A 114,458-nucleotide genomic window follows, 5' to 3' on the forward strand; every position below is an offset into this window, starting at 1 on the left:
GGCCTTCCACGCGTCCTCCGGGATGGCGACCAGGCCGTGGCTGCCTTCCTCGCCGTTGTCGGCGACGAAGGCGAGCAGCTCGCGGCGCGGCCCGGCGGCGAGCGCGGCCTGCTTGCGGCGGCGGTGCCGGCGCAGCACCCGGACCACCACGATGGCCCCCGCGGTGACCGCCACGATGACGGCCAGCACCGCGATGGTGATCGTGAAGACCCGCAGCATATGGGTCAAACTACCCGTAAAGGGTCTCTCCGGGCGGGGAGTTGAGCGCAATAGGGTGGGGGCATGGTGGAGCAGGCGAGCAGGCTCAAGAACGTCCGGTACGACATCCGCGGTCCCGTGCTGCGCCGTGCGCAGGAGCTCGAGAACGCCGGGCACCGGCTGCTCAAGCTCAGCATCGGCAACCCGGCGCCGTGGGGCCTGAACACGCCCGAGCCGATCATGGCCGACGTGGTGCACAACCTGCGCGACGCCCAGGGCTACAGCGACGCCCGTGGCATCTACTCGGCCCGCGTCGCCGTCGCGCAGTATTACCAGACGCTGGGCGTGCGCGATGTCCAGCCGGACGACGTGTACCTCGGCAACGGCGTGTCCGAGCTGATCGTGATGGCCCTGCAGGCGCTGCTCAACACCGGCGACGAGGTGCTGGTGCCGAGCCCGGACTATCCGCTGTGGACCGCGGCGGTGTCGCTGTGCGGCGGGCAGGCGGTGCACTACCGCTGCGACGAGAACCTCGACTGGGAGCCCGACCTCGAGCACGTGGCCGCGTCGATCACCCCGAACACCCGGGCCCTCGTGATCATCAACCCGAACAACCCGACCGGCGCCGTCTACTCCCGTGCGACCCTGCTCGGGCTGCTCGACCTGGCCCGCAAGCACGATCTGCTGGTGCTCTCGGACGAGATCTACGACAAGATCATCTTTGACGGTGCGGTGCACGAGTGCGCCGCCGCGCTGGCCCCCGACCTGCTCGTGCTTACGCTCAGCGGGTTGTCCAAGACGTACCGCGCGGCCGGCTTCCGCTCCGGCTGGCTGGCCGTCTCGGGCCCCCAGGCACAGGCCGAGGAATACCTCGAGGGGCTGACCCTGCTGGCCAATATGCGTCTCTGCCCCAACGTGCCGGCGCAGCACGCGGTACAGACCGCCCTGGGCGGCTACCAGAGCATCCAGGAACTGATCAAACCCGGCGGCCGCCTGTACGAGCAGCGCGACCACGCCTGGCGCAAACTCACCGAGATCCCGGGCGTGAGCTGCGTCAAGCCCCAGGGCGCGCTGTATCTCTTCGCCCGCCTCGACCCCGAGGTCCACAAGATCAGCGACGACCAGAAACTGATCGTCGACCTGCTCGACCAACAGCATCTGCTGCTCTCTCACGGCAGCGGCTTCAACCTGCCGACCACCGACCACCTGCGCCTGGTCTTCCTGGCCCCGGTCGACGTCCTCGACGACGCGGTCGACCGCCTGGCCCGTTTCCTCGCCTCCTACCGCCAGTGACCCGCCCGGCCGGCGCCTTCGCCCGCCGGCCCGTGTGGCCCGGCTTCCCCGTGTGGCGCTGATTGCCACCGGGATGGCGCGATCGGCCACCGACAGCGGCCGGTCCGGCTCCTAGGTTGGACGCATGTCCTGGTCGGAAGCTGACATCCCGGATCTGAGTGGTCGCGTCGCGGTGGTCACCGGCGCCGCCCGTGGCCTCGGACGCGCCACGGCGACGGCGCTCGCAGCGAAGGGAGCGCACGTCATCATGGCCGTCCGCGACCCCGCCGCCATCGCCGCACCCAACGGCGCCGAGATCGTCCGGCTCGACCTGGGCTCGCTGGCATCGGTCGAGCGGGCCGCCGGCCGGATCCTGGACCGGCACTCCCGGCTGGACCTGCTGATCAACAATGCCGGTGTGATGGCAGTGCCCGAGGGCCGGACCGCCGACGGGTTCGAGACCCAGTTCGGCGTCAACCACCTGGGCCACTGGGCGCTGACCGCCCGGCTGCTTCCGGCGCTGGTGCGCACCCCGCATGCCCGGGTGGTCACCGCGACCAGCAACGCCCAGCACGGTGGCCGGCCGCTCACCGCCACCCCACCGGCCCGGTACGACCGCTTCCGCGCGTACGACGACTCCAAGCTGGCCAACCGGCACTTCGCCCAGGGTCTGGACCGCCGGTTCCGCGCGGCCGGCCTCGCCGCGCGGTCGCTGGCGGCCCATCCCGGGGCGACCGGCACCGGGCTGGCCGCGCACCTGACCGGCCGGGGGCTCCGCGACGGGTTGCTGCCCCGGTTCGCCGCCCGGGTCGGCATGCCGCCGGAACGCGGGGCGCTGAGCCAGCTGCGGGCGGCCACCGATCCGCGGGCCGAGGGCGGGACCATGTACGGGCCACGCTGGTTCATGGTCGGGCCGCCGGTGGCCCGCCGCCTGTTCCGCCCCGGCGCCGGCCCCGCGATCGAGGCCCTGTGGGCGACCTCCCGGGAGCTGACCGGGCTCGACATCGACGTCGCCGCGGCGGTTGCCCGCACGTGACCGCCGGCCTGTACACGTTCACGTCCGCGACCAGCGCCACGCTGGCCGATCTGGGGCTGGCCGCCGGGCCGGTGCTGCGGGCGGCCGGGCTGCCCGGGGATCTGTTCCTGGATCCGCGGATCAGCCTGACCGCGGAGCAGTTCTACCGGTGCTGGACGGCCGCCGAGGAGATCACCGGCGACTCCGCGCTGGGTGCGACGCTGGCCGCGCGTCTGACCGCCGAAACGTTCCAGCCGCCGGTGTTCGCCGCGTTGTGCAGCCCCGATCTGCGGCACGCGGCCGAGCGGCTGGCGGTCTACAAGCGGTTGATGGGCCCGCAGCGGCTGGTCGTCGGCGCCGGCGACGACGGGTTGCGGGTGACCACCGAGATGCCGCCGGCGCCGGTGCCACCGCGGAGTCTGGTCGCGTACGAGCTGACTTTCTGGGTGGCGCTGGCACGGCTGGGCACCCGGACCCGGGTCGTCCCGGCCCGGGTGACCATGCCCGATCCGCCGGCCGCCGAGGCGTACCGGGAATTTCTCGGGGTTCGTATCGACCGTGGCCCGTCGGTGGCGGTGACGTTCACGACGCTGGACGCGCGGCGCCCGTTCCTGACCGCGAACGCGCCGATGTGGGAGTTCTTCGACGCCGACCTGCGCCGTCGCCTGGCTGGGCTGGACCGGGCGCGGACCACCGCCGCCCGGGTTCGAGCCGTGTTGCTCGAACTTCTCCCGGCCGGGCAGGGCACCACCGCGCACGTGTCCCGCCGGCTGGCGATCAGCGCCCGGACCCTGCAACGCCGGCTGGCGGGCGAGGGCACCACGTTCCAGGCCGTCCTCGGGAGCACCCGGCAGCGGCTGGCCCGGCACTATCTCGCCCGGCCCGAGGTTTCCGTCACCGAGATCGCACTGCTGCTGGGGTACGACGAACCGAGCTCGTTCTACCGGGCCTTTCACCAGTGGTCGGGAACCACGCCGCAGCAGGCCCGCGAAGCAAGACATTGACGTACATCACTGCGTTGGGGTTTGATGACCTGACATCGATGTCAGGAGCGCCGCATGCTGCACGGTCTGGTCGCCCTCGTCCTCGCCGCCACCGGTCTCGCCGCCCCGGCCCCCGCCGCCGCCCCGGTCAAGGTCATGCCGCTGGGCGCCTCCATCACCTGGGGCAGCAACTCCAGCGACGGCAACGGATACCGCGAGGAACTCCGCAAACACCTGGCCGACGCCGGCGTCGCCATCGACTACGTCGGCTCCCAGCAATCCGGCACCATGGCCGACAAGAACAACGAGGGCCATCCCGGCTGGCGCATCGACGAGATCGCGGCGAGCGTCGACGGCTGGCTGGCCACCTATCAGCCCGACGTGGTGCTGATCAACATCGGGACCAACGACACCATCCAGAACTACGACCTGCCCGGCGCGCCCGCCCGCATGCGCGCCCTGATCCAGCGCATCGTGGCCGCCCGCCCCGGCATCGCGGTCGTCTTCTCCACCCTGGTGCCGTCCCGCGACGCCGGCAACAACACCGAGGTCCAGCAGTTCAACGCCGCCCTGCCGGCGATCGCCCGGGACGAGACGGCGGCCGGCCACCGCGTCTGGCTAGCCGACCTGAACAGCTCGCTGACCATCGACGACATCGGCGCCGACGGCATCCACCCGACCGACGCCGGGTACGTGAAACTGGCCAACATCTGGCACGCGGCGCTGCGGCCGGTCCTGGGCGCGGGCGTGGCGTGGCCGCTGTTCCGCACCGCCTTCGACCCGGCGTCCCCGCCGGTCACCTGGACCGACACCGTGCAGGGCGCGCTCAACGTGAGCGGCTACTGCTGCGGCCTGACCTCGATGGAGTCCGGGCGCCGGGCGGAAACGGCGCACAGCGACACGTACGCGCTGATGTTCTCGGGCAACGACACCAGCGCCACCCAGTCGTACTCGTACAACCGGGTCTTCGACGTCCACATCCCGATCGAGTCGGCGACCACCCTGACCTACTGGATCTATCCCCAGCAGGCCAACGCGACCTCGGTCGCCCTCGACCTGTCCCTGACCGACGGCCGCAGCCTGCGCGACTCCGGCGCCGTCGACCAGTACGGCACCCGGGCCCACCCCCAGTTCCAGGGCGAGGGCGGCCACCTGGTCCTCAACCAGTGGAACCAGATCCGCGTACGGCTGACCCCGCTGCAGGGCGGCGTGATCGACCAGATCCGGATCGGCTACGACCAGCCCCGCAACACCGGTCTGTTCCGCGGCTACGTCGACGACATCCAGCTCGTCACCGGCTGACCTCGGCCAGCCGCTCGGTCGCCACGCACGAGATCAGGCACCGTTCCTTGCGGTCGCCGAGCAGCTGCGCGGTCCAGGTGGTGAGCCCGCCGTCGCCGAGATCGACGGTACGGCCGTCGACCTGGACGCGCAGCCCGAGAGCCAGGCCGGTGTAGTAGCCGTACCCTCGCCGCCGGTCCGGGTCCTCGACCATCGGCACCGCGACCCTCTCCCGGAGCTGTTCGACCAGGCCCCGATCGCCGAACGGTGTGACGGTGACCCAGGCGCCGGCGGGAAGCGCCCGCTGCCAGAAGCCGAGATGGTCGACGAGCATGTCCGTCTCCGTCCGCGCGCTCGACACCAGGGCGAACAGCCGGAAGTGGGCGCTCTGCCCCGGGCCCGTGGCCTGGGCCCGCAGAACACGATGGCATGCGGCCAGGTCGACCCGGTCGTGCTCGCGGCGGCGCCGGGCCGCCTCGACGGCCAGAGCGTTGCTCGGGTCGCTGAGCACCTCGGTGCCGAGGACCGTGCTGACCACACGATGCTGATCGACCGGCCCCAGCGCGGAACAGGTGCCTAGCGGCGCCACCGGCGACAGTTCCACCCCAGCGAACCGCTCCGGCAGCAGCCGCCACAGCCGGGCCTCGACCTCGGCCAGCCGCCGCGGGTCGCAGGACGATGGGCGCACGAACCGGTCCTCGCCCCACCGCTTGCGCACCCGGGCCGCGGTGACCTTCCGGGCCCGGGTGCGCGCGACCGACATCAGAAGCGTCTGCAGGTCGGTCGGCGCGAGGCCGGTCTCCAACGCCTGCCGCGCCCCCGCATCGAGCGCACCCCAGACCCGGCGTTCGGCCGCGGCGCCCCGCTGTTCGCTCATCCGGCCAGACTGCCAGAACCGCCCCCTTTCCGGGACGTGGCCGGTCTGGCGCCGGCTCGGGTTTGATGGGCTGATGTCCGCGTCGGGAGATGTCACGTGCCGCCAGGTCTGATCGCCCTCATCCTCGCCCTCGCCGGCCTGGTCGCGCCGGCCCCCGCCGCCGCCGATCCGGTCAAGGTCATGCCGCTGGGCGCCTCCATCACCTGGGGCAGCAACTCCAGCGACGGCAACGGATACCGCGAGGAACTCCGCAAACGCATGGCCGGCGCCGGCGTCACGATCGACTACGTCGGCTCCCAGCGCTCCGGCGCGATGGCCGACAAGGACAACGAGGGCCACCCCGGCTGGCGCATCGACCAGATCTCGACCGAGGTCGACGGCTGGCTGGCCACCTACCGGCCCGACGTGGTGCTGATCAACATCGGCACGAACGACACCATCCAGAACCACGACCTGCCCGGCGCGCCCGGCCGGATGCGCGCCCTGATCCAGCGCATCGTGGCCGCCCGCCCCGGCGTCAAGGTGGTCGTCTCGACGCTGGTGCCGTCCCGTGATGCCGGCAACAACGCCCGGGTCCGGGAGTTCAACGCCGCCCTGCCCGCGATCGCCCGGGACGAGCGGGCGGCCGGCCACCGCGTCTATCTGGCCGACCTGTTCAGCTCCCTGACCGTCGACGACATCGGCGCCGACGGCATCCACCCGACCGACGGGGGCTACCGCAAGATGGCCGACGTCTGGTTCGCGACCCTGCGGCGCGGACGTTAAGCCTGCGTCATACACGTTTCGCCGGGGCGGGATCCGGTCATTGGCGGGGCCATGTCGACCGACAACACCTGGCTCGAGAAGCTGACCCGCGCGGGCTTCATCGGGTACGGCATCGTGCATCTGCTGTTCGCGTACGTGGTCGTGCGCATCGCCCTGGGCCGCCCGGCCGCCGACGGGGACCAGTCCGGCGCGATGCAGAAGCTGGCCGAGTCGCCGTTCGGGGCGGCGCTGATCGTGGTGATCGTGATCGGGCTGGCCGCGATGGCGTTGTGGCAGGTGCTGGAGATCTTCGAGCCTCGGCGGCCGTGGGAGCGGGTGGCGTCGGCGGGCCGGGCCGCGTTCTACCTCTACCTGGGCTGGAACGGGGTGAAGGTGCTGCGCGGCAAGCCGGCGTCCAGCGCCGACACCCAGCAGAACGCGGCCGAGGGCCTGCTGGGCTCCGATCTCGGGCGGTTCGCGGTGCTCGCGGCCGGGGTGGTGGTCGCCGGGATCGGGGTCGGGCTGGCGGTCGCGGGCCTGACCAAGCGCTTCGAGCGGCACCTGCGGGTCAGCCGGATGAGCCGGGCGACACGCGATCTGCTGCGCCGGCTCGGCGAGGTGGGTTTCACGACCAAGGGCATCGCGTACGGGATCGCCGGCGCCCTCTTCATCGTCGCCGCGGTCCAGTACGACCCGGACAAGGCCCGCGGCCTGGACGCGGCGCTGCGCACGCTGGCCGCCGAGACCTACGGCACGTGGCTCCTGCTGCTGGTCGCGCTCGGCTTCCTGGCCTACGGCCTGTTCTCAATGGCCGAGGCGCGGTACCGCAAGATCTGAGCGCTCGGCCGGCCCCGGACGTGCTCGCCGCGCCGCGCCGGGTGATGCGTGTTTGTGCTCAGAGCGCTCTGAGCACAAGCACGCATCACCGCAGGATCTGAGCAACGGCCTCGCGCAGCAGGGCCCGCCGTCGCTCATGGGTGGCGGCCGGTTCGTCGGCGGCGGCCGCGTACATGCCACCGAACGGTGACCACGTCGAGGCCAGCGAGAACACCATGAGCAGCAGGTCGGCCGGGTCGCCGGGGCGGATCCGGCCGGCCGTCTGCGCCTCGGCGACGGCCTTGATCTTGGGCGCGAGCTCGGCCTCGCTGAGCAGGAACCCGACCGGCCGTTGTTCCAGCCGGGCCCATGCCATCAGCCGGAACAGTTCCCGGTTGCGCAGGTGGGCGTCGTACAGCGTGACGGCCCAGCCGGGCAGGTCGCCGGCGTCGAACGGGACCTGCTCCCCCCGCTCGCGCATGTCGGCCAGCACCGCCCCGAACAGGCCCTCTTTACTGCCGAAGTAGCCGTACACCTGGGCCTTGTTGGTGCGCGCGGCGGCGGTGATCCGGTCGACGCGGGCGCCGGCGATGCCGCGTTCGGCGAACTCCTCGCGCGCCGCGTCGAGGATGCGCCGGCTGGTGGCGGCGCCCCGGGCGGTGGTGGGCAGGTCGGGCACGTCACTCAGCCTAGCAAACCGACGAGTTGGTCTGTTACGGTCCGACAGACCGAATAGTTTGTTTGGGAGGCTTCCATGCGCACCACCACCGCCTGGCAGAGCACCGGCACCGGCGCCTCGCTGCAGCGCGCCACCATCGAGCGGCGTGAGCTGCGGGCCGACGATCTCGCCGTACGCGTCGACTTCTGCGGCGTCTGCCACAGCGACCTGCACGCGCTCAACGGCATGGTCGGCAAGCCCGTCGCCGGCCTGGTCCCGGGGCACGAGTTCACCGGCACGGTCACCGCGATCGGGCCGGCCGTGACCGGTTTCGCGCCCGGTGACCGGGTCGCCGTCGGCACCATCGTCGACTCCTGCGGCCGCTGCCCGATGTGCGCGATCGGCCAGGAGAACTTCTGCCACGAGCGGGCGGTCAGCACCTACGGCGGCGTCGACCGGGTCGACGGCACGATGACCCTGGGCGGCTACAGCCGGGAGTACGTGCTGCGCGAGGCGTTCACCTACCGGTTGCCGGCCGGGCTCGACCCGGCCGCCGCCGCGCCGCTGATGTGTGCCGGGGTCACCATGTGGGAGCCGATGCGCTCGGCCGGCGTCGGTGCCGGCACCAGGGTCGCCGTGGCCGGGCTGGGCGGGCTCGGGCACCTCGGGGTCAAGCTCGCGGCCGCGCTGGGGGCCGAGGTGACGGTGCTCAGCCGTACGCCCGGCAAGGCCGCCGACGCCCGCGCGCTCGGCGCCGCCGACGTGGTCATCACCACCGACGACACGCAGCTCAAGGCGGCGGCGGGCCGGTTCGACCTGATCCTCGACACGATCGCCGCGCCGCACGACTTCTCGCCGCTGATCGCCCTGCTCGGCTTCGAGGGCACGCTCAGCGTGCTGGGGGTGCCGCTGGAGGCGCCCGTACGCATCATGGACCTGGTCTTCGGCCGCAAGAAGCTGACCTCCTCGGGTGTCGGCGGCCGCAAGCACACCGCCGAGCTGCTGGCCTTCGCGGCCGAGCACGACATCACCGCCGACGTCGAGCGGGTCCCGTCGGCGCAGGTCGACGAGGCGCTGGCCCGGCTGGCGAAGGGCGACGTCCGCTACCGCTTCGTCCTCGATCTGTCCGACCTGGACTGAACGCGTCGGTCGCCCCACCGAAAGTGGTGGTCCTGGGCGGTTTCCGGGGCCCGGATACCGCTCAGGGCTACCACTTTCAGGAGAGGGGCAGGCGGACGGTCACGGTGGTGCCGACGCGTTCGGTCGAGTCGACCGTGATCGTGCCGCCGTGGTTGTCGATGATCGTGCGGACGATGGCCAGGCCCAGACCCGTACCCGGAATGGCCTGGTGGATCGCGTTGCTGGCGCGGAAGAACCGGGCGAACAGCGCCTGCTGCTCGGCCTCGGGAATCCCCATGCCGGTGTCGGCCACGGCCAGCAGGATCTCGTCGCCGTCCCGCGCCGCGCGCACCGTGACCGTGCCCTCCGGCGGCGTGAACTTCACCGCGTTGCTCAGCAGGTTGATCAGCACCCGGTCGATCTGCTCCGGGTCGGCGCGCAGGTCGAGCGGGCTCGGCAACTCGGTATGCAGCCGCACCGACGCCTTGGCCGCGGCCGGCGCGACCGCCGCCAGCGCGGTCTCGACCAGCGCGGCCAGGTCGGCGTCGCGCTTGCTGATCCGGAACGCGCCCGACTCGATCTTGGACAGGATCAGCATGTCCTCGATCAGCTCGCGCAGCCGCCGGGCGTTGCGCGAGATCACCTCGAGCATCCGCCGCTGCGGGTCGCTCAGCTCGCCCGCCTCCGCGTCCAGCATCAGCTCCAGATAGCCGGAAATGCTGGTCAGCGGGGTACGCAACTCGTGCGACACGGTCGACATGAAGTCGGTCTTGGCCGTGTCGAGCTCCTGCAGCCGCGCGACCAGATGCTGCTCGTGCTCGTAGAGCCGGGCGTGGTGCACGCCGCGTCCCAGATCGGTCGCGACCACCTCGGTCAGCCGCGTCTCGACCGGCGACCACGGCGGCGGACCGTCCCGCATCAGCGTCAGCGCGCCGATGCACTCGTCCCCGCCACTGACCGCGACCGTGAGGACGGGCCCGTCCCCGGCCGCCCGCCACGCGTTCTTCTCCTGCTCGGTCGGGCGGACGTCGCCGGCCGGGGCCGGGTCGTCCGTCGCCCACACGTCGCCGCTGCGCAGCCAGGTGATGTCGCAGGCGGCCAGCTCTTCGAGAGGACCGCCGGGCCGGTGTTCGTCGTGCAGGCTTACGGCCGGGGGTACGCCGTTCACGGCCATCCGCACCAGGACGTGATCGGCACCGAGCGTGGCCGCCAGACCGTACACCGCCTCCCGGATGGCGTCGTCGACGACCAGGTGCCCGCGGATCCGGTAGCCCAGCTCGCGCACGGCGGTCCGCAGCCGGGCCACGTCCTGGTCGGCGGTGCGCGCCCGGTCGGCCTCGTCGGCCCGGATGTTGACCGCCTCGGCCACCGCCCGGATCTCCAGCGGCCCGGCCCCCGGGTCGGCGCGGGCGTCGTGGTCGCCACCGCGCTGCCGGTCGAGCACCTCGACGAGCCGGCCGAGCGGTGCGGTGATGCGCCGGCGGGTACGCACGGCGGTGACCGTCGCCAGCACGGTGGCGATCACGGTGAGTGCCGCCACCGCCGTCACGGTCAGCCGTTCGAGAGTGGCCGACCGGTCCTGCAGGCTCGCCGCCCGGGCCGCCAGCGACTCGTCCAGGTCCTGGTTGGCCGCGGCGAATGCCTGGAACAGCGGCTTGCCCTCGTTGACGTACTCGACCGCCACGTCGCTCCGGGGTGGCGCCTGCCGTTGCCGCTCGGCCACCGCCCACCACTGGTCGGCCGGCCTGAGCTGGGCGGCGACCGGTCCCTGCTCCCGGTCGGTGACCAGGTGTTCGACCTGGGCCACGGCCAGGCCGTAGTCACTGCGGGCGATGTAGTAGCCGTCCAGCAGCTGCCCGTCCCCCGTCAGCAGGTAGCCGCGCAGGCTGCGCTGGGCGTCGGCCAGGACGCCGCGCAGGTGCGCATTGGCGATCTGGAGCGGCTGGACGTGCGTGCTGAGCTGGTCGACCACCCGGTGCTGGACCAGCACGGTGACCATCTCGGCCAGCCCGGCGCCGAGAATCAGCAGGGTGAGCAGCCCGAACGCCCGGCCGAGCAGCCACCGGACCGACCCGTCGCCGCGCATGCCGCGCCCGGTCAGGCCCGGGTTCGGCTGAGCAGGGCCTGGATCCGGGAGACCAGCTCGCGCGGGCTGAACGGCTTGGTCACGTAGTCGTCGGCGCCGGCGCTGAACCCGCCCTCGACGTCCTGCTCCTGGACCCGGGCGGTGAGCATGATGATCAGGATGCCGGCGGTGGCCGGGTCGGCGCGCAGCATCCGGCACACGTCGATACCCGACAAACCGGGCATGGAGACGTCGAGGACGGCGAGCGTGGGCTGCCGTACCCGGGCCTGTTCCAGCGCGGCCTGCCCGTCCTCGACCGGGATCACCTCGAGTCCGGCCTGCTCGAGCTTGAACGACACGAGGTCGCGAATGTCGGCGTCATCGTCGGCGACCAGCACCACCGTCACGGTTGTCCCCCGGTTCTCCCGCAGACGCTACCTTTCGCGACAATATCCGGTTAATTCGGTTACGGCCGGGGTTCGCCGCAACGGCATGGCAACCCGCGCGCAGCGGCGCTGCATCCGTCGGCCGGTCTTCTTGAACCCAGACGCCGACCAGCCACCGCCCGGCAGGAGGAACCGATGACCGCACTGCTCGACGACGCCGTCCGCACCGAAGCGCTGTTCGCCTCGGACCTGCAGCGCTCCCAGCGCCCGACGTCCGAGTCGGTCCGCTCGGCCGTGATCGCCGCCCTCGAGCGCCTGGGCGCCGGCGGCTGCGCCGAGCTGGTCGCGCAGGAGTTCGGCGAGCACCCGGACTGCGCCCTCGGCCGCATGCAGTGGGCCCGCCACGCGATCCGCGACGCCTTCCCGAACCCGTCGCCCGCGCGCTGATGCGTATTCGTGCTCAGAGCGCTCTGAGCACGAATACGCATCACCCCGGCGACGCGTGAGTCGGGTGGGACGAGCGTCGGCCGGACGGCCGATTGAATACGCACCGTGACGACAGGCAGGATCCCGCCCCGGTGACGTTACCGTACGTAAGTGTCGAATCATCGCGGCCGGGGGCGGGGCCGATACCGCCTCCGGCCCCGGCATCGACAGCCGGTCCGCGCCGCCACGGTCTTCGCCTTCTGCGCCACGCTCAGTCTGCTCAGCCTCGCCCTGATCGGCGCCCGGCTCGTCCAGGCCCAGGTGCACCGCCCGGTCGCGATATTCCAGCAGAGCCGGTCGGCCGCCGTGACCATGCCGAAGGCGTACACCCCGGAACACGGAACCGCCCGCGAACAGCGACAGCACCGCAAACAGCGCCCACCCACCGTGCTCGGCCGGCTCGACCAGGCCGGAATGACGCGCTACTGCGTCGCCACGACCGGCCCCCTCACCACCGCCGAGTTCCAGGATGGCAGGTGGATGTGCAAACCCTTCCTCGGCACCGCGGTCAAGGCCGACGTCACCGCGGCCTGCCGGCTGATCTTCGACGACGCGAAGGCCGTGGCCAGGGACGGGCGCTGCGTGAAGTAGCATCTGCGGCATGCACGCGCGATTGAGCATGTGGTGGCCCGCCCGACCGGCGGCCCACCCACCCCGCGTGTAACCAGACACCCGCGGCCGCCTCCCCGAGGCGGCCGTCGTGCGTTAGTGGCCCGTCCCGGGGAATCAACCCGAGAAGAGGACCGAATGCCACCGTACGCACTGCTGCACCGCGACGGCGCCGACCATGTCGAGGTGCTGACCGGGCACCTCGTCACCGTCGCCACGCTCGCCGAGATCCCGCTGGACGAGCACCACGAGACGCTCGCGCTGATCCCCTACCGGCAGATCAGCGAGCGCGGTTTCGACTGCGACGACGACCACGCGCCGCTGGAGTGCCTGGTCGTCACCGGGCGCGAACGCCGGCCGCTGAGCGCCTATCCGCCGGGCGACGTGAACGTGACCGGCGGCGCGTTCGACCTCGACGACGACGCGTACGCCGAGATCGTCACCGAGGTGCTGCGCGACGAGATCGGCCGCGGCGAGGGCTCGAACTTCGTCATCCACCGCGTGTACGAGGCCACGATGGACGGCGATCCGGTGCGGGCGTTCGGCCGGCTGTTGCACGGCGAGCGGGGCGCCTACTGGACGTTCCTGGTGCACACCGGCACCCGTACCCTCGTCGGCGCCTCCCCCGAGCGGCACGTGAGTGTGGCCGACGGACTGACCATGATGAACCCGATCAGCGGCACGTTCCGGCACAATTCGGGCGGCGATCTGCTCGACTTCCTCCGCGACCCCAAGGAGGTGGAGGAGCTGATGATGGTGCTGGACGAGGAACTCAAGATGATGGCCGTCGTGGCCGAGCACGGCGGGCAGGTCGTCGGCCCGTACCTCAAGCCGATGGCCCATCTCACCCACACCGAGTATCTGCTGGCCGGGCGTGGTTCGCTGGACGTGCGCGAGGTGTTGCGCGAGACGATGTTCGCGCCGACGGTCACCGGCAGCCCGATCGAGAACGCCTGCCGGGTGATCGCGCGGCACGAGCGGCGCGGTCGCGGCTACTACGGCGGGGTGCTGGCGCTGCTCGGGCACGACGAGGCGGGCCGGCAGACGCTGGACGCGCCGATTCTGATCCGTACGGCCGAGATCTCGCCCGAGGGCGCGCTGCGGGTGCCGGTGGGCGCGACGCTGGTCCGGCACTCGACCCCGGCCGGCGAGGTCGCCGAGACCCACACCAAGGCCGCTGGGATTCTGGCCGCTCTGGGCGTCCGGCCGCCGGCCTCGCCGTCCGGTCCGCCCCCCGCGACCGACACCCCTGAGGTACGCCGTGAGCTGGCCGCCCGCAACACCGGCCTGGCCCGCTTCTGGCTGGACGAGCGGACGGCCTTCACCGGCACGCCGACCGGGCGCTCGGTGGCGATCGTGGACGCCGAGGACACCTTCACGGCCATGCTGGCGCACCAGCTGCGCTCGATGGGACTGGACGTGTCCGTCACCCCGTACCACCGCATGGGTCTGATCTCGGCCGACCTGGTGATCGTCGGCCCGGGACCGGGCGACCCGGGCGACCTCCGCGACCCGAAGATGTCCTACCTGCGCGGCCTGATCACCGGCCTGCTGGCCGCCGGCCGCTCGGTGCTGGGGGTCTGCCTCGGCCACCAGATCCTGTCCGGGTTGCTCGGCCTCGAACTGCACCGCCGCGACGCCCCCTACCAGGGCGTGGCCAAGGACATCGACCTGTTCGGCACGCCGCGCCGGGTCGGCTTCTACTCCAGCTTCACCGCCCGTTCGGGCCAGGACCGGCTGCTCACGCCGTACGGCCCGGTGGAGATCGCCCGCGACCGGGCCGACGGCAGCGTGCACGCCCTGCGCGGCCCGGGTTTCGCCGGCGTGCAGTTCCACCCGGAATCGGTCCTCAGCCGGGACGGCATCGCCGTCCTCACCGATTTGCTGCCCTCATTGTCCGGCCGCGTGATTAGTCCGGCGCACAGCGGGTAGCGAAAGGAGGGTCGGTGGTTCAAGCGGATCGAGAGCCTCCTCTTGGACCACCGACCCTCTCTCACTGATTGACCAGCAGTTCGCCGCGTGGGTGCATGGTGTGCAGGACCGAGGTGCCGATCCGGATCGTGGTGATCAGGCCGGCGTCGCGCAGGACCGAGGCGTGGTGGCTGGCCGTGGCCGGGGAGATGCCCAGGCGGCGGGCCAGTTCGGTGGTGGTGCAGCCGTCGGCCGTCGCCTCCAGGATGGCCGCGCGGGTGCGCCCGATCAGCGCGGCCAGCGGGCTGTCGGTGCCGCGGCGGGCCGGCGCCAGGCGTACCTGGTCGGGGTCGATCGGATAGACCAGCACCGTCGGCAGGTCGGGGTCGCGCAGCACGGTCGGGTGTTGCCGGCAGAAGAACGACGGGATCAGGCGCAGGCCGCGCCCGTCGAGCCGGATGTCGCGGTGGATGTTGAAGCCGTGCAGTTCGAGGACCGGGCGGCGCCAGCGCACGTCCGGGTGCAGACCGCTGAACAGTGCTTCCAGGCCACCGCCGGCGACCTCCTTGGCGTGCGAGACGCGGGTGGCGCCGACGGCGGCGCGGATCTGCATCCAGTACGGCTGCAGCGCCGTCTCGTAATACCGTTCGATGGTGCCGGTCAGCTCCCGCACCGCGGCCTTCTCCCCGGCGGCCAGGGCCTTGAACCGGCCGCCGAGGTGCGGCTGATGGGCCGACAGCACGGACAGATCGCGCCGGAACGTCGTGGTCGTGGTGTGCCGGATCGCGTCCAGCCCGGCCTGGAGCCCTCCGGCGCCGACGTCCGGCGTCAGGAAGTCCGGGGAGTAGCCCTTGGGCGGGGCCAGCGCGAGCAGCGGGCGCATGCTGGGATCGAGTTGCCGTCCGACCCGGGCCCGCCAGGCCGCGAACATCGGCGGCGCCTGCCGTTCCTGCAGCAGGTGCAGGCTGAGCAGGGTCTCCCACAGCGGGTCGGGTTCATCGGAAAGGCGGATCCGGGCGAGATCTTCCTCCGTGAAGTGGATGCGCAGCATCCGTCCACTGTGTTGGGTCCGAGTTCCCCACACAACCACCTGGACTGTCAGCTTCCGAACAATCCGGGCGTTTTCGATCAGGGTCGAATGGTGTTGCGTTCGGTGGGCATAGGTTCAACTCATGGAATATCGACTGCTGGGGCGCAGCGGCTGCGCCGTTTCCGCCCACTGCATGGGCACCATGACGTTCGGCAACGAGTCCGACGAAAAGGTCTCACACGCCCAGCTCGACCTGTTCGTGGAGCAGGGCGGCACGTTCGTGGACACCGCGGACGTCTACTCCAAGGGCGAGTCGGAGCGGATCATCGGCCACTGGTTCGCGTCGCGCCCGGCCGAGGTGACCGAGCGGATCGTGCTGGCCACCAAGGGCCGGTTCGCGATGGCCGGCGACCCGAACGGGCTGGGCCTGTCCACCCGCCACCTGACCCGGGCGCTGGACGCGTCGCTGACCCGCCTCGGCGTGGACGCGATCGACCTCTACCAGGCGCACGCGTGGGATCCGCTGACCCCGATCGACGAGACCCTGCGGGCGATGGACTCGTTCGTACGGGCCGGCAAGATCCGCTACTACGGTTTCTCCAACTTCACCGGCTGGCAGCTGACCAAGGCGGTGGCCCGGGCCCGCGAGCTCGGGCTGGCCGCCCCGGTGAGCCTGCAGCCGCAGTACAGCCTGCTGGTGCGCGAGATCGAGTGGGAGATCGTGCCGGCCGCTCAGGACGCCGGGCTGGGGATGCTGCCGTGGAGCCCGCTGGGCGGCGGCTGGCTGACCGGCAAGTACACCCGTGACCAGCGGCCGAGCGGCGACACCAGGCTGGGCGACAACCCGCGGCGGGGCATGGAGGCGTACGACCGCCGCGGCACCGACCGCACCTGGGCCGTCGTCGACGCGGTGCAGCGGGTCGCCGAGGGCCGCGGCGTCTCGATGGCCGAGGTGGCCCTGTCCTGGGTGATCGACCGCCCCGGGGTGACCTCGACGATCCTCGGCGCGCGCACGGTCGACCAGCTGGCCACCAATCTGAGCGCCGCCGGCCTGCACCTGACCGACGCCGAGACGGCCGTCCTGGACGAGGCGAGCGACCTGCACGCCCCGGACTACCCGTACGGCGAACTGGGCGTCGACCAGCGCGACCGCGCGCTCAGCTGACGCCCACCGGCGGTGGTGGAGGTGCAGGACCCGGCGCGGCGGCGCTGGTTCGGCGATGCGTATTCGTGCTCAGAACGCTCTGAGCACAAATACGCATCTGCCGGCTCGATCAGGACGCTGCCACGCCCGCCGCCCGTCCTTCGTGGAGGGTCACGTTGCGGCCGTCCTTGGGGTCGAACAGGTGGATCTTGTCGAGGTTCATCCACACCTTCAGCGAGGAACCGTCACGCACGCGGGACTCGGCCGACAGCCGGGTCACCAGGCCGGCCTGGTTCTGGGCGGGCAGGTCGGCGCCGCCCGCGTCGGCGGCCAGGTCGGCCAGGTCGGCCGCGGTCGCCGCCCCGCCCTCGACGTTGAAGTAGACGTACTTGTCGGAGCCCATCGACTCCACCAGATCCACGGGCGCCGTGAACTCGTACCCGTGGGATCTCTGGCGATCCTCGACCAGCGCCGCGTCCTCGAAGTGCTCGGGGCGGATGCCCAGCACCAGCTCGCGCGGCGCGTCCCCGGCGGCCAGCATGCGCTGCAGACGGGAACCCAGCGGCAGGTCACCCAACGCCGTTTTCAGAGAGCCGCCGGCCACGGTCGCGGGCAGGAAGTTCATCGACGGCGAGCCGATGAAGCCGGCCACGAACAGGTTGGTCGGGTGGTCGTACAACGTCTGCGGGTCGCCGACCTGCTGGATGCGCCCGCCCCGCATGACCACCACCCGGTCGCCCAGGGTCATCGCCTCGGTCTGGTCGTGGGTGACGTACACGGTGGTCGTGTTGAGCTGCTTCTGCAGCCGCGACACCTGGGTGCGCATCTGCACCCGCAGCTTGGCGTCCAGGTTGGACAGCGGCTCGTCCATCAGGAACACCTTGGGGCTGCGGACGATGGCCCGGCCCATGGCCACCCGCTGCCGCTGCCCGCCGGAGAGGTTGGCCGGCCGGCGGTCGAGGTACTCGGTCAGGTCGAGGACCTTGGCCGCGTCGCCGACCTTCTTGTCGATCTCGGCCTTGGGGAGTTTGGCCAGTTTCAGCGGGAAGGCCATGTTCTCCCGCACTGTCATGTTCGGGTAGAGCGCGTACGACTGGAACACCATCGCGATGTCCCGGTCCTTGGGCGCCTTGTCGTTGACCCGTTCGCCGCCGATGCGCAGTTCGCCGGAGGTGATGTCCTCCAGGCCGGCGATCATGTTGAGGGTGGTGGACTTCCCACAGCCGGACGGGCCGACCAGGATGAGGAACTCGCCGTCGGCGATCTCCAGGTCGATGCCGTGCACGGCGGTGGTGCCGTCGGGGTAACTCTTGGTCACCTTGTCGAGAACGATGTCAGCCATGGATTCACCTAGCCCTTGACCGCGCCGGACGTGAGCCCGGCGACGATGCGCTTCTGGAAGAACAGCACGAACAGGATGATCGGGATCGTGATGACCACCGCGGCGGCCGAGATGGCTCCGGTCGGGTCCTCGAACTGCGACGCGCCGGTGAAGAACGACAGCGCCACCGGGACCGTGCGGGACTGCTCGGTCGAGGTCAGCGAGATGGCGAACAGGAAGTCGTTCCAGCAGAAGATGAAGACCAGGATCGCGGTGGTGAAGACGCCGGGCGCGGCCAGTGGGGCGATCACCTTGCGGAAGGCCTCGCCCTGGGTGGCGCCGTCCATCTTGGCCGCCTTCTCCAGGTCCCATGGGATCTGCTTGAAGAACGCCGACAGCGTGTAGATGGCCAGCGGCAGCGCGAACGTGATGTACGGGAGGATCAGTCCCGGCCAGGTGTCGAAGAGGCCGGTCCGCCGTTCGATGTCGAACAGCGGGGACACCAGCGACACCTGCGGGAACATGGCGATCAGCAGCGAGACGCCGACGAGCAGGCTCTTGCCCGGGAAGTCGAGGCGGCTGATCGCGTACGCGGCCATCGTGCCGAGCACCACCGCGATGAAGGTGGAGATCAGCGCGATGCCGATCGAGTTGACCAGCGCGCGGACGAACTGATCGGTCTGGAAGATGAGCTTGTAGTTGTCCAGCGTCCACTCGCGGGGGATGAAATTGCCGTCGGTCAAGGTCGCGGTAGTCTTGAAGGACAAGGACATGACCCACAGCACGGGTACGAGCGCGAAGACGACCACGACGGCGTCGAGCAGGCCCCAGCGCAGTTTGGCGTTCATCAGCGCCTCCCGTCGTCGCTGCTGCCGGGGGCGGCCGTGCCGAAGAGCTTCACGAACACGAACGCGATGATCGCGACGGTCAGGAAGATCAGCACCGACATGGTCGACCCGATGCCGAGGTTCAGACCCTTGATCAGGTTGTTGTACGCGATCATCGACACCGAGGACGTCTCGTTGGCCCCGGCGGTCAGCACGTAGATGTTGTCGAAGACGCGGAGGGCGTCAAGCGTACGGAACAGCAGCGCGACCAGGATCGCGGGTTTCATCACCGGCAGCATCACGCTGGTGAACCGCTGCCAGCCGCTGGCACCGTCCATCGACGCGGCCTTGAGCAGGTCCTCGGGCACCAGGGCGAGGCCGGCCATCAGCAGCAGGGCCATGAACGGCGTGGTCTTCCAGATCTCGGCCACGATGATGATGGCCAGCGCCGAGGCCCGTTCGGTCAGCGGCGCGCCGTCGCTGAACAGGTTGGCCAGGTAACCGGTGTCCGGGGTCCAGGCGTAGCGCCAGCTGAACGCGGCGACGACGGTGACGATGCCGTACGGGATCAGCGCCGAGGTCCGCACCAGCCCGCGCCCGACGATGGTCCGGTGCATGATCAGCGCCAGGCCCATGCCGAGCACCAGTTCGACCGCCACCGACACCACCGTGATCAGCATGGTCACGCCGAACGCGGTCCACCAGTAGCCGTTGGTCAGCACCGTCGCGTAGTTCTCGAACCAGACGAACTGCCGCTCGTCGGGAAACTTCAGGTCGTAGCGCTGCAACGACAGCCAGAACGAGTAGAGGATCGGGTACGCGGTGACGGCGACCATCACGATGGCGGCCGGTGCGCACAGCAGCCAGCCGAGCCTCCGTTCCTGCCGCTTGCCCTCGCTGAGGGCCGGCTTCTGCGTCTTCTCTGTTCTCTCTTTCAGCAGGGTCACGGCAGCACTCCCTTGGAGTCGATGGCGTCCTGGATCGACTTCCTCAGGTCCGCGGCGGTCCGTTCCGGGTCGATCTGCGACGGCGGCGAGAGCTGGGCGGCGACCACGGTCGAGAGATTCTGGTACGCCGGGGTACGCGGCCTCGGCGCCGCGTTCTTCAGCTCGTCGAGCAGGGCCGCCTTCATCGGGTAGGCCTTGAGCATGTCCGGCCGGTCGTACACTCGCTCGATGCTCGGCGCCTGACCGGCGTTGACGGCCAGATATTCCTGGCTGTCCGGGCCACGCAGGCACCGGATCGCCGCGAAGGCCAGGTCGGGGTGCTTGCTGTACGCGCTGACGGCCATGTTCGAGCCGCCGATGGTGGTGACGCTGGGCGTGTTCGCGTCGATGCCCGGGTAGCGGGCCCAGGCGACGTTCTTCAGCAGATCGGGGGCGTCGCCCTGCATGGACGCGTACACGTAGGGCCAGTTGACCTGGAACGCGCCACCGCCGGACTGGAACGCCAGCCGTACGTCGTCCTCGATCGCGTTGCTGAACGACGCGCTGGTGACACCCGAGGTAGCCAGCTTCTTCATCACCTCGAGGGCCTTGACGGTGCCGGCATCCATCACCGCCTTCTTGCCGTCGTCGCTGACCACGTGCCCGCCGGCGCTGGCGACCAGGCTGTTGAACAGCACGACCAGGCCCTCGTACTGCGCGCCCATGGTCAGGATCTGGTACGGGTTCTTGCCCTGCTGCTTGAGCTGCTGGGCCTGCTGGATCATCTCGTCCCAGGTTGTGGGCGGGGTGGGCACCAGGTCTTTGCGGTACCAGAGCAGCTGGACGTTGGTGTTGTTGGGCGCGGCATAGAGCTTGCCGTCGTACTGGGCCGACGCGAGCGGACCGGGCAGCGTGCCGTTCTCCACCTCGGTCTTGTCGGCGCCGGTGAACTCCTTGATCCAGTCGGCGCTGGCGAACTCCTGGGTCCAGGTGACGTCCATGCCGAGGATGTCCATGCTGTCGTCGTTGGCGGCCAGCCGGCGCACCATCTGCACGCGCTGGTCGTCGGCCTGGCGGGGCAGCACCTGATAGACGATGCGGTACTTGCCCGCCGCCTCCTGATTGCACCGGTCGACGACGGTTTGGAAGTTCTCGACGGGGAACTGATAGAGGTTGAGGACGGGTGTGCCGCCGTCCTCGTCGGATCCGCACGCGGCCAGCGGCGCCAGCAGTGCGAGAGCGGCGCCGGCCGCGAGGACCCGGGCGCGATGCCGGTGTAGGTCAGCCATTGACCCTCCATCCGTGCCTGTGGGGCGTTTCGTAGCTGTCCCGTGCCCCTACGTCACCGTTCACAAACGCGTAACGCATCGTTGACCTTGAACGGACCTAGGATGAGTTCATGCAGGTTGACCTACTACTTCGACCCGCTCCGCGGCCGGCATCGACGGTTTGCCGACGCGGGGTAGGTGGGTATCCGGCCAGCATGGTCGAACCGCAGGTCACGCTGGACCCTCAGTCACTCAGCCCGGTCGAGCGGAAACTGCGCGGTCCGCTCGAGGATCAGCTCACGTCGGCGCTGGCCACGGCGGCCGACAAGATTTCGGAAAGGTACGCCGGGCAGAATGTCGCCCAGCTGACCGAGCTGTTGCTGACCGAGACGCGTACCCATCTGCACCCGGACATCGCCGCGGGCTTCCGACCGGACCAGGCCGAGCTGCGCCGGGTGGCCGAAGCGATCATCGCCCGCGCGCGCTGACCATCCGGAAGAGGTCGGGAGAACCGATGGACCACGACTCGACCTACCGTTACGCCGAACGTATCCTGCACGAGGTCGCCGTGCAGCGGATGAGCCCCGCCGGCTGGCGCCGTTACGAGGCCGCCGTCCTGGGCATGCAGCTGGCCGTCGACACGGCGTCGTGGGAGGAACTCCGCGCGACCGCCGACTTCCTGGCCACCCTGCGCATCCCCCATCAGAAGGCCTACGCCGACCCCGGCCGCACCGAGCAGCCGCCACGCCTGCACGCCGCCACCATGCGCCTGGCCCAGGCCCTGGCCCAGCTCGTCGCCGACCGCCGCTAGCGTCACCCGCCCCAGGCCGTCCAGCGCCGCACGGAGATCTCCACGAACGGGCCCGGCGGCAGTGTCACGCGGTATTGCGGATACTTCGCGACCAGGGCGTCGAGCCCGTCCGGCGATTCGGCGAGCACCCGGGCGACGCCGTCGGCCCGCACCCACCACAGCGTCGTCCAGTCGTCGGCGTAGTGGTCGGCCAGCACGCTCACCCGCGGCTCGGCCGCGATGTTGGCCAGCCGCCGGAGGCCGCGGTGCCGCTTGGGCTTGGCGTCCACGGCACTGTGGATGGTCTCCCCGACCAGAGCGAAGACGATGGGTACGAGGTGAGGAGCACCATCGGCACCGACGGTGGCGAGCCGCGCGACCGGCGCCGCCGCGAACCGCTCGGCCGGCGTCACGACCCGGTCAGCTCGCCGATCGCCCGCTCCCAGTTCTCCAGGGCCGGCTCGACCACACTCCACGGCCCCGACGGCAGCCAGGCCAGCGCCCGGTCCACGCCGATCGCGTCGAGCCGCTCGAGCGCCTTGGGGTCGGGCGGCACCGAGATCACCTGGATCTGCGGCGGCGGTCCGACAGCATCGTGCGTGGGAAAGTATCCGACCCCGAATTCCATGGTCTCGACTCTAGATCCACGGGGCGGACCGTGCCCCGGCGTCCCGGCCGGAGCACGGCTTTCGTCCAGGTCAGTGCCGGACGAGTTGGAACACCAGCACAGCGACCGTCAGGGCGAGCGAGGCGGACACGAGAGCCGCCACCCGGAGGGCCGAGAACATCATCCGGAGCATGGACCAGAAGTCACCGACGATGTTCTTGAGTGCCTGAAGCGCGAAACCCATCAACATGATGACGACCGCGACGGCGATGGCGCTGAGCAGATCGCCGGACGCGCCGGCGGCCGCGACGGATGCCTGGTCGTGATTTCCTATCGGCAAGAAGGGGTCTACCGTAAACATGATGCAGGCCTTCCCTGGCCAAAGGTGAGTCTGCTACCGGACGCCTCCCGGGGCCCTACCCCTGGGGGCGTCCATTTTGTGCATCGCGATTGATGCTGCGGGGGCTCGGCAAGCCGGCGGGCACCAGGGGGCGAGGTGGTCCGCGTTCCCGCTCGGCGGTTACCGCCATAACCGTCACCCCCAAGGCACGTTCAGAGGTTCAACAACCTCAGCTTAAGCTTCAGTTTTTGGCTGAAGTAGAGCGCGGCCGATGCATCGTTGTCGGATCGCGTTCACTCATTCACTCACCGATGATGAGTACCTGGACGTGCGCCAGGGCATCCAGAGTCCGTCCAGCTGAACTTCACTGAAGTTCGCTCGACACAGGACGGCCGGACCGTTCACCGGCCGAGGTGTCACGCTCGGGCGGTGGCGCGGGCCATGACCTCGTAGGACTCGCCCTCGGCACCCAGGCGCCCGAGACCATCCACCGTCCGGTAGCCCAGGGCCTGATACAGCCGGCGCGCGCGCTCGTTCGCGTGGTCCACGCCGATGAGCACACGATCGAAGCCCCGCTCGGCCAGCAGCGCCTCGGCCCGCTGGACAAGTCTGGTGCCGATCCCCCGGCACCGGTACCGCTCGTCGACCCGGAGGCAGAACATGAGCGGGACGTCCGGCGCCAGCCGGCGTACCTGGTCCTCGTCGGCTCCGGACCAGGAGACGATCACGTACCCGACGATGCGCGGGCCGATCACGGCGATGACGGCGCCGCCGGTCTCCCGATCCTTGAGCCGGGCGCCGAAGTCCGCCCGGTCCTTGAGGCTCATCGTCCCGAAGACCCCGTGGACATCGTTGTCATCGGCAGGACGGACCTCAGCCGGCTGATCGCTACGCACGGCGCACTCTAAACCTGGGACGACTCATTGGTCCACTGTGCTGGGACACGCCGCACGATCAGGGGAAAGGTTTCTCCCATCGAGTGATTGCCGCGGTCCACGACCGAGGCGGCGAGCGTCCAGCGCGCCCACAACAACGGCGCTGAGCAGGGCAAACGATATTCATTCACGGTCCTCGGATCAGATTCCAAATTCGACAAGCCATCAGCATAATGCGCGGATTGCCGCCGGCCCCGGCGCCCGCCGATCTGTACAAATAACGTCCATTTGCTATTACGCTATTCGAATTTCGGCGACCGGCAGCCCGTTCATTGATTTTCACTGAATGATCCAAAGGCGCGCAATCGGCCACGAACCCAGATACGCCTAGTGCTGGAACCACTCCGGACGGTAGCCTTCAGGGGAGGGCTGAACATTCACTGCCGTTCACTGAAATCCAGATCTTGGCCGGAACTTCCTGGACATGGCCTGGAAGCCGGCCGGATGGGACGGAGTCCAGCGGTGTCCGGAACATCCTCGCTCGCCGAGCATCTCCGCGGCCTCCGCACGTCGGCCAATCTCACCCAGCGCGGGCTGGGCGAAATTCTCGGGGTCAGCGTCTCGCTCATCTCGGCCTGGGAAAGCGGAACCATTCCACCGGAGCGCCGCCTGGACGCCTACGCCCGCCTCTTCGCCGATTTCCCGAACGGCCCGCTGCGACTCACCGACCTCGACCGGTCGGACGCCGACAACAGCCCCGGATACGACTCGCTCCGGCTCACCCTGTTCGCCCTGCAGGCGCCGCCGGCCGGCGAGGGCCCGCCCAGTCCTCTCCGTTTCCCGCCGGGCCAGCGGATCACGGTGGTCTGCTCGACGCTGCCGGAGCACAAGTTGCGGGCCTTCGGAAACGTCGACGTCAGCGACGCCGACCACATCGACGCGTACCGGCTCGCCGACCTCGATGCCCTGCTGGCCCTTCTGCCGGCGATCGGCGCCGAGAACCCGCAAAGCCGGATCATCGTGGGCACCGCCGACGAGCTGAGCCCCGACGACCGGGCGGAACATCTCATCTCGCTCGGCGGCGTCGACTGGAACCCGGTGACCGCCGCGCTGCTGTCCCACATCCCCGATCTGCCGATCCGGCAGCTGGAGCGCGACCTCGACCAAGACACCGGCGGTTTCCTGGTCGACGACGGCGGCGCGGCCCGGCAGCTGTTCCCCCGGGTCGAGCCGCATGGCGACTGGGCGTCGCTGATCGAGGACGTGGCTCATTTCCTCAGGGCACCCAACCCGTTCAACAGCGACCGGACTCTGACCGTCTTCAACGGCATGTACAGCAAGGGCACGCACGGGATCGTCCGGTCACTGACCGACCCGCACGTGCGGGACCGCAACGCCGCGCACATGGCGAAGCGGCTCGCGGGCCGCGACACCTACAGCATCGTCTGCCGCGTCCAGGTCGTCGCCCGCCAGGTCGTCGTTCCGGACTGGACCCAGCCGGGACACTGCCTCCACGAATGGGCGGCGAACTCCGGCCTGTAAGGACTTCAGCACGATTGTTCAGTCCTCACCTGAAGTAGCCTGAGAGCCGAGATCCGACGCCGGCCCAGGCTCATTTACTCCGCCCTCCGCAAGGCATAACCTGTGCGCACCTCCTTCGAGCCGAGCGGCTGAACTTCACTGAAGGGAGCGGCGACGATGCCGAGCGTCACCCCGCTGGCCGCGCGTCTACGCGCCCTTCGGGACAGCGCGGGCCTGACCCAGCTGAAACTGAGCAAGGCACTGAAAGTCAGCGTGCCGCTGATCTCCTCGTGGGAAAAGACGACGACTCCGCCGGTACGCCGCATCGACGAGCTCGCGCGGATCTTCGCCGCCGTTCCCGAGGGCCGGCCCGCTCTGCGCCCGCTCAACCAGTTCACCGAGGCCGAGCGCGGCGTCTACAACCGGCTGCACGCCGAACTGCTGCGACTGCGGCAGACCGACGTGGCCGGCCCGGCGCCCGCCGTCGACAGCCCACTGCAGTTCGGCCTGGGCGAGGCCGTCACCATCGTGTGCTCGCAACTGCCGGCCGGGCGGCGCAAGACCTTCGGCGACGACGACCCGGCCGACGCCAACTTCATCGAATCGTACAAATACGCCGACCTGGACGCCCTGCTCGAGCTGCTGCCGTTCGTGCTGAGGCTGAACCCGGTCAGCCCGATCACCGTCGGGACCGCGGACGAGCTGACCACCGACGACCTGACCGCCCACCTGATCGCACTCGGCGGCGTCGACTGGAACCGGGTCACCCGCGCGCTGATGCCGTTCTTCCACGACATCCCGGTGGCTCAGGTCCCCCGCTCGGCCGACGAGGACGCGGGCGGCTTCACCGTGCGGACCGGCGAGTCGCAACCGCGTCGGCTGGTCCCGCGGGTACGCCGTGAAGGCGACAGAACCACCCTGGTGGAGGATGTCGCGCACTTCCTCCGGGCCCCTAATCCGTACAATCGCCAGCGCACACTGACCATCTTCAACGGCATGTTCAGCCGGGGCAGCTACGGTGTCGTGCGCGCGCTGACCGATCCGAAGATCCAGGAGCGAAACGCCGCCCACGCCGCCCGGCGATTGAACCGGCAGCAAACGTACAGCGTGATCTGCCGTGTGAAGATCGTCGCCAACGAAGTCGTCGTCCCGGACTGGACCCTGGCCGACGACCGCCTGCACGAGTGGCCGGAGGACGTCGCTTGACTGGTGCGCTCCACGAAACGCGGAACGAGATCACGCATCCGCAGCGCCCGTCGCACCGCCGGCTCCTCGACCGTGTAACCGGGCTGCCCGGCACCGCCCCGGTCGACGCCGTCATCGTGCCCTCCGCCCGGCCCGCGTCCGAACTGGGCCCGGCCGTCGCGATCGCCGACGACCTGAACGCCACCCTGGTGGTGCTGTGCAGCTACGCGGCACGGGCACCCGAGGTCAGATCCCGCTGGGGTGAACACGTCAGGGCGGTCGACGTGACCGCGCCGACCGTGCTTCCGCCCCTGCTCACCACCGCGCTGCTGGCCCGCACCCCGTTCGCCCGCGCCAACGACACCTCACCCAAGCGCAACCTCGGACTCGCCCTGACCCGGATGACCGGCTGGGAGCGAATCCTGTTCCTCGACGACGACATCGAGGGGGTGGCGGCCGCCGAGGTGATGCGGGCGGCCTCCCTGCTCGACCGATACCAGGTGATCGGGCTGGAGAACACCGGCTTCCCCGACAACTCCGTGGTCTGCCACGCCTACCGGCATGTCGGTGCCCTGCAAGGCACCTTCATCGGTGGCGGCGCGATGCTGACCCGGGGTTCCCGGACCACCTCACTGTTCCCGGACGTCTACAACGAGGACTGGCTGTTTCTGCTGGACGGCGACACGATCACGTCGTGCGCGGTGCACGGGCGGTTCGCGCAGCGAGCCTTCGACCCGTACAAAAACCCGGTCCGGGCCGGTTCGCAGGAGTTCGGCGACGTCCTCGGCGAGGGCATCTTCGCGCTGCTCGACGCCGGACTCCCGCTCCGCTCGGCCGACCGGCTGTTCTGGACCCAGTTCCTCGGCTCCCGGGCCGCGCTGATCCAGGACATCCTCCGCCGCCTGCCCGACATCGAGATGTCCCAGTTCCGCCGAACCCAGATCGTCGCCGCCCTGCAGGCGGCCCGCACCAACCTTTTCAAGATCACGCCAAAGCTGTGTACGGACTACCTGGCCGCATGGCGGCACGACCGCGACCGGTGGAGGAACTGGGTCGAGGCGCTACCGTTGAACGTCTCCGTCGACGAGGGCCTCAAACACCTCGGCTTCTAGAGGCCCGCCTGCTTGGCCAGCAGGCCGGCCTGGGTGCGGTTGGCGCAGCCGAGCTTGTCGAACACTCCGGACACGTAACCCTTCACCGTCGCCTCGGACAGATACAGCCGGGCGGCGATCTGCGCGTTGGACAGGCCATCGCCGATCGCCGCCAGCACCTCACGCTCCCGGCCGGTCAGCTCGGACAGCCGGGCCCGCGCCCGCCGCCGCTCGTCGCGGACCGCCGCCGAGGCCGACAGGAGGCCGTCCTTGGCGACCGGCGACAGCACGGTGTGTCCCCGGGCCGCCACCCGGACCAGGTCGACCAGCTCACCGGGCGGCGTCGACTTGACCAGGTATCCGTCCGCCCCCGCCCGCAACGCCTCGATCACCAGTCCGTCGGCGTCGAACGTGGTCAGGACCACCACGATCGGCGGATCAGGCCGGGCCCGGATCCGGGCGGTCGCGGCGAGGCCGTCCACCCCGGGCATGCGCAGATCCATCAGTACGATGTCCGGCCGCTCACGTTCCACCAGCGCGGCCGCCTCCGCGCCGTCCGCGGCCGTGCCCGCCACCTCGAGGTCCGGTGCCGCCTCGACAATCGTCGTCAGGAGCCGGACGACCATCGGCTCGTCGTCCACGATCACCACCCGGATCCGCGCCCCGGGAGTCACGACAACACCCGAGCCGGCAGCACCGTCTCGACCCGGAAGCCGCCGCCGGAGACCGGGCCGGCGCTCAGCGAACCACCGATCGACTCCACGCGTTCCCGCAATCCCGCCAGGCCGGTGCCGGCCCCGCTCGCGGCCAGCGACGACCGCCCCCGCGGCGCACCGTTGCGGACAACTATCCGCAGCTCCTCCGCACCGTAGAACGCTTCTATCCGCACCACGGCCCCCGACGCGTGCTTGCGCGCGTTGGTCAGAGCTTCCTGCACCACCCGGTACGCGGTCCGCCCGGTCACCGGTGACAGGGCCGACGGTGGCGCCCCGTCCACCGTCAACCGCACCGGCTGACCCACCCGCACCGCGTCGTCGACGAGCCTGTTCAGCGCCGGTGCGGCCGCCCCGTCGAGGTCGGGTGCGTACGGGCGGCGCAGCACACCGACCAGCTCCCGCAACTCGTCCAGCGCCCGGGATCCGTTGTCCCGCACCTCGTCCGCGGCCCGACGGGTCTCCGCGTCGGGCGCGCTCACCGACAACGCCCCGGCCTGCAACGTCATCAGCGTCACCCGGTGCGCGACGATGTCATGCAGTTCCGCCGCCAGCCGGGTCCGTTCCTCGGCCCGGGCCCGGTCGGCCGCGTGCTCGGCCCGCTCCCGCAGCAGCTGCATCCTCCGCCGCCGCGCCGCCAGATAGAGCCCGAACAGCGGCGCCACCGCGCTGTGCAGCAGCCCGTTCACCACCAGGGACGACGTCGGCTCCCAGGGCCGCACGCTGACCCCCGTGAGCAGACCGATCAAGATCCAGACGGGGGCGGTACGCCGGGCCGGCACGCCCCGCTCGACAATGGTGTCGACCGCCGCCGACAGGGCCAGCGGCACCCAGGCGCTGACCGCGAGCATCGTCTCCGCGAACAACAGGCCCCCGCCCAGCACCACCACGGCCTGCACCAACGCCGAACCGACGATCAGCACGCCGGCGCCGACCGGCCACCGCCGCCGGCCCAGAACCGCCACCGAGGTCAGCACCTGCAGTCCGACCACGACCCACAGCCGCACCCCGCCCCCGGCGACGTGCGCGGTGATCAGCCCGCCGAGCACGGCCACGGCCACGAGCAGCACCAACAGCCCGCCCTCGACCAGTGCCCGCCACCTCATCCTCGCGACGCTACCGGCGCCCGCCCACCCGGGCCGACCCTACGAAAGTAGGTTCCCCTCCCGACCTCTCCCCCTGCCGCCGCACCCCCGTCCCCCCGCCCAATGAACTGGTAGCCCCCGGCGGCATCCGCATCCCGGACACCGCCCCGACCCACCACCCCAAACCCAAGTGGTAGCCCCCGGCGGTATCCACACCCCGGGCCTACCACCACGAATCCAAGTGGTAGCCCTGGAAGGAGAGCGATCGTGAAGATCAGCAGGCGGGGAATGCTCGGAGGCGCGGCCGCGATGACGTCGGCCGCGGCGCTGACCACGCACGCCCGAGGACGGAAGGCGGGGGCGGTCACGATTGTCATCGTCACGGGGGCCAACGGCGGGGCGGGCGGCGACGCCGAGCTCACCCTGCGCGGCCACCGCACGGTCGGCGTCGAGCTACCCGGCCACGGCCTCGGCGACGGGCAGTTCCGCCGCGCGTACCAATGCCCCCAAGATCTGGAAAAACTGCGCACCGAACGCTCTCCGATGGCCGGCATCACCCTCGACGACTATGTCGAAGCGGCCGTCACGACCGTGCGCCGCGCCGCCGGCAACGGGCCGGTCATCCTGTGGGGCGGCAGCATGGGCGGCGCCACGGTCAGCCGGGTCGCCAACGAGGTACCGCGGCTGATCGGGCGGCTCGTCTACAGCTCGGCGTTCTGCTGCGTCGACCTGCCCAGCCCGGGCGCGTACCTGATGGAACCGGAAGCCGCCGGCAGCATGATCCTCGAACTCGGCGGCGCGGGCATCGGCGACCCCGAGGTGATCGGCGCGACCCGCAGCAACTTCCGCACCGCCGACCCGGAGGTGCTGGCCAAGCTCAAGGAAGCGCTGTGCGCCGGCGCCACCGACCACGAGTTCCTGGCCCTGCTCAACACCATGCAGCCGGACGAGTCGTACCAGGTCCCGCTGGCCGACGCCCGCGGCGACAAGGACACCTGGGGCCGCATCCCGCGCACCTACATCCGGCACACCGCCGACCGGATGATCCCGCTTCCGCTGCAGGACCGCTTCATCCGCGAGGCCGACCACCGCACCCCGCGCAACCGCTTCGACGTCCGCAGCGTGGCCACCTCGCACATGCCCGACCCGCGCGGCTGGGCATCCATCGTGGACATCGTCGATGGGCTGGCTCGTGACTTGTGGGTCAGCCGGGGCTGACACAAGCCACGACCTAACGGTGCAGTTGCAGGATCAGGTCGACCACCAGCGCGGTCCAGCCGGTCTGGTGCCACCCGCCCAGGCCGGCGCCGTTGTCCCCGTGAAAATACTCGGGGAACACGATCAGGTCCTTCCAGTCGGGATGGTTCTGGAACAGGACGGACGCGCCGTAGATCGGGCGGCGGCCCGACCCGTCGGGTACGAACATCGAAACCAGCCGCCGCGAGATGTCGTCGGCCACCTCGGTCAGCGGCACCTTGGTGGCCGAGCCGGTCGGATACTCCACCTTGAGGTCGTCGCCGTAGAACGCGGCGAACTCGCGCAACGCCTCCACGAGCAGGAAGTTGATCGGCATCCAGACCGGGCCTCGCCAGTTCGAGTTGCCGCCGAACAGGCCACTGGTCGACTCGGCCGGCTCGTACCCGACGGTGAACTCGGACCCGCCCAGCGACACGTGGAACGGCTTCTCCAGGTGCGACCGCGAGAGCGAGCGCAGCCCGTACGCGGACAGGAACTCCTCCGGGTCGAGCATCCGCCCGAGGATCCGCAGCAACTGGTCCTGACCCACCATGGACAGCAACCGCTGCTGCCCGCCGCTCCGCGACAGCCGCCGCGCGCTGATCACGTCGGCCACCTCGGGCTGGTGGGAGAGCAGCCACCGCACCCGCGCCTGCAGCTCGGGCAACCGGTTCAGCGTCGCCGCGCTCAACGTCGTCGTGGCGGCCAGCGGCAGCAGCCCCACGATCGACCGCGCCTTCAACGGCAGCCGGTGCCCGTCGGGCAGCCGCAGCACGTCATAGAAGAAACTGTCCTCGTCGTCCCACAGCCCTTGGCGGTACGCGGCTTCGGCGATGTGCGCGAAGTGCTCGAAGAACTTGGTCGCCAGATCCTCGTACGTGTGGTCGTGCAGCGCCAGCCGGATCGACATGTCCAGCAGGTTCAGCGCGTACATGGCCATCCAGCCGGTGCCGTCGGACTGCTCGAGCACCCCCGCCACCGGCAGCGCCGCCGACCGGTCGAACGGGCCGACGTTGTCCAGCCCGAGGAAGCCACCCTCGAACACGTTGTTGCCGCCGACGTCCTTGCGGTTGACCCACCAGGTGAAATTCAGGAGCAGCTTGTGTACGACGCGAGCCAGGAAATCGTAGTCCCGGCCGCCGTCGATCTCGAAGACGCGCAGGGCCGCCCACGCGTGCACGGGCGGGTTCACGTCGCCGAACGCCCACTCGTACGCGGGAATCTGCCCGTTGGGGTGCATGTACCACTCGCGGAGCAGCAGCAGGAGCTGGGACTTGGCGAAGCCCGGGTCGACGCGGGCGATGGTCACGCAGTGGAAGGCCAGGTCCCAGGCGGCGTACCACGGGTACTCCCACGGGTCGGGCATCGAGATGACGTCGAAGCTGTTCATGTGCCACCAGGCGTTGTTGCGCCCGAAGCGGCGGCCCGGCGGAGGCGGCCCCGAGCCCGGATCGCCGGTCAGCCACTGCTTGACGTCGAAGTGGTAGAACTGCTTGCCCCACATCAGCCCGGCGATCGCCTGCCGGACCACGGCGGCCTCCTCGCTGCTGGCCGCGGCCGGCACGAGGTCGGCGAAGTACTGATCCGCCTCCTTCGCGCGCTCGCGCATCACCTCGTCAATGTCAAGGTCAACTTCTGGCTGGGGTACGTCGGACTGGACGAGCCGCAGCCGGATCCGCCGCGTCTCCCCCGCCGCCAGCGTCACCTCGTAGTGCAGCGCGCCCTTGGTGCCGACGCCGGCCGGGTTGACCGTCCGCGCGCCGTTCACGACGTGGTCGTTGATGCCGTCCTTGGGATACATCGTGGTGCCCGGCATGCCCCACAGCCGCTGCGAGTTCGTCTCGTTGTCGCAGACCAGCGCCCTCGCCTCGCCCTCGCCCCGCAGGGTGAGGTGGCCGAGACTCCGATGCTCACCGGCGATCCGCCCCGGCCCGCCGGTGAGCTGTGGCACCGGCCGGTTCGGCTGACCCCAGGACCAGGTGTTCCGGAACCAGAGCGTGGGCAGGACGTGCAGGGTCGCCTCGTCCGGCCCACGGTTGCTGACCGTGACGACGATGCACATGTCGGTCGGTGACGCCTTGGCGTAGTCGACGGTCACCGCCCAGAACCGGTCCTCGTCGAAGACACCGGTGTCGAGCAGTTCGTACTCGGGCTCCTCGCGCGACCGCTGCCCGTTGACCCGCACCAGCTGGTCGTACGGAAAAGGCGCCTGCGGGTAGTGATAACGCCAGGTCATCCAGCTGTGCGTGGGCGTCGAGTCGAGGTACCACCAGTATTCCTTGACGTCCTCGCCGTGGTTGCCGCCGTCCCCGCCGAGCCCGAACATCCGCTCCTTGATAATCGGGTCCACGCCGTTCCACAGCCCCAGCGCGAAGCAGAACGTCTGCCGGTCGTCACAGATCCCGCCCATGCCGTCGTCGTTCCACCGATAGGCGCGTGACCGGGCGTGATCGTGCGGGAAGTAGTCCCAGGCAGTGCCGTGTTCGCTGTAGTCCTCGCGCACGGTCCCCCAGGCGCGCTCGGCCAGGTAGGGACCCCAGGCCCGCCAGGCCTGCTCGCCGGAGTCGGCCTGAGCCAGGCGCACCTGCTCCACGCCGCCGCTCACCCCCATCTGCTACCAGGACACCACACTCGGATTCTGCAGGCGGCTTGTTACGTCTCCCCACCTCTGCCGCCCCGAAGCAGTCCGCGGCCCGCACTCTCTCCTGTCTGCCTCCGCGCCCGCGCTCACCCCTGGTGCGCAGAGCCGCTCTGCGTACTAGGAGTGAGCGCTGCGCCGACCTGCTCCTGTCTGCCTCCACGCCCGCGCTCACCCCTGGTGCGCAGAGCCGCTCTGCGTACTAGGGGTTGAGCACCGCGTCGGCCTGGTGCTCAGAGCCGCTCCGCGCACCAGGGGTGAGCTACTGCGCTGATCCAAGATCATATGCCGCGCCGCCCAAGGCACACCGTCTAGATCATCCTAGGAACCTAGCGTGCGATGATGATGGCGCCCGGCCGAGCCGAGTCGACGTCGAGAGAAAGGACCGCGTCAACGGCGAAGCCCGCCGCCCGCAGCCGATCGGCCACCACCTCGGGCCGTCGCCGGCGGACGAGAACGTTCATGGGATGCCCGCCGTACCCCGAGGTCTTGATCGAAGCGCTGTCGCCGGCATGGAATCCCACCAGAAGCGGGCCGCCGGGCCGCAGCACCCGCCGGAAGTGCCCGAGCACGCCCGGCACCCGGTCGTCCGGGACGTGGATCAGCGACCAGAAGGCGATCAGTCCCGCCACCGACCCGGTCGCGAGCGGCAGATCGGTCATCGAGCCCGCGCCGAACCGCACGCCCGGATGCTCCCGCCGGGCCAGCGCGACCATGCCCGGCGACAGGTCGAGCCCGAACGCGTCCACGCCCAGCCCGCGCAGATGTGCGGTGACGTGACCGGGCCCGCAGCCGACGTCCGCGACCGGCCCGCCACCCGCGGCCGCCACCAGCTCGGCGAAGATTCCCAGGCCGGCCCTCAGGTACGGTTCGGCGGCGAGCGCCTCCCGGGTCAGATCGGCGTACGCGGCGGCCACCGTGTCGTACGACGTCCGGGTGTCCATGATCCAGTCATCCACGACCGTAGACTCAACCGCATGCCGACGTCGGTGACCGTGGTGGGTGCGGGCATCGTGGGCGCCTGCCTGGCCTACCAGCTGGTCCGCGACGGCGCCGAGGTCACGGTCGTCGAACGCGAGCCGACGGCCGGCGCGGGCGTCACCCGGCAGTCGTTCGCCTGGATCGGCGACGGTGAACGCGGCCACTGGCCCGGCGTGGCGGCCCGCCTCCGCCCGCACATCCTGGCCGACCACCATCGCCTCGCCGCCGAGGTCCCCGAGATCCCCTACCGCTGGTGCGGCTCACTGGTCTGGCCGCCACCCGACGCCGGCCACCCACGAAATCAGCCCCCACCCAACTCCGGCCACCCACGAAATCAGCCGCCACCCGACCCCGGCCACCCAGGAAGTCAGACGCCACCCGACCCCGGCCACTCGCGAAGTCAGCCCCCGCTCGACCCCGGCCCCCGGAATGTCGGCCGGGATGCGGTGGCCGCCCTGGAGCCGGGCCTGCGCGAGCCACCCCAGCGGGCCGTGCACTCCCCCACCGACGGCGCCGTCGACGCCACCGGGATGGCCGCCGCCCTGGTCGAGGCCGCCCGCCGGGCCGGGGCCCGCGTACACCTCGGATCGTCCTTCCCCACCCCCGGCGCCGCACCGGCCGATGTGGTCGTCCGGGCGACCGGCGCGGCCCTGACCGAAACGTCGCCGGCCGTGCTGATCCGGGCGTCGGCCCCGCCCGGCCTGGTCCGCACGATCGTCTCGGCACCCGGCTTCGAGGTCCGCGAGGGCCGCCCGGGCGAGTTGCTCTTCGCGGCCGAGGCCGGCCACGACCCGGAGATGATCGTCGCCCGCTTCCGCGCCGCCTGGGCCCGGGCGGAGCGGGTGCGGTTGCTGAGCTGGGCGGTCGGCACCCGCCCGATGCCACCACAAGGGCCAATCATCGGGTACGACCGGAGCGGCGCCTACCGAGCCACCATGCACTCGGCCGTCTGTCTGGCCCCGACCGCCGCCCGCCTGGCGGCTCGGGAGATCCTGTCCGGCCACCGCCCGCCCGAGCTCGGCCCGCCGTTCACCTCGGACTCGGCCTGAAAAGGACGCCCGCCCGGCCTCCGCCCCTCGACCGGGTGACCCCCGAGTTTCAGATGATGACAACCCGAGGGGTCGGAAAACCATGAAATCGAGTGCTGTAAGTAGCGGTATATGCACCGGCCGCACCCACGAAGATCTCGTCACCCTCCCGCAGGTCCGCCGAAAGAGGCGCTTCGGTGGCGAACGTGTCCTGGCTGTCGCAGGTCGGCCCGGTCACGTTGAAAAGCTCCCGCGACGCCGAGCCACGGCTGTCGCTGAGCGGGTAGCGCAGCTCGCCACCGGACTCCAGCGCCTCCATCATGCCGTTGAAGACGCCCAGGTCGGTGTGTGCCCAGCGAACCCCGTGCCGCTCGGCCACGCCGATCACCCGGCAACGGAACGTGCCGGCGTTCGCGACCAGGCAGCGGCCGGGCTCGGCGACGACGTCGACCTCGTACGGCAGCTCCTTGCGCTTGAGCGCGAACACCCGGCCGAACTCGGCCAGCGGCGGGATCCGCTCGGAGTACCGCGCCGGGAAGCCACCGCCGATGTCGAGCAGCGAGATCCGCAGGCCGTCGGCGGCGATCCGGGTCATCACCCGGCGGACGTCGTCCATCGGGCGGCCCAGGGCTTCCGGCGCGAGCGTCTGCGATCCCATGTGGAAGGTCAGCCCGTGTACGCGGAGCCCCAGCTCGCTGGCCTCCGTGCACAGCCGGACGGCATCGTCGACGCCGACGCCGAACTTGCCCTCGCTGGGCACCAGGCTGTCGCCGGGCGCGGTCGCCACCCGGATCAGGACGTCGCATCCGGGCGCCGCGGCCGCGGTCCGCCGCAGTTCCTCGGTGGAGTCGACGGCGAAGCGGTGTACGCCGGCGGCCCAGGCCACGGCGGTCTGCTCGCGGGCCCGGACGGGGTTGCTGAAGATGAGGTCGGCGGGGCGTACGCCGAGCAGGCCGACGAGCATGCGCAGCTCGGCGGTGGAGGCGATCTCGTACGAGCAGCCGGCCTCGCCCAGCAGCCGTAGCACACCCGGGTCCGGATTACATTTCGTCGCGTAGAAAGGTTGAACTCCAGGGAAGGCGTCGATGAATTCGGCAACCGCTTCCCGGATGCGCGCGGAACTCATTTCCAGCAGAGGCCCGGCATCACCCGGATCCCGTGCGGTGGAGTCGGAGGAAAGGAAACCTATGGCGTCGTCCAGCACCGTAAACTCTTTCACGTTGGGTGACCGAGTCGACGCCCAGCGTACAGTGGTCGCGGGCGCGATTAAAATGCAGCATGCTGCAACGCCCCGTCAAGGGACGTTGCAGCATTCGCACATGGTTACCGCTCCGGAGAAGTTGACTTTGAGTAAGCACTTCCCATCGGTGCGTGCCTATCGCTAGGCTCAGGGCTGGATGTCGAACTCGCCATCCTTTGTTGAGTCCACGAAGGCGTTCCACTCCGCCTGAGTGAACATGAGGGCCGGTCCTGACCGGTTCTTGCTGTCGCGTACGGCAACACCTGTGTCGAGGAACGCCACCTCGACACAGTTGCTGCCGCCGGATCCGTTGCTGTAGCTGCCTTTACGCCACACAGCACCGTTGAGATGCGTAGACAACGCTAAGCACCTCCCTTCGATATGTTGTTGTCTCGAAGAGTTCTTACTCCTGCAGGAGACCCTCGATCATCTTAAGGGATGCGCGATGGTCAAGCGCCCCCACGGTCAGACGATCGAACTCTTTTCGGTAACGAGCAACCTCACTCGGTTGCTCTTCGTACAAGTCTCCCGCAAGCCCTTCGAGATATACAACATCCAAATGGGTGGTCTCGCGGAACTCCAAAAGCGCTGCTGGGCCCCCGAGGAAGAGATGTTCGCCGAAGTCCAGGGGCAGAATGCGAATCGTCACATTGGGTGATTGCGCCATATCAACAATGTGTTGGAGTTGCTTGCGCATGACGTCCTTGCCGCCGATGTTGCGGCGCACAACGGATTCGTCGACCAGGGCCACCAGTTCCAACGGATTCGGTCCGGACAACCGGACCTGCCGATGCAATCGCAACTTGACCCGGCGGTCCATCACCTCACGGGGCACGTCCGACCCGGAGCGCATCAGCGCCCGGATGTACGCCTCGGTCTGCAGCAGCCCGGGCACCACCACCGGCTCGAACACCCGCATGGTGGCCGCGCCCGCCTCCAGCCCGACGAAGTTGCCTGGCCGCAGGACGTCCTTGTAGTCGGTCCACCAGCTGCGTTCCTTGGACAGCCGGGCCAGCTCGACCATGGCGTCGCGGTAGCTCTCGTCGTGCCGGCCGTAGAGAGTCAGCAGGTCACGGACGTCACGCGCGGTGACCGCGACCCGGGCCGTCTCGATCCGGGTCAGCTTCGCGGTGTTCCACTCGAAATGGCGCGACACGGCTTCCTGGGTCAGGCCGGCCGCCTCCCGGCAGCGTTTCAGCTCCGCGCCCAGCCGGCGGCGTCGCAGCGTAGGGCCTTCATCAACGGTCACCAGGACTCCTCGACTCCATGCAGGACCCAATTTTACGTCCGGCGGTGAAGCGGGAACCGGGCGCACTGTCGGGTCCACCCCGACAACCACATTAGACATCGAGTTTCGTACTGGAAGTCTAGGACTTCTTGTCTTGATCTCCGAGTTGGGTACATGATGCACCGGACAACGAGTTAAGGCGTTCTCGCGCGGGCCCGCCAGTCCCGCAGGCGTGATTTAGGTCGAGTGTCTATAAGGGGCGTGGCAAGCGTGTTGGCTGACCAGTACTTTCTGATCGCGCACGAGGACCGGACGGGCCGTTCGCGGCTACATCCACGGGCGACCGGCCTGGGGCTGGCCGCGTCCCTGCTCGGCGAGCTGATGCTCGAGGGCCGGCTTCGCATCATCGAGGGCGACCTGCACATCGTCAGTCGCCAGCCACCGAGCGACGCGCTGTCGCACGACATCCTCGACCTGTTGATCGCCCAACCCCAGCACCGAGAGGTACGCACCTGGCTCGCGTTCCTCTCCCAGGACGCGGCGATCCGGGTCGGCGAGCGGCTGATGCGCCTCGGCGCGGTCGAGCCGGTCACCCGCCGCCGCATGCTGAGCACGCAGACCCTCTACATGCCGAACAGCGCCGAGCAGCGCAACGCCGCCGCCTGGGCGCCCGCCCGCCTGGCCAACCTGCTGGTCCGTGGCCTCGACATGAACATCAGCGACCGGGTGCTGGCTGGTCTGATCGCCGCGACCGGGCTGACCCGGCACGTGCTCTACGACTTCGAGGTGCACCGGCACGCGTTCCAGACGCTGCCCGACGCGATCGCCTCGCTCCCCATGGATCTGCGTGAGCTGATCGAGTACACCGAGGTTTCGGTCGGCTCGGCGCTCACCGCCGGGCGCCGGTGACCACCGTCGGCCGCCACCACCGTACGAAACACAATGTCGACCAATGGGCCGGGAGGATGTTGATGGCGAGTAAGGACACGGCTGAGCCGGACATTATTACGCGGGCGTTGGCCCGTAACCGGCTCGGCGTTCCTTCCGTCGTGTTCTTCGGAGTGGCCGGCGCCGCACCGCTGACCGTGATCATCGGGTCCATCTCCACCATCTACGCCGTGGTCGGCAACACCGCCGTGCCACTGGTCTACCTGGTGGTGGCCGGCATCCTGTCGATCTTCACGGTCGGGTTCGTGGCAATGAGCCGGCACATCGTGAACTCTGGCGCGTTCTACTCCTACATCAGCCACGGCCTCGGCCGGGTGCTCGGTGTCGCGGCGGCGTTCGTCGCCCTACCGGCCTATTCGCTGATGCAGATCGGCCTCTTCGGACTGTTCGGCGTGGTCGCCTCCGGTGTGCTCGGCGGCCTGGGGATCACCGTCTCCTGGTTCGTCTGCGCCCTGGTCGCCTGGGGCATCGTCGCGATCCTGGGCCAGCTCTGGGTCGACCTCAGCGGCAAGGTGCTCGGCGTCCTGCTGGTCCTCGAGATCGCGGTCGTGCTGATCTACGACACGGTCATGGTCGCCAACCCGGCCGACGGCGCGGTCAGCTTCTCCAGCCTGGCCCCGGCCCAGCTCGCCACCCCCGAGGTGGTCGCCATGATGGTGCTGGCGATCGCCGGGTTCGTCGGGTTCGAGGCCACAGTGGTCCTCTCCGAGGAGGCGAAGGACCCAAAGAAGACGATCGCCCGGGCCACGCACTGGTCGGTGATCCTGGCCGGCCTGCTCTGCGGTGTCTCGGCCTGGGCCATGTCGGTCGGCGCCGGCCCCGGCCAGGTGGTCGCGCAGGCTCGCGGCCAGCAGACCGACATGGTGTTCAAGCTGGTCGAGCCGCATGTGCCCGAGGCACTGATCAGCGTCGGCTACGTCCTGTTCATGACCAGCATCTTCGCCGCCCTGCTGGCCTTCCACGCGGCGGTCTCGCGTTATCAGTTCGCCCTCGGCCGTGAGGGTGTGCTCCCCCGCCTCTGGGGTTACACCAACCCCCGCACCGGCGCGCCGGTGGTCGGCTCGGTCACCCAGAGCCTGCTCGCGCTGATCGTGATCGTGCTCTACCGCATCGGCGGCGCCGACCCGCTGGTCTACCTGTTCGCCTGGCTGACCGTCGTCGGTGGCCTCGGCGTGCTGATCCTGATGTGGAGCTGCTCGGCCGCGGTGATCGCGTTCTTCGCCCGCAACCGCCGCAAGGAAACAGTGTGGCGGACCCGCATCGCCCCGATCCTGGCGTTCCTGCTCCTGAGCATCATCCTGGCCGCGACGGTGATCGGGCTGGGCGATCTGCTCCAGGTCAAGGAGGGCTCGATCTTCCACTGGGTGTTCTCGGCGGCCTACCTGGTCTTCGGGATCGTCGGCGGGATCTGGGCGCTGATCATGCGGATGGGCCGGCCCGAGGTATACGCCATGATCGGCCGCGGCACCGAACGCTCGATCATGGACTCGCCGATCCCGAAGCGTCCACACGCCCACCCGGATCCCTTCAGCGCACAACTTCCGTCGATTCGGTAACCCGATCCACCTATCTCATAGGGGAGATTCATGACGTACGCGATCCGGGAGCTCGTGATCCGGCACGTGTCGCCGTTCGACACCGCCGAGATCACCGACCTCGTGGCCGAGGCGATGTGGGACGGCCCGGTGGCCCGCTGGCTCAACCCGGACCAGTCCGAGCGTAGGCACCGCAGCCCCGCCTACTTCGACATCTTCGTCGACTACGCCGTCCAGTACGGCGAGGTGTACGGCATGTCCGACTCCGACACCGGCCAGATGACCGGCGTCGCGCTCTGGTTCCCGTTCACTTCGGCGATCCCGGGCCCGATCGACTACGAGCGCCGGCTCAAGGAGGTCACCGGCGACGCGTTCGACCGGGCGTGCCAGCTGGACGCTCTCATGGAAGAGAACCACCCGCTGGACCCGCACCACTATCTCGCTTTCCTGGCGGTGCGCCCGGACCGGCAGGGTCAGGGCATCGGCAGCTCGCTGCTCGACCGCCACCACGACCGGCTCGATCGGGCCGGCCTCCCGGCCTATCTCGAAGCGAACGACCCGCGCAACCGTGACCTTTACCTTCGGCACGGATATCAGGTCCGGTCCGTGTTGCAGCTACCCGACGGGCCGCCGCTCTGGTCGATGTGGAGGTCGCCTATGCCCTGACCCTGACTCAGCTCAGGCTGCCGACGGAAACTCGTAGATCCAGAACTGCTGCGCATCCATGCACTCGGCGCGCACCCCGCCGGACAACCGGTGGAGCATCAGCCGGATCACACGCGACATCTTCCGCAGTTCGTCGTTGTACCGGCAGAAGTCGAGCGCGATGATGCCGTTCTGGTTCGCGGCCGTCAGGTACATGGCCTCTACCAGGTCGGCAAAGGCTCTGGTGTCCCGGGCCCCGCAGCCGACGGCTACGAACCCGCAATACCAGACCTTGTGTTGCCGATACAGTTCCGGCCAGCGCCGCTCGAAGTACTCCGGTGCGACGAGCGGCACAGCGTGCAGATCATTGGTGTACGTGGACAGGCCGCACAGGGTGCCGTCGTCCCGCAGAGCCAGGTACTTCTGAACTCGCTGGTCCCGCATGACCGCGTCGAACTCGTCGCGATACATGAGGTGGCGCTGCACAGCGAGGGCACGGATGTCTTCGAATGCCTCCATGTAGAGGTTCCACGCGGCGTCGAGGTTCTCTTCATCGGTGATCTGGTCGATGATTTTGACAAGCATGCTTCCTGCACCCCCGAGGGTCGTCGGCAAACGACCCCGCTCGTCGTACTTACAGCGGTCGATGATTCTTGACCACACTGTACGAAGCGTGATGTGAGTACGACAATGTGTGCTGGTCAACTCGTTTGTGCCAATCGTGTCCGAAGATGATCTCGGCCATCCTGTTCGGCCCAGCTCCAGCGCGTTTTCGGCAGTAGCAGCCGCCTCGGCCGGTCGGCCGGGGCGGCTGAGCCGTCACAGAAATGATCGCGATCCGTGGCAACGTTGCATGAGCGCACAGTGACGGAGATCAACAATCGGCTCATCGCCGCAGAGGGCGGAAACGATCTGGGTTAGCACCAACTGCACCAGGAGCTTGATCAGCTGCGACTGACGTGCACTTTGCACACGTGAGTGATACCCGTGAGTAATAGTGAAAACGGCTCTTGACTGCACACACGGTGGCCGCACCGCCCTTTGTGGACGGCGTGACAATGCATTTGCATGTGCGTAAGACCAGGTATAGAAGTCTAGGACTTCCAGGCCAGAACAATGAGGCTACGACAATCGGAGCGGAACCGCGAGAGCAGGGCGATGTCAGATCTGAGCGTTTTTGACGCGTCTCCGGTCCGGTCCGATAGGGATCACCCGAGCCAGCCGGCCCGGATCACGTCAGCCAGCCAGGCCTGATCACGTCGGCCAGCGGGGCGAGAATTGCAGGTCAGCCGGGAGTACCTGATCAGCTCAACCAGCCAAGCCTGATCGCAGGTCAACCAACACCAGGCCCGATCACGTCAACCAGCCAGGCCTGATCAGGCCCGCCTCGTACGCGTAGACCACGAGCTGTGCCCGATCGCGAGCGCCGAGCTTGATCATGGCCCGGCTCACGTGGGTCTTGGCGGTGGCCGGGCTGATCACCAAGCGCCCGGCGATCTCGTCGTTCGAGAGCCCCTCGCCGACCAGCACCATCACCTCGCGTTCCCGGTCGGTCAGCTGCTCCAGCTCGGCCGGCGGCGCTGTCGGGCGGCCGCGCCCCGGGGTGGCGAACTCGCCGATCACCCGCCGGGTCACGCTGGGCGAGAGCAGCGCGTCACCGGCCGCCACGGCCCGAACTCCGCGCAGCAACTCGACCGGCTCGGTGTCCTTGACCAGGAACCCGGAGGCGCCGGACCGCAGCGCCTCGAACACGTATTCGTCCAGCTCGAACGTGGTCAAAATGACCACCCGGGTGGCGGCCAGCCCCGGTTCGGCGGCAATCCGGCGAGTCGCCTCGAGTCCGTCGACGCCCGGCATCCGAATGTCCATCAGCACCACATCGGGTCGCGTCTCCTCAACCAGCCGGACCGCCTCGACCCCGTCCGCCGCCTCGGCCACCACCTCAATGTCAGACTCCGCGTTCAACAGAGCCCGAAACCCAGCCCGAACCAGAGCCTGATCATCCGCCAGCAAAACCGAAATCAACACGCCTCCCGCCGTCCCGCCACCAAGCCCCCCGCCATCCGTCACCAAGCCCCGCCACGCGACGCCAGGCCGCGCTGCCGGGAGAACTCCGCGAAACCAAACGGCGTGGCCCGCGATCTCCCCCCGCGCCGGCCCCCTCCCCGCGCCTGTTTCCCCCCGGTCACGGGGGCTCCTGCCGGACAGGCAGGGATGCGGTCACCAGGAAACCGCCGTCGGGCAGGGGGCCTGCCTGCAGACTGCCCCCCAGTGCCGACGCGCGCTCCCGCATCCCGGTGATGCCGCTGCCCTCCTGCGACACGTCGGGGCCGACCGCTCCGTCGTTGCGGATCGACAGCCGCAGCTCGGCCGGCGCGTAGTCGATCGCCACCTCGGCCGACGAGCCCGGTGCGGCGTGCTTGCGCACGTTGGTCAGGGCCTCCTGCACGATCCGATATGCCGCGCGGTCGACCTCGGCCGGCAGCGGACGCGGCTCGCCCGACCGGGTGGTCGTGACCGGCAGGCCCGCACTCACGGTCAGCTCGTCCAGCCGGTCCAGGCCCAGGGCCGGTTGCCGGGGCGCCGCCTCCTCCTCCGGGCGCAGCACGCCGAGCACCGCGCGTACCTCTCGAAGGGCCTCCGCACTCGCGGTCTTGATCGCGGTCAGCGCCTCGCGCGCCTGCTCGGGCTGATTGTCCATCAGATGCAGGCCCACGCCGGCCTGCACGCTGATCAGGGACAGGTGATGGCCGAGCACATCGTGCAGCTCACGGGCCATGCGTAGCCGTTCCTCGGACGCCTGGCGGCGCTCCTGCTCCTCTTGCGCCCGGGCGCGCTCGGCCCGGGACCGCGCCATCTCGGCCAGGTGCTCGCTCTGTGCCTTGGCCGCCCCGCCGAAGAACATCGACAGCAGCAGCACGGCCGCGAGCACGACCAGGGTGCGCAGGCCGGGGCGGGTGCCCGGCGGGAGACCGAGCTGGCCGGCGAGCAGGACGGCGACCACGACATATGCCACATAGCCGGCTGCCGAGGCCAGGAAGGCGGGGCGGCCCTGGCCCTGCTTGACCGCATTCCAGCAGGCGATCAGCGGGGCGATCATGACCATCCAGCGCGGGGCGGCCATCGTCGCGAAACCGATCGACGCCGCCATAGTGATCAGCAGCACCGGGATCGGGTGGCGCCGCCGCCAGATCAGCGCGAACGGACCGGCCAGCAGGATGGCGTAGGCCAGCGCGTCGAGCGGGTGGTAGACGAGCCCGTCGGCGGCCAGGTCGCGGGCGCCGAGCACGTGGAACAGGCCGGCGCCGATCGCCGCGCCCGCCGGTGGGCCCCGATGCCGGCGACGACTCGAAGCCCACGGCGGATCGGGCCATGGCTGGTCCTGCTGCCATGGCGAATGCCGTCTGCTGCCCCGTTGTCGCACGTCGTTGAACGTACGGCACCGGCACCCCGGCGGGCATCGGACTCAGGTTTGTCCTTGTGTACTCCCCTGGTCGTACACCGGCCATCGGGGTCAGCCCGGTGTCGTACCCGAAGTCCCTTCCCTGGGCTGACGCGGAACCGGCCGCGACGCGGAAAGCTTGGGACCAGTCCACGACCGAAGGGGGCTTCCGTGACCACCGACGACGCCACACGGGCCGGGCAGCATCGGCTCCGCACGTCCGACACCGAGCGGGAACAGGTCGCCACTATCCTGCGCGCCGCCATGACCGAGGGCCGGCTCACCCTCGAGGAGGGCGAGGAGCGGCTGGGCCTGTGTTACGCGGCGAAATTCCGCGACGAGCTGCTGCCGCTCACCACCGACCTGCCCGGGCACGGCCGTCAGGCCCTCGCCCAGACGCCCGAGTTCCGGGCCGCGACACGCCGGGACCGCCGGGCGTTCGCCGGCTTCGTTTTCGTGGTGTCCACCGTCCTGGTGACCGTCTGGTTCTTCTCCGCGGCACACTTCTTCTGGCCCATCTTCCCGATGTTCTTCCTGTTCATGGCGTTCGCCCGGCACCACGGCGGTCCACGCCACCACCGCCACCCGCACTACCGCCACCACCAACCGGTCGCACCGTGGAACGCGCCATGACTCGCTAGTGGACGCGACGGTCGTTGATCGACTGGCATCGCCCTGAAACGCTGGAAGCCGTGATGGGTCCGTCGCATGCGTTGTCCGGTGCCGCAGTCTGGCTCGCCGGGAGCTGGGCTTTGGATCACTTCGGGGGGTACGCACAAAGCCCGCTCGCGGTGACGATCGGGGCGACGGTGTGCGCCGGCGCGGCCCTGCTGCCCGATCTCGACCTGTCCGGCAAGGTGACCCGCAACCAGGGCGGCGCGACGGTGGCGCGGACCTTCGGGGTGTTCTCCCTCTTCCTCGCCGAGGTGATCGAGAAGCTGTCGCTGGGCATCTACTCGATCACCCGGATGCCACGGGACCCGAAGCGGACCAACGGGCACCGGACGTTCACGCATACGCTGCCGTTCGCCGGGCTAGTTGGCTGGGGTACGACGAACCTCTGCGCGGCGTACGGGAAGTGGGCCGTTCTGGGGGTGCTGTTCTTCATGGCCGGCCTGGCGTTGCGGGGGCTCTTCGACAAGTGGGCCGAGCGGGCGGGCTGGCTGATCGTGACGCTGACCTCCGGCGCGGTCGCTTTCCTGGCCGCCTCGCACCTGGACGCCGACCGTGGCTATCCGCTGCTGGGAATGGCCGTGGGTGTGGGCTGTGTGGTCCATCTCTTCGGCGACATGATCACTCGCAGCGGTGTGCCCCTGCTCTGGCCCGTACCCTTGGGCGCCCGCATGTGGCGCATGATCGGCATCCCGGACGGCATCGCCATCAAGGCCGGCGGCCCCGGCGAGGTGTTCGTTCTACGCGGCCTCTTCACGATCGTCTCCTTGCTGGCGCTCCTGGCCATGTTCTTCCCCGGCGTCCTCAACTCGATGCACTTCGACGCCGCCGCGCCATGACCCGCCCGCCAGCCCAACGCCGCGCCGCCCGGACACACGACGCCGACCAGGCCCGTGAGCGCCTCGCCGAGCCCCGAGTTCCGTCCCACGCACGCCGTGCGGGTTCGACGCGGCGCGGCCCGGACACACGACGGCGAGCAATCCCATGACCGCCGCACCAGAGCCGCGAGCTCCCTCCCACGCACACGCCGCGCGGATTCGACGCCGCGCCACCCGGACACACGATCACGAGCAGCCATGACCGCCGCGCCCGACCCCGAGCTCCGTCCCACATACGCGCCACGCGGCCTCCGACGCCGCGCCACCCGGACACACGACGGCGAGCAATCCCATGACCGCCGCACCAGCGCCGCGAGCTCCCTCCCACGCACACGCCGCGCGGATTCGACGCCGCGCCACCCGGACACGCGATGGAGGGTAGGCCGATGAGCTCTGCGCAGGGGCGGGATGATGCGGTTGCGGTGCGGCTTCCGGCGGATTACCACGTGCACACCGAGTGGTCGTGGGACACCGATGTGGGGTCGATGGAGCGGTCGTGTGCTCGGGCGGTCGCGCTCGGGCTGCCGGCTATCGCGTTCACCGAGCACGTTGATCATTCGTCGTGGCAGCTTGCGCGGACCGGGCCGTACGCCAATCAGAATCATCTCGCGCTCGCGGGAGCGGACGGCATCATCGAGCCGCCACCGTTCGATGTGAGCGGGTACTTCGAGTCGGTTGAGCGTTGCCGCGACCTCTTTCCTGATCTGAGGATTCTCAGCGGCGTGGAGCTCGGCCAACCGCACTGGCACAAGGACGCGTGCGATGCCGTGCTGCGCTCCGGGCCGTTCGACCGTGTGCTCGGGTCGATGCACTGCCTGCCGTACGGGACGACCAACGCCGAGCCGTGGCTGCTCTACCCGGTACGGGATCCGGACGAGGTGATGCGCGACTACCTCGCCGAGGTGGCGCGGCTGGTCTCGGGGAGCGCCACGTTCGAGGTGCTGGCGCACATCGACTATGCGGTGCGGTCGTGGCCGGGCGGTGACTTCGATCCGGGGCGGTTCGAGGAGGAGTTCCGGTACGCGTTGCGGGCCACGGCGTCGGCGGGGCGGGTGCTGGAGGTCAACACCCGGATTCCGTTGCACGAGACGATCCTGGGCTGGTGGTATGCGGAGGGCGGGGCGGCGATCAGCTTCGGCAGTGACGCGCACCTTCCGGATCTGGTGGCGCACGGGTTCCGGGAGGCGGCCGGCATGGCTGAGGCGTACGGCTTCCGGGCCGGCCGCGATCCCCACGATTTCTGGCCACGGCGGCGGTGACGGCGCGCTCGGTCCGGAATGGACGGTGCAGGGCATCGACCGAAACGGTGAGAGCGGCGGCGGGGGCGGCGGTCTACTGGCAGATCCGCCAGGCGCCGTTCTCCTTCGTCATCGGGAGGCGCTGGTCGAAGAAGCGGCCATCGTGGCCGTACATGCGGAGGTGGACGGCGGCGCTCTCCAGCTTGCCGTTGGAGGTGGATGAGTCGAAGCCGGTCACCTCGTAGCGGGCGATCTGGTCGCGGTCGGACTGGTAGTCCTCGAACTGCTTCGGTGTCATTTCTTCGTGGATCTTGGTGCAGGTCATCGCGTAGGCGTCGGGGAGGCGGTCGGCCAGCATCGCGTCCAGATAGGAGCGTGCCGCGGCCTCGGCGGGTGGTTGTTCCTGGTCGGCGTCATGTTTCGCCTTCATGATCAGCAGTCCTCCGCCGCCGCAGGCGAGCACCGCGACGACGGCCACGACAATGCGTCCGGCTCCCATGACTCACAGGGTAGAAGTGCCGCGCACCGGTTAGCGTGGGACGGATGAGTGATCTTTCCGAGCGGTACCGCGCCTACCTGGCCGCGCTGAACGAGCGGAGGCTCGATGATCTCGTGGAGTACGTGCAGGACGAGCTCACCTACAACGGTGCGGCGCTGACCCGGCCGGAATATCAGGCCATGCTGGCGGGGGACGTCGAGGCGATCCCGGACCTGTTCTTCGACGCCCGGATCATTGTGGCGACGGAGGACCGGATCGCCTGCCGGATCCTGTTCGACTGCAAGCCGGAGAAGGAGTTCCTCGGCTTCACGCCGGACGGGGGGCGGTTCCTCTTCGCCGAGCACGTGTTCTACCGCTTCGTGGGCGGGCGCATCGCCGCCGTCGACTCGCTCATCGACCGCCATGCCATCGCCGAACAGCTCCAGGCCCGCAGGAGCTGAGCCGGCGACGACCACGGCGAAGCCAGGCGGGACCCGAACGTCTGTCAAGGCGGGACCCGAACACCTGCCAAGGCGGGACCCGAACGCCCGCGGCGCAGAAAACTGGGCCGGCCCGGGTACGGGCGCGGCGCCAAGGCGGGATGAACGCCTACCAAGGCGGGGCCGCGCCACCAAGACTCGGGGCCCGGGTCATTTGGCGTCGGCGTAGCACTGGACCACGGAGACGTCCAAGGGAAAGCGGACCTCGGTCGCCCCGAACAGGAGGCGGCCGGCCTCGGCCGCGCTCTGTTGGACCGCCGCCACCACCGCGGGCGCTTCCTCCTCGGGGCAGTGGACCACCACCTCGTCGTGGACGAAGAAGACCAGCTCGGCCTTCGTACCCTCCAGGGCCGTACGCAACGACGCCAGCAGGACCAGGGCCCACTCGGCCGCGGTCGCCTGGATGACGAAGTTGCGGGTGAAACGGCCCCGCGCCCGGCCGGTCGCGCCGCCCTGGGGCAGCTCGGCCGAACCCGCCTCCTCGGGTGGGTCGAGGCCGGCGTCGCGCCACGCCGACGACGCGGGTGGGCAGGTGCGGCCCAGCCAGGAGCGGACCAGGCCCCCGGCCTCGCCGGTGCGGGCGGCCGTCTCGACATAGTCGAACGCGGTGGGATAACGCTGGCGGAGCACGGTCAGCGCGGGGACGGCCGAGCCGCCGGTCTGGCCGTACATGGCGCCGATGAGGGCGATCTTGGCCTTGGCGCGGTCGCCGTCGAAGGAGTCGCGGGCCAGGGCGGCGTAGAGATCGCCGGCGCTTCCGGCGGCGGCCAGGCGGTCGTCGCCGGAGACCGCGGCCAGGATGCGGGGCTCGAGCTGGCCGGCGTCGGCGACCACGAAGCGCCAGCCCTCGTCGGCGACCACGGCCCGGCGGACCACCTTGGGGACCTGTAGCGCTCCCCCGCCACGGCTGGCCCACCGGCCGGAGACCACGCCGCCGGGGACGAACTCGGCGCGGAACCGGCCGTTCACGACCCAGGCGTCGAGCCAGCTCCAGCCGTGCGCGGTCCAGATGCGGTAGAGCTCCTTGTAGGCCAGCAGGGGCTTGACCGCCGGATGGTCGACCTCGCGCAGCACCCACCGCCGGGTGTTGGGGACCTCGATCCCGGCCTTGGCGAAGGCGCGCACCACCTCGGCCGGAGAATCAGGGTGCAATCCGCGTACGCCGAAAGCGTCGTTGATCTCCGCCGTCAGTGCCGCCAGCCGGCGGGGCGGGCCGACCGGCTGTGGTGGGCCGAGCAGCTCGCGCAGCAGCTCGTTGTGGATGTCGGCGCGCCAGGGCAACCCGGCGTGGCCCATCTCGACGCCGAGCAGGGCGCCCGCGTTCTCGGCGGCCACGAGCAGACGGAAGCGCCCGGCTTGTTCGATCGAGGCGAGTCGCTTCTGCTGGTCGGCGAACGCCCGCACGATGTCGGTGAGGGGAACGGACTGCGGCGCGGATGTGGTCTCGAACAGGGCGCCCTGGCTGAGGCCGGGTGGATCGGGCGGTCGGGGCGGCGGGTCGGGTGGCACGGGACGGCCGTCGAGGCGGGCGAGCACCGCCGGCAACATCCGCGGGGCGCCCCAGCTTCCCGCGTATCCCAGAAGCAGTGCCTCGGTCAGCTCGAGATCGTGACAGCGCCGGACCCGGACGCCCGCGCGGACCAGCGACGGGTAGATGTCGGCGGTGGCGGGCCAGACCCACCGCACCGGGCCGGCCGCCTCGCGTTCGCCGACGTAGGCCGCCAGGTCGGGCACGTCGAAAGCCGGGCCGTCGGGAAGGGGCTGGAGCCGGCCACCCCCGTGCGTGGCCGGTCCCAGCCCTTCCTGAACGGCTATCAGCGGCGGGCCCACATCCTCATTCTGGCCGCCGGGTACGACAAAAACCGGCTACTTCACGGCGCCGGCGGTCAGGCCGGACTGGATCTGACGCTGGAAGATGGCGTACACGACGATCATCGGCAGGATCGAGAGGGTGAGCGCGGCGAACAGCGTCGACCACTGCGCCTGGTAACCCGCCGAGGTGCTGATGTTCGCGATGCCCTGGGTCAGCACCCACTTGGAGTCGGCCCCGGCACCCTGCATGATCGCGACCGGCAGCAGGTATTGGTTCCACTGGCCGACGATGTTGAAGATCGTGATGCTGATCAGGCCGCTGCGGGCCATCGGCACCATGATCTGGAAGAACTTGCGGGTGTGGGAGGCGCCGTCGACGGTCGCCGCCTCCTCGATCTCGATCGGCAGCGTCTTGAAGAACGCGGCCAGGAAGAAGACCGTGAACGGCAGCGAGTAGGCGATGTACACCAGGATCAGCCCGGTGAAGGTGTTGATCAGGCCGAAGCTCTTCAGGATGAAGAAGAGCGGGACCAGGGCCAGGAAGGTGGGGAAGGCCAGGCCGCTGACGAACAGGTAGTAGATGAAGCGGTTGCCGAAGAACTTGTAGCGGGCCAGCACGTACGCGGCCATCGAGCCGAACAGCATGGTGCCGGCCGTGCTCAGCGCGACCACGAACACGCTGTTCAGGAAGTACTGGCCGACGTGGGCGGTGCTCCACGCGTTCGCGTACGACTCGAACGAGAACGAGCCCGGCAGCCCGAACGGCTTGCCCAGGAAGATCTCGGTGTTGTTCTTGAACGAGGACAGGATCACCCAGATCAGCGGACCGGCCGTGGCCAGCGCCCAGACGAACAGGGCGATGTGGGCGAGGCCGCTGAACGCGTTCACCTCACGCTTGGTGTCCGGCTTGCGTCCGGCGGCCTGGGCGGTGCCCGGGGCGGCGGCGGGCACGGTGGTCGATGTCATGGTCACCGGGCCTCCCTCACATCTCGACGGCGTCGCGGCGGGTGACCCGGAGGGTCAGCGCGGCGAACGCCAGGGTCAGGATGAACAGCGAGACACCCAGCGCGGACGCGTACCCGGCCTGGGAGAACTCGAAGGCGTTGCGATAGATCATCAGGCTGAGCACCGAGGTGGCGCCGTCCGGTCCGCCCCGCTCCACCGACATGATGTTGACCAGCGCGAAGCAGTCGAACGCGGCGATGCCGAGGTAGACCCAGGCGACCTGGATGGTCTGCCAGAGCAGCGGGATGGTGATCCGGAAGAACAGCGTCATCCGGTTGGCCCCGTCCAGCGCCGCGGCCTCGTAGATCTCGGCCGAGATCGAGCCCATGCCGGCCGAGAAGAGCACCACGTAGAAGCCGACCGACTGCCACACCAGCACGGCGACGATGCAGATCAGCGCCAGGTTTCGGTCGGCCAGGAAGAGGATCGGGTCCCAGCCGGACGGGAGCAGCCCGTTGATCAGGCCGCTCTCGTCCGGCGAGTAGACCCGGCCGAAGATGACCGCGACGATGGCCAGGGCCAGCAGCTGCGGGAAGAAGAACAGCACCCGGTAGAGCTTGGAACCCCAGACGCCGCGGGTGGTGCCGCCCTTGTGACCGCCGCCGACGTTCAGCAGGAACGCGAACACCAGCGCGATGGCGATCGTGATGATCGGCAGCACCAGCAGGACGAACAGGTTGTGCTGGACGGATCGCCAGAACAACGAGTCGTTCCACATCGTGACGAAGTTGTCGAATCCGACGTACGAGATCGGGCCCAGGCCGGACCAGTCGGTGAACGCCAACTGGAAGGTCTGGACATATGCCGCGACCACGAAGATCGCGTAGAGCGCCACCGGCACGACAAGGAAACCGATGATGAAGGGGTACTTGCCGTGCCGCATGACGTCCTTCCTACTGGCCGGCGGGGTGAAAAACCAGCTGGCTACTTGGCGGCCTTGGCGGCCTTGTCCATCCGGGCGACGAAGGCGTCGGCCGTGCCACCCTCGTAGAACAGCTGGTTGGTCGCCGCCTGGCACTCCACGTCGAGCTTCTTGAACAGGTCGGGCCAGCGGTAGCCGAAGAAGTTGGTCCCGGCCGCCTTGAGCAGCTCGTTACCGCTGGTCAGGCCGGGCGAGATGGTCAGGCCGTCGGCGGCGCCCTGCACCACCGTGAGCACCTTGGTCAGCTTGGTGAAGCCGGCCGCGCCCTCCTTGGAGAGCATGTGGCGCAGGTATTCCATGCCGCCGCGCGGGTTCTTGCCCTTGCTCGAGGCGTAGTACATCTCGCCGGCGGCGGCGTAGATCGAGGTCTGCGGCAGCTTGTCCGAGCCGGTGACCGACGGCAGCGGGATGACCGCGTACTCGAAGCCGGGCGGGGTGTCCTTGGTCTGCTCGTTCTCGAGCCAGGAGCCGCACGGGTAGAAGGCGACCTTGTCCTGGTTCTGCTGCAGCTGGACCTCGGTGTGGCGCAGGCCGGAGAACTTCTTGTCGGAGAAGTTCTTGCCGATCTCGGCCCACGCGGCGGCGGCCTGCTTGATCGGCTCGGCGGTCCACGCGCCCGGGGCGTTCTCGTCCAGCGCCTTGAGGATCTCGACGCCACCGATCTTGGCCGCGCTGGTCAGGATGGCCAGGTACATGTAGTACGGCGCGTTGGCCCCGGCGTACGCGAACGGGGTGATGCCCTTGGCCTTGATCTGGCCGAGCAGGGTGGTGAACTCGTCCCAGGTCTTCGGCAGCTGCCAGTTGTTCTTGGTGAACAGCGCCTTGTTGTACCAGAGGCCGTAGACGGTGAACGCGTAGTTCACGACGAACGGCTTGCCGTCGAACAGGCCCTGCTCGTACGCGCCGGGGACCAGGGTGTCCTTGACCGTCTTGCCCGGGATGTCGACCGACGGGGCGGCGAACAGGTCGGTCAGGTCCTGGGCCTGGCCCGCCTTGACGATGGCGGCCATGTCCATCAGGCCGGCACCGGCGTTGTTGACCATGTCCGGTGGGTCACCGGCGTTGATCCGGGGCTGGACGACCTTGCCGATCTCCTGGGTCTCGGAGAACTTGACCTCGGCGTTCGGGAAGGCCTTCTTGTACGAGGGAATGTGCACGTCGGTGGCGTACTTGGTGCCCAGACCACCGTTGAAGATGATGACCTCGATCGGCGCCTTCTCGTCGACGCCGAGCGGGTTGGCGGCGCTCTTCGTACCCTCGGCCTGCTTCTGGGTGGGCTCGTCGCTGGTGCCGACGCAGGCGCTCAACAGGCCGGCCGCCGGGGTGGCCATCAGGCCCACGGCGGCGGCGCGGCGCAGCAGCGTCCGCCGGTCGACCTCGGGCCGGGCAAAAATTTCGCTCATCGTTTCTCCTCGCTGGTGGTGCTGTGTTGCTCGTACGGAAAAGGGGTTGGTGCCTCAGCCCTTCACCGCACCGGCGGTGAGGCCGGTCGCGATGTTGCGCTGAATGATGAGGAAGAAGATCACCACCGGGATCGCGGTCAGGATCGACCCGGCCATCAACGGTCCCCAGAACGTCCCTCGTTGCGTCTGGTTCTGCAGCAGCCAGGCCATCAGGTTCTGCTGGGCCTGATCATTGAACGTGTTGATGATGATGAACTCGTTCCACGCCTGAATGAAGCCGTACACGGACGTTGCGACCAAACCGGGACCCGTGAGCGGCAGGATGATCCGCCAGAACACCTGAGCACGCGTGCACCCGTCGATCAGCGCGGCCTCGTCGAGTTCGCGCGGAATCCCGGAGATGAAACCACGAAGCGTCCAGACGGTGTACGGCAGGATCAGCACGATATAGACGAGCGTCACCCCAAGCAGGTCCTTGGTCAGGCCGAATCCCTGCATCATGAGGAACAGCGGAATCAGCAGGGCGACCAACGGAACCATCTGGACTCCGAGTACGACCAGAATGATCGCCTTGCGGCCGTAGAAGCTGAACCGGGCGATGGCCAGCGCGGCCAGGAAGCCGACCACTATCGCACCGGCCACCGCACCGAGCGTGATGAGCACGCCGTTGAGCAGGTCCTGCTGGAAGTAGGGGGCGTTGAAGGCCGACTTGAAGTTGTCCAGCGTCGGGCTCATCGGGATGAACGTCGGCTCGAACCGCAGGATCTCGTTCGACGGCTTGAACGCGGTGTTGAGCACCCAGTAGACCGGGAACGCCATCACCACGGTGAAGACGATCCCGGCCAGGTTGGCCAGCACGGTGCCGGTCCGGCTGCGGCCGACCGTGACGGTTCCGGTGTCCCGGACGCGGCGCTTGCGGGCCGGGACGGCGGGGGCGACGGCGGCCATCAGTCCACGTCTCCGATCTTGAACATCTGACGGATGTAGAACACCATCACGGCCAGCAGCAGGAGCACGGTGATCACCGCGACCGCCGAGCCGAGGCTGTAGTTGTTGTTCTTGAACGCGACGCTGTAGGCGTACGTGGCCAGGGACTGGTAGTCGGAGCTGGGCCGCCCGTCCCGGATCACCCAGGGCTGGGTGAAGACGCCGAAGTTCCAGATCGCCGACAACGTGGTCACGATGACGATCAACGGTTTCAAGATCGGCAGAACGATGTTACGGAATCCCTGCCAGGCCGAGGCGCCGTCGACCGTGGCCGCCTCGAGCAACTCCTTGGGCACCTGGGTCAGGCCGGCGTTGAGCGTGATGGCGATGAACGGGATGCCGGCCCAGACCACCAACGCGGTGATCACCGACCAGCCCTCCAGCGGCTCGGCGAACCAGCTGTGGTTCTCGTAGTCCAGCCCGATCCGGGTGAGCAGGTAGTTGATCACGCCGAAGTCGGCGTCGACCAGCCACCGGAAGATCTGGGTGGCGACCAGCTGCGGCATGGCCCAGACGAACATCATCGCGACGATCATCGCGATCCGGACGCCCGGCGCGACCCGGCGCATCAGCATGGCCACGGCCAGGCCGAGGACCACGGTGAGCGAGACCGACACCACGGTGAAGGCCGCGGTACGCAGCGCGACGGTCCAGAACACGCTGTCGCCGAGGATCTTGGTGTAGTTGTCCAGGCCGACCCAGGGCGGCGTGAGGCCGGCGAACAGCTCCCGCAGCCGCATGCTCTGGAAGGACAACACGACCATCCGGATCATCGGATAGCCGAGCAGCGCGGACAGCAGGAACAGCGCGGGCAGGGCGAGCGCGTACGGTACGAAACCGCCGGAGGTGCTCGACCGGCGCTTACGACGCACGTGCGCGCCGGGCGCCGCCGGACCGGGCGGTGTGGGCCGCGCCGGGGCGGACGGTGAGGCGACGGACATCTGATCCCTTCCTCTCCTCGTCGCCGATCACCGGTACGCCGCCCACCCGCGTCTGCGGCGGGCGGGCGGCGCCGGTGGTCAGCCGTTGAGGATGGTGTTGATCTGGTCGTCGGCCTTCTTGGTCGCGTCGGCCACGGTGGCCTTGTCGGTGGCGATGCTGACCAGCATCTGCTGGATCACGTTGGCCGACTCGACCTCGGCCCACTTGGGCGCCATCGGGACGAAGAAGCTGTTCTTCGCGGCCTGGGCGCTGGCCTCGTTGCCCTCCTTGGCGGCGGCCTTGTCGAGCAGGTTGGTCGCGTTGGGCAGGGCACCCTTGTCGATCAGGAGCTCCTGCGACTTGGTGTCGGTGAAGATCTTGACCCACTGCGCGGCCAGCTCGGGGTTCTTGGCCTTGGCGGTGACGCCGACGTCCGAGCCGCCGAGGAAGGACGGGATCTCCGGCATGGCGACCGTGGCGACCTTGCCGGCCACCTTGGTCTTGACCTTCTCCGAGGCCGGGTTGTTCGGGTCCTTGGGCTGCTCCTGCGCCGAGCCGGCCTCCCAGCCCGCGCCGTACATCATGCCGCTCTGGCCCTGGGCGAAGACCGCGGACTGGTCGACCTCGTTCTTGGTCTTGTCACCGGAGGAGAAGGTGGTGATCTCCTTCCACTTGGTCAGGCCCTCCTGCACCTTGGGGTCGGAGAGCGTGCCGACCCACTTGTCGCCGTCCTGCTTGGCGATCGTGCCGCCGCCGGCGACGGCCCAGGCCAGACCCATGTACTGGTGCGCGCCGGGGGCGTAGAAGGCCGAGAACTTGCCCCCGGTGTTCTTCTCCTTGAGCGTCTTGGCCGCGGTGACCACGTCGGCGTACGTCTTCGGCGGCTGCAGACCGGCCTTCTTGAACAGGTCGGTGTTGTAGATCAGCACGCGGGCGCCCGCGTAGTAGGGCACGCAGTAGGTCTTGCCCTCGAACTCGCACGGAGCGGAGAGGCCGGTCAGCCAGTTGGCCGAGTTCTCGTACTGAGTCTTGTCGAGCTCGTGGAAGGCGTTGTTGAAGACGTACTTGGGCATCTCGGTGTTGCCCAGCTCCATCACGTCCGGCACGTCGGAGCCGGCCAGCGTGGCGTCGACCTTGGCCAGGTGGTCGCCCCACTGCTGGTAGTCGATCTGCACCTGGGCCCCGGTGGCCTGGGTGAAGCGCTCGTTGGCCTGGTCGACCACGTTCTTCCAGCCGGACTGCGCGTCGACCATGAGCCAGACCTTGAGGGTCTTGCCCTTGCCGTCGACCGACGCGTTGGCGTTCGGCGTGGCGCTGTTGCTGCTGTCGTTGCCGCACGCCGCCGCGAGCAGAGTGGCGGTGAGTGCCGCGGCGAGCGCGATCTTGCGCTTCACGGTTCCTCCAGAGGGGTCTTGTCGGGTGCGCGATCTATGTGGGGTGGACATCAGGGTTTTCATGTTGTGCTCCCGTCCTTCGCGGCTTTGTGTCCGCTGACGGCCTGGGCGGTGCGCTGGAACGCGGCATGCGAACGTTCGTGGGTCCGCTGCGCGACGGCGACGTAGAGGAGGTCGAGGACGACCAGCTGGGGGTGGCGCGCGGAGAGCGCGTCGGGCCGGAAGGTGGTCGCCTGGGTGGCGGTGAGCAGCACGATGTCGGCCAGCTCGGCCAGCGGCGAGCGCGGGAAGCTGGTCAGGGCGATCGTGGTGGCGCCGTGGCTGCCGGCCTCGGCCAGCAGCTCGATGGTCTCGCCGGTCTCGCCCGAGTGCGAGATGCCCAGCGCGACGTCGCCCGCTCGGGACAGCGCGGCGCTGGCCAGGCCGTTGTGCACGTCGGTCCAGGCCCAGGCCGGCACCCCGATGCGGTGCAGGCTGAACTGCATCTCCTCGCCGACCAGGGCACTGCCGCTGGCGCCGAAGATGTTCACCCGGGTGGCCGCGGCGATCGCGCCGGCGGCCCGCTCGACCTCGGCCAGGTCGAGGAGCTCGGCGGTGTTGTGCATGGCGCGGGTGTCGGACGCCATGATCTGCCCGAGGACGCGTTCCAGCGGATCGCCCGGCTGGATCTCGCGTCCGATGTCGACGGTCCAGCCCGCCGACCGGGCCCGGCCGGTCTCCGCGGCGATGCCCAGGCGCAGGTCGGCGTACCCGTCGAAGCCCAGGGCCCGGCAGAACCGGGTGACCGTGGCCGGCGAGGTGCCGCTGCGCTCGGCGAGCTCGACGATGGTGGCCCGGGAGGCGGCGGCCGGGTCGGTGAGGACCTGCTCGGCGACTCGCTGGAGGGCGCCGGTGAACTCCGGGAGAAGGGTCCGGACGCGAACCAGCACGCCGTCCGAGCCGTTCAGACTCGGGGCCTTGACGACCGTGGCCGCTGCCACGCCGTCAACCGCCGGCTCGACCATGGGGCCGCCCTTCAGGAAGGAGTGTTAACTGTCGCGGTAAAAGTTCTTACTAACCACCCCTCCGAGTCAAGAGTTTGGTTCAAGTTTTCAAACCGTTACCTGATCAATGGGCATGAATACGCGGCCGATTCGACCGGTTTTGGGATAGGCCGAACGCCCGATCGGCCGCGAGCCGATCGGGTGAAATGGGTAGGAGTGTTTACCGTGCGGTGTCGCGGATGGCCTGCGCGAACACCTCGGAGCGGTGCTCGAAGTTGCGGTACCGGCCGTAACTCGGCGCGGCCGGCGACAACAGCACCACGCCGCCCTCCGGCGTCAGCTTGCGGGCCAGGCTCACCGCCGCCGGCAGGTCCTCGGCCACCTCGGTGCGGACAGCGGGCAGACCGGCCAGCTCGGCCACGATGCGCTCGCCGCTGTCCGGAATGCCGATCACGGTCAGCTCGAGGTCACGGACGTGCTCACGCAGCGGGCCGTAGTCGAGGCCCCGGTCGGTGCCGCCGACCAGCACGGTCAACGGCCGGCCCTGGTACGCGTCGATCGCGTGCATGGCCGAGTAGGGGCTGGTGGACAGCGTGTCGTCGACGAACGTCAGGCCGGACGGGTCCTCGATCTCGGCCAGCCGGTGCGGCAGCCCCTCGTACGACCGGACCGCGGCGGCGACCTCCGGGGCGTACACGTCGACACCTATGCCGTCCAGCACCGCGAGGGCGACGCAGAGATTGCGCCCGTTGTGCACGCCGCGCAGCTTGAAGTCGGCACGCGGGAAGAGCGGGTCGTCGCTGCACCACACCTGACCGTCGCCCTCGACCCGGAACCGGGAGTCACCGGCGCCGGCCGGGACCGGGGCGAACCCGTTCGCGTCGGTCACACCGGAAACCTCGCGCATCAGCCGCTCGTCGGCGGCGTTGACAACGATCAATTCCGGACTGTGGGCCAGGATGTTGAGCTTGTCGCGATAATATTCGCGCTCGCCGCCGTGCGCGTCCAGATGCTCGGGGAAGAGCGAGGTGACCACCGCCACCCGGGGCGAGTCGGCCAGGTCGGCGCACTGGTAGCTGGACAGTTCGAGCACGTAGAGCTCGGCCGGCGGCAGGTCGAGCAGCGGGACGCCGATGTTGCCGCCGAAGACGTTGGGCCGGCCGGCCGCCGCCAGCAGGTGGCCGAGCAGGCTGGACGTGGTGCTCTTGCCCTTGGAGCCGGTCACGCCCACGGTGCGGCCGGCGTGCTCGGCCATCCACAGCGCGCTGCCGCCGGTGATCGCGACGCCGCGGCCACGCAGCTCGGCCATCCACGGGTGGGTCTGCGGCACGCCGGGCGACCGCACCACCACATCGGCCGCCACCAGGGCGCCGAACGCGTGGTCACCGCCGGCCAGCGGCGCCAGCGCGGCCAGCTCGCCCTCCCACGGGATGGACAGGAAGTTGGCGCTGTCGTCCACCGCGAGCAGCCGGGACGGACCGTGCTGGGCGATCGCGGTCACCGCGGCCCGGCCCTCCCGGCCCGTACCCCAGACCGCCACCGACCGACCCTTCAGCTCCGCGAGACGCATGCGCATTAGTATTGCCGCCGGTCCGACGACGGGAGAACGCGGGTGGCTCAGGAATACACGGCGCTGCGGATGACGACGCGCTCGTTCGACGCCGCGACCGGCGTGGTCAAGCTCGGCTACCTGCTCGACGGGCCGGCCCCCGAGACCTTCACCGAGACGGTCACGCTGCCGGTGGGCACCGCCGACACCCAGACCTTGATGCGTACGCTCGAACTGCTGCACGTGGTCGCCGGAGTCAGCTACTACAAGGTCGGCGCCCCGCCCCTGGTCGTCACCGAGGATGCGTTCGGGCCCGCCGCGCGGGCCTTCTTCGATGCCGTCTACACCCACGGGCTGGCCGAGTACGCCTACCGGAACCAGCTGCCGCACGTGCTGGACCTGCACGTTTCGACCGCCGGCGACCCGACGCCGGTGAGCGAGACGGACAATTCGGACGGCAGGCCGCTGAGCGCGGTCGGCGGGGGCAAGGACTCGATCGTCACGCTGGAGATCCTGCGCGCGGCCGGCTTCGACCCGGTCCCGTTCTCGGTCAACCCCAACCCGGTCATCGTCAGCGTCAACGAGGCCTCCGGGCTGCCCGCGCTGGCCGCGCGGCGGCAGCTCGACCCGCGGTTGTTCGAGCTCAACAACGCCGGCGCCCGCAACGGCCACATCCCGGTCACCGCGATCAACTCGCTCATCGCGATCGCTACCGCGGCGTGGCACGGGCTCGGCCCGGTGGCGATGTCCAACGAGCGCTCGGCCAGTGACCCCAACCTGATCTGGAACGGACACGAGGTCAACCATCAGTGGTCCAAGGGGGAGGCTGCGGAAGGCTTGCTGCGGGCGGCCGTACGCGAGCACGTGGGTTTGACCGAGCCCTACTTCTCGTTCCTGCGGCCGCTGTCCGAACTGCGGATCGCCCAGCTGTTCGCCGCCCACACCCGCTACGACGACGTGGTGACCAGCTGCAACCAGGCGTTCAAGCTGCACGACCGGACCGAACGCTGGTGCGGGAACTGCCCCAAGTGCCGGTTCGTCTTCCTGGCCATGGCGCCGTTCATGCCGCACGAACGGCTGGTCCACATCTTCGGCCACGACCTGTTCGCCGACCCGGCCCAGCTGCCCGGCTACCGTGAACTGCTCGGACTGGACGCGCACAAGCCGTTCGAGTGCGTCGGCGAGGTCGAGGAATCGGTGGTCGCCCTCTCCATGATCGACGAGCACTCACCGGTCGTCGACGCCCTGCGCGCCGAGATCCCCGAGGAGGGCTGGAAGACCGCGCTGGCCGATCGGGACGACGTTCTCGCCCCGGCCAAGATCGGCTCTCTGCCGGAGCGTTACGCCTCGGTTCTGGCCGACGCCCTCAGATAGTTCGACAGGAATGACAACTCGTCGGCGGCGAGCTCGACGTCCCGGGACACCGCGCGGGTCGAATGCCCGACACCCACCTCACGGCGGATCAGGATCGGGGCCTCGCCCGTCGTGTCCCGCTGCAGCAGCGCGCACATCTTGCGGGCGTGCATCGTGTCCACCCGGGTGTCGCCCTCGAACACGGTGAACAGCACCGCCGGGTACGCCGTGCCCGGGCGCACGTTGTGGTACGGCGAATACGCCCGCAGCCACCGGAACTCCGCCGGCTCGGCCACCGTCCCGTACTCACCGTTCCAGTACTCGCCCAGCCCGAACCGCTCGTACCGCAGCATGTCCAGCAGCGGCGCCGAACAGACGGCCGCGCTCCACTTCGCCGGGTGTTGCGTGACCGCGGCGCCGACCAGCAGACCGCCGTTCGACCCACCTCGGATGCCCAGCATCGACCGGGTCGTCACGCCCTGCCCGACCAGCCAGTCCGAGGCGGCCGCGAAGTCGTCGAACACGTTCTGCTTGTGCTCACGCATGCCGGCCCGGTGCCACTCCTCACCCTCCTCGCTGCCGCCGCGCAGGTTCGCCACCGCGTACACCCCGCCCCGGGCCACCCACGCCTGGATCGACGGAGAGTAACCGGGCGTGATCGAGATGTTGAAGCCGCCGTAGCCGTAGAGGACCGTCGGGCGCGGCGTCGACAGGTCGGCGCCGGCCGGGGCGATCACGAACATGTGCACCGGGGTGCCGTCGTACGACGTGTACACGACCTGGCGGGTGGTCACCGCCGTGTCCGGGGTGCCGGGCGGACGCGCGTACACCTCGGAAGTGCCATTGGCGGCGTCGGCGTGCAACACGTAGGCCGGAGTGGTGAAGTCGGTCCAGCCCACCCACACGTCGGTGCCGGTGGCGCGGCGGGTCAGCGTGGTCACCGTACCCGGGCCGGGAAGATCCAACCGGCGTAGCTCGCGGCCGGAACCGAGATCGTGAACCGCGACCTCGCTGACCGCGTGCCGCGAACGCACCGCGACGATCAGCCCCGCACCGGCCAGCACCTGGGCGTCGACCAGCACCGCCTCCGGATCCTCGGGCAGCGCCTCCACCCGCTCCCCGTCGGCCCAGCGCAGCAGCCGCCAGCGCGGCGCGTCCAGATTGGTCAGCAGCCACAGGTCGCCCGCGGCGTCGAAATACGGCCTGGAGATCGCGTCCTCACCCAGGCTGACCGGCGTCAACATGCCGTCGCCGGGCACACCCAGCCACACGTCGTTGCGGGCGTCCGTGCCCCGGAACGCCGACACGGACAGCCAGCGGCCGTCATCCGAGGTGGACACGGCCAGATTGGTGGCCCGCGGCAGCCCGTCACCGAACACCAGCTCGTCCGACTCCGGATCGTGGCCCAGCTCGTGCCGGTACAGCCGCTGCCGCAGCCAGCGCTCCTCGTCGGCCTCGTCGATGGTCAGATAGCGCGGGTAGTAGAAGCTGCGGCCGCCCGGCAGCCAGGCGATCGACGGATGCCGGGTACGCCCGATCGGACCGTCCACGATGTCACCGGTGGTCACGTCCAGCACCCGGATCGTCGCCCACTCGGTGCCGCTCTCGCTCAACGCGTACGCCAGCAGATCGCCCTGGATGGACGGCGACCACGAGTCCAGCACCGTACGGCCGGTCGGGTCGATCGCGCCCGGGTCGACCAGCACGCGCTCCTCCCCCGACGGCTCGGTGACAAGCAGCACCGCGTGGTCCTGGCCCGGGTCCCGGCGGGTCGAGAACGACCGTTCCCCCCGCCACACCGGCGCCCCGATCGCACCCACCCGGAAGAGTTTCTCCAGGCCGGCGGCCCAGTCACCGCGGTCGGCCCAGCCGTCACGGGCGGCCGCGAACCGCAGATCCTGCCCGGCCGACCAGGCCTCCGTCTCAGGATCCTCGGCGTTCTCGAGCCGGCGGAACGGGTCTTCGATCGGCTCACCGTGGATCTCCTCGACGGTCAAATCAACCCTCCGGGGCGTCGTGGTGGATGCGCTCGGGAGCCACTCCGAGCAGCTGCAGCGCGGCGCTGGTGGCGGCCAGCATCACCGGCGGCCCGGCCAGGAAGACATCCGCCTCCGACCATTCCCCGTACGCCGCTATCGCATCCGTCACCAGGCCCGAAGCGTACTGACCCGGGTCACCCTCGGAAACGACGGGAACGACGGTCGCCCTCCGGCATGCGCGGGCGATCCGGGCGATGTCCTCCATGTCGTAGAGCTCGTCGAGGTCGCGTACGCCCCAGAACAGCACCGCCGACCGCGGGTCACCGGTCGCGGCCAGCTCGCCCAGCATCGCCTTCAGCGGCGCCACGCCGGTGTCCCCGGCCACCAGCAGCAGGTCCCGTTGCCCCGGCGGCACGCCCATGCCGCCCTCGGCCCGGGTGAACCGCACCCGGTCGCCCTCGCCGGTCCGGTAGACCAGCGTGCCCGAGACGCCGGCCTCGGTCTTCGCCCGCACGTGCAACTCGATGATGTTCCCCCGCCCGGCCAGTGAATACGGCCGCCACACCCCCGGCACACCGTCCACCTCGATCCGGGCATACTGCCCCGGCCGCCACGGCATCGGCAGGTAGGGCCGGATCCGCACCACGGCCAGATCGGGCCGGCGCCGCTCGTGCGACACCACCTCGGCCAGCCACGTCACCGGCTGATAGCGGGCCATCTCGGCGCCGTGCGCCACCCACTCGTGCACGTGCTGCCAGGTGCTGCGCCACGCCTGGTCGAAGTCCTGCCGCCAGCCGTTCGCGGTCATCCCCTGCCGCATCGCCTCGGCCAGCGCGGCCCCCACCAGTTGCAACTGGCCCGGCTGGATCCCGCACTCGGCCAGCGCCCCGCCCAGCTGCACACAACCGGCCACCAGCACCGGCGGATCGTCGAGGTTGTGCACCAGCCAGGCGAGCGCCTGAGCCAGCTGCTCACGCTGGGTCAACGGGGTGCCCGGGAGCGTCGCCGTCAGCTGCGGCTGGGCCAGCAGAAGCGCCGCCCGCAGCCTGGTCGCCACCTCCTCGGTGCCGCCGGCCAGGCTCAGACTGTTACTGAGCAGGCGTTGCACTTCCTTGAGGGCAGCGTCGTCGGCCGGGTCCATGCCGTCGCCGGCCCCGGCCGGTGGGTGGGTTCCGCCGATCTTGGGTACGCCGGGCAGCGGCATCACCACCGGGCCGGCCGGGTCGGGATACTGGCCCGGCACCGGACGGCCGACCGCGGACAGGCCCGGCACGGGGTCGACCGAGATCGGGCCGCTGGAGACGTTCGAGCCGTGGCCGGGGTGCGGGATCGGAACGCTGCCGCCCTGGACCGGGCGGACGGACGACGTCGCCCACGGGATCGGGACGCTCTCATCTTCAGGGGCCGGGGTTACGGTGCCGCCGGGCCATACCGCTCTCCCGGGCGCGCCTGGCCCATTGGGCGCGCCTGGCCCATTGGGCGCGCCTGGCCCATTGGGCGCGCCTGGTGCGTTGGGCGCGCCTGGTCCGGCCGGCGCTGTTGATCCGTTCGGCGCGCCCGGAGGTCCTGGCCTGACCGGCCATGGGTTGGGCTGGGCGCTGCTGGGTGGGTGCGGGGTCTGGGGCACAAGGGATCCGGGGTTGGTGGCGCCGGGGCCGGGCACGGTGGTGGGGTTCCCTCCGGTCCAGGGGGTGGGGGGTGGCGTTCCAGGTTGCGCCGGGCCCGAGCGCGGGGCGTACGAGCTGGTGGCAGTCTCGCCTGTCGCGCTGGGCGGGAGTATCGCGTGACCGGGCGCGACGGGCGAAACACCCTGACCACCCGGCGGCGATGGGATCGGAAGGAGTCGCGCCGGCACGCCGGGGAGGTTAGCGCCACCGGCCGGGGGGCCGGCTGCCGGCGGCTGCGCTCCGGGCGTCGGCGTCCAACCGGGCGGCGTCGTTCCACCCGGCGTCGTTCCACCCGGCGTCGTTCCACCCGGCGTCGTTCCACCCGGCGGCACCGTCTCGCCCGGCGGCAAAGTTCCACCCGGCGGCAAAGTTCGACCCGGCGGTACCGCTCCATCCGGCGGCACGGTCGCGCCGGGCGGCACGGTCGCGCCGGGCGGCATCGTCCAACCTGGCGGCATCGTCCAACCTGGGGGCACCGACCCGCCTGGGGGCACCGACCCGCCTGGCGGCACCGGGCCGGGCGTCGGCGCGGTTGGCGCACTCGGGCCCGGTGGCGGCGGCGTGGGATGGGCGGTTGGTGGGATGAAGGGCCGGCGGGGGCCTTCCGGATTGACCGAGGCCCGGGCGCCGTGCTGGGTGACCGATGGTTGGGCGGCGGCCGCTCGCGCCGGGTCGTCAGCCTGCTGGGGATCGCGCAGCGGGTTGACCGAACGGCGGGCCGCCGCGGGGTGGGCGGGCATCTCATCCACCGGCTCGCTGGTGGGCTGGGCGAAAGGATCCGGGTTGGCCGGACGGGTCGCGGCCGGGCCGGCGGGCAGGCTGCGGCGGGTGGCCGACGGCAGCGCGGCGGGCGGCGGGCCCGCGGGCATCGGGGTGGCGTGGTGCCCATAACCGCGTACAGCGGGATTGACCAGGGGAAAGCCGTCCGCAGCACCGGAGTGCCCGGACCCGGCGGTGGGATGCCCCGGTGCGGCAGAGGGGTGTCCAGCGGCAGAGGGGTTACCAGAAGCGGCGGGGTAGCCAGGGGCGGCGGACTGACCAGGGCCGGGAGCCGGGTGGCCAGGAGCGGCGGCGGGGTGGCCCGGGCCGGGAGCCGGGTGGTCGGGGTCGGTGGGCGGCGCGCCGAGGGCGGCCTCGACGTCGGCGGCGCCGGCCGCGGCGGCCTCGGGATGGGCCGCGCGGAGGCGGATGGCCCGGAGCAGGGCCACCAGATGCGGGTCGGAGCCGGACGACACGTGTACACCCCCGGGCGGCCGGAATACGCGAACAGTACAACCGTACTGCCGTGGTGGGCACGGCGTCCGCTACCCGGACAGAGCGGCGGCCATGCGGGCGGTCGCCTCGTCGAGCACATGGGCACCCGTACCGAAATTGAGCCGCACGTGCCCCAGCCCAGCCGCACCGAAACGCAGGCCGGGCTCCACGCCGACGCGGGCGCGGTCCAGGAAGAGGCCCTGCGGATCGTCGTCGCCCAGCTTGCGGCAGTCGAGCCAGGCCAGGTAGGTGGCCTGCGGCGGATGCCAGGAAATGGCGGGCAGCCGGTCGCGCAGCAGCCGGCCGAGCTGGGCGCGGCGGGCGTCGAGGGTGTACAGCAACTGGTCGAGCCACGGGCCGCCGTCGCGGAAGGCGGCGATGGACGCGATGACACCGAGGTGGCCGGTGCGCCAGCGGGCGTCGGGTGGGAAGGACGCGACGGCGGCGGCCATCCGGGCCGAGGCGGTCACCACGGCGGCGCACTTCAGGCCGGCCAGGTTGAAGGCCTTGCTCGCGGAGACGACGGCCACGGCCACGTCGGCCGCGCCGGGCAGCGACAGGATCGGGGTGTACGCCGCCCCGGGCAGCACCAGCGGGGCGTGGATCTCGTCGCTGACGATGACCACCCGATAGCGTTCGGCCAGCCGGATCAGCGCGGTCAGCTCGTCGGCCGTGTGCACCCGGCCGACCGGATTGTGGGGGTTGCTGAGCACGTACACCGCTGGATGTCGAGCGAACGCCGCCTCGATCGCGGCCAGGTCGAGCCGGTAGCCGGACTCCCCCAGGCGCAGCGGAACCTCGATGTTGCGGACGCCCGCCTCGGGTGACCAGTCGAAGAACGGCGGATAGATCGGCGGGCTGATCGCGACCACGTCGCCGGGCCGGGTGAACACCCGCAGCAACTCGACCACGCCGACGCCGACGTCGGTGATCGCGGTGACGCCGGCCGGATCGACCTGCCAGCCCCAGCGTGCGGCGGCGAACCCGGCATAGGCTTCGCCCAGTTCCGGCTCGGCCGACGAATAGCCGACGTCGGACGCGTCGACCGCCTCCCGCAGCGCGGCCAGCACCGGCGGCGCCAGCGCGAAATCCGTCTCGGCCACGTGCATCGGGATCACCCCGGCCGGGAACCGCCGCCACTTGGCCGAGCGGCGCTGGGCCAGTTCGGACAGGGACGCGACCGCCAACTCATCGACCATGACCTCATTGTGACCGGGATCGGGCCGCCCAAACGAGCGCTTCCTCCTCGTACGCAGAACCTGCTCTGCACACCACGAGGAAGCGCCTCCTCCTCGTACGCAGAACCTGCTCTGCACACCACGAGGAAGCGCCTCCTCCTCGTACGCAGAACCTGCTCTGCGCACCAGGAGGGAGCGCGCCAGGTCAGCGGCGGGCGGCGGGCGGGTGCCGCGATTGGAGGCAAGATGGAGCGGCGAGGAGCGCCCCGCCATGAATCGCTCCTGGTCAGAGGCCGGCGGCGAGGCGGTAGACGACCGAGGGGAAAGCGCCGTCGGCGAAGTCGAGGGACGGGTCGTGGGTCATGCCGAGGCGGGTCATCACGGCTCGGGAGCGGTGGTTGCCGGCGGCGGCGATGGCGACGATCTCGGGTAGGCGCAGGGTGTCGAAGCCGTACGAAAGGCAGGCTCGGGCGGCTTCCGTCGCATACCCGGAACCCCACATCTCGCGGGCCAGCCGCCAGCCGATCTCGACGCCCTCGACCGGGCCCCCGGGATCGACCGGGTCGAGGCCGGCGAAGCCGGCGAGCGTGCCCGACGACGCCACCTCGACCGCCCACCAGCCCCAGCCCCGCGTATCGATGTCGGCCGCGAACCGAGCCATCGACGCGGCGCTGTGCTCGCGGGTGAGCGGGCCGCCGAGGAACTCGCGGACCAGCGGGTCGGCGTTCATCGCGGCCCAGGCGTCCAGGTCGTCGTCGCGCCACTGCCGCAGGATGAGACGGTCGGTCCGCAGGGTGGTCACGCGATCCCCTCGCCGCGACCGCGGAGGAAGGGCGGGCAGGTCATGCGACCTGCCCGCGGAGAAAGGGCGGGTGGGTCATGCGATCTCCTGATCGTCGCGGCCCAGTTCCCAGAAGGCGACGGCCGCGGCGGCGGCCACGTTGAGCGAATCGACGTTGCGGCGCATCGGGATCTTGACGGGTACGTCGCTCGCGGCCAGGGCCGTGCGGGACAGGCCGGGGCCCTCGGCGCCGAGCAGCAGCGCGGCTCGGGCCCGCTGGGCGGTGGTGAGCTGGTGCAAGGGGGTCGCCGCGGGGTCGGGGGTCATTGCCAGCACGGTGAAACCAGCCTCGCGGACCTGGCCCAGGCCGTCCGGCCACGGTTCAAGAGTGGCGTACGGGATGGCGAAGACCTCGCCCATCGACACCCGGACCGCCCGGCGGTAGAGGGGGTCGGCGCAGGTCGGCGAGAGCAGCACCGCGTCGACGCCAAGCGCGGCCGCGTCGCGGAACACCGCCCCGATGTTGGTGTGGTTGTTGACGTCCTCCAGCACCGCCAGGCGCCGGGCCGAGGCGATCAGTTCGTCCGCCGTACGCAGCGGAAGCCGGTGGAACGAGGCGAGCACCCCGCGGTGGACGTGGAAGCCGGTGGCCTGTTCCAGCACGGCCGGCGCGGCGGCGTAGATCGGGGCGTCGCCGGGCAGGTCGGCGAGCTGGCCGATCCGCTTGGCGTCGATCAGGTAGGAGCGGGGACGGTAGCCCGCCCGCAGCGCCCGGCGCAGCACCAGTTCACCCTCGGCGATGAAGAGGCCGTGCGGCGGCTCCCACCTGGTGCGCAGTTCGAGGTCGGTGAGGGCGCGGTAGTCGCCGAGGCGGTCGTCGGCGGGGTCGGTGATCTCGTGTACGTCGGGCACGGGTCAGTCGACGCGGTAGCTCAGGTGGGTGGCGTGGGCGGAGTGGCGTACCCGGAACTGCCGGAGGGTCCGGGGTGAGCCGCCGTCGAAAAGTGGGGTGCCGCCGCCGAGGATGACGGGGGCCAGGTGCAGGTGGAGTTCGTCGAGCAGGCCGAGTTCGAGGGCGCCGCGTACGGTGCGGCCGCCGCCCATGATCACCACGTGGCGGTCGTCGGCCATCGCGGTGGCCTTGGCGACGGCGCTGCCGATGCCGTCGGCCACGAAGGTGAACCGGTCGGCCGGCAGGCGCATCCTTTCCGGCGGGGTGCGGGTCACCACCAGCACCGGCTGGAGGCCGACCTCGCCGGCGCCGTAGCCCACCTCGTCGTTCCAGCCGCCGGGGCTGTCGATGAGGTCGAACAGGGTCCGGCCCATGACGATGACGCCGGTGGCGCCGGTGCCCTCGCTCAGCACCGCCTGGTCGACCGCGTCGTTCGAGAACGCCCACGTGTGCAGGCCCTCGCCGCCGTCGCCGAGCCCGTTCGCGAGCCCGGGATGGGGGCCGGTCACGTACCCGTCGAGCGAGATGGAGATGTCCGCGATGACCTTCGGCATGCCTGCGAGCATGCCATGCGCGGGCGACGGCAAATGCTCCGTGGTCGCCCCGAGCGGCATCCGCCACGCGAACACCGCCCAGGCCCAGGCGCATGCTACGGGCGGCGGGGCTGTCGCTGGGCGTTACGCGGGTGGGATGAGGCGGTTGCCGGTCCAGGCCAGGCCCATGCCGGCGGCCAGGAGCAGGAGGGCGCCGATGGTCGGGAAGGGCTGGATCGCGTACGAGCCGGCACCGATCGACACCGCGGCCAGCATCAGCAGCACCCCGTCGGCTGGGTTGACCAGGCGGCTGCGGAAGACCGCCCAGCCCTGCAGCAGCCAGCCGGCGCCGAGGACGGCGGCGCCGGCGACCGCCGCGGTGTGCACCTGGTCGCCGGCGAGCGGGCTGCCGTCGGGGGCCACGCCGGCCGGCAGGGCTGAGACGGGCAGCAGGACAGTGGCGCCGGCCAGGCCGATGAGCAGGCCGGCGACGGCGGGGCGGCGGGTACGGGCGCCGGCCAGCAACGCGGCCAGGGCGATCATCGCGATCGTCGAGCACCAGCCGGCGGCGAGCCGGACGACGAGCGGGCCGGGCGGGGTGGCCACGCCGAGCCCGGACCAGCCGAGCAGCAGCGCGCTCATCGGCAGCGCCCACAAGGCGACCCGGGCGTAGCGGCGGACCGACCAGATCCACACCGCCTCGCGTACCGGCAGAAGGTGATCGTCGTCGGTGCTGACCGGGCGGGCCGCGCCCACCCAGGCGGGCGCCACGCGCAGCGGGCGTCCACTCGCGGTCTGGCGCTGGCTGATGCTCATGGCGGCGTCCCTCGCTCGGGTCACGGCCGAGCGGCTGGGGGGCACCGTCGGTGGGTCCTCTGCGGACAGAATCGCAGAGGATCGCCCGGCTCCGATGTGAAACCGCCGAAACGGGACAGATGTTTCGGCTGGGGCGGCCGGTGTGGCCGCCCCAGCCATGCGATCAGGCGCGTTCCTGCTGCTGCACGCCGTTGTAGTCGGCGCCGCCGAGGGCCGCCGACGGCGGAACCGGGTCGGGGGCGGGCAGGCCCTTGGGCGCGTTGTCGCCGGAGACCTGGGCCTCCGCCTGACGCACCTGGGCGTTGACCGCCTCGGCCTCGGCCGCCGCGGCCTGCGCCGCCTCGACCGCTTCCCGTTCGACCGCGCCGGCGTCGACCGCCTCGGTCGGCTTGTCGCCGGCCATGTTGGCCAGGCCGCCCAGCGCGCCGCCGATGCCGTCGAGAGCCTTGCTCAGCTCGGTCGGCACGATCCAGACCTTGTTGGCCGTGCCGTTGGCGATCTGCGGCAGGGCCTGCAGGTATTGGTAGGCCAGGACCTTCTGCGACGGGTTGGCGGTGTGGATCGCGTCGAAGACGGTACGGATGGCCTTGGCCTGGCCCTCGGCTTGGAGGATCCGGGCCTGCCGGTCACCGTCGGCCCGGAGCACCTGCGACTGCTTCTCACCCTCGGCGGTCAGGATCGCCGCCTGCTTGTGACCCTCGGCGTTCAGGATCGTCGCGCGACGCTCCCGCTCGGCGCGCATCTGCTTCTCCATCGAGTCGCGGATGCTCGGCGGCGGCTCGATCGCCTTGATCTCCACCCGGGTCACCTTGATGCCCCAGCGGCCGGTGGTCTCGTCGAGCACGCTCGACAGGTGGCGGTTGATCTCCTCGCGGCTGGTCAGGGCACGCTCCAGGTCGAGCGAGCCGATGACGTTGCGCAGGGTGGTGACGGTGAGCTGCTCGATGGCCTGGAGGAAATTGCTGATCTCGTACGTGGCCCGGACCGGGTCGACCACCTTGAAGTAGAGGACCGTGTCGATCGAGACCACCAGGTTGTCCGACGTGATGACCGGCTGCGGCGGGAAGCTGACGACCTGCTCGCGCATGTCCACCTTGGTGCGGACAGCGTCGACGAACGGCACCAGCAGATTGAGCCCCGGCGCCAGGGTCCGCTTGTACTTGCCCAGCCGCTCGACCACGTCCATCCGCTGCTGCGGGACGATCCGCACCGACCGGACGAGCGTGATGACGGCGAACAACGCGATGATGAAAATGAGAATGCCGACGACAGCGTCCATAGCGCCTCTCAGATCTCTGGCATGTCATCGCGCCACACGATGGCTGTGGCGCCGTTGACCTTGACCACCCGGACCCGCTGGCCGGGCTGGTATTTCTCGGTGTGGTCCATGACGCGGGCCTGCCACAGCTCGCCGTCGATCTTGACCAGACCGTGCTCGGTGCCGACCTCTTCGAGCACCGTCGCGCGGGCGCCCTCCAGGGCCTGGACCCCGAACTGCGTCTCGCCCGGCTCCAGTTCGTCGCGCTGGTGCCGCACGATGATCGGCCGGATCGCCCCGACGGTCAGGGCCGAGACGACGGCGAAGACGATCGCCTGGACGAGTAGGGGTGCCCCGAGCGCCGCCGCGCCCGCGGCGGCCAGGGCACCCACCGCGAAGAAGATGATCAGGAAGGTGGCCGTGAAGGCCTCACCGATCGCCAGAGCGACCGCGAGCACCACCCACAGCACCGCGTCCATACCTGAATCGTGACACGTCTACGCACGTATCGCGCATCCACCGCACGCCCGAAGACGCACACGTCCGCGGCGGCGGCCGGCCCGCCCGGGCGAGTCGGTAACCGCGTAGCCAGATCGCCCCCACGCAGTTAGACATGGAAGTTCCCCACCGAAAGGACTCCCGTGGACCTGCTGCCGGAATCCGTGCGCCGCGTCACCGAGATCACCGCTCAGGCACAGGCCACCGGCCGGGTCCCGTCAGTGGCGCTGGGCGTGCTCCGGGACCGCGCGGTACTGCACCTGGCGGCGGCCGGCGAGCACCCGCGCCCCGACCCCAAGACGCAGTACCGCCTCGGCTCGATCACCAAGACGTTCACCGCGACGGTGGTCATGCAGCTGCGCGACGAGGGGTTCTTTTCGCTCGACGACCTGCTCTACCGGCACCTGCCCGGCACCCCGGTCGGCGGGATCACCCTGCGGCAGCTGCTCGGGCACGTCTCCGGCCGGCAGCGCGAACCCGACGGCCGGTGGTGGGAGCGGACCGACGGCGGCGACGTAGGCCAGCTGCTGGCCGGCCTGGTGCCGGAGAAGCTGTCCGGCCGGCCGTACCGGGCGTTTCACTACTCCAACCTGGCGTACGGGCTGCTCGGCGCCGTCCTCGAGCGGGTCACCGGCGAGTCGTGGGGCACGCTGGTCGGCCGGCGGGTGCTCGACCCGCTGGGGATGAAGCGGACCACGTACGCTCCGGTCGAGCCGTTCGCCCGCGGTTACGTGGTCGACCCGGCCTACGGCACGCTGCACGAGGAGCCGCGAGCCGACGCGGGCGCCATGGCGCCGGCCGGGCAGTTGTGGTCCACGGTCACCGACATGGCCAAGTGGGCGGCGTTCCTGGCCGACCCGGCGCCGGCGGTGCTGGCCCGCGAGACCGTCGACGAGATGTGTGCGCCGGTCACCATCTACGACCTGGAGTCGTGGACCGGCGGCCACGGGCTGGGACCGGAGCTCTACCGGGTCGGCGAACGGGTCTACGTCGGGCACGGCGGCTCGATGCCCGGCTACGTCGCCACCCTCGCGGTGCACCGGCGCAGCCGGCTCGGGGTGATCGCGTTCGCCAACGCGTACGGGCTGACCGGCACATCCATCCAGGACGTGGCCCTGGACGCGCTGACCGCGGTGCTGGACACGGAGCCCCCGGTCACCGAACCGTGGCGCCCGGCGGCACCGCCCGCCCGTGAGACGGCCGAGTTGTGCGGGCGGTGGTGGTGGATCGGCCGCGAGCACGAGATCACCGCGGACGGCGAGGACATCGTGGTGGAGGGCCTGGCCAAGCCGCGCGAGGAGCCGTGGCGGTTCGTACGCGAGGGCGGCGACCGCTGGCGCGGGGTGAGCGGCGATCAGCTGGGCGAGGTGCTGCAGGTGATCCGGGCGGTCGACGGAGCGGTCGAGGCGCTGGACATCGCGACCTTCGTGTTCAAGCGGGATCCGGCCCACTTGGCGTAGGGCGCGCGCCGGCGGTTCGCGGGGGCGTCAGGGCGCGGGGGTGTGTGCGAGCCACGGGGCCAGGGCGGCCTCGACGGCGCGGCGGATGGACTCCTGGTCGGCGGGCGTCTGGGGGTCGCGCAGGAGGACGTAGAGGGCTCCGCCCACCGCGCCGGCGAAAGCGCCGGTCAGGGCGGCGGCGTTCAATTCGTCGAGGTCGTCGGGGAAGGCCTCGGCGAGGCGGCGGGCGATCTCCATCTGGGCCTCGCAATAGACCTGCAGGGCGCGGCCGCGGACCGACGGGACCTCGCGGATCAGCCGGTTGCGCAGCTCGGCCAGGCCCTCGACCAGGTCGCCCTCGTCGTCGGCGCGCTCCCAGGCGCGCAGCAGGATCTCGGCCGGGCGGTCGCCGGGGCGGCGGGACTCGATGGCCTCGATTGCCGCCCGCAGCCGCGGATCGGTCTCGGGGAAGAGCAGTTCCTCCTTGGTGGCGAAGTAGCTGAAGAACGTGCGCGTGCCGATCTCGGCGGCGGCGGCGATGTCGGCGATCGTGGTCCGCTCGTAACCGTGCCGCTCGAAGAGGTCGCTGGCCGCGGCGACCAGGGCATGCCGGGTGCGGGCGCGCTTACGGTCGCGGACGCTCATGGGCACAGACTATCGCCGTACGCCCGGAATGGCAGTGAATGCATTTCGGCACTCGTTGCAATTCTGCACTGAGTGCGACTACGGTGGCCGGCATGACACCTCAGAAAGTGCTGATCGTGGGGGCGGGGGTCGCGGGGCCGGCGCTGGCCTACTGGCTGACCCGGCACGGCTTCCGGACGACGGTGGTGGAACGGGCCAGTGACCTGCGCTCGAGCGGCAACCCAATCGACGTCAAGGGTCCGGCCGTGCCGGTCGCCGAGCGGATGGGCCTGATGCCGAAACTCCGCGGCCTGGCCACCCGCGCCACCGCGATCACCCTGCTCCACCCGGACGGCCGGGCGTTCGCCCGCACAGCCCTCCCGACCGGCGACGCGGCCGGTGTCGAGCTGGCCCGCTCCGACCTGTCCTCGGCCCTCTACGAGACCGCGCGGGACGACGCCGAGTTCGTCTTCGGCGACAGCGTCACCCGGATGCACCAGGACCCGGACGGTGTCGAGGTCACCTTCGGCCGGTCCGCGCCGCGCCGGTTCGACCTGGTCGTGGGGGCCGACGGCATGCACTCGACCACGCGGCGTCTGGTCTTCGGGCCGGAGACGGAGTTCGCCACCGACCTGGGCATGTACGTCGCGACCGTGCCGCTGCCACCGGAGGCCGTCGACCTGCCGCACGACATGGTGCTGCACAACACGCCGGGCCGGCTGCTGGCCATCCACCCCGGGCGGGACAACCCGCTCGCCCTGTTCGTCTTCCGCGGGCCGTCCGCCGACGGGTACGACCGGCACGACACCGACCGGCAGAAACGGCTCCTGACCGAGGCCTACGCCGGGGTCGGCTGGCGGGCGCCGGAGCTGGTCGAGCGGTTCCGCACTCACCCGGCCCCGTTCTTCGACGCGCTCAACCGGGTACGCATGGCGAGCTGGTCACGCGGCCGGGTGGCGCTGCTGGGCGACGCGGCGTCCAGTGTGGCGCTGTTCGGCGACGGGTCCAGTCTGGCCGTCGCCGGCGCGTACACCCTGGCCCAGGCCCTGGCCGAGCACCCCGGTGACCACGCCCGCGCGTTCGCCGCCTACGAGACCCGGCACCGGCGCGAGACCGACCCACGCCAGCGCCGCATCCCGCCGATCATCGCCGCCCTCATCCCCCGCACCGGCCGCGGCGTCGCCGCCCGCAACTGCACCGCCGGCGCCGCCCTCCGACTCTCCCGCCGCCGGCTCACCCCGCTCGCCGCGGTCGGGTGACCGAGCCCGGCTCGGCGGCTCGCTCCGACCGGCCGAAAACCCCGGTGAGGTGACTCACTCCGAGAGGTACGGCTCAGTCACGAAGTCGATGAGGCGCTCCATCGCATTGATCAGCGGCGTCTCCACGTCCTTGTAGCTGTCCACCGAACCGAGAATGCGACGCCACATCTCGTACGGCTCGCGGATCCCGACCGCGGCGCAGACGCCCTCCTTCCAGGGGCGTCCGGGCGGGATGACCGGCCACTCCTTCAGTCCGACCCGCTCGGGCCGCACGGCCTGCCAGACGTCGATGTAGGGGTGGCCGGTGACCAGCACGTCGGGGTCGGTCACGGACGCCACGATGCGGCTCTCCTTGGAGCCGGGCACGAGATGGTCGACGAGTACGCCCAGCCGCGCCCGGGGCCCGGGACCGAAGGCGCGCACGGCACCGGGCAGGTCGTCGATGCCGTCCAGCGGCTCCACGACCACGCCCTCGATCCGCAGGTCGTCACCCCAGATGCGTTCGACCAGGGCGGCGTCGTGGACACCCTCCACCCAGATCCGGCCGGCCTTCGCCACCTGGGCCCGCACGTTCGCCACCGCGGTCGAACCGGACGCCGTCCGCGTACGCGCCGGAGTTGGTTGAGCCGGCGCCGGCTTGCGCAGCGTGACCACCCGGCCGTCGAGGAGGAACGCGGCCGGCTCCAGCGGGAAGTTGCGACGCTTGCCGTGCCGGTCCTCGAGCACGACCGCGCCGTACTCGAATCCGACCACCGCGCCGCAGAACCCGGAGTCCACATCCTCCACCACCAGGTCGCGTTCGGCGTCCACCTCGGGCACCACCTTGCGCCGCCGCCAGTTCCCGGCCAGCACGTCCTCCCCATACATGGGACGCACGGTAACCCGCGTCCGCTGACACGCCGAAGGTGACGCGCGATCGCCGCCGGGTTTACGAGTGCCGGAACCTGTGAGTCATCTCATCGGTTCCGAGGTGACGGCCGCGACGCGAAACGGCGTCAGCAAGTCAGTCGAGACAAGGCTGTCGGACGACACGTACCCTTGCCGCATGTCCCCCGCAGCCAACGCGACCACCCTCACCGCGCGCCGGTCCACCCGGTTCGTGACCTGGGTGCGCGCCTGGCGGGCCGGACTCGTGCCGTTCGACGAGCTCGACTCCGAGATCGCCGGCGACGAGGAACATCTGGTCGCCGACGCGCCCGGCACGTGGACCGACGTCCCGCTGGCCCAGGCCCTGCCCGCCTTCGCCAAGCTGCACCCCGACGAGATACGCCTCGTCCTGCCCGCACCGGGCGACCCGCGCGGCCTGCCCGGCCCGGGCCCGCTGACCGGCGCGGCGATGCTCGCCGGCGAGGCGGTGATGGCGCCCGAGTTCGGGATCGTGCCCGAGGTGCGTACCCACACGTCGGGGTCCGGCGTCACCTTCGAGACCGTGCTGTGGCGGGTCATCCCCACCGACTCGTACCGGCCGGGTTTCCAGATCGGCGCGGCCGAGGCCGAGCAGGAACTGACCCAGGCGCTGACCGCCGCGACCGCCGCCCTCACCCGGCTCGACGTGGCCCAGTGGCGGCCCGAGCTGGCCGGCGCGTTGCAGGCGCTGCGGCGACCGGACAGCACGGCCACGCTGCCGGCGGGCTTCGATCCGCGGGCACGCCGGGTGTTCGCCCGGGCCAGCGTGCTCGACCAGGTGCTGGCGCTGGCCGAGCACAACGCGCCGGGCGGGGCCGTCAACACGTACGAGGCCCAGCAGCGCGACGCGGCCTTGCGCCCGCTCACCGCGGCCTGCCGTCAGGCTCTCGTCGCGGCCTGCAACTCACCGCTGGGCTGACCGGCCGTGCAGGATCGTCTCGCGCACTGCACGTTCTGCGGCGCCCGGTTCACCCCCAACCAGGCGTGGCCGCGGCGCTGCGCCGCCTGCGGTGAGATCAGCTACCGCAACCCGCTGCCGGTGGCCGTGGTGGTCCAGCCGGTCGGCGCCGGCCTGCTGGTGATCCGGCGTGGCATTCCGCCGGCCCGCGATCGGCTGGCTCTGCCGGGCGGGTTCATCGAGGTGGGCGAGACCTGGCAGGAGGCGGCGGTACGGGAACTGCGTGAGGAGACCGGCGTCGACCAGGACGCGGCCGGCGTCCGCCTCGTCGACGCGCTCAGCGCCCTCGACGGGATGCTGCTGGTCTTCGGTGAACTCCCGCCCCTTCCGTCCCTGCCGTCGTTCGTCCCCAACGACGAGACGCTCGGGCTCGAGGTGATGACCGGCCCGGCGACGCTGGGTTTCCCGCTGCACACCGAGGTCGCCAACAACTGGTTCGCGCGGCGCGACCGAGTCGCTACCGTCTGATTTCCTCACCTGGCGGCGTACGCGTCCGATCTTCCCGGCGCCCACCAGTCACCCAGGCGAAGGTTGCACGGACGCACATGACCTCTCACCTGCGGCTCCGCCGCGTCTCCACCGCCCTGCTGGCCGCCCTCACCGGTGCCGGCGTCGCCGCCCAGGCCGCCGCCGTACCGGCCCAGGCTGCCGCCACGTCGACCCGGGGCGCCACCTTCTCGGCTCAGGCCGCCACCGTCTCGGCCCGGGGCGCCGCCGCGCCGACCGGGCGCTACATCGTGGCGCTGAACCCGACGCTCGGACTGACCGCCGACTCGCTCGGCGACGCGGCCGCCCGGCTCGTCGGCGACCGGGTCGGTGACACGCTGGCCGGCGTCTCCGGGTTCACGGCCACGCTGACCGCGCAGGACGCCGCCCGGATCGCCGCCGACCCGGCCGTCACGCTGGTGGAGCCGGACCGGCGCGTACACGCGGCCGGCACCCAGCTCGACCCGCGATGGAACCTGGACCGGATCGACCAGCGGTCGGCCACCCTCAGCCACACCTACACGCCGCTGAGCGCGGCCTCGACGGTGCACGCGTACGTCATCGACACCGGCGTCTGGCTGACCCACGACCAGTTCCGGGGCCGGGCCAGCAGCGGGTACGACTTCGTCGACAACGACAGCGACGCCACCGATTGCGACGGGCACGGCACGCACGTGGCCGGCACCATCGGCGGGCGCACGGTCGGCGTGGCCAAGGGAGTGCGGCTGGTCGGCGTACGCGTGCTCGACTGCCAGGGCGGCGGCTGGACCTCCGACGTCATCAAGGGCATCGACTGGGTGACCGCGCACGCCAAGAAGCCGGCCGTCGCCAACATGAGCCTCGGCGGCGACCCCGACCCGCTGCTGGAACGGGCGCTGACCAGGTCGATCGCGTCGGGTGTCACGTACACGGTGGCGGCCGGCAATGAGGGCGCCAACGCCTGCCTGTCCTCCCCCGCCCGGGTCCCAGCCGCGATCACGGTGGGCGCCACCGCGTCGAACGGCCGCCGCGCCTCCTTCTCCAACTACGGGAAGTGCGTCGACCTCTTCGCCCCCGGTGTCGGCATCGTCTCGTCCTACCCGGGCGACTACAACGGCGACAACTCGATGTACGCCACCATGGACGGCACCTCGATGGCCAGCCCGCACGTGGCCGGCGCGGTCGCGATGCTGCTCGCCGCCAGCCCCGCCCTGACCCCGGCCCAGGTGACGTCGCGCCTGCTCGCCAGGGCCACGAAGAACGTGGTGACCAGCCCCGGCAACGGCTCGCCGAACCGGCTGCTGTTCACCTCGCCGCCGCCGGCGGCCGCGCACATCGCCACGGCGACCCTGCCCGCCGCGGCCAAGGGTCACGCCTACCGGCAGCAGCTGGCCCGCTCGGTCAACCTGACCGGGGCGTGGACGCTGGCCTTGGGCACGATGCCGAGCGGGCTGTCGCTGTCCCGGTCCGGGGTCCTCTCCGGCACGCCGGCGCAGACGGGCACGTTCAAGCTGCGCGTCCGCTTCACCGACTTCGTCCCCCACGCCGCCGAACGCACTCTGACCCTCACAATCACCCCCTGACTCCCACCCCACACCCAGTGGTAGCCCAGAGCGGCGTGGGCTACCGCTGGGTGCGGTGGGGTAGCGGAAGGCGGCACGCTGTGGGGTTGGGCCGCTCACGCAGCTGGCAGGGAGCGAAGCGACCGTTCTCTGGCGGGAGCGACGGTCGGGACCACGACGGACCCGAGCACGGAAAAAGCCTTTGAATTTCAGGCGCGGCGGCGAAGGAACCATGCCCCGGCCAGCGCGATGACGCCGGCGTCGACGGCCCAGGTGGCGCCGTGATAGAACGCCGACCGAACGGGGTCGGGCCGGCCGAGGCCGTGGCGGAATCCGAGCGCGCCCCCGGCCACCGCGGCCACCGCGACCACCGCGGTCACCACCCGCCCGCGCCTCCACCGGGCCGGCGGGGCAGGCGCACGGCGACGCCACGCCCACCAGCCGATCGCCACGGCACCGCCGGCACCGCCCAGATATTGCGCCCATTCGTACGCCGCCAGCGGACCGGCCGTCGTCCGCAGCGCCGGGACCAGCCGGACGCCCCAGCCGCCCTCGTGGGTGAACGCGTCCCACACCACGTGGGTGAGCGCGCCGAGCCCGACGCCGGCGACCACCCGTGCGGCGTCGGCGCGGGCCAGCGTGACCCGGCCGCTGATCGCCGGCGGGGCGTACGCACGGACCGCCGGCCCGACCACCCGCAGCCAGGCCTCGTGCACGAGCAGCCCGGCGGCGACGTCGACCGTGACGACGCCGAGGAACCGGTGGCTCAGCCGGCGGCCGTACGGCGTCGGGACGTAGAACGGCAGGTCCGGCACCATGCTGCCGATGACCAGCGCGGACAGTGGCAGCGAGGACCGGCTGAGGGGCAGGACCGCGGCCGGGTGGGAACCAGTGAACGGCATGAGTCGATCATGCCGCCGGCGGGTCGGTCAGATCTCGGGGATGAGATCGGCGACGCTGTCGATCACGCGGGACGGGCGGTACGGGTAGCGTTCGCTCTCGGCCCGGTCGCTGATGCCGGTCAGGACCAGGATCGTCTCCAGACCGGCCTCCAGCCCGCAGAGCACGTCGGTGTCCATCCGGTCGCCGATCATCGCGGTGCTCTCGGAATGGGCCTCGATCGTGTTCAGCGCCGAGCGCATCATCACCGGGTTGGGCTTGCCGATGAAGTACGGGTCGACACCTGTCGCCTTGGAGATCATCGCGGCGACCGAGCCGGCGGCGGGCAGCGCCCCCTCGTTGGACGGGCCGGTCGCGTCGGGGTTGGTGCAGATGAACTTGGCGCCGCCGTCGATCAGGCGGATGGCCTTGGTGATGGCTTCGAAGCTGTAGGTGCGGGTCTCGCCGAGCACGACGTAGTCGGGGTCGAACTCGGTCAGCACGTAGCCGGCCGCGTGCATGGCCGTGGTCAGGCCCGCCTCGCCGATCACGTACGCCGTGCCGCCGGGCCGCTGGTCGGCCAGGAACTGGGCGGTGGCCAGCGCCGAGGTCCAGATCGACTGCTCGGGCACGTCGAAGCCGACCCGGTTGAGCCGGGCCTGCAGGTCGCGCGGCGTGTAGATGCTGTTGTTGGTCAGGATCAGGAACGGCTTGCCGGACGACTTCAGCTTGTTGACGAACTCGGGGGCGCCGGGCACTGGCACGCCCTCGTGGACGAGCACGCCGTCCATGTCGGTCAGCCAGCTCTCGATCGCCTTGCGCTCGGTCATCGTGGTCCTCTCCGGATCGGCGCCGGGCAGCAGTCGGTCTGACAGATGTCCCAGACCGGGAGGGTACCGAGCCGCCGTTGCGGTGCGTTGTCGGTGCGCTCCCGGACCAGCTCGCGGATCATCTCGACGAAGGCCGGGTGGGTGCCCGGCGTGCCCGCGCGCACATAGCCCAGACCCAGCTCACGGGCGGTTTCCAGGGCCTCGTTGTCGAGGTCCCAGATGACCTCGAGGTGGTCGGAGACGAAGCCGATCGGGCTGACGATGACATCGGTCACGCCCTTGTCGGCGAGGACGCGCAGGTGGTCGTTGATGTCGGGTTCGAGCCACGGGACCTGCGGCGGGCCGGAGCGGCTCTGCCAGACCAGGTCCCAGCTCAGGTCGGGTGCGGCGGCCGCGTGGACCAGGGCCGCGGTCTCGTTGAGCTGCTCGGTGTAGCGGCCGCCGGTCGGGCCCGCGTTGTCGGCCATGGTGACCGGGATGGAGTGCGCGGTGAAGACGAGGCGGGTGGTGGGGCCGGCGCCGATCTCGGCGAGGGCGGAACGGACGGCGTCGACGTGCGGCCCGACGAAGCCCGGGTGGTCCCAGAACTGGCGCAGTTTGGTGATCTTGGGTGCGCGGGGGCCGACGTGTTCGACGGCCGCGGCGATGTCCTCCCAGTATTGCCGGCAGGACGAATAGCCGCCGTACGCGCTGGTGGCGAAGCCGAGCGCCGACTCGATGCCGTCGTCGCGCATCTGTGCCACGGTGTCGGCCAGCATCGGCGCCCAGTTCCGGTTGCCCCAATACGCCGGCAGCGCGACCCCGTTGGCCGCGAAATCGGCCTGGACCGCCGCCAGCAGCTCACGGCACTGCTGGTTGATCGGGCTGACCCCGCCGAAGTGCTGGTAGTGCTCGGCCACCTCGAGCAGCCGCTCCTCGGGCACGCCGCGCCCGCGCGTCACGTTGCGCAGGAACGGCATCACGTCGTCGGGGTGCTCGGGACCCCCGAAGGAGAGCAGAAGAAAGGCGTCGTAGGGCACGAGGCCATTCTTCCACCAGTGGTTACAGCGCTCCGTCGGGCTGTGGACAGGGCCGGTTCCGGGCCACCAGCCGGACGCCTACGCCGACCGCGATCAGCAGGATCGCGAACACCGTCAGCGAGAAGACGTTCGAGCCGGTCCTGGGCAGGTTGTCGCCCCCGCCGCCCGAATAGCCGGGGTAGCTGCCGTTGTCGTTGGGCGGCTGGAACGAGGTCGGCGTGGCCGTCGGGCTCGGCGTGACGCCGGCGGAAGTGGCCACCGAGAGCTGCGCCACCGCGAAGTTGTCGACCGTGTTGCCCTCCGGGCTGGTGGTGCTGATCTCCACCGTGATCGGGTAGGTGCCGGCCGGCACGCTCGACGCGATGTACAGGCTCATCCAGAGCTGGCTCTCGTCGCCGGTGGGCGCGTCCGGGCCGGTGCAGACGACCGTGTTGGCGTCACCGTCGTCGGCCGCGACACAGTCGGCCGCCACCGTCTCGTCCGGGCCGGGCTCGCCGACCGCGTTGGAGGCGTCGAGCAGGATGTCGGCCGCGGTCACCCGGACACCGTCCGGCGGGTCGATGGTGAACCGGACGCCGGACGCGCTGTCGTTGCCCACGTTGCTGTAGGGCAGGCCGAGCCGGACGGTGCCGCCCCGGACCGCCTTGGGCCGCGGGTTCAGGTAGCGGATCTGCAGGTCGGCCCGGGGCGCGCTGACCGTGATGCTGGGCAGCGCGTCGTCGTCCGGCCCGGTGCAGACGTAGTCGAAGCTGTCCTGCCCGACGTTGTCCAGGCAGCCGCCGCTGAGCACGGAGCCGTCGGTCTGGTTGTCGTCGACGACCATCGGGATGGAGACGCTCGCGTCGGCGTCGGCGTCGATGTCCACCTCGCAGGTCACGATCCGCCCGTTGCCGCTGCCGGTGCAGCCGGACGGGAGCGGTCCGTGGGTGGTTCCGGTGGGCAGGACCACGACCAGGTTGTACGGGTACGCGTTGGACGGCCCGTTGTTGTGCAGCGACACCGGCAGCGTGACCGTCTGGCCGGGCGACGCCGGGTTCGGGGTCAGCGCGCCCAGGGTCACCGACACGTCGTACGCCGCCGCGGTCACGCTGGCCAGCAGGCCGCTGGAGTACAGCGGGGTGCTGCTGCCGTCGTCCACCTCGACCAGCGCCCGCCACCGGGCCGAGGCCGTGGCGGTGACGTCCGCCCGTACCTGCAGCTCGATGTTCATCGCGAGGCCGTCGATCAGGTTGACGCCGGTGCACACCACGTTGTCGCTGTTGACCGTGCAGTTGCCGCTGTCCGCGCTGGCGGCGAGCACCGAGAACGTGGGCGGCAGGTTGCCGACGGTCACGGTCAGGTCGGTGATGTCCTGGTTGCCGGTCAGGACCACCCGGGCGGTGTCGTCGGCGCCGGGGGCGACGACCACCCGGTCGTACCCGACGGTGACCGCGTCGGTCAGCGGCGTAGCCAGGGCGAAGGACTCGATCTGGGTGTCGCCGGGGTAGTCGCAGGTCTCGTTGTCGTCGACCGAGACGCAGCCGCCGCCCAGGGGCACGGCCGGATCAGCGTCGTCGTCGATCAGCAGCGGGATCTCCCAGCGCAGGTCGGCGGCCTGCGCGGTCTGGTCGAACCGGCAGGTCAGCACCGTGCTGCTGGTCCGCGAGCAGGCGGTCGCGACCGCGCCGCTGAGGCCGCCGAAGGTGGTCTGCTGCGGCGCCACGATCTTGATGCGCTGGTCGAGCGCGTCGGACGGGCCGGCGTTGTGCACGCCGACGGTCAGCGTGGCCGTGCCGCCGGGGCGGACCGCGCCGGCCAGGTCCGGCGTGTAGGTGACCGGCGCGACCGGCGTGGTGGTGGTCAGCAGCGGTCCGTAGGTCTGCACGGTGCCGTCGGGGACCTCGAGCGAGATCGAGTACGCCGTCCAGGTCACGCCGGCCCGCAGGCTGGAGGCGGTGCTGACGGTGATGGCGATCAGGTCGCCGGTCTCGCCGGCCGGCACGTCGACACCGGTGCAGCGGATCTCGGTGCCGGCGTAGTCGCAGGTCGACCCGGTCGGACCGGCGGCACCGGTGACCGTGAAGCCGGCCGGCAGCGTCTTCGGGATGACGACTGTCGCGTCGGCCCAGGTCTCGTCGGTGTCGGTGCCGACGTACCCGGTGCCGATGGTGCCCGGCGTGGCTCCGCCCGCGGTGGTGCTCAGCGTGATCCGATCGTTCAGGCTCGCGCCGAGCACGATCGGCGGGAACGGCTCGTCCTCGGGCTGCGTACACCGGTTGTCGCCGTTGCGGTCGACGCAGCCGCCGCCGAGCGGTCCGGTCGCGGTGGCCGGCACGGCGATGACCAGCTTGAAGTTGCGCGGTCCGACCGGCAGGTCGAAGGTGCAGACAACGTGGGTGGGCGCGGTCCGCCGGCAGTTGCCGGACAGCGGCGCGGCCGGCGGTACGAACGTGGTGCCGTCCGGCGCCTCGAACTCGACCACCGCGCCCGGGTAGTAGGCCGGCCCCTCGTTGGTCACCGTGATGTCGAGCTCGCCGGTGCCGCCCGGGCGCAGCGTGCCCGGCGCCGGCGGCCGCACCTCGACGGTGAGCTCGTGCTCGGGGTCGCCGATGGTAGCCGCGCGGACGTTGCGGGTGTAGACGTCGCTGCCCTGGGTGACCCGGACCGCGGCGGTCCAGGACCGGCCGGTGACGGCGTCCGGCGCGGCGGTCAGCGCGACCGGGATGATGGCCCGCTGGCCGGCGGCGAAGCTGACGCCGGTGCATTCGATGCCGTCCGCGACCGCGGTGCAGCTCCCGAGGGGTGCCGCGGTGAGGCCTGGAGGCAGTCCGGCGGTGAGGACGCGTACGGTCAGATTGCTGCCGGCCACGTTCGAGCCGATCCGGAAGTTCGTGGTTCCGTCGGTGCCCGGCTGCACCTGCGGGTTGTCCGAGAGCACGGTCAGCGAGTCGCCGAAGTCGACGCGCAGCGCCCAGTCCGGCAGCACGTAGTCGGCGGCGCCGCCGCACTGGCTGTCGCCGTCCAGGTCGACGCAGCCGCCGCTGATCCGGGCCTGCCCGGAGGCGCCCGGGTAGACGTAGACCGGCAGCTGCCAGCTGAACGAGGCGCCGACGGCCAGCGTGACGTTGCAGACCAGCAGGACGTCGGAGTTCTTGTCGCAGGCGCTGTCGATCGGCAGCCCGGTGAGGTCGCCCCACCGGGTGTTGTACGGCGCCTGAATGGTCACCAGCCCGTTGGTCGCGTTGGACGGGCCCTGGTTGGTGATCTGGATCTGGTAGTTGCCGGTGTCGCCGGGCGCCACGGTGTAGTCGGCCGGCCCGGTGGCGGTCGCGGTCAGCGTGTACTGCGGCGCGCCGGTCCGCACCAGCAGGCCCGCCCCGACGGCCACGTCGCCGTCCTGGTTGACCGCCGTGAGGGCGCGGGAGTACCAGGTCAGGTTGGTCGGGGCGCCGGCCGAGACGGTCACCGGCAGGGTGATGGCGGCGCCGCCGGCCGGCACTGTCACACCGGTGCAGACGAACGCGACGCCGACGTTGTACTGGCAGCTGGCGCCGGTGCTGACCTGCGGCATGGCGACGGTGGCCATCTGCGCCGGCTTGCCCAGCAGCGGGATGGTCACCGACAGCCCGCTGATCGTGTGGCCGGCCTGGAGCCGGACGGTGGCGTTGCCGGTGGTGCCGGGCGCGATGGTCACCGGCACGGTCGAGATGGACAGCTCCTGGTTGAACGGCGTGGCCGTGTACAGCGGACCGAGCTCGGGGTCGTCGCCGTCGCAGATCTGGTTGTCGTCCGCGTCCAGGCAGCCGCCGGGCAGGTCGCCGGGCGGGGCGTCGGCGTCCACGATGATCGGCACCTTGAGCACCACCGGCTGGCCGTACGGCAGCCCGAAGGTGCAGGTCCACCGGGTGTCCGAGACCTTCTGGCAGAGGTCCGAGGTGGGCGCGGGCGGGTCGCCGAGCGTGGTGTTGTCCGGTGCCAGGATGCTGACCGGGCCGGGCGGCGCGTCGGACGGGCCGTCGTTGGTGACTGTCACCTCGACCTCGGTGGTGCCGCCGGGCGGCAGCGGGCCGGGCTCGCCGACGTCGACGTTGAAGGTGTAGCGGGGGGCGCCGACCACGGCCAGCCGGCCGCTGCCGGTGATCTGGTCGCTGCCCCGGGCCACCGTGACGTCGCCGGCCGTCCAGGTGGTGCCCTGCACGGCGGCGGGGGTCGCGGCCACCCGTACGACGATCGAGACGGTGCTGTCGTCGGCCACGTCCACGCCGGTGCAGGTGATCCGGGTGCCGGACGTCTGGCAGGTGGCGCCGGACGGCGCGGTCACCTGGGCCACGCTGAGTCCGGCGGGCATCGGGCTGACCGGGATGCCGACGGTCAGCCCGTTCTGGTCGCCGCCGCGGGCGGTGACCCGGACGGCGGCGTTGCCGGCCGTGCCCGGGGTGACCGTCACGGTGGTGTAGCTGAGCGCCACCAGCCGGTCGAACGGCACGCCCATGACCACCGGGTCGAGCGGCTCGTCGTCCGGGCCACAGCCGGGCTGGCCGTCCAGGTCCACGCACCCGCCCGGGATCGGCTCGTACGGGTCGGCGCCGGCCGGCACCCGGAAGACGAAGTACAGCTGTGGGGTGTTCGCGTTCGCGGCCAGGTCGACAGTGCACACCGCGCGGCTGTTGCCCGAGGCGAGCGTGCACCAGCGGGCGGCTTCGCCGGTCAGCGGATCGAAGGTGGTGTTGTCCGGCGCGACCACCGCGAACGAGGCGTCGGTGGCGTCCGAGGGTCCCTCGTTGTGCGCGACCACGGTCAGGGTGCCGGTGCCGCCGGGTTGCACGGTGCCGTCGGCCGGGCCGGTGACCGTCGCGGTCAGATCCCATCGCGGCGGCCCGGCCACGGCCAGGGTCCCGTCGAAGGTGATGGTCTCGACACCGTCGCTGACCCGGATGTCCTGGGCGGTCCAGGAGCGCGGCGGGACCACGTTCGACCGCACCGCGACCGGAACGTCGATCCCGTCCTCCTGGTTCGCCGTCAGGGTCACGCCGGTGCAGGTGATCGCCGTTGCCGTCGCCGTGCACCCGGCGGCCGGCGTCGCGGTGAAACCGGTCGGGAGCTGGGCCAGCGGGACGGTCACGGTGAGCGCGTCCTCGTCGGCGGTGGAGGTGATGCGTACGCGGCCCGTCCCGCTGGTGCCCGGCGTGATGGTCGCGGACTGCGGGTTGACGGTCAGCCGACGCCCCAGCGAGGTGCCCAGGACGATGTCGGCCAGCGGCTCGTCACCGGGGTCGGCGCAGTCGGTGTCGTTGTTGAGGCTGGCGCAGCCGCCCTCGACCGGGCTGTCCGCGTCGCCGGAGACGCGCAGCGGCAGCCGCAGCACCACCGGGTCCCCGTCCACCGGGATGTCGACAGTGCAGCGCAGCGTGGCCGGCGACAGCACCTCGCACAGGTTCACGGCCGGGCTGGGCAGCGGCAGCGGCGCGAACGTGGTGTTCCGCGGCGCCACCACCACGAACTCGGCGTCCACGGCGTCGGACGGGCCGGCGTCGGTGACGTCGACCTCCATCGTGGTGTCCTGGCCCGGGCGGACCGTGCCGGGCGGGGGCGGGACCGAGTCCACCTCCAGGGTCCAGCTGGGTTCGGCCACCACGATCGGGCCGGTCTTCTGGCCGGTGGAGTCGTCGCTGGTCGCGGTGACCGGCCCGGCCGCGACGGCGGTCCAGCTCGCCGTCACGTTCGAGGCCAGCGTCACCGGGATGGTCACGGTGATCGCGCCGTTGGCGGGCACTGTCACCCCGGTGCACTGGATGCCGGACGCGCCGCTGGTGCACTGTCCGGTGCCGCTGGTGGTGGTGACCTGGCCGACCTGGTAGCCGATGGGCGGCGCGGGAATCGCGATGGTGGTGCCGGTGGCCGGGACCATGCCGATGTTGGCCACCCGTACGGTAGGCGTGGCCGTGCCGCCGCCCGGCACCCCGGTGACCCGGTTGATGGTCACGCCGCCGCTGAGGTTGACGTCCGGGTCGGAGACGGTGGCGAAGCGCCCGGTGCCGGTGACCGGTGTGCCGTTCAGCGTGGCTTGGACGTTCTCCAGGTTCCACACCGTGCCCGGCGTCGCCGACCCGGCGGCGGCGACGCGGAAGGTGACGGTGGCCGACTGGCCGGACGGCACGTTCAGCCCGGAGCAGGTGATGACCGCGCCGGAGAGCCCGGTGCACGGGGTGCCGCCGACGGTCGCGGACTGGATGCTGAGCCCGGCCGGCCGGTTGCCGATCGGGATGGTCAGCGCGGTGTTCGCGTCCGACGGGCCCTGGTTGGCCAGGGTCAGCGTGGTGGTGGCGGTCCGGCCGGCGGGCACCGTGACCGGGTCGATGGTGATCGTGCCGCCGCTCTGCGGGGCCAGCACGCTGATCAGGGTGCCGCCGCCGTTGACGTCGATCGTGGTGCCGGCCGCGGCGGCGACCGGTGTGCTGCGGGCCAGGATCGCGGTCGAGCCCGGGGCCCAGTCGGCCGCGGTCGGGGCCGAGCTGTTCACGGTGACCGGCAGCGAGACGACCACGCTGCCGCCGCCCGGGACGGTGACGCCCGAGCAGCGGATCTGGGTGCTGGTCGAGGTGCACTCGCCGCCGCCGGTGACGGTCGGGGTGCCCAGGGTGTAGCCGGTGGGTGGGGCCGGGATGGTGATGACCGTGCCGGGCGCGGCGATGTCGCCGGTGTTGCGGACGGTCACCTGCGGGGTCGCCGAGTTGCCGGGGATCACCGACCGCGCGGTCGTGGTCAGCGAGCCGAGCCGCACGATGCCGGAGCAGACCGACTCGGCCACGGTGACAGTGCCGGCGGCCACCACGGAAAGGCCGCTGAGCAGGTTCAACTGCAGACCCTGCACGGTGTACGTGAGCCGTCCGGTGTTCTGGTCCCAGTCGGCGGTCTGCCGGTTGACCTTTCCGGACAGAACGTTCTGCACGCCGATGTCGGTGTTCACGCCCGGGTTCACGGTGTTGCCGGCGATCCTGAGATTGGCCGCGTCGGTGCCACCGGTGATCTCGGTCGAGGTCGCCGAGCAGTAGGAGTTGACCGCGTCGGCGCCCACGGTGGACGTGCTGAGCAGGTTGAGCCCGAGCACCTCGGCCGAGGCCGAACCGCCGCCGCTCGACGGCTGGGCCTTCGCGGTGATCGCGCCGGTGCCCAGGACGTTCGGGGCGAGCACGGGTACGCCGAGGTTGACCCCGGCCGTGTTGCGGGTGACGGCGGCGCCGCCGGTCGTCCAGTTCGCCGTCGGGGTCGCTGCCGCCAGCGGCGCCAGGTTGTTGAGCAGCGCGATGTTCGCACGCAGGCCCTGGCCCTGGGTGGTGATCGGGCCGGCCGCGGCGTACGCGACCGTCGGTGGCCCGGTCAGGGTGACGGCGAGCAGGACCACTGTCGCGGCCGCGGTCCTGCGCACGAAGGACGGGGTGCCCGGGGGGAATCGCCTACTCGCCACGAGGCGAAACGTAAACCCGGCTAATACCGAAGATCCCTCGTTTTCGAAGAATCCTCACAAGTCTGACTTTTGTCCCCTAGGCTCCGACCGCGTGGTAGCCGCCGTCGACGTGGACGATCTCGCCCGTGGTGGCCGGGAACCAGTCCGAGAGCAGGGCACAGATCGCCTTCGCGGTCGGCTCCTTGTCCTCCAGATCCCAGCCCAGCGGGGCGCGCGCCGTCCAGGCGTCCTCGAACCGCACGAAGCCCGGGATCGACTTGGCCGCCATCGTGCGCAGCGGACCGGCCGACACCAGGTTGCTGCGGATGCCCTGCTTGCCCAGGTGCAGCGCGAGATAGCGGGAGGCCGACTCCAGCCCCGCCTTGGCCACACCCATCCAGTCGTAGACCGGCCACGCCTTGGCCGCGTCGAAGGTCAGCCCGACCACGCTCGACCCGCCGCCCAGCAGCGGCAGGCAGGCGGTGGCCAGCGCCTTGTACGAGTACGTGGACACCTCGAGCGCCTTGGCCACGTCGGCCCACCCGGCGTTGAGGAACTCGCCGCCCAGCACGCTCTGCGGCCCGAAGGCGATCGAGTGCACCACGCCGTCCAGCCCGTCCATGTGCTCGCGGACCTTCTCGGGCAGCGCCGCCAGGTGCTCCTCGCTGGTCACGTCGAGCTCGACGACCGGGGCGGGCACGGGCAGCCGCTTCGCGATCCGCTCGACCAGCGACAACCGGCCGAAGCCGGTGAGCACCACCGTCGCACCCTGCTCCTGGGCGATCTTCGCGGTGGCGAACGCGATCGACGAGTCGGTGATCACGCCGGTGATCAGCACCCGCTTACCGTCCAGCAGTCCGGACAAGTTCCCTCTTTCCGCGTCGTTCCTCAGTGGTAGCCCCGGGCGGTGTCCGGGCCTCGGATGCCGCCCGGGCCTACCACTGGCACTCCCGGTGGTGGGTCTGGGCGGTCAGTGGCCCATGCCGAGGCCGCCGTCGACCGGGATGACCGCGCCGGAGATGTAGCCGGCCTTGTCGCCCGCCAGCCAGGTCACCACGGCCGCGACCTCGTCGGGGTGGGCCAGGCGGCCGGCCGGGACCGCCGCCAGGATCTCCTTGCGGCGCGCCTCGGTCAGCGCCTCGGTCATGTCGGTCTCGATGAAGCCGGGCGCCACCACGTTGGCCGTGATGTTGCGGCTGCCCAGCTCGCGAGTGATCGACCGGGCCACCCCGACCAGGCCGGCCTTGCTGGCCGCGTAGTTCACCTGGCCCGCCCCGCCGAAGAGCCCGATCACCGACGAGATGAAGATCATCCGGCCCCAGCGGGCCCGCAGCATCTTGGCCGACGCGCGCTTGGCCACCCGGAACGCACCGGTCAGGTTGGTGTCGATCACCCGGCTGAACTGGTCCTCGGACATCCGGAGCAGCAGCGTGTCGTCGGTGATCCCGGCGTTCGCCACCAGCACCTCGACCGGACCGAGCTCGGCCTCGATCCGGGTGAACGCGGCGTCGATCTGCTCGGCGTCGGTGATGTCGCACTGGACGCCGAACATGCCGTCCGGGGCACCGCTGCCCCGGTGCGTGATCGCCACCCGGTCACCCTGCTCGACGAACGCCTGCGCGATGGCCAGGCCGATGCCACGGTTGCCGCCGGTCACCAACACGGTGCGGGCCAACGGGAACTCCCCTCATGTCATACCCAGGTATGAGTGCAAAGAACGGACCACGGACCGACGCGAGCCTCGCCCCGCCGCCGTAACCTGCTGGGAATGGAGACTAGCGGCCTGGCCGCGACCCACGAAGCCACGGGCCCGTGGTGGGCGCTGCGCCGCCTCTGGCTCGGCCCGAGCACGCGACTGCCCGCGCCGCGCAACCTCTTCCTGCGCTACGCCGCGCCCATCGCCCTGCTCGGGCTGATCGGCCTGGCCGTGTCCAACATCTCCTACCTCCGCGACAGCCGCGCGATGACCGCCTGGAGCGCGCTGCTGATCTCGGTGCTGACCATCGGGCCGCTGATCCTGGCCGTGCGCAACCCGGTGGTGGCCTGGCGGATCGCGTACCCGATGCTCGTCGTCGGTGCGATCGGCGCCAAGGCCAGCGACGCCTGGCCGTGGGCACCGGTGCAGATCCTGGCCTTCCTGGCCGGCATGCTGATCATGGCGTTCACCCAGGACACGTCGATCACCGTGTGGGCGACCGGGTTCAACATCGTGATCCCGTTCCTGTTCACCGACTCGGGCAACGCCTACGGCGCGGCGCTGCTGTTCGCGGCCGTGCCGCTGCTCGGCGACGTGGTCTCCCGGCGCCGGCACAGCCGGGCCGAGCTGGCCGAGCAGACCGAGCTGACCGAGCTCGAACGCGCCCGCCGGGCCATCCTCGAGGAACGCACCCGGATCGCCCGCGAGATGCACGACGTGGTCGCCCACCACATGTCGATGATCGCGGTGCAGGCCGAGACCGCGCCGTTCCGGGTCTCCGGTCTGAGCGATCCGGCCCGGGCCGAGCTGGCCACCATCGCCGACTCGGCCCGGTCGGCGCTGGCCGACATGCGCCGCCTGCTCGGGGTGTTGCGGGCCGACGAGCAGCAGGCCCTCAAGGCGCCGCAGCCCGGGCTGGACGAGCTGTCCGCGCTGGTCGACAAGGCTCGGCAGGCCGGGGTGGAGCTCAGCGTGGAGGCAACACTGCTGACCGCGGTGCCCGAGGCGGTCGGGCTGGCCGCGTACCGCATCATCCAGGAAGGTCTCGCCAACGCGGCCCGGCACGCGCCCGGCCGGCCGGTACGCCTCGAGGCCCGCGCCGAGGACGACCATCTCATCCTGGTGATCCGCAACGAGGTCGGCGCCGACGGCCCGGCGACGGACGACAACGACGACGGGCACGGCCTGCGCGGCATGCGGGAACGCACGGAGCTGCTGGGTGGCACGCTGCGTGCGGCGCCGGACGGCGCGGGCGGGTTCCGCGTGGAGGCAAGATTGCCGTACGCGGAGGAGCCGGCCCAGTGATCAAAGTGCTGATCGTCGACGACCAGGCCATGGTGCGTCAGGGCTTCGGGGCGCTGCTCTCCGCCCAGACCGACATCGTGGTCGTCGGCGACGCCGAGGACGGCGAGGCCGGCCTGAGCAAAGCGCGCGAGCTCGGCCCCGACGTGGTGCTGATGGATGTCCGGATGCCGCGGATGGACGGTCTCGAGGCCACCCGGCGGCTGCTCGGCGGCCGGCCACCACTCGACGAGAGCGGCCCGCGGGTGCTCATCCTGACCACATTCGACCTCGACGACTACGTGTACGAGGCCCTGCGTGCCGGGGCCAGCGGCTTCCTGCTCAAGGACGCGCCGGCCGCCGACCTGGTCAACGCCGTGCGCGTGGTGGCCGCGGGCGACGGCCTGCTCGCACCGACGGTGACCAGGCGGCTGATCGCCGAGTTCGCCGCCCGGCCGCACACCGACCGCCCCCGGCCGACCGCGCTCAACGCCCTCACGCCACGTGAGACCGAGGTATTACGGCTGGTCGCCCGTGGCCGGTCCAATCAGGAGATCACCGAGGAGTTGGTGGTCGCCGAACAGACCGTGAAGACCCACATCGGACGGATCCTGGCCAAGCTCGGGCTGCGCGACCGGGCCCAGGCCGTGGTGTTCGCGTACGAGTGTGGTCTGGTGGCGGTCGGCGAGTAGGACCCCGGTATGAGGCCGTAGTTCGCACTCCGGTCTGACGATCTTCCACCGGCCGTGGCCGCACATTGCGGCCCATGTCGAAGTTCCTGTTGAGCGCGGCGGCGCTGCTCCTGATCACACCGATTCCAGTCGCCTCCCCCGCGGTCGTACGGTCGCTCGCCGGCCGGGCTGTTCCGCCGTTCGCCAAGGCTTCGCTGTCCGCGCTGCCTTCGCTGACCGGGTCCCTTTCGCGTTGCGCGCCGTCGCCGGCCAGAGCCCCTTCGTGTTCCGCTTCCTTGTTCGCCGGGGCGGCCTTTCCGCCGTTCGCGGTGGCGTACCGGGCCGCGGCGGCTGCGATGCGTCAGGCCGGCGGCGCGTACGCCAACTGGGCCGACAGCAGCCGGCACTTCCTGTCCTTCGACCCGACCGGCGACGGCACCGCCGCCGAGGTGGTCGGTGACCTGGCCACCGCCGACCGGATCGTGGTCGTGGTGCCCGGTGTGGACAACGCCCTGAAGGACTTCGACCGTGGCCTGGGCAGCGTGGCCCGCCGGGCCCCCGCGGTGCAGGCCCGCGCGATCTGGTGGAAGCTGCGCACCACCGACCGCGACGCGAACGTGGCCGTGATCGCCTGGCTCGGTTACGACCCGCCGGAGGGCATCGGCCTGGCCGCCGTCCGCGAGCAGCGGGCCCGGGCCGGCGCGCAGGCCCTGTCCCGCTTCGTCCAGGGTGTGCACGACCGGCGTCCGTCGGCCCGGGTCACCCTGGTCGGCCACAGCTACGGTGCCATTGTGGTCGGTCTGGCCGCACCTCATCTGCCGTACGTACATGACGTGGTCGCGCTCGGCGCCCCCGGCATGGGCGCGGCCCACGCCGGCGACCTGGGCGGCGCCCGGGTGTGGTCGGCGCTGGCCCCCCGGGACTGGATGCGCCGCATCCCCCAGCTGCGCGTCTTTGACCTGGGCCACGGCCGCCGACCGTCCGACCCGTCCTTCGGCGCCCTGCCCCTCCCCACCGCCGGCGTCGACGGCCACGACTACTACCTCACCCCCGGCTCAGCCACCCTCGACGCCCTCGCGAACGTAGTCCTCGGAACGGAGGCCGCGGCATGACCACCCCGGCGAACACAGCCCCCACAGCCACCCAGCCGGCCACCCCCGCCCCGGCGCACGCCCAACCCGCGACCACCGCCCCGACAGCCGCCCAGCCCGCACCCACCACGGCAACGCCCACCCAGCCGCCGGCCACCGCCGCACCAGCCGCCCGGCTCACGCCCACCGCCCCGCCGACCGCCCAGTCAGCGACCACTGCCGCAACGCCCGCGCCGACGGCGACCACCGCCCCCGCGTCCGCGCATTCGGCGACCACAACCTCGCCGGCCGCCGCCTTGCCGACCGGCGTTGCGGTGGGCGCCGGGCGCGACCGGGGGATCGACGTCGTCCGGGCCGTCGCGGTGGCCGGCGTGGTCGGCGGCCACTGGCTGGTGACCGGCCTGGTCATCGGCGGCGACGGCGCCTGGCATCAGGCGAGCCCGCTGTCACAGATGCCCGCCCTGGCCCCCGCCTCCTGGTTCTTCCAGACCCTGGCCCTGCTGTTCTTCGCCGGTGGCTTCGGCGCCGGTCGCCCCCGCCCCAATTCCCCATCCCGGAACACGAGCGGACCGCCCCAGCGCACGAGCGGCCAGGCCGGCCCGAGCGGGCAACCCGACACAGGCGAGCAGCCCCAGAGCACGAGCGGGCAACCCGACACAGGCGAGCAACCCCAGAGCACGAGCCGGCGGCCCGGGAACACGAACCAGCAGCCCAACACGAGCGGGCGACCCGACACAGGCGAGCAACCCCAGAGCACGAGCCGGCGGCCCGGGAACACGAACCAGCAGCCCAGCACGAGCGGGCGACCCGACACAGGCGAGCAACCCCGGAACGCGAGCCGGCGGCCCCGGGCCGGCGCGCTCCGGCGGCTCGCGATCCCGGTGGCGGTGCTGCTGGGGACCTGGGCCGTGGTCCTGTTGGTCACCACGCTGGCCGGGGTGCCGTTCGGGACCCGGCGCACGATCGCGATGCTGGTGATCAGCCCGCTCTGGTTCCTGCTGCCCTACCTGGGCCTGCGCGCCGTCACCACGCCGCTGGCCCGGGCGGTCGACCGGGTCGGCCCGCTGCCGCTGGTGGCGCCGGCCGTGGCGCTGGTCGCCCTGTCCGACGCCGGGCTGCTGCCGCTGTGGGTCGCGGTGCCCGCAGCGTGGTCCGTACCGTGGATTCTCGGCATCGCCGTCGCCCGCCGCGGCCGTGGCTGCCTGCCGGCCCGCACCCTGATCGTTACCGGCACGGCCGCGATGGCTTTGCTGATTCTGGTCCTGCACTACCCGGCCAGCGCCGTGGGTGTGCCGGGTGACGGCCGCTCCAACCTCTCCCCGCCGTCGCTCTTCGCCGTGGCCCTCGGGCTGGCCCAGATCGGCCTCTACCTCACCGTGGCCAACCGGCTCGAACGGGGTCGGCCGAACGGACCGGTCCGACACCTCAACCGTGCCGCCCTGCCGATCTATCTCGGACATCAGTCCGTCCTGGTGGCTACCGTCGGCGCTGCCCACCTGATCACCGGCGGACCGGTGAACGGCCTGCTCACGGCCCCGGCCGGACCCCAGTGGATCTTCGCCCGACTGGCCTGGCTACCATTCCTCGCGCTCGTCCTCGCAGGCCTCATCCGGCTCGCGTGGCCGGCGACACGACGTTCCCGGGCGACTTGATTCCCGTTCGAGGGGTAAGCTGCCCAACGGCCCTGAAGCTACGACCGACGGAGGTGATCGCTGTGCGAGATAGCGATCCTCCCAGTCGTGGCCGGGCCGTTCGTCAGTGTGTCTGAGCCGCTGACGTAACCCTCCGCCCGCTCCCCCACCGTGCCGCCCTGCCCGCGGACCGGTGTTCGTCGTGTGCGCCGCGACCCTGGGGAGCCGGGTGCCGGCCGCGACGTCACGTGCGCGCTTTCCGAGTGCAAGAACCCCACGGAAGGTACGTCCGATGAGCCGTTTCGTCGCGCCCCTCACGTTCACCGCGGCCGCCGCCTGGGTGGTCATCGTGTTCGTCATCCTGCACGGCAACAGCTGAGTCAGCCTCAAGAGCGAACAACGAAGACCCGTATGAGCTACGGCAGGCGGGAAGTCCACAACAGACTCATGGCCGCGGCCACCAGCCCGAAGATCAGGGCGGCCCCGGCGTACCACTGGGTGACCTCGCGCGAGGCCACCCGGTGGCCGATCGAAGAGCCCATGTCCTCGTACACCTTCTTGAGCTCGCTCACCGAAGCGGCCTCGTAGAAGTAGCCCTTGGTGGATTCCGCGAGCTGCTGCAACGACAACCGGTCGACCGGCACGCGCTGCAGCTGCCCGCGGATGTCCACGACGCCGGTGTCGGTGCCGAAGGCGATGGTCGAGACGGGTACGTTCGCCGCCAGCGCCGCCGCGCCCGCGTCCTCGACCGACCGCCCGGAGGTCCGGTAGCCGTCGGACAGCAGCACGATCCGGGCCGGCGGGGCGCCGTTCGCGCCGTCGGACGGCACCGAGCGGATCGCGTCCAGCGACGTGAACACCGCCTCGCCGGTGGCTGTCGCCTCGGCCAGGGTCAGACCCTCGATCCCGGCGATGACCGCGGCGCGCTCCTTGGTCGGTGACACGAGCACGTTGGCCGACTTGGCGAAGGAGACCAGCCCGAGGTTGTAGGTGGGCGGCAACTCTTGCACGAACGCCTTGGCCGCTTCCTGGGCCGCCTCGAGCCGGTTGGGCGCCACGTCGTCGGCCTCCATCGACAGCGACACGTCGATGGCCAGCATGACCGTGGCCCGTTCGAGCGGCTCTTCCTTGTCGAGCGAGGGCCGGGCCATCGCGGTGCCCAGCGCGACCAGGCTGAGCAGGAACGCCCCGGCGGCCGCGTGGCGGCGCCAGCCCAGGCCGCGCGGGGCGAGGGTGCGGAGCAGGTCGACGTTGGTGAAGCGCATCGCGTACTGCCGCTTGCGGAACTGCCGCCAGACATAGAAGGCGGCCACCGCGAGCACCGGCAGCAGCGCGAGGAGCCAGATCGGTTGCAGGAAGCGGATCATCGGGTGGTCCCCCTGGTGCGTGCGTGTCGCTGGGCGGCGACGAATCTCACCGTGTCCAGGAGCCAGTCGGTGTCGGTGCGCAGCCGCAGGTGGGCCGCCCCGGCCGCACGCAACGCCCGGGCGATCGCACCACGCTGCTCGCCGGCCGCCTCAGCGTAGCGCGCCCTCAGGGCCGGGTCGGCGGTCTGCACCTCGTGCAGCGCGCCGGTCTCGGGGTCGGCCAGGGTGAGCACGCCGACGTCGGGCAGCTCGAGCTCGCGCGGGTCGACCACCTCGATGGCCAGCACGTCGTGCCGCACACCGAGCTTGCGGACCGGCCGTGACCAGGTGTCGACCGGCGCCAGGAAGTCGGAGATGATCACGGCGACACCCCGCCGGCGCGGTGGGCGGTTGAGCCGGTCGATCAGGTCACCCAGGTCGGTGCGTCCAGGCCTGATCTGGGTACGCGCCACAGCCCGCAGAAGTCCCTGTGCTTCCTTGCGCCCGGGGCGGGCGGGCAGCCGCACGATGCCACCGGGGTGCTCGTCCGGCAGCGCCGACCCCGACCCCGCCGCCGCGAAAGGCGAGCCGGGCCCACCCGAGCCGAGGGGGCCGGGAGCCCCGCCGGAGCCGGGCGCGCCGGAGCCGGCGGACGTCGACCCGGCCCGGGACGACCGCCGCCAACGGCCGAAACCACGCCCGGAATCGCGTACCGGCATGCCTGTCCCCGTACCCACCACCGCCCCGATCCGATTACCACCACGGACCGTGAGGTGAGCCATCGCGGCCGCCGCCGCGATCACCAGATCGCTCTTGAGCCACTGGGCGGTGCCGAAGGCGAGGCTGGCCGACAGGTCGATGGCCATCCAGGTCTCCAGCTCGCGGTCGGCCACGGTCCGCCGGACGTGCGGCGTCGTGGTCCGCGCGGTGACCGGCCAGTCCATCCGCCGGACGTCGTCACCGGCGCGGTATTCCCGGCTCTCGCCCGCCTCGCTGCCCGGCCCGGGCAGCAATCCCACGTAGTCGCCCTGGAGCAGCCCGTCGAGCTTGCGGGTGACCAGCAGCTGCAACCGGGACAGGACGGCCTCGGCCCGGGCTGTACCACCATCGGTGGCCGCCGGAAGGTCGGAGCCGGCCTGGGTCGTCACTGCTGGCCCGGCCAGACGTTCCCGGGCTGGGGCTGATGCGGTTGCTGCGGCTGTTCCGGAAGGGGAACGGAGACGGGCGCGCCGGACACCGGCTGGCCGTTCGAGGCGGCGCCCTGCCTCGATGCCACCGACGGCATCGGCACGCTCTGCATGATCCGGGCGACGATGTGGTCGGCCGGCACGTCGTCGGCCAGCGCGTCGTAGCTGAGCACCAGCCGGTGCCGCAGGATGTCGGGGACGATGTCCTGCACGTCCTGCGGCAGCGCGTAGTCACGGCCGCGGAGCAGGGCCAGCGCCCGGGTGGCCCGGACGATGCCGAGCGAGGCGCGCGGGCTGGCGCCGTACTGCACCAGCTGAGCGACGTCGGGCATGCCGTGCTGGGCCGGCGCACGGGTGGCCAGCACCAGCCGGACCGTGTAGTCGACCAGGGCGTTGTGCACGAACACCTGGTCGGCCCGGCGCTGCAGGGCGAGCAGGTCCTCGGGGGTGAAGACCGGCTGCGGCTCGGGCGGGCTCACACCCATCCGGTAGACGATCTCGCGTTCCTCGGCGTCGGTCGGGTAGCCGACCAGGATCTTCATCAGGAACCGGTCACGCTGGGCCTCGGGCAGCGGGTACACACCCTCCTGCTCGATCGGGTTCTGGGTGGCCATGACCAGGAACGGGTCGGGCACCCCGTGGCTCTCGCCGCCGATCGACACCTGGTGCTCGGCCATCACCTCGAGCAGCGCCGACTGCACCTTGGCCGGCGCACGGTTGATCTCGTCGGCGAGCAGGAAGTTGACGAACACCGGGCCGAGCTCGACGTCGAACTTCTCGCTCGACTGCCGGTAGATGCGGGTGCCGACGATGTCGGCGGGCACCAGGTCGGGCGTGAACTGCACCCGGGAGAACGTGCCGCCGACCACCCGGGCCAGGGTCTCCACGGCCAGCGTCTTGGCCACGCCGGGTACGCCCTCGAGCAGGCAGTGGCCGCGGGCGAGCAGGGCCACGAACATCCGCTCGACCATCCGGTCCTGGCCGACGATGACCCGTTTGACCTCGAACATGGCCCGCTCGAGCTGGGTCGCGTCCTCGGCCGGGGTCACCGGGGCCGGGCTGGTCTGGGCGTCGGGCGTGGTCGGCTGGGCCACCGGTCCTCCACAGCGGGTCTGGGTCGCGTCGGCTCGGGTGCCGACGGTCAAGACTTACACGAGCTTTCTGAGAGCGTACGGGGAGGCTGCTTTTACGCGCCGACCACCTTGACCACCATCAACCGATGGCGTCGATCTTTCTGCGCGATACGCCGGAACTCCCACGCCCCCGGGGTGGACGCGTCGGGCGACCACCTGTGTAAGATTCAAAGCGTCGTCGGGCGACTTCCCCCGTGGTCGCCCGACGGCGTAAAAGGCTCCGGCCCTGTGTCTGCAGAATGCGCAGACCAGGGCCTTTTGCATGTTTGCCTTGGGGGCCAAGCCCTCAGACCCCTGCTGTGGGCCAAGCCCCAGACCCCTGCTGTGGGCCAAGCCCCAGACCCCTGCTGTGGGCCAAGCCCCCAGACACCTGCTGGGGGGCTGCCTATGGTTGTTGCGTGGGTGAGGCGGATGTTCAGTGCAGTTCCAAGGGGTGCCGTGCGGCCGCGGGCTGGGAGCTGCGGTGGCAAAATCCGCGGATTCACACCGGCGATCGGTACAAGACCTGGCTGGCCTGTGACGATCATCGTCAATCGCTGGGCGACTTTCTGCGCGCGCGGAGCTTCCTGCGTGAGGTACGGCCGTTCACGCCGACATCTCCTAGGCTCTAGGGTGTGACCGTCAATGCCCTCGAACCGTGGCCTGACTCCGTCGAGTGGCGCCGCGTCTCGCCCAAGTTGATCACTGTGGAGTTGATCAGCCGCGGGATCCTGCTCCTGATCGTGATGATCGGCCTGGTCATCGGCTGGGTCGCCAGCGACCACTTCTGGCTCTTCCCGCTGCTGATGGGCATCAACCTGCTGCTGGCCGTCTGGCGCTCGATCATCACGGTCCGGGCGGTCAAAGCCTGGGGGTACGCCGAACGCGGCGACGACCTGGTGGTCCGCCACGGCCTGTTCGTCCGCCGGCTGTCGATCGTCCCGTACGCCCGGATGCAGTACGTGGATGTCACCGCCGGCCCCCTGGAGCGGGCGTTCGGGCTGGCCACCGTCCAGCTGCACACCGCCGCCGCGGCCAGCGACGCCAAGGTGCCCGGCCTGGCCCCGGAAGAGGCCGCCCGGCTCCGCGACCGGCTGACCGCCCTGGGCGAGGACCGGGCCGAGGGCCTGTGACCACCGACGCGCACCCCGACCCCCACCCGGCCGACCCGCGCCCCCCGGTCGACCACCCGGGCCCACCGGTCGCCCGCCCAGCCGACCCGGGCCCACCGGTCACCCACCCGGGCCCGCCGCCGGTCGGTCCGGACGCCCAGGGCCGGGCCGCGGACAGCCCGGTGGCCGAGGAGCCGCGGCGGCGGCTGCACCCGCTGAGTCCGCTGCTGCACGGGGCCAAGTCGATCGCGGTGATCGTGGTGGCGCTGTCCTGGCAGACGCTCGCGCAGATCGGGTTCGAGCGGTTCGCTCTGGTCGTACTCGGACTGGCCGTCGCCGTGGTGATCTTCTCGTTGGTCAACTGGCTGAACACCGGCTACCACGTGGTCGGCAAGGAGCTGCGGATCCAGGACGGGCTGCTGTGGCGGCGCAACCGGGCCATTCCGCTCGAACGGCTGCAGGCGGTCGAGGTCCGCCGGCCGCTGCTGGCCCAGCTGACCGGCCTGGCCGAGCTGCGGCTCGAGGTGGTCGGCGGCAGCAAGACCGAGGCGCCACTGGCCTATCTGACCGTACGGGACGCCGCCGCCCTCCGGGAGCGCCTGCTGGCGCTGGCCGGGCGTACCCCCGAAGGCGTTGCCGCCACAACGCCCAGGGTGACCGGCGCACCCGCCGTGGAACAACCCCTCCTCCGGGTCCGCAACAACGACGTCGTGCTCAGTCAGCTCCTCACCCCGCAGGCGTTCCTGCTGCCGTTCGGCGCCGCCTTCGTGGTGGCGCAGGCCGTGCTCGAGGGCGCGTGGACGTTCATCGGCATCGCGTCGACGGTCACCGCGATGGCCGGTGTGCTGCTCCAGCCGGCGCGCCGGGTGCTGCAGGACTGGGACTTCCGGCTGGCCCGGGACGCCGGCGGCCGGCTGGTCGTGCGCTACGGGCTGCTCGAGACGCGCAGCCAGGTGGTTCCGCTGCATCGGGTGCAGTCGGTCGGGGTGACCTGGCCGTTGCTCTGGCGCGGCAAGCGGTGGCTCCATCTGAGCCTGGACATCGCCGGGTACGCCGGACCGCAGGGCAACGGCAACGACAAGCGTTCCGACCGGCTCCTCCCGGTCGGCGACAACGACACCGGCCGCGCGCTGATCTGGGACGTCCTGCCCGGCGTGGACCTGCTCGCGCTGCCGACCACGCCGCCACCCGACCGCGCCCGCGTGCTGCACCCGTTCGCGCTGCGCAGGTACGGCGCCGGCCTGTCGCCCGAGGTGTTCGTGACCCGGTGGGGCTGGCTGACCCGGCAGATGTCGGTGGTCCCGTACGCCCGCCTGCAGAGCGTCCGCGTCGTCCAGGGCCCGATCCAGCGCCGCCTGGGCCTGGCCACGGTGTACGCGGACACGGCCGGCGGCCGGGCCGGCGTGGCCCACGACCGCGACCTTTCCGAGGCCTGGGCGCTGGCCGACGAGTTGTCCCGCCGCGCCCGTGAGGCCCGCAACCTCGCACCCCTGGCCACCGGCGAGCTCTCCCCGGCCGCGCCGTCCACGGACGACGAGGTCTGGCAGCGTCCCTAGAATCACGCGCATGGAGTTTCCGGAGTTCGCTCCCGGCCTCAGCGCCAAGCTGGAACTGACAGTCACCGACGCCGACACCGCGCAGGCGGTCGGCTCCGGCGACGTGCCGGTGCTGGCCACGCCGCGGGTGCTGGCCCTGGCCGAGGCGGCGACGGTCGCCGCCACCGCGCGGCAGATGCCGGGCGGTGTCACCACGGTCGGCACCCGGGCCGAGGTCGAGCACCGCGCCCCCACCCCGCTCGGCCGCACGGTCACCGCCACGGCCACGCTGGCGAAGGTGGACGGCCGGAAGCTGACCTTCGACGTCACGGTTCGCGACGGTGAGCAGGTGGTGGCCGACGTGCGCGTCGAGCGGGTGCTGCTCGACCGTCAGCGCTTCATCGAACGAGCCACCACCCCATAGTCATTTGCCTAAAGGCTTTAGGCAAGCTATGAATAGTTCATGGCACGTGCGGGTCTCACCATCGAGAAGCTCGTCGCGGCCGGCGCCGAGCTGGCCGACGAGGTCGGCTTCGAGCACGTCACCGTGTCCGCGGTGGCCCGCCGGTTCGACGTCAAGGTGGCCAGCCTCTACTCACATCTGAGCAGCTCCGACGATCTGCGTACGCGGATAGCCCTGCTCGCCCTGGCCGAGATGGCCGACCGGGTGGCCGCCGCGCTGGCCGGTCGCTCGGGCAAGGACGCGCTGGCCGCCGCGGCCAACGTCTACCGCGACTACGCCCACCAGCACCCCGGCCGGTACGACGCCGCCCAGTTGCGCCTCGACCCGGCCACCGCGGCCGCGAGCGCCGGCCCCCGGCACGCCGAGATGACGTTCGCGATCCTGCGCGGCTACGACCTGCCCGATTCCGAGCGGGTGCACGCGGTCCGGCTGCTCGGCAGCATCTTCCACGGCTACGTCCGGATGGAGCTGGGCGGCGCCTTCGACCACAGCGTGCCCGGCACCGGCGAGAGCTGGCCGCGCGTCCTCGACGCCACCGACGTCATGCTCCGCAACTGGCCCGAACCGAAAGGCTGATCCATGGACGAATTTCTGAAGGGCCACGCCGAGGTCGAGCGGACCGCCGACGGTCTGGTGCCGCACCGGCTGCCCGCGTGGGCCCGCGCCCAGTGCCCCGACCCCCAGCTGGCGATGGTGGAGAGCAACCCCTCGGGGGTACGCCTGGCCTTCCGCACCCGCGCGACAACGATCGAGCTCGACTCGCGCCGCACCGTGATCGGTTTCGCCGGCGTCCCGTTCCGCCCGGACGGCCAGTTCGACCTGGTGGTGAACGGCGAGCTGGTGGGCCGGTCGACCGCCACCGGCGGCCACCGGGTCACCATCGACATGGCCACCGGCAGCGCCACCACCACCCCCGGCCCGGTGCACACGGCCCGCTTCACCGAGCTGCCCGAGGGCGACAAGAACGTCGAGATCTGGTTGCCGTACCAGGAGACGACGGCCCTGATCGACCTGCGCGCCGACGCACCGATCGAACCGCAGCCGGACCGCGGCCGCCCGGTGTGGCTGCACCACGGCAGCTCGATCAGCCACGGCTCGAACGCGGCCGGCCCGACCGCGATCTGGCCGGCCCGGGCCGCCGCCGTGGCCGGCGTCGACCTGGTCAACCTAGGCCTGGGCGGGAGCGCGCTGCTCGACCCGTTCACCGCCCGGGTCATGCGGGACACCCCGGCCGACCTGATCAGCGTGAAGATCGGCATCAACATCGTGAACGCCGACCTGATGCGCCGCCGCGCCTTCGGCCCCGCCGTGCACGGCTTCCTGGACACCATCCGCGACGGCCATCCGGACACCCCGCTGCTGGTGATCTCGCCGATCTGGTGCCCGATCCACGAGGAGACGCCCGGCCCCGGCGACTTCGACCGGGCCGCCCTGGCCGAGGGCAAGTTGCGCTTCCGGGCCACCGGCGACCCGGCCGGCGTGGCCCGCGGCCAGCTGACCCTGGGCGTCATCCGCGAGGAGCTGTCCGCCGTGGTGGCCCAGCGCGCCGCCACCGACCCCAACCTCCGCTACCTGGACGGCCGCGACCTCTACGGCCCCGACGACTACGCCGAGCTCCCGCTCCCCGACGAGCTGCACCCGGACGACGCCGCCCACGCCCGCATCGCTGACCGCTTCACCAAGGCCGCCTGGCTCCCCTCCTGACCACCCCCAAAAAAGGTGGTAGCCCCCCGCACACCGCCCGCTCCTACCACCAAACCCAAAGCGGTAGGAGCGGGCGGCATCGGCGCCCCGGACACCGCTCGGGCCTACCACCAAAACCCAAAGCGGTAGGAGCGGGCGAGATCGGCAGTCCGGGCGGGGCTATCGGTGGGGGGCGGGGTCGTTGCGGAGGCGGCTGTAGACGACCATGTCGTGGTAGGCGCCCTTGCGGTACTGGGCGTGCCGGGCGATGCCCTCGCGGGTGAAGCCGGCCTTCTCCAGGCTCCGCTGGGCGGCGACGTTGGTCACGTCGGTCTCGGCCTGCAGCCGTTCGAACGTCGTGGTCTCGAACAGGTAGGCCGCCACCAGGATCTTCCCGACGGTGCCGAGGCCGCGACCGCGGAAGGCGGGACGCAGCCGGGTGCCGATGTTCAGGGCGTGCGACGCGATGTTGTGCCCGTGCGGCACCGGCCGCCACGCCACCTTGCCGGCCACCGCGCCGTCGGCGTCCTGGATGACCAGGGTGCCGTGGTCGTAGCCGATCAGCCCGTCGGCGTCGAAGTTCCGCTCCAGCGCGTTGGTGGCCGTGTAGCCGAACGTACCGACCGGATCCTCGTCGTGGTCGACGTACAGCAAGGGCAGGTCCTCGCGCCGGACCGGGCGCACCGTGACACCAGACATGGGTGGATCTTGGCGCCCCGGCGACCGATCCTCTACAAAGCTGCCCGGACGGACACGTCAGACGAGTGCGCCCCAGCGGGTGGTCAGCTCCTCCTGGGTCGGCATGGCCACCGCGCCGCCGGGTCGTTCGCAGACCAGCCCGGCCACGGCCAGCGCGAAGCGGACGTTGCGCTCCCAGCCGGCCAGGTCGGCGGGGACCCCGTCGGCGAGCAGGCGGCGGATCAGCGCGCCCATCACCGAGTCGCCGGCGCCGGTGGCGTCGACCGCGTCGACCTTGGGTGCGGGCAGCATCGTGCCTCCGCCGGGCACCGCCGCGTACGCCCCCTTGGCCCCACAGGTCACCACGACCGCCTTGGCGCCCAGGTCGAGGATCAGCGACGCCGCGGCCGGGGCCGACGCGCCGTCGTAGAGCACCTCGGCGTCGGCCAGGCTGAGTTTGACCAGGTCGGCGGTGGCGAAGAACTCCTCGGCCAGGGCCCGCTGGGTGTCCACGGCGGCCCGGTCCGGCAGCAGCGTCGGGCGGACGTTGGGGTCGAAGACGCGCAGCGGGCCGTCGACCCGCCAGGCGGCCCGGGCGGCCTGGCGGAACGGTTCCCGGAGCAGGCAGATCGACCCCGTGTAGACCACGCCGGCCCCGGTCAGCAGGCCGGTGTCGAGGTCGGCCGCCTCGAGCAGGGCGTACGACGGCGGCTCGCCGTAGAACGTGAAGGTCGGCTCGGCGCCTTCGAAGGTGGTCACGGCCAGCGTCGTCGGCACCGGCACGCGTTTGAGCAGGCGGGTGCCGACCCCGGTGGTACGCAGGAACTGGGCGATCCGGTCGCCGAGGATGTCGCTGCCGAGCGTGCCGGCGAACTGCACCTCGCCGCCGAGCCGGGTGGCGCCGACGGCGACGTTCAGCGGGGCGCCGCCGATCGCCTGGCGGTAGATCAGCTCGCCGTCCCGGTCGGTTTCGAGGAGGTCGACCAACGACTCTCCGAGCACCACCGCGTAGCCCATGAACGTCCTCTCGTTTGTCGCCTGACCGTAAGCCGAGGCGGCCGTCCAAGACCAGATGCGTGCCCTTTATGCCCGATTTTGACATGATCCAGGAATGCGTCGCCTGATGATCATCCTGCCCGTTCTGCTCGCCACCGGGTGCGCCGGGACGCCCGGCGTGCCGGTGGAGATCCCGGGCGAGGCGGCTAGCCCGCCCCCGGCCATCAGCGCGACCGTCTTCGGCCACCCGGCGGCCAGCGGGTTCTACAGCCCGGACGCCGGGATGACCGGAGACGTGGTCGCCCAGGGCACCTTCGACCCGAAGGACGGCACGGCCATCACCTACGAGCCGCAGCTGGTCCCGGCCGGCTCGACCGCCCACGTGACGGTGACCCGGCTGGCCAACGGGATGCAGGTGCGGCTGGCGGTGACCGGGATGCTGCCCCTGCGCACCTATGGCGCCCACCTGCACACCAAGCCCTGCCGGCCCGATCCCAAGGGCGCCGGCCCGCACTACCAGCACAACCCCGACCCGATGGCGTCGGCCTCGCCACCCCCGGCCGACCCGTCGTACGCCAACCCGAAGAACGAGGTGTGGCTCGACTTCACCGCCGACCGGATCGGCGCGGCCACCGCCACGGCCGTGCTGACCTGGTCGTTCGACGAGCTCACGCCGCCCCGGTCGCTGGTCGTGCACGCCTCACGTACCCGTACCGAAGAAGGTTTTGCCGGAACCGCCGGAGCGCGAGTGGCGTGCCTGACCCTGCCCGGCTGAAAGCCGGTACGGTCAGAGGTGGACCGAGACGGGAGGACCCCCACATGGCCGAGCAACAGCCCCAGCCGCCGCAACCCAAGACCGAGAGCCACGACCCGGACTACCCCGAGGCTTTCCTGCAGTTCATGCGGACCGGCTGGCGGGAAGACGCTCTGGCCGTGACGCCCCGGGCCGAGAGCCCCAACTACGCCAAGCGGCGGGCGGCGCTGTCCGACGCATTCCCCGGCGAGACGCTGATCATCCCCAGCGGCGTGGAGAAGGTGCGCGCCTACGACACCGACTACCACTTCCGCCCCGGCAGCGACCTGGTCTACCTGACCGGCGACCGCGACCCCGACAGCGTGCTGGTGCTCAAGCCGACCGGGTCCGGCCACGACGCCGTGCTCTACACCCGGCAACGAAACTCCAAGGAGACCGACGCGTTCTTCCGCAGCCGCGACGGCGAGCTGTGGATCGGGCGTACGCACACCCTGGCCGAGAAGTCGACCGAGCTGGGCGTCGAGACGGCGGCGTACGGCGAACTGGGCCGCGCCCTGGCCGACAGCGCCCCCGCCCGCACCCGGGTCCTGCGCGGCCTCGACCCCAACGTCGACCGGGCGATCCTGGCCTGGGAACCCGACCCGGCCAACCGCCGCGACCGCGACCTGGCCCGGGTGATCTCCGAGCTCAAGCTGGTCAAGGACGAGTGGGAGATCGCCCAGCTGCAGGACGCGATCGACGCCACCGTCCGCGGCTTCGAGGATGTCGCCCGTGTCCTGCCGGCCGACCGCCCGGTCAAGGAGCGCCTGCTCGAGGGCGTCTTCGGCCTGCGCGCCCGGCACGACGGCAACGACGTCGGCTACAGCTCGATCGTCGGCGCCGGCGCGCACGCGACGATCCTGCACTGGGTACGCAACACCGGTGTGACCACGCCGGGTGAGCTGCTGCTGATGGACATGGGCGTCGAGGGCGACAACTTCTACACCGCCGACGTCACCCGCACGGTGCCGGTCAACGGCACTTTCACCCCGTTGCAACGGCAGGTGTACGACATCGTGCACGCGTCGCAGCAGGCCGGCATGGATTACATCAAGCCCGGCGTCGTGCACCGCGACGTCCACCAGGTGTGCATGCGCGTGCTCGCCGAGGGCCTGCACGACCTGGGCCTGCTGCCGGTGAGCGTGGACGAGGCGATGGAGAAGACGTCCACGGTCTACCGCCGCTGGACCCTGCACGGTTTCGGCCACATGCTCGGCATCGACGTGCACGACTGCTCGGCCGCGCGCAAGGAGAAATACACCGACGGCCCGCTGGGCGAGGGGTACGTCCTGACCGTCGAGCCCGGCCTCTACTTCCAGCCCGAGGACGACCTGGTCCCCGAGGAACTACGCGGCGTCGGCGTCCGCATCGAGGACGACGTCCTGGTCACCGCCGACGGCTGCAAGAACCTGTCGGCCGGCCTGCCCCGCGGCGCCGACGAGGTCGAGCAGTGGCTGGCGGCCCAGCGCGAGGCCGGCCCCCGCCTTCCCGAGTAGCGTCGCCCGGTCGGGGGAGCGAGCCGATCCCACTCCCCCGACCGCATGTGCGGGTCAGCGCCCGCGGCAACTCTCGTCGCGCGTTCGCACCACGTCCACCTGCGCCAGTCTCTCCGCCCCGTCCGGCAGCGGCAGACCGAGGTCGGTCGATCTCGCGCCCTTCCCGTTGGCCGTCCAGCGATCGCCGAAATTCCGGCTGAGCGCGGCGTCGGTCTGCACAATGCTCACCGCGAACGGAACTCCGGCGCCCTTGTCTCCGCCGATCTCGACGCGATTCTCGAATCGCCCGTCCGCCCCGGCATTGACCTGCCCCGAGAGGTAGAGGGCTTCTCCCCGCGCCTGGACCAGAATCCAGATATTTCGTTGCCGGCTCGCCGGGGACAGTTGCCCGCGCACCGTCTCGCACCGCCCGACCGCGCTGCCGCCGACCGGCACGGAGATCGTGGCCGCCGGCGGCGCTGCCGGAGCCGGAGCGGGCGCCGCGACCGCCGGAGCGGATATCCGGCCCGCGACCGCGAAGTTCACCGGACCCAGGAAGGCGACGAGCGCGCCAACCAGCAGCCAGATGGGCCACGGGGGTCGCTCCGCCTTCTTGTCCCGTCTACGCACGACAATCACAGCCACCGCGCAGGAGGCAATACCGGCAAGGGCACTGAGCCCACCGCCGATATAGTTCATGCCCTCGGCGAATTGCGGTTTGAAGATCACCACTGCGGCCCACGCGACGATGAAGGCGATGAATTCGATCAACAGAAGCAGAAGAATGCTTCGCACCCAGCGGCCATGCACGCCGGACAGTGTGACGCATCCATCCGACTGACCGAAATTGATGAGCAATATTCGGAATCGGAGCCGGCCACATTGTCAGCGCGGGGCGTAATCGGTGATCTTGAAGCAGGTCGCCCCGCCGTTCTCCTCCTCGGCCCGGTTGACGACCACCGAGGTCGGGTGGCCGTCGGCCGGGTCGTAGGTGGTGATCGCCTCGGCCCCGTCGTCGACCGCGGTCCGGGCCAGCTCGACCATCCCGCCGAGCGTGGGGATCTCGACCTCTTCCTCGCCCTCGGCCGTCTTCCCGTCGATCCGCTCGGCGGCGCCGACCGCGCCCCCGGCCACGGTGACCTTGTACTTGCCCAGCGACTTGGCGCCGTCGCAGGTGCGCTCGGCGACGAAGGTGTAGTCGGCCGGTTCGGTCCACGGCGGCGTCGATCCGGCCGTGGTCGGCGAGGGCTGCGGCGGCGTCTCGTCCGGTGTGGTGCACCCGGCTAGCAGGAGCGGCAGGACGAGCAGCAACCGTTTCATCCGGGTTCCTCGATGATCGTGATCCGCCGGCCGCCGGGTGCGTCGAGGCGGGCGTTGAGCGACCTCAGTCATGCCGCGACGTTAGGCCACGAAGACGGCGACGGTCCGTCCCGGTACGACCAACCGGCCCTCCGAGGCGTCCGACTCACGGACGAGCGGGTCGGCCGAGGACTCCAGCAGCGGGTGCAGGCGCAGGCCGGGCGGGGCGTCGTGGGTGAATGGCGACGGCGTGGCGTTGAAGACGACCACGTGGCGGCGCCACGGCTGGTCGAGGCCGTCGCCGTCCAGGTCCATGACGATCACGCCGGGGGTCTCGGCCGGTCCGCCGAGCGGGAAGCTCAGCCGGTGCTGCACCTCCTCGGCCGTGGGCAGGCCGAAGACCGGCGACTCGCGGCGGATCCGGAGCAGTTCCCGGTAGCGTTCGGCGGTCATCTCGATGACGGCCGGCGGCGGCACCAGGCCCGGGTCGGCGAGCAGCGGCCGGGCCAGGTGCCACACCGCCGCGTTGTCCGGCGCGGGGGGCAGGCCCAGGCCGAAACCGTTGCCGGTCGACGGGTCCCAGCGGATCTGGTTGAACCAGTCGCCCGAGTCGTACGAGTTGCGGTCCAGCGACTTGGACCGCAGGCGCTCGCTGCCCAGCGCGATGAACCCGACGCCCTGGCTGAGCACCACCGTCGACAGGGCCAGGATCTGCATGCGGGCCCGGTCCTCGATGGTCAGCGAGGCCGGCAGCTTGTACGCGAGCGCGTCGTACAGGATCTCGTTGTCGTGCGCGTCCACGTAGATCACCGACTCCCCGGGCGCCGCCGCGTAGCCGCTCGGCGAACCGTGGTGGTCGACCTGCGCGCCGGTCCGCTCGTGGCCGTCGTGGGTGACGAAGCGGTACGCCGCCAGCCCGCCGGCCAGCCCGACCTTGATCGAGTCGTGCAGCCACAGCGGCGTCCGGGCCCCGAGGCCGGAGGCGAAGCCGGGCACGGTCGGGTCGCCGTGCGCGCCGCCTCCGCGGACGGCGTCGCGCAGCCGGTCGTTGAACGTGCCGATGCCGGTGCCGGCCATGTTGGCCTGGGTGGCCTGCGCGAATCGCTGGTCGAAGGCCACCTCGCCGAAGTTCCAGCCCTCGCCGTACAGGTAGATGTCCTTGCCGTTGACGCCTTCGACGTCGGGCGTCAGATGGTCGAGCGCGACCCGCACCTCGAGGATGTTGGCCCGCGGGTGGTGGCCCATCAGGTCGAAGCGGAACCCGTCGACGTGGTAGTCGCGGGCCCAGGTGACCACCGAGTCGACGACCAGGCGGCCCATCATCATGTGTTCCGGCGCGGTGTTGGAGCAGCAGGTGGACTCGGCGACGGTGCCGTCGGCGAGCAGCCGGTGGTAGTAGCCGGGCACGATGCGGTCGAGCACGCTCATCCGGTGCAGGCCGTCGGCCATGGTGTGGTTGTAGACCACGTCCATGATCACGCGCAGCCCGGCGGCGTTGAGCGCGGCGACCATGGTGCGAAACTCGCGGATCCGGGCGGCGCCCTCGGGCTGGACCGCGAGGCTGCCCTCGGGCGCGGTGTAGTGCCACGGGTCGTAACCCCAGTTCCAGCCGTCCTCGGCCGCGACGGCCAGCACCGCACGTTGCTGCTCGGACGAGTCCGGGGGCAGAGCCGCGAGATCACATTGGGGTACGGCCTGAGCGGCCCGCCGGTCCGGCACGCTGGCGAAGTCGAAGGCCGGCAGCAGATGCAGATGGGTCAGCCCGGCGCCGGCCAGCGAGCGCAGGTGGCGCATCCCGGCCGAGTCGGCGGTGAACGCGGCGTAGGTGCCGCGTTGCTCGGGCGGCACGGTCGGGTCGGCGATCGAGAACTCGCGGACCGACACCTCGGCGATCTGCATCCGGGCCGGCTCGACCGCGGGTGGCTTGGCCGGCTCGTCCCAGCCGGGCGGGGCCAGTTCCGGGTCGGCCAGGTCGGCGATCAGGCTGTGGGTGGAGTCGACGGCCAGGCCGACCGAGTACGGGTCGGTCACGCTGGTGGTGACCACGGCCTGCGCCGCCGGGTGCCACACCTCGACCCGGTACCGGTAGTAGCGGCCCAGCCACTTGCGCTTCCCGGCGACCGACCAGATGCCGGTGACCTGGTCGCGGTCCATCGGCAGCAGCTTGGGCTCGTCGTCCGGGGTCTTGAACAGCTCCAGCGTCACCGATCGGGCGGTCGGCGCCCACACCGCCAGGACCGGCTTCTCCTCGTCGATCACCGGCCCGAGTGGTGCCTCCCGCGCGTCGGCGTAGAGGTCGTCCAGCACGCCCGGTAACTGCACGGCGGTCAGCACGGTCAGCCGGCCGCCGGCGTCCCGCCCGGCCACCAGCAGCTGCCCTCTCAGCAGCTCGGCCAGCGCGCTCGCGCCCAGCTCACGGACGGCGAAGGCCGCGTAGGCGCGCAGGTGCGGGAACTTGATGCTCTGCGACTGGAAGAGGCCGCCCGGGCGCGGGGTGAGCGGCAGCGTGGCGTGCTCGCCGGTCAGGTCGCCGCCGTCCCGGCGTACGCCGCCGCCCGGGGCCGCGACCAGGGCGAAGGTCGAGGCCTGGGCGGCGAGCTCGGGTGGGAGGGCGATGGTGGTGCGGTCGGCGAAGACGGCGAGGGCCCGGGCCGGGTCCAGTTCGGGTCCGAGGGTACGCAGGGCCGGGCGCAACGGTGCCCGTTCGCCCGCCAGCAGCCACACCTCGCGGGTCTCGGTCAGGTCGAGGCGCTGGTCGTCGGGCCGGTCCTTGTGGTCGCCGCGGTGCAGCACGAACCGCAACCCGACGGCGTCCGGGCGCACCGGTACCCGGAACACGGCCCCGAAGCTGTCGTGCGAAAGCGGGCTCAGGGGCGTACCCCACACGGGTTTGGTCCTGGTCCCCTCCCAGGCGTGGAGGCCCCACCCGCCGTAGTCCCCGCCCGGTCGCCGATAGTGAATGACGACGTCATCTTCGCTCACGGCGGCCGCGGGGGGCGGTTCGGTAACGACAAGATCGTCACCCTCGGTGAGCCAGATCTCGGGGCTCACCCCCGGGTCCACGTGCCGGTCGTCGGGCACGTCCTTGGCGCCGGAGCGGTCCACGACCAGGAAGCCGACCTCACGCGCGTCGTCGGCCAGCCGTACCCAGGCGAAGCGGCCCCACTCGTCCTCGCCGGCGAACGGATGCCCGTGCGGGTAACCGGTCATCTGGCCCGGCGCGATGTCCCCCCACGCGTGCAACGACCACGCCGAGTAGTCCCCGTCCGCCCGGCGATAGTGCACGACAAGCCACTCGGGGCTGCTGAGGTGCTGTTTCGTCCGGCCCGGGATGATCTCGGTCGTGGTCACCCGGTCACTATTACACCGGGGTAGGTCGATTCTTCATCGTGTCGCGATGACGGTGGTGATTCGTGGCCCGTCGGTGTCCGCCCTGACCAGGTATCGGTAGCTCTCACCGGGCACCGCGCCGCCCGACGAGTCGAGGTATTCCCACTCGACCGCCACCATCGCGAGGGCGTCGCTGAGCCGCTGCACGTCCAGGATCTGTGCGTGCGCGGCCACGATCTGTTGCTCCTGGTACGCCGGGGCGGCGCCGAGGAACGAGAGCGCCACGGCGGCCGGCGAGGTGAACGTGAAGCTGTACGTGTCGGCCACCACCATTCCCGGCAGCGCGTAGCAGTTCGCGACCGCGGATACGTCGCCCCTGGTCAGGGCCGAGCCGTACCGATCGAAGAAGTCGGTGAGGTGGTCCAGATCCGTGATCGCCTTCACGGAACGCGATATTTCCACAGCGTGACAAGGACAAACGCACGTTTGTGCGACTGTCACCCGGACTTGCAGGAAAATACAAGACGGACGTACGGTTTACAGGCTTGACGGGTAACCCGGAGTTAGGTCGGCCTAACTGGAACTGGGCCGTGACCGGTGCGAAAGACTGATGAGGACGACTCACGGTCGGGTGTTGGAAGGAGCGGAAACGTGGCCAGCCTGGACACCTTTGGTGCGAAGAGCGAGCTGCGCGTCGGGGACGCGAGCTACGAGATTTTCACGATCGACAAGGTGGAGGGCCACGATCGGCTGCCCTACTCCCTGAAGATCCTGCTGGAGAACCTGCTGCGGACCGAGGACGGCGCGAACATCACCGCCGACCACATCCGCGCCCTGGGCGGCTGGGATTCGTCGGCCGACCCGAGCGTCGAGATCCAGTTCACGCCGGCCCGGGTGCTGATGCAGGACTTCACCGGCGTCCCCTGCGTCGTCGACCTGGCCACCATGCGCGAGGCCGTCCGCGACCTCGGCGGCGACCCGTCCAAGGTCAACCCCCTCGCCCCGGCCGAACTGGTCATCGACCACTCGGTGATCGCCGACCTGTTCGGCCGCGAGGACGCGTTCCAGCGCAACGTCGAGCTCGAATACCAGCGCAACCGCGAGCGCTACCAGTTCCTGCGCTGGGGCCAGACCGCGTTCAACGAGTTCAAGGTCGTCCCGCCCGGCACCGGCATCGTGCACCAGGTCAACATCGAATACCTGGCCCGCACGATCATGGAGCGCAACGGCCAGGCCTATCCCGACACGGTCGTCGGCACCGACTCGCACACCACGATGGTCAACGGCCTGGGCGTGCTGGGCTGGGGCGTCGGCGGCATCGAGGCCGAGGCGGCCATGCTCGGCCAGCCGGTCAGCATGCTGATCCCGCGGGTCGTCGGCTTCAAGCTGTCCGGCGAGATGCCGGCCGGCACCACCGCCACCGACCTGGTCCTCACGATCACCGAGATGCTGCGTGAGCACGGGGTGGTCAGCAAGTTCGTCGAGTTCTACGGCCCCGGTGTGTCGGCCGTGCCGCTGGCCAACCGGGCCACGATCGGCAACATGTCGCCGGAGTACGGCTCGACCGTCGCGATCTTCCCGATCGACCAGGAGACCATCAAATACCTGCAGCTCACGGGTCGTTCCGAGGCTCAGGTGGCCCTCGTCGAGGCGTACGCCAAGCGTCAGGGCCTGTGGCTCGACCCGTCCGCCGAGCCGGAGTACTCCGAGCGGCTGGAGCTCGACCTCTCCACGATCGTGCCGTCGCTGGCCGGGCCGAAGCGGCCGCAGGACCGGGTGCCGCTGAACAACGCGAAGCCGATGTTCCGGGATGCGCTGACCAATTACGTCTCCGCCACCGGCGCGGCCGATGAGGCCTCCGAGGAGTCGTTCCCCGCGTCCGACCCGCCCGCGAATCATGTATCGGATAATTCCGACAAGCCACACATCTTCTCCGCAGCGACCGGCGCCGACGGCCGCCCGTCCAACCCGGTGCGGGTGACCGGTGACGACGGTGTGGAGTTCGAGCTGGACCACGGCGCGGTCGTCATCGCCGCCATCACGTCCTGCACCAACACCTCGAACCCGCAGGTCATGATCGGCGCGGCGCTGCTGGCCAAGAACGCCGTCGACCGGGGCCTGACCCGCAAGCCGTGGGTCAAGACGACCCTGGCCCCCGGGTCCAAGGTGGTCATGGACTACTACGACCGGGCCGGCCTCACGCCCTACCTCGACAAGCTCGGTTTCAACCTGGTCGGCTACGGCTGCACCACCTGCATCGGCAACTCCGGCCCGCTGCCCGAGGCGATCTCGGCCGCGGTCAACGAGAACGACCTGACCGCGGTGTCGGTGCTCTCCGGCAACCGCAACTTCGAGGGCCGCATCAACCCCGACGTCAAGATGAACTACTTGGCCTCGCCGCCCCTCGTGGTCGCGTACGCCCTGGCCGGCACGATGGACCTGGACATCACCACCGAGCCGCTGGGCACCGGATCGGACGGCCAGCCGGTCCACCTCAGCGACATCTGGCCCAGCGCCAAGGAGATCGACGACGTCATCGCCTCGGCCATCGGCGCGTCCGGCTTCTCGTCGGCCTACTCCGACGTCTTCGCGGGCGACGAGCAGTGGCAGTCGCTGCCCACCCCGACCGGTGACACGTTC

The 114,458-nt window shown here is 70.9% G+C and carries 103 protein-coding genes (2 of these 103 running past the window's edge); 43 read left to right on the forward strand and 60 right to left on the reverse strand.

The window, feature by feature from the left end:
* Nucleotides 1–219: the 5' portion of a HEAT repeat domain-containing protein gene (locus ACGFIO_RS19060; RefSeq protein WP_392827580.1), read on the reverse strand. Its footprint begins 897 nt before the window's first position; the window shows 219 of its 1,116 coding nt (coding positions 1–219); its start codon is at nt 217–219; its stop codon lies off the left edge, out of view.
* 63 nt (nt 220–282) lie between these two features.
* Here ACGFIO_RS19060 and ACGFIO_RS19065 point away from each other — a divergent pair, with 63 nt between their 5' ends.
* The 4 genes from ACGFIO_RS19065 to ACGFIO_RS19080 all read left to right on the forward strand — a co-directional run bounded on the left by ACGFIO_RS19065 (nt 283) and on the right by ACGFIO_RS19080 (nt 4,770).
* Nucleotides 283–1,491, forward strand: coding sequence for a pyridoxal phosphate-dependent aminotransferase (locus ACGFIO_RS19065; RefSeq protein ID WP_392827581.1), 1,209 nt, complete (start codon nt 283–285; stop codon nt 1,489–1,491).
* A gap of 124 nt (nt 1,492–1,615) precedes the next feature.
* Nucleotides 1,616–2,506, forward strand: coding sequence for an SDR family NAD(P)-dependent oxidoreductase (locus ACGFIO_RS19070; protein ID WP_392827582.1), 891 nt, complete (start codon nt 1,616–1,618; stop codon nt 2,504–2,506).
* Nucleotides 2,503–3,489 (forward strand): AraC family transcriptional regulator ligand-binding domain-containing protein, encoded by a 987-nt coding sequence (locus tag ACGFIO_RS19075; protein WP_392827583.1) that lies wholly within the window; start codon nt 2,503–2,505, stop codon nt 3,487–3,489. Before ACGFIO_RS19070 ends, ACGFIO_RS19075 begins: the two co-directional genes overlap by 4 nt.
* Nucleotides 3,490–3,543: 54 nt before the next feature.
* Entirely contained in the window at nt 3,544–4,770 is a 1,227-nt protein-coding gene (locus ACGFIO_RS19080; RefSeq protein WP_392827584.1) for an SGNH/GDSL hydrolase family protein, read from the forward strand.
* On the opposite strand, the gene ACGFIO_RS19085 is transcribed toward ACGFIO_RS19080, so the two are convergent.
* Nucleotides 4,760–5,626: a hypothetical protein gene (locus ACGFIO_RS19085; protein ID WP_392827585.1), complete on the reverse strand. Its 867-nt coding sequence runs from the start codon at nt 5,624–5,626 to the stop codon at nt 4,760–4,762. The genes ACGFIO_RS19080 and ACGFIO_RS19085 overlap by 11 nt on opposite strands.
* Nucleotides 5,627–5,722: 96 nt before the next feature.
* On the opposite strand from ACGFIO_RS19085, the gene ACGFIO_RS19090 reads away from it, so the two are divergent.
* Both ACGFIO_RS19090 and ACGFIO_RS19095 read left to right on the forward strand, forming a co-directional pair.
* Nucleotides 5,723–6,391, forward strand: a complete 669-nt coding sequence (locus ACGFIO_RS19090; RefSeq protein ID WP_392827586.1) for an SGNH/GDSL hydrolase family protein — start codon at nt 5,723–5,725, stop codon at nt 6,389–6,391.
* A gap of 51 nt (nt 6,392–6,442) precedes the next feature.
* Nucleotides 6,443–7,207 carry a DUF1206 domain-containing protein gene (locus ACGFIO_RS19095; protein WP_392827587.1) on the forward strand — a complete coding sequence of 255 codons (765 nt, stop codon included), beginning with the start codon at nt 6,443–6,445 and terminating at the stop codon, nt 7,205–7,207.
* Between the two features lie 85 nt (nt 7,208–7,292).
* On the opposite strand, the gene ACGFIO_RS19100 is transcribed toward ACGFIO_RS19095, so the two are convergent.
* On the reverse strand, nt 7,293–7,865 hold the full coding sequence (locus ACGFIO_RS19100) for a TetR family transcriptional regulator (protein ID WP_392827588.1): 573 nt from the start codon (nt 7,863–7,865) through the stop codon (nt 7,293–7,295).
* Nucleotides 7,866–7,940: 75 nt separating this feature from the next.
* Between ACGFIO_RS19100 and ACGFIO_RS19105 the strand changes: the two genes are divergently transcribed.
* Entirely contained in the window at nt 7,941–8,984 is a 1,044-nt protein-coding gene (locus ACGFIO_RS19105) for an NAD(P)-dependent alcohol dehydrogenase (RefSeq protein WP_392827589.1), read from the forward strand.
* 76 nt (nt 8,985–9,060) lie between these two features.
* On the opposite strand, the gene ACGFIO_RS19110 is transcribed toward ACGFIO_RS19105, so the two are convergent.
* A complete protein-coding gene (locus ACGFIO_RS19110; RefSeq protein ID WP_392827590.1) occupies nt 9,061–11,049 on the reverse strand; it encodes an ATP-binding protein in 1,989 nt (662 codons plus the stop codon).
* Between the two features lie 11 nt (nt 11,050–11,060).
* Nucleotides 11,061–11,435, reverse strand: a complete 375-nt coding sequence (locus tag ACGFIO_RS19115; protein ID WP_392827591.1) for a response regulator transcription factor — start codon at nt 11,433–11,435, stop codon at nt 11,061–11,063.
* Nucleotides 11,436–11,609: 174 nt separating this feature from the next.
* Between ACGFIO_RS19115 and ACGFIO_RS19120 the strand changes: the two genes are divergently transcribed.
* The 3 genes from ACGFIO_RS19120 to ACGFIO_RS19130 all read left to right on the forward strand — a co-directional run bounded on the left by ACGFIO_RS19120 (nt 11,610) and on the right by ACGFIO_RS19130 (nt 14,441).
* The gene (locus ACGFIO_RS19120; RefSeq protein WP_392827592.1) at nt 11,610–11,861 is read left to right on the forward strand and encodes a hypothetical protein; all 252 of its coding nucleotides are present in this window, start codon (nt 11,610–11,612) and stop codon (nt 11,859–11,861) included.
* 150 nt (nt 11,862–12,011) lie between these two features.
* Nucleotides 12,012–12,491, forward strand: coding sequence for a hypothetical protein (locus ACGFIO_RS19125; RefSeq protein WP_392827593.1), 480 nt, complete (start codon nt 12,012–12,014; stop codon nt 12,489–12,491).
* A gap of 156 nt (nt 12,492–12,647) precedes the next feature.
* Nucleotides 12,648–14,441 carry an anthranilate synthase family protein gene (locus ACGFIO_RS19130; RefSeq protein WP_392827594.1) on the forward strand — a complete coding sequence of 598 codons (1,794 nt, stop codon included), beginning with the start codon at nt 12,648–12,650 and terminating at the stop codon, nt 14,439–14,441.
* Nucleotides 14,442–14,502: 61 nt separating this feature from the next.
* Here ACGFIO_RS19130 and ACGFIO_RS19135 read toward each other — a convergent pair whose 3' ends face one another.
* On the reverse strand, nt 14,503–15,471 hold the full coding sequence (locus tag ACGFIO_RS19135; RefSeq protein ID WP_392827595.1) for an ArsR/SmtB family transcription factor: 969 nt from the start codon (nt 15,469–15,471) through the stop codon (nt 14,503–14,505).
* A 121-nt stretch (nt 15,472–15,592) separates the two neighbouring features.
* On the opposite strand from ACGFIO_RS19135, the gene ACGFIO_RS19140 reads away from it, so the two are divergent.
* On the forward strand, nt 15,593–16,615 hold the full coding sequence (locus ACGFIO_RS19140; protein WP_392827596.1) for an aldo/keto reductase: 1,023 nt from the start codon (nt 15,593–15,595) through the stop codon (nt 16,613–16,615).
* 109 nt (nt 16,616–16,724) lie between these two features.
* On the opposite strand, the gene ACGFIO_RS19145 is transcribed toward ACGFIO_RS19140, so the two are convergent.
* Genes ACGFIO_RS19145 through ACGFIO_RS19160 form a run of 4 tightly spaced genes read right to left on the reverse strand, consistent with a single transcriptional unit; the run spans nt 16,725 to nt 20,957 of the window.
* Nucleotides 16,725–17,936, reverse strand: coding sequence for an ABC transporter ATP-binding protein (locus tag ACGFIO_RS19145; RefSeq protein ID WP_392827597.1), 1,212 nt, complete (start codon nt 17,934–17,936; stop codon nt 16,725–16,727).
* An 8-nt stretch (nt 17,937–17,944) separates the two neighbouring features.
* A complete protein-coding gene (locus ACGFIO_RS19150; RefSeq protein WP_392827598.1) occupies nt 17,945–18,763 on the reverse strand; it encodes a carbohydrate ABC transporter permease in 819 nt (272 codons plus the stop codon).
* Nucleotides 18,763–19,689, reverse strand: a complete 927-nt coding sequence (locus ACGFIO_RS19155) for a carbohydrate ABC transporter permease (protein WP_392827599.1) — start codon at nt 19,687–19,689, stop codon at nt 18,763–18,765. Before ACGFIO_RS19155 ends, ACGFIO_RS19150 begins: the two co-directional genes overlap by 1 nt.
* Nucleotides 19,686–20,957 (reverse strand): ABC transporter substrate-binding protein, encoded by a 1,272-nt coding sequence (locus ACGFIO_RS19160; protein ID WP_392827600.1) that lies wholly within the window; start codon nt 20,955–20,957, stop codon nt 19,686–19,688. Before ACGFIO_RS19160 ends, ACGFIO_RS19155 begins: the two co-directional genes overlap by 4 nt.
* A gap of 194 nt (nt 20,958–21,151) precedes the next feature.
* Here ACGFIO_RS19160 and ACGFIO_RS19165 point away from each other — a divergent pair, with 194 nt between their 5' ends.
* A complete protein-coding gene (locus ACGFIO_RS19165; protein WP_392827601.1) occupies nt 21,152–21,424 on the forward strand; it encodes a hypothetical protein in 273 nt (90 codons plus the stop codon).
* 26 nt (nt 21,425–21,450) lie between these two features.
* Nucleotides 21,451–21,747: a hypothetical protein gene (locus ACGFIO_RS19170; RefSeq protein WP_392827602.1), complete on the forward strand. Its 297-nt coding sequence runs from the start codon at nt 21,451–21,453 to the stop codon at nt 21,745–21,747.
* Nucleotides 21,748–21,749: 2 nt separating this feature from the next.
* Here ACGFIO_RS19170 and ACGFIO_RS19175 read toward each other — a convergent pair whose 3' ends face one another.
* The 4 genes from ACGFIO_RS19175 to ACGFIO_RS19190 form a co-directional block, all read right to left on the reverse strand.
* The gene (locus ACGFIO_RS19175; protein WP_392827603.1) at nt 21,750–22,139 is read right to left on the reverse strand and encodes a TIGR03668 family PPOX class F420-dependent oxidoreductase; all 390 of its coding nucleotides are present in this window, start codon (nt 22,137–22,139) and stop codon (nt 21,750–21,752) included.
* Nucleotides 22,136–22,354, reverse strand: coding sequence for a hypothetical protein (locus ACGFIO_RS19180; RefSeq protein WP_392827604.1), 219 nt, complete (start codon nt 22,352–22,354; stop codon nt 22,136–22,138). The genes ACGFIO_RS19175 and ACGFIO_RS19180 overlap by 4 nt, the downstream gene beginning before the upstream one ends.
* A gap of 70 nt (nt 22,355–22,424) precedes the next feature.
* Nucleotides 22,425–22,673: a hypothetical protein gene (locus ACGFIO_RS19185; protein WP_392827605.1), complete on the reverse strand. Its 249-nt coding sequence runs from the start codon at nt 22,671–22,673 to the stop codon at nt 22,425–22,427.
* Between the two features lie 416 nt (nt 22,674–23,089).
* Nucleotides 23,090–23,500 (reverse strand): GNAT family N-acetyltransferase, encoded by a 411-nt coding sequence (locus ACGFIO_RS19190; RefSeq protein ID WP_392827606.1) that lies wholly within the window; start codon nt 23,498–23,500, stop codon nt 23,090–23,092.
* Nucleotides 23,501–24,070: 570 nt separating this feature from the next.
* On the opposite strand from ACGFIO_RS19190, the gene ACGFIO_RS19195 reads away from it, so the two are divergent.
* The 3 genes from ACGFIO_RS19195 to ACGFIO_RS19205 all read left to right on the forward strand — a co-directional run bounded on the left by ACGFIO_RS19195 (nt 24,071) and on the right by ACGFIO_RS19205 (nt 27,366).
* On the forward strand, nt 24,071–25,090 hold the full coding sequence (locus tag ACGFIO_RS19195; RefSeq protein ID WP_392827607.1) for a helix-turn-helix domain-containing protein: 1,020 nt from the start codon (nt 24,071–24,073) through the stop codon (nt 25,088–25,090).
* Between the two features lie 156 nt (nt 25,091–25,246).
* Nucleotides 25,247–26,275, forward strand: a complete 1,029-nt coding sequence (locus ACGFIO_RS19200; RefSeq protein WP_392827608.1) for a helix-turn-helix domain-containing protein — start codon at nt 25,247–25,249, stop codon at nt 26,273–26,275.
* Complete coding sequence (locus ACGFIO_RS19205) at nt 26,272–27,366, forward strand: hypothetical protein (RefSeq protein ID WP_392827609.1); 1,095 nt, start codon at nt 26,272–26,274, stop codon at nt 27,364–27,366. Before ACGFIO_RS19200 ends, ACGFIO_RS19205 begins: the two co-directional genes overlap by 4 nt.
* On the opposite strand, the gene ACGFIO_RS19210 is transcribed toward ACGFIO_RS19205, so the two are convergent.
* On the reverse strand, nt 27,363–28,019 hold the full coding sequence (locus ACGFIO_RS19210; RefSeq protein WP_392827610.1) for a response regulator: 657 nt from the start codon (nt 28,017–28,019) through the stop codon (nt 27,363–27,365). The two genes, ACGFIO_RS19205 and ACGFIO_RS19210, sit on opposite strands and share 4 nt — an antisense overlap.
* Nucleotides 28,016–29,164 (reverse strand): sensor histidine kinase, encoded by a 1,149-nt coding sequence (locus tag ACGFIO_RS19215; protein WP_392827611.1) that lies wholly within the window; start codon nt 29,162–29,164, stop codon nt 28,016–28,018. Before ACGFIO_RS19215 ends, ACGFIO_RS19210 begins: the two co-directional genes overlap by 4 nt.
* 246 nt (nt 29,165–29,410) lie before the next feature.
* On the opposite strand from ACGFIO_RS19215, the gene ACGFIO_RS19220 reads away from it, so the two are divergent.
* A complete protein-coding gene (locus ACGFIO_RS19220) occupies nt 29,411–30,361 on the forward strand; it encodes an alpha/beta hydrolase (protein WP_392827612.1) in 951 nt (316 codons plus the stop codon).
* 13 nt (nt 30,362–30,374) lie between these two features.
* On the opposite strand, the gene ACGFIO_RS19225 is transcribed toward ACGFIO_RS19220, so the two are convergent.
* Nucleotides 30,375–32,984, reverse strand: a complete 2,610-nt coding sequence (locus ACGFIO_RS19225) for a glucosidase (RefSeq protein ID WP_392827613.1) — start codon at nt 32,982–32,984, stop codon at nt 30,375–30,377.
* Nucleotides 32,985–33,346: 362 nt separating this feature from the next.
* Nucleotides 33,347–33,961, reverse strand: coding sequence for a class I SAM-dependent methyltransferase (locus ACGFIO_RS19230; protein ID WP_392827810.1), 615 nt, complete (start codon nt 33,959–33,961; stop codon nt 33,347–33,349).
* 33 nt (nt 33,962–33,994) lie between these two features.
* Between ACGFIO_RS19230 and ACGFIO_RS19235 the strand changes: the two genes are divergently transcribed.
* Nucleotides 33,995–35,047, forward strand: coding sequence for an NAD(P)/FAD-dependent oxidoreductase (locus tag ACGFIO_RS19235; RefSeq protein ID WP_392827614.1), 1,053 nt, complete (start codon nt 33,995–33,997; stop codon nt 35,045–35,047).
* 49 nt (nt 35,048–35,096) lie between these two features.
* On the opposite strand, the gene ACGFIO_RS19240 is transcribed toward ACGFIO_RS19235, so the two are convergent.
* The 3 genes from ACGFIO_RS19240 to ACGFIO_RS19250 all read right to left on the reverse strand — a co-directional run bounded on the left by ACGFIO_RS19240 (nt 35,097) and on the right by ACGFIO_RS19250 (nt 37,515).
* The gene (locus tag ACGFIO_RS19240) at nt 35,097–36,230 is read right to left on the reverse strand and encodes a type III PLP-dependent enzyme (protein ID WP_392827615.1); all 1,134 of its coding nucleotides are present in this window, start codon (nt 36,228–36,230) and stop codon (nt 35,097–35,099) included.
* 183 nt (nt 36,231–36,413) lie between these two features.
* Nucleotides 36,414–36,626, reverse strand: coding sequence for a DUF397 domain-containing protein (locus tag ACGFIO_RS19245; protein WP_392827616.1), 213 nt, complete (start codon nt 36,624–36,626; stop codon nt 36,414–36,416).
* 43 nt (nt 36,627–36,669) lie between these two features.
* Nucleotides 36,670–37,515 (reverse strand): helix-turn-helix domain-containing protein, encoded by an 846-nt coding sequence (locus ACGFIO_RS19250; RefSeq protein ID WP_392827617.1) that lies wholly within the window; start codon nt 37,513–37,515, stop codon nt 36,670–36,672.
* A 249-nt stretch (nt 37,516–37,764) separates the two neighbouring features.
* On the opposite strand from ACGFIO_RS19250, the gene ACGFIO_RS19255 reads away from it, so the two are divergent.
* From ACGFIO_RS19255 to ACGFIO_RS19265, 3 genes are read left to right on the forward strand one after another with little or no spacing between them, the layout of a single operon-like run.
* Nucleotides 37,765–38,403, forward strand: coding sequence for a GPP34 family phosphoprotein (locus tag ACGFIO_RS19255; protein ID WP_392827618.1), 639 nt, complete (start codon nt 37,765–37,767; stop codon nt 38,401–38,403).
* 56 nt (nt 38,404–38,459) lie between these two features.
* Complete coding sequence (locus ACGFIO_RS19260; RefSeq protein WP_392827619.1) at nt 38,460–39,998, forward strand: APC family permease; 1,539 nt, start codon at nt 38,460–38,462, stop codon at nt 39,996–39,998.
* Between the two features lie 30 nt (nt 39,999–40,028).
* Nucleotides 40,029–40,643: a GNAT family N-acetyltransferase gene (locus ACGFIO_RS19265; RefSeq protein WP_392827620.1), complete on the forward strand. Its 615-nt coding sequence runs from the start codon at nt 40,029–40,031 to the stop codon at nt 40,641–40,643.
* A 12-nt stretch (nt 40,644–40,655) separates the two neighbouring features.
* Here the strand turns inward: ACGFIO_RS19265 and ACGFIO_RS19270 are convergent, their stop codons facing one another.
* From ACGFIO_RS19270 to ACGFIO_RS19280, 3 genes are all read right to left on the reverse strand, one after another.
* Nucleotides 40,656–41,207, reverse strand: a complete 552-nt coding sequence (locus ACGFIO_RS19270; RefSeq protein WP_392827621.1) for a hypothetical protein — start codon at nt 41,205–41,207, stop codon at nt 40,656–40,658.
* Nucleotides 41,208–41,975: 768 nt separating this feature from the next.
* Nucleotides 41,976–42,647 (reverse strand): response regulator, encoded by a 672-nt coding sequence (locus tag ACGFIO_RS19275; RefSeq protein ID WP_392827811.1) that lies wholly within the window; start codon nt 42,645–42,647, stop codon nt 41,976–41,978.
* A gap of 160 nt (nt 42,648–42,807) precedes the next feature.
* A complete protein-coding gene (locus ACGFIO_RS19280; protein ID WP_392827622.1) occupies nt 42,808–44,046 on the reverse strand; it encodes a sensor histidine kinase in 1,239 nt (412 codons plus the stop codon).
* A 189-nt stretch (nt 44,047–44,235) separates the two neighbouring features.
* Here ACGFIO_RS19280 and ACGFIO_RS19285 point away from each other — a divergent pair, with 189 nt between their 5' ends.
* From ACGFIO_RS19285 to ACGFIO_RS19295, 3 genes are all read left to right on the forward strand, one after another.
* Entirely contained in the window at nt 44,236–44,697 is a 462-nt protein-coding gene (locus ACGFIO_RS19285; RefSeq protein WP_392827623.1) for a DUF1707 domain-containing protein, read from the forward strand.
* Between the two features lie 59 nt (nt 44,698–44,756).
* Nucleotides 44,757–45,575, forward strand: coding sequence for a metal-dependent hydrolase (locus ACGFIO_RS19290; RefSeq protein WP_392827624.1), 819 nt, complete (start codon nt 44,757–44,759; stop codon nt 45,573–45,575).
* Between the two features lie 425 nt (nt 45,576–46,000).
* Entirely contained in the window at nt 46,001–46,873 is an 873-nt protein-coding gene (locus ACGFIO_RS19295; protein WP_392827625.1) for a PHP domain-containing protein, read from the forward strand.
* A gap of 73 nt (nt 46,874–46,946) precedes the next feature.
* On the opposite strand, the gene ACGFIO_RS19300 is transcribed toward ACGFIO_RS19295, so the two are convergent.
* Nucleotides 46,947–47,351, reverse strand: a complete 405-nt coding sequence (locus tag ACGFIO_RS19300) for a hypothetical protein (protein WP_392827626.1) — start codon at nt 47,349–47,351, stop codon at nt 46,947–46,949.
* 44 nt (nt 47,352–47,395) lie between these two features.
* Here ACGFIO_RS19300 and ACGFIO_RS19305 point away from each other — a divergent pair, with 44 nt between their 5' ends.
* Nucleotides 47,396–47,791 (forward strand): ester cyclase, encoded by a 396-nt coding sequence (locus ACGFIO_RS19305; protein ID WP_392827627.1) that lies wholly within the window; start codon nt 47,396–47,398, stop codon nt 47,789–47,791.
* A gap of 189 nt (nt 47,792–47,980) precedes the next feature.
* Here ACGFIO_RS19305 and ACGFIO_RS19310 read toward each other — a convergent pair whose 3' ends face one another.
* The 9 genes from ACGFIO_RS19310 to murD all read right to left on the reverse strand — a co-directional run bounded on the left by ACGFIO_RS19310 (nt 47,981) and on the right by murD (nt 58,827).
* Complete coding sequence (locus tag ACGFIO_RS19310) at nt 47,981–49,660, reverse strand: bifunctional 3'-5' exonuclease/DNA polymerase (protein WP_392827628.1); 1,680 nt, start codon at nt 49,658–49,660, stop codon at nt 47,981–47,983.
* A gap of 36 nt (nt 49,661–49,696) precedes the next feature.
* Nucleotides 49,697–50,608 (reverse strand): carbohydrate ABC transporter permease, encoded by a 912-nt coding sequence (locus ACGFIO_RS19315; protein ID WP_392827812.1) that lies wholly within the window; start codon nt 50,606–50,608, stop codon nt 49,697–49,699.
* A 16-nt stretch (nt 50,609–50,624) separates the two neighbouring features.
* Nucleotides 50,625–51,530 carry a carbohydrate ABC transporter permease gene (locus tag ACGFIO_RS19320; RefSeq protein ID WP_392827629.1) on the reverse strand — a complete coding sequence of 302 codons (906 nt, stop codon included), beginning with the start codon at nt 51,528–51,530 and terminating at the stop codon, nt 50,625–50,627.
* 41 nt (nt 51,531–51,571) lie between these two features.
* The gene (ngcE, locus tag ACGFIO_RS19325; protein ID WP_392827630.1) at nt 51,572–52,972 is read right to left on the reverse strand and encodes an N-acetylglucosamine/diacetylchitobiose ABC transporter substrate-binding protein; all 1,401 of its coding nucleotides are present in this window, start codon (nt 52,970–52,972) and stop codon (nt 51,572–51,574) included.
* Nucleotides 52,973–53,026: 54 nt separating this feature from the next.
* The gene (locus ACGFIO_RS19330; RefSeq protein ID WP_392827631.1) at nt 53,027–53,920 is read right to left on the reverse strand and encodes a carbohydrate ABC transporter permease; all 894 of its coding nucleotides are present in this window, start codon (nt 53,918–53,920) and stop codon (nt 53,027–53,029) included.
* On the reverse strand, nt 53,920–54,900 hold the full coding sequence (locus ACGFIO_RS19335; RefSeq protein ID WP_392827632.1) for a carbohydrate ABC transporter permease: 981 nt from the start codon (nt 54,898–54,900) through the stop codon (nt 53,920–53,922). Before ACGFIO_RS19335 ends, ACGFIO_RS19330 begins: the two co-directional genes overlap by 1 nt.
* A 78-nt stretch (nt 54,901–54,978) precedes the next feature.
* Complete coding sequence (locus ACGFIO_RS19340; RefSeq protein ID WP_392827633.1) at nt 54,979–56,274, reverse strand: extracellular solute-binding protein; 1,296 nt, start codon at nt 56,272–56,274, stop codon at nt 54,979–54,981.
* Between the two features lie 59 nt (nt 56,275–56,333).
* A complete protein-coding gene (locus ACGFIO_RS19345) occupies nt 56,334–57,278 on the reverse strand; it encodes a MurR/RpiR family transcriptional regulator (RefSeq protein ID WP_392827634.1) in 945 nt (314 codons plus the stop codon).
* 199 nt (nt 57,279–57,477) lie between these two features.
* Nucleotides 57,478–58,827, reverse strand: a complete 1,350-nt coding sequence (gene murD / locus ACGFIO_RS19350; protein WP_392827635.1) for a UDP-N-acetylmuramoyl-L-alanine--D-glutamate ligase — start codon at nt 58,825–58,827, stop codon at nt 57,478–57,480.
* Between the two features lie 69 nt (nt 58,828–58,896).
* Here murD and ACGFIO_RS19355 point away from each other — a divergent pair, with 69 nt between their 5' ends.
* On the forward strand, nt 58,897–60,180 hold the full coding sequence (locus tag ACGFIO_RS19355) for a hypothetical protein (RefSeq protein WP_392827813.1): 1,284 nt from the start codon (nt 58,897–58,899) through the stop codon (nt 60,178–60,180).
* Here ACGFIO_RS19355 and ACGFIO_RS19360 read toward each other — a convergent pair.
* From ACGFIO_RS19360 to ACGFIO_RS19400, 9 genes are all read right to left on the reverse strand, one after another.
* The gene (locus ACGFIO_RS19360; protein WP_392827636.1) at nt 60,147–62,156 is read right to left on the reverse strand and encodes a prolyl oligopeptidase family protein; all 2,010 of its coding nucleotides are present in this window, start codon (nt 62,154–62,156) and stop codon (nt 60,147–60,149) included. The two genes, ACGFIO_RS19355 and ACGFIO_RS19360, sit on opposite strands and share 34 nt — an antisense overlap.
* A 1-nt stretch (nt 62,157) precedes the next feature.
* Nucleotides 62,158–63,411 carry a globin gene (locus tag ACGFIO_RS19365; RefSeq protein WP_392827637.1) on the reverse strand — a complete coding sequence of 418 codons (1,254 nt, stop codon included), beginning with the start codon at nt 63,409–63,411 and terminating at the stop codon, nt 62,158–62,160.
* Nucleotides 63,412–65,109: 1,698 nt separating this feature from the next.
* The gene (locus tag ACGFIO_RS19370; protein ID WP_392827638.1) at nt 65,110–66,258 is read right to left on the reverse strand and encodes a MalY/PatB family protein; all 1,149 of its coding nucleotides are present in this window, start codon (nt 66,256–66,258) and stop codon (nt 65,110–65,112) included.
* Between the two features lie 265 nt (nt 66,259–66,523).
* Complete coding sequence (locus ACGFIO_RS19375; protein ID WP_392827639.1) at nt 66,524–67,039, reverse strand: GNAT family N-acetyltransferase; 516 nt, start codon at nt 67,037–67,039, stop codon at nt 66,524–66,526.
* Nucleotides 67,040–67,114: 75 nt separating this feature from the next.
* The gene (locus ACGFIO_RS19380; protein ID WP_392827640.1) at nt 67,115–67,930 is read right to left on the reverse strand and encodes a TrmH family RNA methyltransferase; all 816 of its coding nucleotides are present in this window, start codon (nt 67,928–67,930) and stop codon (nt 67,115–67,117) included.
* Between the two features lie 3 nt (nt 67,931–67,933).
* A complete protein-coding gene (locus ACGFIO_RS19385; RefSeq protein ID WP_392827641.1) occupies nt 67,934–68,524 on the reverse strand; it encodes a dihydrofolate reductase family protein in 591 nt (196 codons plus the stop codon).
* Between the two features lie 123 nt (nt 68,525–68,647).
* Nucleotides 68,648–69,319 carry a hypothetical protein gene (locus ACGFIO_RS19390; protein WP_392827642.1) on the reverse strand — a complete coding sequence of 224 codons (672 nt, stop codon included), beginning with the start codon at nt 69,317–69,319 and terminating at the stop codon, nt 68,648–68,650.
* 163 nt (nt 69,320–69,482) lie between these two features.
* Complete coding sequence (locus tag ACGFIO_RS19395) at nt 69,483–70,598, reverse strand: SPFH domain-containing protein (RefSeq protein WP_392827643.1); 1,116 nt, start codon at nt 70,596–70,598, stop codon at nt 69,483–69,485.
* A gap of 8 nt (nt 70,599–70,606) precedes the next feature.
* Nucleotides 70,607–71,056, reverse strand: a complete 450-nt coding sequence (locus ACGFIO_RS19400) for an NfeD family protein (protein WP_392827644.1) — start codon at nt 71,054–71,056, stop codon at nt 70,607–70,609.
* A 162-nt stretch (nt 71,057–71,218) separates the two neighbouring features.
* Here ACGFIO_RS19400 and ACGFIO_RS19405 point away from each other — a divergent pair, with 162 nt between their 5' ends.
* Nucleotides 71,219–72,535: a serine hydrolase domain-containing protein gene (locus ACGFIO_RS19405; RefSeq protein ID WP_392827645.1), complete on the forward strand. Its 1,317-nt coding sequence runs from the start codon at nt 71,219–71,221 to the stop codon at nt 72,533–72,535.
* Between the two features lie 27 nt (nt 72,536–72,562).
* Here ACGFIO_RS19405 and ACGFIO_RS19410 read toward each other — a convergent pair whose 3' ends face one another.
* The gene (locus ACGFIO_RS19410; protein ID WP_392827646.1) at nt 72,563–73,159 is read right to left on the reverse strand and encodes a TetR/AcrR family transcriptional regulator; all 597 of its coding nucleotides are present in this window, start codon (nt 73,157–73,159) and stop codon (nt 72,563–72,565) included.
* Between the two features lie 92 nt (nt 73,160–73,251).
* Between ACGFIO_RS19410 and ACGFIO_RS19415 the strand changes: the two genes are divergently transcribed.
* Nucleotides 73,252–74,397, forward strand: a complete 1,146-nt coding sequence (locus ACGFIO_RS19415) for an FAD-dependent monooxygenase (RefSeq protein WP_392827647.1) — start codon at nt 73,252–73,254, stop codon at nt 74,395–74,397.
* A gap of 54 nt (nt 74,398–74,451) precedes the next feature.
* On the opposite strand, the gene ACGFIO_RS19420 is transcribed toward ACGFIO_RS19415, so the two are convergent.
* Nucleotides 74,452–75,264, reverse strand: a complete 813-nt coding sequence (locus ACGFIO_RS19420) for a DUF3097 domain-containing protein (RefSeq protein ID WP_392827648.1) — start codon at nt 75,262–75,264, stop codon at nt 74,452–74,454.
* A gap of 178 nt (nt 75,265–75,442) precedes the next feature.
* On the opposite strand from ACGFIO_RS19420, the gene ACGFIO_RS19425 reads away from it, so the two are divergent.
* The 3 genes from ACGFIO_RS19425 (at nt 75,443) to ACGFIO_RS19435 (ending at nt 78,309) form a co-directional block, all read left to right on the forward strand.
* Entirely contained in the window at nt 75,443–76,222 is a 780-nt protein-coding gene (locus ACGFIO_RS19425; RefSeq protein WP_392827649.1) for a hypothetical protein, read from the forward strand.
* A 6-nt stretch (nt 76,223–76,228) separates the two neighbouring features.
* On the forward strand, nt 76,229–76,729 hold the full coding sequence (locus ACGFIO_RS19430) for an NUDIX domain-containing protein (RefSeq protein WP_392827650.1): 501 nt from the start codon (nt 76,229–76,231) through the stop codon (nt 76,727–76,729).
* Between the two features lie 77 nt (nt 76,730–76,806).
* Nucleotides 76,807–78,309 carry a S8 family serine peptidase gene (locus tag ACGFIO_RS19435; protein WP_392827651.1) on the forward strand — a complete coding sequence of 501 codons (1,503 nt, stop codon included), beginning with the start codon at nt 76,807–76,809 and terminating at the stop codon, nt 78,307–78,309.
* 188 nt (nt 78,310–78,497) lie between these two features.
* Here ACGFIO_RS19435 and ACGFIO_RS19440 read toward each other — a convergent pair whose 3' ends face one another.
* From ACGFIO_RS19440 to fabG, 6 genes are all read right to left on the reverse strand, one after another.
* Nucleotides 78,498–79,190 (reverse strand): DUF4184 family protein, encoded by a 693-nt coding sequence (locus ACGFIO_RS19440; RefSeq protein ID WP_392827652.1) that lies wholly within the window; start codon nt 79,188–79,190, stop codon nt 78,498–78,500.
* A gap of 27 nt (nt 79,191–79,217) precedes the next feature.
* Nucleotides 79,218–80,051 (reverse strand): HAD-IIA family hydrolase, encoded by an 834-nt coding sequence (locus tag ACGFIO_RS19445; protein WP_392827814.1) that lies wholly within the window; start codon nt 80,049–80,051, stop codon nt 79,218–79,220.
* Entirely contained in the window at nt 79,994–81,016 is a 1,023-nt protein-coding gene (locus tag ACGFIO_RS19450) for a ferrochelatase (RefSeq protein ID WP_392827653.1), read from the reverse strand. The genes ACGFIO_RS19445 and ACGFIO_RS19450 overlap by 58 nt, the downstream gene beginning before the upstream one ends.
* 22 nt (nt 81,017–81,038) lie before the next feature.
* Entirely contained in the window at nt 81,039–88,460 is a 7,422-nt protein-coding gene (locus ACGFIO_RS19455; RefSeq protein ID WP_392827654.1) for a hypothetical protein, read from the reverse strand.
* Between the two features lie 76 nt (nt 88,461–88,536).
* Nucleotides 88,537–89,304 (reverse strand): enoyl-ACP reductase FabI, encoded by a 768-nt coding sequence (gene fabI / locus ACGFIO_RS19460; protein WP_392827655.1) that lies wholly within the window; start codon nt 89,302–89,304, stop codon nt 88,537–88,539.
* A gap of 105 nt (nt 89,305–89,409) precedes the next feature.
* Nucleotides 89,410–90,114: a 3-oxoacyl-ACP reductase FabG gene (gene fabG / locus ACGFIO_RS19465; RefSeq protein ID WP_392827656.1), complete on the reverse strand. Its 705-nt coding sequence runs from the start codon at nt 90,112–90,114 to the stop codon at nt 89,410–89,412.
* A gap of 93 nt (nt 90,115–90,207) precedes the next feature.
* Between fabG and ACGFIO_RS19470 the strand changes: the two genes are divergently transcribed.
* From ACGFIO_RS19470 to ACGFIO_RS19485, 4 genes are all read left to right on the forward strand, one after another.
* Nucleotides 90,208–91,440: a sensor histidine kinase gene (locus tag ACGFIO_RS19470; protein ID WP_392827657.1), complete on the forward strand. Its 1,233-nt coding sequence runs from the start codon at nt 90,208–90,210 to the stop codon at nt 91,438–91,440.
* On the forward strand, nt 91,437–92,108 hold the full coding sequence (locus ACGFIO_RS19475) for a response regulator (RefSeq protein ID WP_392827658.1): 672 nt from the start codon (nt 91,437–91,439) through the stop codon (nt 92,106–92,108). Before ACGFIO_RS19470 ends, ACGFIO_RS19475 begins: the two co-directional genes overlap by 4 nt.
* 74 nt (nt 92,109–92,182) lie before the next feature.
* Complete coding sequence (locus ACGFIO_RS19480; RefSeq protein WP_392827659.1) at nt 92,183–93,199, forward strand: alpha/beta hydrolase; 1,017 nt, start codon at nt 92,183–92,185, stop codon at nt 93,197–93,199.
* Entirely contained in the window at nt 93,196–94,830 is a 1,635-nt protein-coding gene (locus ACGFIO_RS19485; RefSeq protein ID WP_392827660.1) for an acyltransferase family protein, read from the forward strand. Before ACGFIO_RS19480 ends, ACGFIO_RS19485 begins: the two co-directional genes overlap by 4 nt.
* Before the next feature lie 395 nt (nt 94,831–95,225).
* Here ACGFIO_RS19485 and ACGFIO_RS19490 read toward each other — a convergent pair whose 3' ends face one another.
* Genes ACGFIO_RS19490 through ACGFIO_RS19500 form a run of 3 tightly spaced genes read right to left on the reverse strand, consistent with a single transcriptional unit; the run spans nt 95,226 to nt 98,436 of the window.
* Nucleotides 95,226–96,176: a VWA domain-containing protein gene (locus tag ACGFIO_RS19490; protein WP_392827661.1), complete on the reverse strand. Its 951-nt coding sequence runs from the start codon at nt 96,174–96,176 to the stop codon at nt 95,226–95,228.
* A complete protein-coding gene (locus tag ACGFIO_RS19495; RefSeq protein ID WP_392827815.1) occupies nt 96,173–97,318 on the reverse strand; it encodes a DUF58 domain-containing protein in 1,146 nt (381 codons plus the stop codon). Before ACGFIO_RS19495 ends, ACGFIO_RS19490 begins: the two co-directional genes overlap by 4 nt.
* On the reverse strand, nt 97,300–98,436 hold the full coding sequence (locus ACGFIO_RS19500) for an AAA family ATPase (RefSeq protein ID WP_392827662.1): 1,137 nt from the start codon (nt 98,434–98,436) through the stop codon (nt 97,300–97,302). Before ACGFIO_RS19500 ends, ACGFIO_RS19495 begins: the two co-directional genes overlap by 19 nt.
* Nucleotides 98,437–99,089: 653 nt before the next feature.
* Here ACGFIO_RS19500 and ACGFIO_RS19505 point away from each other — a divergent pair.
* From ACGFIO_RS19505 to ACGFIO_RS19525, 5 genes are read left to right on the forward strand one after another with little or no spacing between them, the layout of a single operon-like run.
* Nucleotides 99,090–99,587 (forward strand): PH domain-containing protein, encoded by a 498-nt coding sequence (locus ACGFIO_RS19505; protein WP_392827663.1) that lies wholly within the window; start codon nt 99,090–99,092, stop codon nt 99,585–99,587.
* Nucleotides 99,584–101,122, forward strand: coding sequence for a PH domain-containing protein (locus tag ACGFIO_RS19510; protein WP_392827664.1), 1,539 nt, complete (start codon nt 99,584–99,586; stop codon nt 101,120–101,122). The genes ACGFIO_RS19505 and ACGFIO_RS19510 overlap by 4 nt, the downstream gene beginning before the upstream one ends.
* Before the next feature lie 10 nt (nt 101,123–101,132).
* On the forward strand, nt 101,133–101,525 hold the full coding sequence (locus ACGFIO_RS19515; RefSeq protein WP_392827665.1) for a thioesterase family protein: 393 nt from the start codon (nt 101,133–101,135) through the stop codon (nt 101,523–101,525).
* 39 nt (nt 101,526–101,564) lie between these two features.
* Entirely contained in the window at nt 101,565–102,140 is a 576-nt protein-coding gene (locus tag ACGFIO_RS19520; RefSeq protein ID WP_392827666.1) for a TetR/AcrR family transcriptional regulator, read from the forward strand.
* Nucleotides 102,141–102,143: 3 nt separating this feature from the next.
* The gene (locus tag ACGFIO_RS19525) at nt 102,144–103,268 is read left to right on the forward strand and encodes a GDSL-type esterase/lipase family protein (RefSeq protein WP_392827667.1); all 1,125 of its coding nucleotides are present in this window, start codon (nt 102,144–102,146) and stop codon (nt 103,266–103,268) included.
* A 159-nt stretch (nt 103,269–103,427) separates the two neighbouring features.
* Here the strand turns inward: ACGFIO_RS19525 and ACGFIO_RS19530 are convergent, their stop codons facing one another.
* Both ACGFIO_RS19530 and ACGFIO_RS19535 read right to left on the reverse strand, forming a co-directional pair.
* Nucleotides 103,428–103,946: a GNAT family N-acetyltransferase gene (locus ACGFIO_RS19530; RefSeq protein WP_392827668.1), complete on the reverse strand. Its 519-nt coding sequence runs from the start codon at nt 103,944–103,946 to the stop codon at nt 103,428–103,430.
* Between the two features lie 57 nt (nt 103,947–104,003).
* The gene (locus tag ACGFIO_RS19535) at nt 104,004–104,942 is read right to left on the reverse strand and encodes a carbohydrate kinase (protein ID WP_392827669.1); all 939 of its coding nucleotides are present in this window, start codon (nt 104,940–104,942) and stop codon (nt 104,004–104,006) included.
* A gap of 94 nt (nt 104,943–105,036) precedes the next feature.
* Between ACGFIO_RS19535 and ACGFIO_RS19540 the strand changes: the two genes are divergently transcribed.
* Together ACGFIO_RS19540 and ACGFIO_RS19545 are read left to right on the forward strand one after the other, a co-directional pair.
* Nucleotides 105,037–105,696: a superoxide dismutase family protein gene (locus tag ACGFIO_RS19540; RefSeq protein WP_392827670.1), complete on the forward strand. Its 660-nt coding sequence runs from the start codon at nt 105,037–105,039 to the stop codon at nt 105,694–105,696.
* Nucleotides 105,697–105,740: 44 nt separating this feature from the next.
* Entirely contained in the window at nt 105,741–107,210 is a 1,470-nt protein-coding gene (locus ACGFIO_RS19545) for an aminopeptidase P family protein (protein ID WP_392827671.1), read from the forward strand.
* A 54-nt stretch (nt 107,211–107,264) separates the two neighbouring features.
* Here ACGFIO_RS19545 and ACGFIO_RS19550 read toward each other — a convergent pair whose 3' ends face one another.
* The 4 genes from ACGFIO_RS19550 to ACGFIO_RS19565 form a co-directional block, all read right to left on the reverse strand.
* Nucleotides 107,265–108,047 (reverse strand): hypothetical protein, encoded by a 783-nt coding sequence (locus tag ACGFIO_RS19550; protein WP_392827672.1) that lies wholly within the window; start codon nt 108,045–108,047, stop codon nt 107,265–107,267.
* 27 nt (nt 108,048–108,074) lie between these two features.
* The gene (locus ACGFIO_RS19555; RefSeq protein WP_392827673.1) at nt 108,075–108,509 is read right to left on the reverse strand and encodes a DUF6174 domain-containing protein; all 435 of its coding nucleotides are present in this window, start codon (nt 108,507–108,509) and stop codon (nt 108,075–108,077) included.
* Nucleotides 108,510–108,590: 81 nt separating this feature from the next.
* Entirely contained in the window at nt 108,591–111,839 is a 3,249-nt protein-coding gene (gene pulA / locus ACGFIO_RS19560; protein WP_392827674.1) for a pullulanase-type alpha-1,6-glucosidase, read from the reverse strand.
* Nucleotides 111,840–111,872: 33 nt separating this feature from the next.
* Nucleotides 111,873–112,262 carry a hypothetical protein gene (locus ACGFIO_RS19565; protein WP_392827675.1) on the reverse strand — a complete coding sequence of 130 codons (390 nt, stop codon included), beginning with the start codon at nt 112,260–112,262 and terminating at the stop codon, nt 111,873–111,875.
* A gap of 207 nt (nt 112,263–112,469) precedes the next feature.
* On the opposite strand from ACGFIO_RS19565, the gene acnA reads away from it, so the two are divergent.
* Nucleotides 112,470–114,458: the 5' portion of an aconitate hydratase AcnA gene (gene acnA, locus ACGFIO_RS19570; RefSeq protein ID WP_392827676.1), read on the forward strand. 783 nt of this gene lie beyond the right edge of the window; the window shows 1,989 of its 2,772 coding nt (coding positions 1–1,989); it begins with the start codon at nt 112,470–112,472; its stop codon lies off the right edge, out of view.

This window comes from Actinoplanes sp. NPDC049265 (assembly GCF_043197135.1).
In the GTDB taxonomy this organism is placed as follows: Bacteria; Actinomycetota; Actinomycetes; order Mycobacteriales; family Micromonosporaceae; genus Actinoplanes.

Excerpts from the sequence above, each read along its gene's own strand:
- ACGFIO_RS19160 (WP_392827600.1), bottom strand. The coding sequence starts at position 20,957 with ATGGCTGACCTACACCGGCATCGCGCCCGGGTCCTCGCGGCCGGCGCC.
- ACGFIO_RS19425 (WP_392827649.1), top strand. The coding sequence starts at position 75,443 with ATGTCCCCCGCAGCCAACGCGACCACCCTCACCGCGCGCCGGTCCACC.
- ACGFIO_RS19270 (WP_392827621.1), bottom strand. The coding sequence starts at position 41,207 with ATGCTTGTCAAAATCATCGACCAGATCACCGATGAAGAGAACCTCGAC.
- ACGFIO_RS19435 (WP_392827651.1), top strand. The coding sequence starts at position 76,807 with ATGACCTCTCACCTGCGGCTCCGCCGCGTCTCCACCGCCCTGCTGGCC.
- ACGFIO_RS19095 (WP_392827587.1), top strand. The coding sequence starts at position 6,443 with ATGTCGACCGACAACACCTGGCTCGAGAAGCTGACCCGCGCGGGCTTC.
- ACGFIO_RS19540 (WP_392827670.1), top strand. The coding sequence starts at position 105,037 with ATGCGTCGCCTGATGATCATCCTGCCCGTTCTGCTCGCCACCGGGTGC.
- ACGFIO_RS19065 (WP_392827581.1), top strand. The coding sequence starts at position 283 with ATGGTGGAGCAGGCGAGCAGGCTCAAGAACGTCCGGTACGACATCCGC.
- ACGFIO_RS19385 (WP_392827641.1), bottom strand. The coding sequence starts at position 68,524 with ATGCCGAAGGTCATCGCGGACATCTCCATCTCGCTCGACGGGTACGTG.
- ACGFIO_RS19555 (WP_392827673.1), bottom strand. The coding sequence starts at position 108,509 with ATGAAACGGTTGCTGCTCGTCCTGCCGCTCCTGCTAGCCGGGTGCACC.
- ACGFIO_RS19395 (WP_392827643.1), bottom strand. The coding sequence starts at position 70,598 with ATGGACGCTGTCGTCGGCATTCTCATTTTCATCATCGCGTTGTTCGCC.
- ACGFIO_RS19265 (WP_392827620.1), top strand. The coding sequence starts at position 40,029 with ATGACGTACGCGATCCGGGAGCTCGTGATCCGGCACGTGTCGCCGTTC.
- ACGFIO_RS19085 (WP_392827585.1), bottom strand. The coding sequence starts at position 5,626 with ATGAGCGAACAGCGGGGCGCCGCGGCCGAACGCCGGGTCTGGGGTGCG.
- ACGFIO_RS19120 (WP_392827592.1), top strand. The coding sequence starts at position 11,610 with ATGACCGCACTGCTCGACGACGCCGTCCGCACCGAAGCGCTGTTCGCC.
- ACGFIO_RS19140 (WP_392827596.1), top strand. The coding sequence starts at position 15,593 with ATGGAATATCGACTGCTGGGGCGCAGCGGCTGCGCCGTTTCCGCCCAC.
- ngcE (WP_392827630.1), bottom strand. The coding sequence starts at position 52,972 with ATGAGCGAAATTTTTGCCCGGCCCGAGGTCGACCGGCGGACGCTGCTG.
- ACGFIO_RS19105 (WP_392827589.1), top strand. The coding sequence starts at position 7,941 with ATGCGCACCACCACCGCCTGGCAGAGCACCGGCACCGGCGCCTCGCTG.
- ACGFIO_RS19070 (WP_392827582.1), top strand. The coding sequence starts at position 1,616 with ATGTCCTGGTCGGAAGCTGACATCCCGGATCTGAGTGGTCGCGTCGCG.
- ACGFIO_RS19485 (WP_392827660.1), top strand. The coding sequence starts at position 93,196 with ATGACCACCCCGGCGAACACAGCCCCCACAGCCACCCAGCCGGCCACC.
- ACGFIO_RS19390 (WP_392827642.1), bottom strand. The coding sequence starts at position 69,319 with ATGAGCATCAGCCAGCGCCAGACCGCGAGTGGACGCCCGCTGCGCGTG.
- ACGFIO_RS19230 (WP_392827810.1), bottom strand. The coding sequence starts at position 33,961 with ATGGACACCCGGACGTCGTACGACACGGTGGCCGCCGCGTACGCCGAT.
- ACGFIO_RS19355 (WP_392827813.1), top strand. The coding sequence starts at position 58,897 with ATGACGACGCGCTCGTTCGACGCCGCGACCGGCGTGGTCAAGCTCGGC.
- ACGFIO_RS19170 (WP_392827602.1), top strand. The coding sequence starts at position 21,451 with ATGGACCACGACTCGACCTACCGTTACGCCGAACGTATCCTGCACGAG.
- ACGFIO_RS19180 (WP_392827604.1), bottom strand. The coding sequence starts at position 22,354 with ATGGAATTCGGGGTCGGATACTTTCCCACGCACGATGCTGTCGGACCG.
- ACGFIO_RS19190 (WP_392827606.1), bottom strand. The coding sequence starts at position 23,500 with ATGAGCCTCAAGGACCGGGCGGACTTCGGCGCCCGGCTCAAGGATCGG.
- ACGFIO_RS19235 (WP_392827614.1), top strand. The coding sequence starts at position 33,995 with ATGCCGACGTCGGTGACCGTGGTGGGTGCGGGCATCGTGGGCGCCTGC.
- ACGFIO_RS19200 (WP_392827608.1), top strand. The coding sequence starts at position 25,247 with ATGCCGAGCGTCACCCCGCTGGCCGCGCGTCTACGCGCCCTTCGGGAC.
- ACGFIO_RS19300 (WP_392827626.1), bottom strand. The coding sequence starts at position 47,351 with ATGGGAGCCGGACGCATTGTCGTGGCCGTCGTCGCGGTGCTCGCCTGC.
- ACGFIO_RS19525 (WP_392827667.1), top strand. The coding sequence starts at position 102,144 with ATGGACGAATTTCTGAAGGGCCACGCCGAGGTCGAGCGGACCGCCGAC.
- ACGFIO_RS19150 (WP_392827598.1), bottom strand. The coding sequence starts at position 18,763 with ATGAACGCCAAACTGCGCTGGGGCCTGCTCGACGCCGTCGTGGTCGTC.
- ACGFIO_RS19135 (WP_392827595.1), bottom strand. The coding sequence starts at position 15,471 with ATGCTGCGCATCCACTTCACGGAGGAAGATCTCGCCCGGATCCGCCTT.
- ACGFIO_RS19315 (WP_392827812.1), bottom strand. The coding sequence starts at position 50,608 with ATGACATCGACCACCGTGCCCGCCGCCGCCCCGGGCACCGCCCAGGCC.
- ACGFIO_RS19305 (WP_392827627.1), top strand. The coding sequence starts at position 47,396 with ATGAGTGATCTTTCCGAGCGGTACCGCGCCTACCTGGCCGCGCTGAAC.
- ACGFIO_RS19080 (WP_392827584.1), top strand. The coding sequence starts at position 3,544 with ATGCTGCACGGTCTGGTCGCCCTCGTCCTCGCCGCCACCGGTCTCGCC.
- ACGFIO_RS19260 (WP_392827619.1), top strand. The coding sequence starts at position 38,460 with ATGTTGATGGCGAGTAAGGACACGGCTGAGCCGGACATTATTACGCGG.
- ACGFIO_RS19440 (WP_392827652.1), bottom strand. The coding sequence starts at position 79,190 with ATGCCGTTCACTGGTTCCCACCCGGCCGCGGTCCTGCCCCTCAGCCGG.
- ACGFIO_RS19420 (WP_392827648.1), bottom strand. The coding sequence starts at position 75,264 with ATGTATGGGGAGGACGTGCTGGCCGGGAACTGGCGGCGGCGCAAGGTG.
- ACGFIO_RS19515 (WP_392827665.1), top strand. The coding sequence starts at position 101,133 with ATGGAGTTTCCGGAGTTCGCTCCCGGCCTCAGCGCCAAGCTGGAACTG.
- ACGFIO_RS19480 (WP_392827659.1), top strand. The coding sequence starts at position 92,183 with ATGTCGAAGTTCCTGTTGAGCGCGGCGGCGCTGCTCCTGATCACACCG.
- ACGFIO_RS19110 (WP_392827590.1), bottom strand. The coding sequence starts at position 11,049 with ATGCGCGGCGACGGGTCGGTCCGGTGGCTGCTCGGCCGGGCGTTCGGG.
- ACGFIO_RS19530 (WP_392827668.1), bottom strand. The coding sequence starts at position 103,946 with ATGTCTGGTGTCACGGTGCGCCCGGTCCGGCGCGAGGACCTGCCCTTG.
- ACGFIO_RS19535 (WP_392827669.1), bottom strand. The coding sequence starts at position 104,942 with ATGGGCTACGCGGTGGTGCTCGGAGAGTCGTTGGTCGACCTCCTCGAA.
- ACGFIO_RS19145 (WP_392827597.1), bottom strand. The coding sequence starts at position 17,936 with ATGGCTGACATCGTTCTCGACAAGGTGACCAAGAGTTACCCCGACGGC.
- ACGFIO_RS19335 (WP_392827632.1), bottom strand. The coding sequence starts at position 54,900 with ATGTCCGTCGCCTCACCGTCCGCCCCGGCGCGGCCCACACCGCCCGGT.
- ACGFIO_RS19295 (WP_392827625.1), top strand. The coding sequence starts at position 46,001 with ATGAGCTCTGCGCAGGGGCGGGATGATGCGGTTGCGGTGCGGCTTCCG.
- ACGFIO_RS19400 (WP_392827644.1), bottom strand. The coding sequence starts at position 71,056 with ATGGACGCGGTGCTGTGGGTGGTGCTCGCGGTCGCTCTGGCGATCGGT.
- ACGFIO_RS19345 (WP_392827634.1), bottom strand. The coding sequence starts at position 57,278 with ATGGTCGAGCCGGCGGTTGACGGCGTGGCAGCGGCCACGGTCGTCAAG.
- ACGFIO_RS19490 (WP_392827661.1), bottom strand. The coding sequence starts at position 96,176 with ATGATCCGCTTCCTGCAACCGATCTGGCTCCTCGCGCTGCTGCCGGTG.
- ACGFIO_RS19410 (WP_392827646.1), bottom strand. The coding sequence starts at position 73,159 with ATGAGCGTCCGCGACCGTAAGCGCGCCCGCACCCGGCATGCCCTGGTC.
- ACGFIO_RS19165 (WP_392827601.1), top strand. The coding sequence starts at position 21,152 with ATGGTCGAACCGCAGGTCACGCTGGACCCTCAGTCACTCAGCCCGGTC.
- ACGFIO_RS19215 (WP_392827611.1), bottom strand. The coding sequence starts at position 29,164 with ATGAGGTGGCGGGCACTGGTCGAGGGCGGGCTGTTGGTGCTGCTCGTG.
- ACGFIO_RS19545 (WP_392827671.1), top strand. The coding sequence starts at position 105,741 with ATGGCCGAGCAACAGCCCCAGCCGCCGCAACCCAAGACCGAGAGCCAC.
- ACGFIO_RS19130 (WP_392827594.1), top strand. The coding sequence starts at position 12,648 with ATGCCACCGTACGCACTGCTGCACCGCGACGGCGCCGACCATGTCGAG.
- ACGFIO_RS19415 (WP_392827647.1), top strand. The coding sequence starts at position 73,252 with ATGACACCTCAGAAAGTGCTGATCGTGGGGGCGGGGGTCGCGGGGCCG.
- murD (WP_392827635.1), bottom strand. The coding sequence starts at position 58,827 with ATGCGTCTCGCGGAGCTGAAGGGTCGGTCGGTGGCGGTCTGGGGTACG.
- ACGFIO_RS19520 (WP_392827666.1), top strand. The coding sequence starts at position 101,565 with ATGGCACGTGCGGGTCTCACCATCGAGAAGCTCGTCGCGGCCGGCGCC.
- ACGFIO_RS19370 (WP_392827638.1), bottom strand. The coding sequence starts at position 66,258 with ATGGTCGATGAGTTGGCGGTCGCGTCCCTGTCCGAACTGGCCCAGCGC.
- ACGFIO_RS19330 (WP_392827631.1), bottom strand. The coding sequence starts at position 53,920 with ATGGCCGCCGTCGCCCCCGCCGTCCCGGCCCGCAAGCGCCGCGTCCGG.
- ACGFIO_RS19470 (WP_392827657.1), top strand. The coding sequence starts at position 90,208 with ATGGAGACTAGCGGCCTGGCCGCGACCCACGAAGCCACGGGCCCGTGG.
- ACGFIO_RS19320 (WP_392827629.1), bottom strand. The coding sequence starts at position 51,530 with ATGCGGCACGGCAAGTACCCCTTCATCATCGGTTTCCTTGTCGTGCCG.